Genomic DNA, 115343 nt, shown 5'->3' on the forward strand with positions numbered 1-115343 from the left:
CACGACCCTGCCGTCCAGGATGATCGTCTCGTTGACGTCCTCGGTGGAGATGCGGATCCGCGCGCCGAACCGCTCGCTGACCCGCGCCAGCTCCCGCGCGGACGCCGAGTCGAGCAGCAGACCGGCCCGGTAGATCTTGCGGATCCGCACCTCGCCGGACCGGCGCTCGGCGGCCGCGGTGAGCTCGTCCGACCGGCGATCGGCCACCCAGGTCGCGAGGTCGTTGGCGGCGCACGCCAGGTCGGTCACGGTCGAGAACAGGTGCCCGACCCGGCGGAACAGCTCTTCTTCGCCGCGCACGACCGTGACCGAATCGCCCGCCCTCGTGAGGCCGTCACCCGTCCGCATGCCATCGATACTGCCCCAACCGCGCGGCCCGCCGGCAGGTTGTTGCCATTTCCTGACTACCGGCGGGCCCCTCACGACGCTGATGGGTATGACGAACCTTCACGAAAACGCGGGCACCTGGCGGCTCGGCGACCTCACCGTGCACCGCGTCGGCCTCGGCGCGATGCGGTTGACCGGGATGCCGTGGGACGAGAAGCCCAAGAGCCGCGAGGACGCGATCACCGTCCTGCGCCGCGCGATCGAACTCGGTGTCGACCACATCGACACCGCTTCGTTCTACTTCACTGCCCAGCGGTCGGCGAACGAGTTGATCAGCACCGCGCTCCAGCCCTATCCAGGAGACCTCGTGATCACCACGAAGGTCGGCGCGGGCCGCTCGCGCGACGGCGAGTTCTCGTTCGCGCGGCCGGATCAGCTCCGCGGCCAGGTCGAGGAGAACATCCGGCAGCTCGGTCTCGACCACCTCGACGTCGTCAACCTGCGCTGGGGCTCCGGGATGGGCAAGGAGCCCGGATCGGTGGCCGAACACTTCGGCGCGCTGGCCGACCTGCGCGAGGCGGGGCTGATCCGCCACCTCGGCATGTCCAACATCGTGGCGGACCAGCTGACCGAAGCGAGGACGATCGCACCGGTGGTCTGCGTGCAGAACCGCTACAGCCTGGCCGACCGCGAGGACGACGCCCTGGTCGGCCTCTGCGCGGAGCACGGCATCGCGTTCGTGCCGTTCTTCGCCGTCACGACGTCGGTTCCCGGCGCTCCCACGCCCGGCGCCGTTCCGGGCGAGGCCGAGGTCGCGAAGGTCGCGGCGGCACACGACGCGACGCCGGCGCAGATCCGGCTCGCCTGGACCCTGCACCGCGGCGAGCACGTCCTCGCCATCCCGGGCACCGGCGATCCCCGGCATCTGGAGGAGAACGTCGCGGCGGGCGGCATCCGGTTGAGCGACGACGAACTGGCGCTGCTCGACACGGCCGGCCGCGGCGGGCGAGAGTGAGCGGCCGGTCCAGGTGGTCTCGCCTGGCTTGCTGACCTGCGAAAAGAGAGCGGGGGACCTTTGCTATCGCGTTCCCGGCGGGCGGGGTGTGTGAGTGGCGATTCGGGTTAGGGCCAAGGGTGTCTTAGGTACCTACGTGGATTCCGGCTGCGGTTGTTCTCAGGCTCGAGTCCGTGAACGACTGCCGGTCAGACGCTTGCGTGAGTGGTCACGGTCCGTGGGGCTGTCGTGAAGGGCCCCTTTGAGACGTTGAAGGTCTCAAAGGGGCCCTTCACGACATAAGAGCTCGATGCCGTACCGCCGGAAGCACTGAAGCAGCCGCGCGCTCAGCCTCGCCACTCACGACCCGCTGTACCGAGGCATCACCGGCGGACGCGGTGGTCCACGGCGACCCAGTTCGTTTCCCAGGTCGTCCCGCCGTCGGCCGAGAACGCCTGCTCGAATCTCGCCACGTCCGGACCTTGCCGGACGATGAGGAAGCGCACCTTGATCGGCCGGTCGCCGAGCCGGTCGTCGCCGTGGAACTCGCCGACACCGTCGCGGAAGCCGCCGAAGACCGCCGGGGTGAGCAGGCCGTCGCGCATGTTGACGAAGGTCAGGCTCCACCGCTGCGCCTGGGGTTCGTACAGCCGCAGGTTGAGCGCGTCGATGCGGCCGTTCGGCCCCGAGACCGCGAATTCGAGGACGTTCGCCCGCCGGTCCATGAGCGGGCGCACGGTGCTGGTGCCGTCGAACTGGAGCCACTGGTCCGCGGAGCCGGAAAGCGGTTCGGCGAGCACCCGCACCGAGGACCGCCAGGTCCCGATTTCCCAGTCGAACGCTCGCTGCGCATCGGGAACCGAGGCGACCGAAGCGACCGAGGCCGCGGGAGAGACCGCTGTCGCGATCAGGAGGAGAGCCGAAAGGCCCACTGTCAGGATTCGTTTGTATGGCACCGTCATGGTCCGACTATCCGAGCGGAGGACGGCCATGAACAAGAAGGCACCTGCGGGTAACCTTTCGCGTCCCAACCCGCTGCCCGGCTGTCCGATGGCCGCGGCGTTCGCCGCGATCGGCGGGAAATGGAAGCTGACCCTGCTGTACTGGCTCGCCCACGGCGAGTCCCATTTCGCCGGTCTTCGCCGCCGGGGCGCACCGATCACGCCCAAGGTGCTGGCCGAGCAGTTGCGCGAACTCGAGGCCGACGGACTCGTCGAACGCGTGGTCACCGGGCCCGTCCCGGCGCGTGTCATCTACCGGCTCACGCCCTACGGGGCCACGGTCCTGCCCGTGGTCGAGGAGGTCCGGGTCTGGGGCGAGGCGCATCTCCGGCGCACCCGTGGCGACGCCGCGCCGAACACGGCGATGGGGTGCGCCGAGGCGATCAGGTAGTCACTTCGCACCGGCCCGGCGGGCGGCGGTCGCGGTGGCGAGGGTCTGGAAGACCTCCTGGGTGGCGGCGAGGTCGATGCAGGCGTCCGTGATGGACTGGCCGTAGGTGAGCGGCCGGTCGGGGTGCAGGTCCTGGCGGCCCGCCTGGAGATTCGATTCGAGCATGACCCCGACGATGCCGCGCTGGCCGTTCTTGATCTGTTCGGCGATCTGGCCGGCGACGACGGCCTGGCGGAGATGGTCCTTGCGGCTGTTGTCGTGGCTGGCGTCGATCACCACACGGCGCGGCAGGCCCGCGTTCTGCAGGGCGGTGAGCGTCGCGCGGACGGACGCGGGATTGTGGTTCGGCTCGCTGTTGCCGCCGCGCAGGACGACGTGGCAGTCCGGGTTGCCGGCGGTGTGCAGGATGGCGGGCAGCCCGCTGGGGTCGACACCGGGGACGACGTGGCGCGCCTCGGCGGCACGGATCGCGTCGACCGCGACGGTGACATCGCCGTCGCGGCGGTTCTTGAAGCCGACCGGCATGGACAGGCCGCTGGCCAGCATGCGGTGGTTCTGGCTTTCCACCGTGCGGGCGCCGATCGCGCCCCACGAAACGGTGTCGGCGAGATAGGCCGGGATGGTGGTGTCCAGCCATTCGCACGCGGCGGGCAGGCCGCCCTCGGCGAGTTCGAGGAGCAGATCCCTCGCGATGCGCAGGCCGCGGTTGACGTCGCCGGTGCCGTCGAGGTGCGGGTCGTTGATGAGCCCTTTCCAGCCGCCGATCGTGCGGGGTTTTTCGAAGTACACGCGCATGACGATGAGGAGGTCGTTGACGAAGCGGCCGGCGAGGGCGGCGAGGCGGTCGGCGTATTCGAGGGCGGCGGCGGGATCGTGGATGGAACAGGGCCCGGCGATCACGAGCAGCCGGTCGTCCGTGCCGTCGAGGACACGGAGGACGTTTTCCCTGCCTTGCCGCACCGTGTCGGCCGCGGTGGGGCTGAGCGGCAGTTCGTGGTGCAGCAAGGCGGGGGTGACCAGTGGGACCATGCGGTCGATGCGCTGGTTGTCGAGTTCGACCGCGGCGATGGTTGTCATCACAGATATCCAGGATTTCTGCCGTCACCGGGCGGGCGGGAAAGCCGGGATTTCCCGGCCCGGTCGGCGGTCTCGGGTGATTGAAAAGGCAAGCCCGGCATTATTCGAGCGAGAATTCTCTTACCCGGAATCTTCCACCATCCGCCACTCGAAACAATGGTCCAACCCGATTCAGCGACCGGTCCAGATCGGCTCCCGTTTTTCGGCGAAGGCACGGGCTCCTTCGCTCGCGTCGGCGCTGCGCCGTCGGCGTTCTTCCCACTGATAAGAGGTTCTGAACGCCTCTTCGAGCGGGAGGTCGAGCGAGCGCAGCGCGGCCTCCTTGATCGCGCGGACCGAAAGCGGAGCGGCGCGCACGAGGCTGTCCGTCCATTCCGCGACGCACCGATCCAGGTCGGCGAACGGTACGACTTCGTTCACCAGCCCGTGGCGAAGCGCCGTCGCCGCGTCCATTCTGCGCCCGGTCAGCAGATAGCCCATCGCCACCTTCTGCGGAAGCTGGCGCGGCAACCGGAACACGCCGCCCGCACCGGCGATCAGGCCGAGACGGACCTCCGGCAACGCGAAGACCGCGTCCTCGGAGGCGACGACGATGTCGCAGGCGAGCACCAGTTCGAAACCGCCGCCCAGCGCGTAGCCGTGCACCCTGGCGACCACCGGTTTGGACAGCGTGAACCGGTCGGTCAGCCGGGGATGCCCCGGCTGACCACCGCTGCCGAACGTCGAGGCCTCGACGCCTTCCTCGGTCAGCCGCGCACGTTCCTTGAGGTCCTGGCCGACGGAGAAGGCGCGCTCTCCCGCGCCGGTCAGGACCACCGCCCTGATGTCGTCGTCGGCTTCGACGTCGTCCCAGATCCCGGCGAGTTCCGTGTGCATCCGCCGGTCCATCGCGTTCAGCACTTCGGGCCGGTCCATCGTCACGTAGGCGACGTGGTCCTTTTTCTCGTACCGCACCCCGGTTTCACTCATCGCGAGCCCACCGCGAAACCGTCCACCTTGCCGATCACGTCCGCGCCGTAGATGCGCAAAGCCTGCTGCAGCGCGAATTCGGCCAGGTACCGGCGGAATTCCTCCGGCGGTTCCTCGGCGAGGTTCAGCATGCGCCGGTTGGCCACCACGGCTTCCCCGTCGAGCCGCGCCAGCGCGTGGTCGATCGCCTCGTCCATCTCCGCCGGCGGGACGACCTCGTCCACAATGGACTTGGCGTCGGGTTCGCCTGCCTGGAGCCGCCGTCCGCCGAGGATCACCTGCCGGGCCACCCGCGGCCCGGCGATGCGGGAAAGCCGGAAGTTCGACGCGCCGGGGATGATCCCTTCCTTCGCCGCGGGCAGGCTGAGGTACGCGTCGGACGCCGCCAGCACGTGGTCGAAGACCAGGAGGAGCTGCGTCCCGCCGCCGATGGCGAACGAATCGACGGCCGCCATCCACGGCTTGTCGGTCAACCGCGACTGCCACGAGCCGTCCGTGAGCAACCCGCGGAAGATCTTCTGGAGGTAGCCCATTTCCCGCCGCAGAAGGAAATCGACGAGCGGGATGTCGCCGGAGCTGAGCTTCTTGAGGTTGATCCCCGCGCAGAACACCCGGCGCCCCACGTACCGCGGATGACTCATCACCCCGCCCCGCAACAGTCCCACCCGGACGGACGGATCGAGCAGCACCAGGTCGACCGCGGTCTCCATGTCGTCGACCTGCTGGGCGTCCTCGGCGTTCAGGCAGTCGTCACGGCACAGGGTCAGATACGCGACGCCGTCACGGCGTTCCAGCCGGACGGCCTCCAGCTGAAGGACACCGGTCTCGGCGAACTCGGGCAGCAGCCGCAGCGCCCTGGCGGTGGGCCTCAGCATGGCGTCGAGCAGATGCGGACCGGCCTTCGGCGCGCGCAGGATCCCGCGCAGGAAGATGCCCTGGTCGATCTCGCGTCCTTCCTTCTCCGCCTGCGGACGCGATCGCTCGGCCGCCATCTGCTCTTCCGACGGCACCAGACCGGGAAAGGCGAGGGCCGCGGCCCGGACGAGTTCGTCGATGCGCAGGTACCGCGTCCGGCCGGCGGTGAGTTCGTCGTAGATCTCTTCGGCGTGCGCCTCGACGAAGGCCGTGCGCCGGGCACGGACGTCGTCGTCCACCCGGTGGGCCTCCCCCGCCAGGGCCCGGAGATCGAGCCCTGGCGAATCCGTTGTCACGACTTGGCTTCCCGCCGCAAGGCCCGGTCGGCCGCCGCCAGGTGGGAACCGAGCGCCTCCTCGAAGGTGGTCGAGCCCGCTTCGAAGATCAGCTGACGGCGGATCGCCGTTTCGGGTCCGTCCGTGACGCGGGCCAGCTCGGCCAGCGTCTTCGCGGGGTCGTCGGACACCTCGTCGATCAGGTCGAGGGCGAGCGCGCGATCCGCCTCGATCGGAGTGCCGACCAGCACGGCCCGCCGGATGGCGTCCGCGCCGGCCTGCTGGGTGAGCCGGTAGACGCTCATCCCCGGCCAGGCGCCGCCACCCGCCCAGGCGAGCCGCAACCGGGTCCCCGGCTCGGCGATCCGGATGTCGGCGGCGAGCAGCAGATCCAGTGCCATTCCGGCACATTCGCCCGACGCCACCGCGACCGTGAGCCTGCCGAGCCGCTCGAACCGGCGCACGGCCCGCTCCCATTTGGAGACAAGGCCGACCGCCAGCCCTTTCGCCCAGTCGGCGGGCGGGGCGCCCGTGACGTGGATGGCGACCGGTCCCGGTTCACGCTGGTCCTCGGCACGGTCGCAGAGGCCGTCGATCTCCTCGACCGCCGCGGCGGACAGCGGCCGGGAACCGTCGAAGCGCAGCACCGGTTCGCCCTTGATTTCGTTACGCGTCACCATTGAATAAGCGCCATTTCGATTGTGGAGCCAGGCCCCATGGTCATGAGCACGCCGTAGTCCCCCGGGCGGGCGACGTCTTCGTCGGCGAGCCGCTCGAAGGAGAAGAGGAAGGAGCCGCTGGAAAGGTTCCCGTAGTCACGGAGCACACCGGTGGTGTGGCGGACGTCGTGCCGGCTCAGGCCGAGGTTGACGACGACGGCGTCGATCACCTTCTTCCCGCCCGAGTGCACCAGCCAGTGGCCGATGTCGCTGCGGCGCAGGCCCGTCCCGGACAGCAGCCGGTCGATGACGATTTCGGCGTGCGCGCCGACCACGTAAGGAATCTGCGGGTCGAGGAAGAAACTGAACCGGTCCTGGTCACGGTCCCAGTCGTAGCGCATCGCGTCGACGGCGTCGGTGATGATGTAGCTGGCGAACTTCAGGACGCGCGGACCCGGCACGCTTCCGTCGCCGGAAATGAGCGCGAGGGCCGCGGATCCGTCACCGAAAAGGCTGTTGACCACGGCGGTCCGCATGGTGCCGTCGAGGGCGTAGGCGGCGGAACACGCCTCACTGCACAGGACGACGCCGAGTTCGCCCGGATGGGCCGCGGACCAGCCCGAAACCACGTTGAGCGCGTTCAGTCCGGCGTTGCAGCCCATGCCCACGATGTCCGAACGGCTGCAATGCGGGTCGATGCCCAGCTCTCGGATGATCAGCGCGCTCAGCCCGGGGGTCAGGAAACCGGTCGAGGTGACACAGCACAGGTGACGCAGGTCCGAAAGCGTCGCTCCGGCCGACTTCAGGCAGGCTTCCAGCGCCCGGCAGCCCATGTCGACGGCGATCTTCTTGTGCTTGTCGAGAAGGTCACCCTGCGGTTCCGCCGCGCGGGCGCCACCGGGACCCTGCGGCGGCAAGGTGAGGAAACGCCGGTCTATGGCGCTGTTGAGGAAGATCGAGCGGATCTTCGGATCCTCGATGTCGAGGATTTCCAGAAGTTCGGATTGCGAGTAGGACGACGCGGAAACCGCCGTCCCCACACCGGCGAACCGGGTGATCTCGGTGAGTCCGGTGAGGACGGAGAGATCCTCGGCCGGTTCGGTGATGGCAGTCATCGGTACATCCACCCCCATGTTCTGAGCTTGCTACGAAGCAGCTGCTTGAACCGTGCAGCGGGCATTGGTCTCACCTTTCGCGAATCCCAGTGGACATTTCCGAAATTAGGCTTCCGTGATCTCGGCGGTCAACGCGTCCAAGGCCGAAGGGATGAACGGGGATCGGCGTCATCAAAGGATCTGCTCCTGCGGGCTTCTCGCCGGTTGCGTACTCCAGGCCCGTTGTTCGGTCTCACGGACTTGCTCCTCGGCGGTCTGCTCCAGCCTTTTCATGGCGAACCGCAGGATCGGCGGTGCCATCAGCGGTGTGACGATGGCGATGAGGATGACGATCGTGTAGATCTCCACGCCGAGAATGCCCAGCCGCAGGCCGACCGTGGCCACCATGATCCCGATGACTCCGCGCGCGTTCAATCCGGCGCCGAGCGCCAGCCCTTCCCATTTGTTCAGACGGCTGAGCCGCGCACCGGCGTACACGCCGGCGAACTTGCCGATGATGGCCAATGCGAGCACCGCGAGCCCGGTGAGCAGGACGTCCGGGCGGATCAGCGCGGTGAGGTCCATCCGCAATCCGGCCGTGGCGAAGAAGAGCGGCGCGAACACCGACAGGACGACGGTACGCAGGGGAGCGAGCCTGGCCGGGTCCACCTTGCCCGCCGTACCGATCAGGATCCCGCAGATGAAAGCCCCGAAAAGGGCCTCCAGGCCGAGGGCGTGCGTTCCGGCCGAGGCGAGGAGAAGCAGTGCGACGACGGCGCCGACCGTGGTCCAGTCACCGTCGGACTTGCCGGCGAGGTGCAGTACACCCCGCACCAACGGCCTGCCGAGGGTGAGTGCGAACACGACGATGGCGACCAGGTAGGCGAGGGAGAGCAGCACGGTGCCCGCGGTCACGGCCTGGATCGCCATCGCGCTGACGACGGACAGCATCAGCCAGCCGAACACGTCGTCGATCATTCCCGCCGCGAGCGTGAGCTGTCCGACGTTGCGGTGCAACAGGTTCATGTCAATGAGGGTTTTGGCGATGACGGGGATGGCGCTGACGCACAGCGCCACGCCGAGGAACAGCGCGAAGACGGTGAGGTCGGTCCCCTCGGGGATCAGTGCCTTCGGCAGGACGAATCCCGCGCCGATGCCCAGGCCGAGAGGAATGATCAAACCGCCGAAGCCGACTCCGGCGGCGGCACCGAAGCGCCGCCGGACCATGCCCATGTCCATCTGCATGCCGGTGAGACCGACCAGCAGCAGGACACCGATCTGGCCGACGGCGTCGAGAAGGTGGTACTGCTCGGCGACGGCCGGGAACAGCCGTCCGTGCAGTCCCGGTGCGGCCCACGCCAGCAGCGAAGGCCCGAGGATCACCCCGACGAACAGTTCGCCGACGACAGCCGGCATTCCGAACCTTGTGGCCAGCCGCCCGAAAACGAGGGCCAGCAGGAGCAGGAGGCCGGCCTGGAGCAAGAAGATCAGGAGACTGTGGGCGGCGATCGGCGCGATCGGCGCGGGAAGCGAGAGAAGCACCTTACTCCTTCAGGAAAGATTCACCGCGGAGACGCACTGCGGAGGGTCGACATGAGCACCGGCGACGTGGCCTTCGCCGACGGGAAAGCCGGCCGGATCTTCAGCGGCTTCCAGCGACCTTCGTGCGCAACCGCCGGGCCGCGCTCACCGAGTCGCAGCCCGCCAGGCCCAACGCGTTCCGGAGTTCGACGGCGAGCAGGTCGAGCACCTGCCGCGCGCCGTCCTGGCCGTCCGCGGCCAGCCCCCACATGAAGGGCCGTCCGACCAGTATGCCCGAGGCGCCCAGCGCCGCCGCCTTGAGAATGTCGCCGCCGGTCCGGATTCCGCCGTCCAGCAACACTTCGCACCCGCCGGCGACCGCTTCCGCGATCTCCTGCAGCATCTCGATTCCCGGTACGGCACCGTCCAACTGACGGCCTCCGTGGTTGGACACCACGATCCCGGCGGCGCCCGCGTCGACGGCGCGTGTGGCGTCCTCGACCGCGAGGATTCCCTTGAGCACCAACGGAAGGTCCGTATGCCTGCGCACCGCCTCGACGGATTCCCAAGTGGCCGGGGCGAATTCGCGTGCGGTGTGGTCGGCGACGGCCGAAAGTCCTTCGGTACGCCGGTGCGCGGCAGCCCCCGCGTCGAAGTTGGCCGCCGTCACCGTTTCCGGCAGTGCGAAGCCGTTCCGCATGTCCCGCAGCCGCCGCCCCATCCACGGCACGTCCACGGTGAACACGATCGCCTCGCAGCCGGCGTCCTCCGCACGGCGTACGAGCTCCAGTGATCGTTTCTCGTCACGCAGCCAGTACAGCTGGAACCACGGCCGTCCGCCGACGGCCGCGATCTCCTCCAGCGGGACACTGCTCAACGTGCAGATGGTGTACGGCACACCGGCGTCCCGCGCCGCACGTGCCGCCGCGAGCTCACCTTCGGGATGGAACAACCGCTGGTACGCGACCGGCGCGACCGCCACGGGAAGCGCGGCGCGCCTGCCGAGTACCTCGGCCTCGGTGGTACTGCCGGTCAGCTCACGCAACATCCGGGGGATCACGAAGATCCGCTCGAACGCGGTGCGATTGGCCGCCAGCGATACCTCGGCGCCGCTGCCCCCGGCGAGAAAATCCCAGATCTCGCCGGGGAGAACCGCCTTCGCGGCACGTTCGAGGTCGGCCAGGCAGAGGTGGGTCATCGCCGGGCGGGGCCGAGCTTGCTCTGCCCGGTGCGCTCCAGCTCGACGGCTTCGTACAGGGCCTTGATGTTGGAGCTGCCGAAGGTGCCGGCACCCTGGCGCTCGATGATCTCGAAGAAGATCGTCTTACGCGGATGCGTGGAAGCGGTGAAGATCTGGAACAGCTGGCCGCCGTGGTCCTCGTCGGCGAGCAGCTTCGTCTCGCGCAGGTCGTCCAGCGAGTGCGTCTCCAGTTCGATCCGCCCGCCGAGCATGTCGTAGTAGGCGTCCGGCGTCTTCAGGAACTCGACGCCGCGCGAGGAAAGCTCCTTGACCGCGGTGACCGCGTCCGGGCTGGTGAAGGCGATGTGCTGGACGCCCGAACCGTGGTGCTCCTTGATGAAGTCGTCGATCTGGCCGGGGTCGGCGGTCTTGTCGGGCTCGATCAGCGTGAGGGTGACCGCCCCCGACAGGCTCTGCACGACGGTGGAGTTCATCGCCTGGGCACCGACCACGATGTGCTCTTCGAAGATCTGCTTGAACCCGAGGGCACGCTCGTAGAACGCCACCGTGGGGCCGAGATCGCCCGCGTTCAGGCAGACCGCGAAGTGGTCGATCTCCCCCAGCTCCACGCCACCCTTGCCGCGGACGGCTTCCTCGGTGCCGTCGCTCTCGATCAGGGTGTGCACGACGTCGCCGAAACCGCTGACGGTGGCGGTGACGACCGAGTCCCCGCGCTTCTCCGGCTCGCGGACGGGTTCCGCGCCGCCCTTCACCGCGGCCGCGAAGGCGGCGGCCACGTCGGGAGTGCGCAGCGCGATGTCGGCCACCCCTTCGCCGTGGGTCTGCAAGTACGTGGCCCCCGGGTGCCGGTCCGACAGCGGCTCGGTGAGGACGAGCGTGATCGCGGCGTGCCGCAACGTCACGCTACGGTGGTCCTCCGACCGGTCGGTGGTGACGACGGAGAAGTCGTACCGGTCCTTCCAGCCGGTCGCGGCCGCCTCGAGGTCGGCCACGTACATTTCCACATGGTCGATCTCGAAATTCTGCGTGCTTTCCTGAGCAGACAAGACAATCCTCCGTGGAATAGATGTGATCCTCAAGCACAGGATGACGTGAAGCCATTTCCGCATCAACGTTGTCCGCTTGACACTTCCGTCCACATCGGACGGACGGGTCAGCGGCCGGTGAACCGCACCGGGAGTTCCCGGTACCCCTGCACGACGACCGCACGCAGCCAGGCCGGCTCCTTCACCAGCTCCACCCGCGAAACCCGCTCGGCCACCTCCCGCAGCACGACCGCCAGCTCGATCCGCGCGAGCGCGGAGCCGAGACAGTGGTGCATGCCGTGCCCGAAGGCGATGTGCCGGTTGGGTTTCCGCCCCGGCCTGAACGTGTCGGGATCGTCGAAGACGGCGGGATCCCGGTTCGCGGCCGGCAACCACGCGACCACCGGCGTACCCGCCTCCAAGTCGTGGCCGTTGATCGTGACCTCACCGGTGGTCACCCGCAGCACGTGCATCGCGGGCGAGGTCCAGCGCAGCACTTCGTCCACGACGGTGTCGACGTCCGCGCTCCCGTCACGCACCTGGTCCAGCAGCCCTGGCACCGTGGCGAAAGCGTGCACCGCGCCGGTGATCGCATGGCGCGTGGTCTCGTTTCCGCCGATCAACACGTTGTCGCAGTTGAGCAACACGTCGTCGATCGAAAGTTCGCCGTCGGAAAGGAGGGTGCTGACGAGGTCTTCGCCGGGGCTCGCGCGGCGCGCGGTGATCAGCTCGTCGAAATAGACGAGGATCTCGGTATGCGCCTGGCGCGGCGTCATCCCGTCGAACAGCTCGTCCTCGCCGCCGAACGCGTGATTGGTCAGGTCGATGAGCATGCCCTGGTCCTCGACGGGCACACCGAGGATTTCGCAGACGACGGCGGCGGGGATCCGCGGGCCGATCGCGGCGGCGACGTCGCACACCTCACCCTCGAGCACTTGGTCGAGTACTCCGCGCACTTCGGCGCGCACCCGCTCCGAGAGCTTCCGCGCGGACGCCCTCGAAAGCAGTGGCCCGACCAGTTTGCGCAGTTTCCGGTGCTGATCCTGTTCGGACACCACCATCATCTGGCCACCCGAGTTGTCGGGATGGTCGCGGTCGAAGCCGATCATCATCCCGTATTCGGAGGTGAACGGGGCGGACGGGCCGAGCACCGCGGCGCACGCCTGATGCGAGAACACCGACCAGAAGCCGCCGGGGGAGCTACCCGGCTCGCTCCACACCATCGCGTCTTCCGCCGCGTACGCCCGCCACCGGTCGTGCCGGTCCAAAGTCGTGTACAGGTCGGGATTGCCGAGGTCGACGGCTGCCGTCGTCTGCATGAGTGGTCTCCAGGTCAGGTGTGGGCGCCGTCGAGCACCTTGGCGAGCCGTGCCACTGTCGGCGCGTCGAAGAACGCCTGCACCCTCAGCCGGATCTTCAACCGTTCCCGGATCCGGCTCACGAGCCGGGTCGCGAGCAGCGAGTGACCGCCGATTTCGAAGAAGCTGTCTTCCACGCCGACACTGCTGACGCCGAGCACTTCGGCGAACAGTTCGGCAAGGATGATTTCCGTCGGCGTGAGCGGTTCCCGGCCCGCCGCGCGTCCGGCGTGCTCCTCTTCGGGAGTGGGCAGGGCGACCCTGTCGATCTTGCCGTTCGGCGAGACCGGCAGGCTGGGCAGACCGACGACCACGTCGGGCACCAGATATCCGGGCAGTTGCTCGCGAAGCGGCGGCAAGAGCCGATCGGCGGGCACGCGCGTTCCGCCGGTGCCGACGACATAGGCGACGAGCCTGTTCTCGTGTTCGGTCACCACCGCCTGGGCCACGCCGTCCACCGCCAGCAGGGCGGCTTCGACCTCGCCCGGCTCGATCCGGTGACCACGCACCTTCAGCTGGTCGTCGACCCGGCCGACGAAGACGTACTGGCCGTCCGAACGCACCCGCACCCGGTCTCCGGTGCGGTACATGCGCGCACCCGGGCCGCCGAAAGGATCCGGCAGGAAGCGCTCCGCCGTCGCGGCCGCTCTTCGGAGGTAACCGCGGGCGAGGCCGGGGCCCACCGTGTACAGCTCGCCGACGTCCCCGTCCTCGACGGGCTTCAGCCTGTCGTCCAGGACGTAGGTACGGACACCGGTGATCGGCCTGCCGATCGGCGGCGTCTCCTCACCGGTCAGGGGTTCGCTCGCGGTCACCGCGACGGTGGCCTCCGTCGGTCCGTACGCGTTGATCATCACGCGGTCCACGGCCCAGCGTTTCGCGACCGGAGCCGGGCAGGCCTCGCCGGCGACCAGGAGGGTCAGCCCGGCGGGCAGACCACCCGCCTCCTCCAGCGGCGCCAGCGCGGACGGCGGCAGCGTGACATGGGTGATGCGCTGATCCCGCACCAGCCTGCCGAGCGGCTCGCCGGGCACCAGATCCGGCGCGGAAGCCAGCACGAGACAGCCACCGGCCTGCCAGATCGGCCAGAACTCGGCGACCGCGGCGTCGAAGCTGGGGGACGCGAAGGCCAGCAACCTGCTCTCCGGCCCCAGTTTCTGACGGCGCACGTAGTCGTCGGCGAGGTTCGGGATGCCGCGATGCGTGACCAGCACGCCCTTCGGCCGTCCCGTCGAGCCCGAGGTGTAGATGACGTACGCGGGGTGATCCGGGCGCAACGGGCCGTTCCGGTCCTCGTCGGCCAGATTCGGCTCGGCGCGGCCCGGCTCCCGTTCCACGCTCAGCACGACAGGGGCGCCGGTCACGTCCTGACCCGGCAGGGACAACAGGCAGTGCGCCGACGTGTCGTCCAGCATCTGCCGCTTGCGCTCTTCCGGATAGTCCGGGTCGACCGGCACGTACGCGGCGCCCGCCTTGTGCACGGCCAAAACCGCGATGACGAACTCGATCGACCTCGGCATCGCCAGCGCGACGAGCCGCTCCGGGCCGATGCCGTGCGCCACGAGCCGCCGGGCGAGCCGGTTGGCCTCACCGTTCAACTCCGCGTAGGTGAGCGTGGTGGTGTCCATGGCCACCGCCGGACGATCCGGCAGCACGGCTGCGGTCGCCTCGAACAGGGCCGGTGTCGTGGCCGCCGAAAGGACGGTCATGCGGTCTCTCCCAGTGTCTCGCACGATTCGGTGCGGAGGAACCGGATCAGCTCGCGGTTCACCGCTTCCGGGTTCTCGAGGTAGCCGAAATGCCCGCACTCGGGAATCGTGCGGTAAGTCGCGCCGGGGATCGCCGAGGCCAGTTCGAGCCCGGCGGCCGGTGGCGCCACGAGGTCGTGCTCGAACGAGACGACGTGGCAGGGCACCTTGATGGCGCGATAGGCGTCGAGGCGATCCGGCAACGCGCTCAGCAACAACTGCGCCCGGATACCCGGACCACCCCACGACCCCGACGCCGCGAACAGGTCGAGCCAGTCTCCGGCGAGATCGTCGTCGGCGAGCGTCGCGGGCCCCAGGTTGTGCATGGCGCGGACGGCGGCGAGGAATCCCGCCGGCAACTCGATGCCCTGTTCGATCAGCTTCGCCTCACCCTCGGCGAGCTCCCGCTGGACGAGGCTGCTCTTGCCACAGGCCGCCATCAGCACGACCGAATGCAGCAGTTCCGGATGGGCGAGCGCGACCTCTTGCGCGATGTACGAACCCATCGACGTCCCGATCACGCGGCATGGCACCGCGTCGAGAAAGTCGATGAGGGCGGCCACATCCGAGACGAGATCTTCGATGGTGAAGCCGTCCGTGCCGTCGTCGCTCGGCGGAATCCCGCGATTGTCCATGGTGATCACACGAAAACCGGCGGCACGTAACGCGGGTACCTGATGCAGGTCCCACACCGAACTCGGCGCCCCGGTGCCGGTCAGCAGAAGAACGGGCGGGCCGTCACCACAGTCGTTGTAGGACAACCGGATCCCGTTCTCGGTTGTCAGCAGCATGATGCTCCTCCGGAAAAAAGGCTTTGGCGCGGATTCGACCGTACCTGCACAGATCGAGTGTCTGGAGGATTCGGTGCTGGACAGCCCGAACATTCCCGGCGTCCACGGACTTTTCTTGACACCTCAACGGCGTATGGAAATCCTAGTATTCATGGATTCAAACGGTCTGTCCACTCACTTGAACGTGGAAACGCTGCACGGATCGCTCACCGATCCGGCCATCTCGTCGATGAATCTGCTCAACGAGCTGATCGACGAATACCCTGTGGCCATTTCCATGGCGGCAGGCAGGCCGTACGAAGAGTTCTTCGACATCCGGCTCATTCACGAGTACATCGACGCCTATTGTGATCATCTCCGGCGTGACCGGAAAATGGCGGAGTCCGTGGTCACCCGCACGCTCTTCCAATACGGCACCACCAAGGGCGTCATCGCCGATCTCATCGCGCGCAATCTCGCCGAGGACGAGAACATCGACGCCGCCCCCGAATCCGTCGTCGTCACGGTGGGCGCGCAGGAGGCCATGTTCCTCGTCCTCCGCACCCTGCGGGCGGGCGACCGGGACGTCCTGCTCGCCCCCGCCCCCACCTACGTCGGCCTGACCGGGGCGGCGCTGCTCACCGACACCCCGGTGTGGCCGGTCCGCTCCACCGAAAACGGCATCGACCCGGAAGACCTCGTCCTCCAGCTGAAGCACGCCGACGAGCAGGGCAAGCGGGTGCGGGCCTGTTACGTGACCCCGAACTTCGCCAATCCCACCGGCACCAGCATGGATCTGCCGTCGCGCCGCCGTCTCCTCGATGTCGCCGAAACGCACGGGATCCTGCTCCTCGAAGACAACGCGTACGGCCTGTTCGGCTCCGAGCAGCTCCCCTCACTGAAGTCGCTCGACCGGTCGGGATCCGTGGTCTACCTCGGCTCCTTCGCCAAGACCGGCATGCCCGGCGCCCGCGTCGGCTTCGCGGTGGCGGACCAGCGGATGGCCGACGGCGGCCTGTTCGCCGACCAGCTCTCGAAGCTCAAGGGCATGCTCACGGTGAACACCTCCCCCATCGCGCAGGCCGTGATCGCCGGCAAACTCCTGCTCAACGATTTCAGCCTCACCAAGGCGAACGCGCGGGAAATCGCCATCTACCAACGCAATCTCCAGCTCACCCTGAGCGCGCTCGACCGCGAACTCGGCTCGTACGCCGACGTCAGCTGGAACACCCCGACGGGCGGGTTCTTCGTCACCGTCACGGTGCCGTTCGTCGTCGACGACGAATTGCTGGAAATCGCCGCCCGCGACCACGGCGTGCTGTTCACCCCGATGCATCATTTCTACGGCGGAAAGGGCGGCTTCCATCAGCTCCGGCTGTCGATCAGCCTGCTCACACCCGAATTGATCGAACAGGGCGTCGCGCGGCTCGCGGCGCTCATCACGCCGCGGCTCCCCTGAGTGGAATCGTGAGGGGTAAGGCAAACGTGGCGTGTCTCGGGCGAGACGGCGGGCTGGGTGACGCGACACCCGCCCTCGCGTGTTACCGAAGGACATGAAGGCCCCCTTCCTTGCGTCTAACGCAAGGAAGGGGGCCTTCCTGTACTTCACGACCAGCCGCCGAAGTCACAACCGCCCCACCGTCACCAGGGACCACATCCGACGGTAGCGAAAGCCTCCTTCCCTACTGTCAGAGTAGGAAAGGAGGCCCTCACTACCAGGAGAACGCCTACGCAGCAGCGGGCACCGGCCCCACGCCACGCCACCTTTGCCTTTTCCCCTCAATAACCCGAATCGCCACACACGACCCCCTCGGACCTTCTGACGGCTTCCTCAGTGCAGGTAGCGCTCGAGGAAAGCCCGCTCGGAAACGGTGAAGCGCCGCGGCTTGGCGGTGTCCTGGTCGACTGCCGCGATCGTCGAACGGGCCTCGATGTGCACCCCTTCGTCCGAGCGGATCTCCGCGGCCAGTTCGCAACTGGCCCAGCTGACCTTGGTCACCCACGACTCGATCCGCACCGAACGCCGCCCGAACCCGAGCGGCCTGCGGTAGTCGACCTCGTGCCGGACGATCACCATCCCCACCGACGGCAGCCCGCCGCGGTCCTCCCGCAGGGCGCCGGCGTAATCGAGGTAGAGGGCGATCCTCGCGTCTTCCAGGTACTCGACGAAACGGGCGTTGTTGACGTGGCCGTGGGCGTCGATGTCCGCGAAGCGGATCTGGCGGTCATAAGTGTGCCGCCTGGAAGTCTCCCGCACCTCGATCGGACGGCCTTCGGCCGCGAGCTGGGTGACGGCCTCGGTCATCAGGTACCCCCGGATGGTCGTGACGGTCCGGCGACTTGGTTCACCGGATCCGCTCTGTGGTGAGAAGGTGTCGCCGCACGCACCGAGAAGGGAGGATCCGGCACCTGCGCACCCGGATCCTCCCTCTCGGATCGCTCACCTCACGCGGAACCTGACGCCGGTCCGGCGTTGGCGTCGAAGGAGCTGCCGGCGTAGTTCGGATGGATGACGGAGGCGGCATACGTGACGGGTGCGGCCAGCATGGCCGTGACGCCGACGACGAGCCCGGCCTTGACCAGGGCCGCGGGGGCGTTTTCGCGCACCCGCGCCAGGATCAGCAGGGCGAGAGCGACCGTGCCGAGCACGAGCGTGCCCCATTTCGCCCACGGCAGGAAGTTCGGATAGTGGGACCACAGCCAGGCACCCCAGGCCAGTTCGGCCGCGATCGCGATCGGCAGTAGCCAGGCCTGCTTGCCGCCACGCTGGTAGGCCCGCCAGAACATCACGATGCCAAGGGCGGAAAGGGCGGCGATCGCCGGCGCGAGTGAGGCAACGTACGCGGTGTGCGCGACGGCGCTCGCACTGAAGACGAAACCGAAAGTCGCCAGCCACACGCCCCACATCACCAGCCCGCCGCGCACCGGGTCGGTGCGTTCGGCCCGGCGCCACCACCGGAGCCCGCAGATCAGTGACAGCACGGTGAGCGGGAACAGCCAGGCGATCGCGACGCCGAGGTGACCGTCGAACAGTTTGGTCCAGCCCATCGGATCCGGCCTGCTCTCCACCTTGGACACGTCCCCTCCCGGGGGCCCGCCCAGTTGCCCCGCACCGATCGGCGGCAGGCCGTGCGCCTTCGGGCCGACCTTCGGGCGACCGTTCGACCCGGGGCCCTCCTTGGCCTTCGGCCCGACCTTCGGCCCGTTCCTGCCGTTGGCGTCCGCGGCGCCCGGCAGGTCGATGCCCACGCGCCCGAGGCCGTTGTATCCGAACACCATGGCGACGGCGCTGTTGTTCGTGCTCCCACTGACGTACGGCCGGGAACTGGCCGGGGTGAAGGTGTAAAGCGCGACCCACGAGAGCGACACCGCCAGCATCACCACGCCGGCGATCCCCAGATGCCGCAGCCGCAGGCGCCGTCCGATCGGCGCGGTCAGCAGGTAGCCGATCGCCAGCGCGGGCAGGATCATCCACGCCTGCATCATCTTCGCCTGAAAGCCCAGCCCGATCCAGACTCCCGCCCAGACGAGGGACCGAAGCCGCGCCTCGAGGACGGCCCGCTGATACGCGTCGACCGCGAGGACCAGGCACATGGTCAGCAGGCCGTCCTGCATGCTGTGCCCGAACATGGACGCGACGACCGGGGTGAACGCGAAGATACCCGCCGCGAGCAGGCCGGGGACCACGCCTGCCCACCGCCGCACGACCCGGTACATCACCAGCACCGAGATCACGCCCTCGATCACCTGCGGCAGCGCCAGCGACCAGGCGTGGTAGCCGAAGATCTTGGCCGAGATGGCCTGCGGTACGAAAGAACCCGCCAGCTTGTCGAGGGTGTACGTGGCCTCCGCGTCGACGGCGCCGAAGAAGAACGCCTTCCAGCTCCCCGACATGCTCTTGACGGCGTCCGCGTACAGCGGCGCGTAGTCGACGAACGGCAGGCTCGCGGCATAGAGCACCATCGCCGCGAAAGCTATGCCCAGCAACACCGGCCGGGCCCAACGCGGCTGATCGGACGGCGACCGCCAGACCGCCCAACGGTTCGCTCCGCCACCGGGCCCTGGGTCCGGGGACCGCGACGGCAGATAGGTCAGTGTTGCGGACATTCCGATACCTCCGGCGTGATACGGCATCGCGGGTGGCGAATCAGGGACTTCGGTCTCAGCCGAGGGCGGGAGAGGCGGTGGACTTGCCGACGGTCACGACCGGCCAGGTCGTTTCGCCGTATCCGCCATGGGGTGAAGCCTTCCGAGCATGCGTTTCGAGTCGCTCCAGCAGATTCTTGTCCCGCCCGTTCAGCATCGACAGCTGGGACGGGTAGTACTCCACGGACTCGAACTTCCGTACCCGTGCCTCCGGTTCGACGGAGGTGAAATCGGGCGAACCGAGCTGGAATCCCTGCGGCAATTCGACCGCGCCAGGCCGGAATACCGCGTAGGGGAGGTCTTCCCAAAGCCGGACGGGAACGTTCATCTCGGCCGCGGCGAGCAGTGCGGCGTCTCGCGCGGTCTCGTGATCGGGATGGCCACCGATGGCCGCGCACGTGACGAGCAGCGTGGGATCGCCTTCCTCGATGAGCGACTTGATGTCGTCCTTGATCTCGGCGACGAGATCGTGATCCCGCTCCGGCGCCTTCTCGTTGATCGCCAGCTTTTGCCCGCCTTCCACGTGATCCGCCAGCCAGCCGCCATCGGGCAGCTTGCGGTAGATCGTGTCGAGGAACCGGCCGTGCCGGTAGCCCACCTTCAGATGGCCGAGCGCGGCGACGTCCTCCTCCCGGCGATAAAGCGGCGCGTCGTCATCCGGTGAAAGACCCCAGATCGCGTGCATCCGCTCCGCCGCGGGAGAATAGGGAGGAGGCGCGGTACCGGCGAACACCGTGTAGACGGTCACCTTCGCGCCGTCTTGCGCCGCTTGGGTGAGGCAGGCCCCGAAAGACAGGACCGCGTCGTCCAAATGAGGGGAAATCGCCAGTAACCGGGTCGCGCCGGCGTCGGGGAACATGGGGTTCAGTTTGGTGACGGACTCGCCACCCGACAACGGGGAACCCTGGACGGAAGACACCACGTCTTCACCTCTCTCGACCGTGAAACGGCCGTATAGGACGCTTTTACGGAAGCGGAAGATGACCGGCGTACTCGTACCAGTGCCGCCCGGCCTTCAAATGGGCGACCACCGCCCTTTCCAGGGAGGTGCGCTGGGGAAGTTCGTCCAGCGGCTCGCCGTTGTAATGGAACACGAACTCCAGGATCGCGTCGTCCCCAGGCTCGGGATCGCCCTCGATACGCGTCCACGCCCGCCTGAACCGGATGATGTGGGACTCCTCGGAGAGGTATTCCTCCAGCTGCGGATCGAGCAACCACGATGTGCCGGTCAGCACGTCGGCGCCGTGCTCGGGGAAATGCCGGTCGAAGAACGGGCGGGCAAGGCACAGCGAGTCGTAGAAGATGGTGCCTTTCAGCGGTCCGCCCGCTTCGGGGATGTGCAGACCGAGCTCGGGAGTGCCGTCACGGCCGACGGCGAGGCTGAATTGGAGACGGCCGAGCTGGTAGACGATGCCGCTCAGGAAGTAGGCGGTCCACCATTGCGTGTTCATGCCGCCCTCGCCATGCTTGCGGCGATACGTGGCGACCGAATCCCCCAGTTGCGCCAAGGTCTCCCAGGTGACCTTCTCGGGGATTCCCCGGCTCTCGTGGAAGCCGCGCACCGCCGGAACGGTCGCGAGGAAGACGTACACATGGAAGTAACGCCCGGCGGCACCTGTCCCGGACGGCAGGTTCGGCGCACCCCGCCGCTTCACCCGGCAGTCGCCCATGTTCCGGATGATCGCGTGGTGGGTGCGTTCGAGCAGCCACCACAGGGCCGGGTCACGATCCGGCCCTGGAGTGGCCGCCACGATCTCCTCGACGTCGAGCTCCGGCACCCCCAACCGCCGCAAGAGCTCTCGTGCCTCGTCGCCCTGCGGCAGTCGTACCGGCTCGGGAGGCGAGCCGAGCTTCTCGAGGTCCGAGAGCCAGGCCAAACTCCTCTCGTCCTCCATCTTCAGCGCACTGCGTACGGTTTCGGCATCCATCGGCGACCGCCCTCGGTTTTGACGACTCGGTGTGGTTAGGCCGTAACAGCCGGCTTGTTCCGGCTGACCGCCTCGAACAACAGGTTCGCGGCCACGCTCGCCCCGTCGGTACGGACGGTGCCTGCCACCGCCGAAGCCCGCGCCCGGGTCTCCGGGCTCAAGGCCGTCGCGAGCGCGGCCGACAAGGAATCGAAGGTCGGGGCCGGACCGTCGTGTGCCACCCCGACGCCCAGCTCGGCCACCCGGCCCGCGTAATACGGCTGATCGGTCATCTGGGGCACCACGACCTGCGGGACACCGGCCCGGGTGGCCGCGGTCGTCGTGCCCGCGCTGCCCGCGTGGACGACGGCGGCCACCCGGCCGAACAGCACCTGATGGTTCACCTCGCCCACCGCCAGGCAATCCTCCTGGTCGTCGGGAAGAGCCAGGTCCGCCCACCCTCGGGACAAGACCACCCGATGCCCCTGCGCACGAACCACCTCGACCGCCAGCCTGGCGGCGTCGGCGGGTGCCGGCCCACTGCCGAAACCCACGTAGACAGGCGGCGGCCCGGCGCGCAGAAACGCCTCCAGCTCCGACGGCAACGGCCTCGTATCGGGCAAGATCCACGCACCGGTCTGGACAGCCGCGAGATCCGTCGGCTGCAACGGGGCCAGCACCGCGTCCGCGGCGAGCCACGGGTGATCGGTGAACCCGTAATCGAAGATCTTCTCCACCGGCGCCAGCCCGATCGAAGCCCGGCGGCTGTTGAGCGCGTCGCCGAACCGCCGGTAGGCGCTCTGGTTGTTCCTCTCCCAGAGCGCGCGGTTGTCGGTCACGTCCGGTGCGGGCGGTTCACCGAGCGGTGGCGGCGGCGGGTAATACGGCGACGGCAGGTAGATCGGGCAGTAAAACGCGTAGAAATAAGGGATCCCCAGTTTCTCGGCCACCGACCGCACCCCGACCGCGGCGGCCAGCACGCCGGACGCGACCACCGCGTCGCACCCCTCGGCGGCCGCCGGAATCTTGTCGAACTGCAGGGCGATCGCCTCGGCCGAGAGCCGGGGCCCGTCCGCGGGTGTCGGCCGCTTCTTCCCGTGCAGCATCGCTCGCGCCGACTGGCCGACCGGTACCAGCGGCACGCCGACCTCGGCCAGCCGCTCCGCGGAGTCCGGCGGCGCGCACATCCGCACCTCGGCGCCGAGTGCGCGCAACCGCACCGCCAGCGCCACCAGCGGTTCGACATCTCCGCGGCTTCCGGACGTCGACAACAACACGCGCATGAGGTATTCCCCGATTCGTGGGTTCTGGTTCGCGGACCTGCTCGGTGCGGGTTACGCGGAAACGGCGGGCTTGTTCCGGCTGACCGCCTCGAACAACAGGTCCGCGGCCACCGACGTCCCGTCGACGCGGATCGTGCCTGCCACCGCCGAAGCCCGCGCCCGCGTCTCCGGGCTCAAGGCCGTCGCGAGCGCGGCCGACAAGGAATCGAAGGTCGGGGCCGGACCGTCGTGTGCCACCCCGACGCCCAGCTCGGCCACCCGGCCCGCGAAGTACGGCTGGTCGGCCTTCTGGGGCACCACGACCTGCGGGACACCGGCCCGGGTCGCCACGGTCGTCGTGCCCGCGCCGCCATGGTGCACGACGGCGGCCACCCGGCCGAACAGCGCCTGATGGTTCACCTCGCCCACCGCCAGGCAATCCCCCCGATCGTCGGGAAGCGCCAGTCCGGCCCAGCCCCTGGCGAGCACCACCCGGTACCCCTGCGCCCGGACCGCCTCGATGGCCACCGTGGCCACATCGGTGGGCGCGGGCCCGCTACCGAAGCTCACGTAAACCGGGGGCGGGCCGGCGTTCAGGAACGCTTCCAGCTCCTCCGACAACGGCCGCTCGTCGGGCGAGATCCACGCGCCGGTCTGCACGGTGGCGACATCGGGCGGCGCCGGAGCCAGCACCGCGTCCGCGGCGAGCAGGGGTTCCTCGGTGAACCCGTAATCGAAGATCTTCTCCACCGGCGCCAATCCGACCGACGCCCGACGGCTGTTGAGCGGACCGCCGAACAGGTTGTAGGCGCCCTGATTACGCAGGTCCCGGTCCGTCGTCGGCAGATAGTTGGGGCAGTAGAAGGTGTAGAAGTAGGGAATACCCAGCTTTTCGGCCACCGACCGCACACCGACCGCGGCGGACACCAAACCGGTGGCGACCACCGCGTCACATCCCTCGGCGACCGCCGGGATCCGGTCGAACTGCTCGGCGATCGTCGCGTCCGCGAGCTCGGGCGCACCGGGCGCCGGCCCTCCCCCGCGGGCTCCTGCCCGCACCGGCGGGCCGATCCGGGTCAACGGTATGCCGACCTCGGCCATCCGCTCCACGTAGTCCGGCGGCGCGCACATGCGCACGTCGGCACCGCGCTCCCGCAACCGCAACGCCAGTGCCACCAACGGTTCGACATCTCCGCGTGTTCCATTACCGGAAAACAACACACGCATTTCGTATCCTCTGTTCCGTGGGTCCTTTGTCACGCCGGGTGATAGGGCAGCCATTTCATTCCGTCGGGCGAGGTCACCAGGCCGCCGGGGAACAGCGGCAGCTCGGGTTCGGCGTCTTCACCGAGCACCGCCCTCATCTGTTCCTGGCCCGCCTCCTGCATCACCTGCTTGACCACCTGCGACTTGTACAGCGGCACCATGCTGTCCTCGTCGCCACCGGCCATCTGGTCCACGGCCGCGGAGAACTCGGCGCTGCGCTCGACGATCCTGTCCGCCGGCGTCAACGCCGCCTCACCGGACGACACCCCACCGACCAGGTCCACGAACGACTCGATCTCGGTGTGCTGGTTGTTCGTGACCTTCTTCGCCTGCCAGAAGTACGAATCCTCGTTCACGTTCATCTGGTAGAACGAGGTGAGGAACTCGTAGAACACCCCGTACTCGCGCCGATAGCGTGCTTCGAACTCGGTCAAGGCGGTCTTCTCGTCGATGTCGCCGCCGAGAACACTGTTGATCGAGCGGGCCGCGAGCAGCCCGCTGTAAGTCGCCAGATGCACTCCGGAGGAGAACACGGGATCCACAAAGCACGCGGCATCACCGACGAGTATCATTCCAGGCCGCCAGAAAGACGTCTGATGGTACGAGTAATCCTTGCGAACCCGCAGCTCGCCATATTTACCGGACGTCACCCTGCGTGCGTCCGAAAGGTACTCCGAAATCAGCGGGCATTCGGCGATCAAGGCCTTGAGCGCCTTCTCCTGGTCGCCCTGGATCTTCTCCGCGTCCTCCCGGCGCACCACCGCGCCGACACTGGTCAGCGTGTCGCTCAGCGGAATGTACCAGAACCAGCCGCTGTCGAACGCGACACTCAGGATGTTCCCCGAATACGGGGCGGGCAGTCGTTTACCGCCCTCGAAATAGCCGAACAGCGCCAGGCTGCGGAAGAACTCCGAATAATTACGCGTGCCGCCGACTTGGGAGTACAGGCGACTCTTGTTGCCGGAAGCGTCGATCACGAAAGTCGCCGACACTTCACGCTGGTCACCGTCGGGATCGGTATAGCGCAGACCGGTGACCCGCTCACCCTCTTCCAGCACACCGGTGACCGTGCACTCCTCCCGTACCACCACGCCCTTGCGCCGCGCGTTGTTCAGCAGGATCTCGTCGAATCGCGCCCGCTCGACCTGATAGGCGAACGACGTCGGCCCGGTGATCCGCGGGGAAACGGAGAAGTGGAAAGTCCACGGCTCCGGACGAGCGCCCCAACGGAAAGTCCCGCCCCGCTTCACCGGAAAGCCCGCGGCCGCCAGTTCGTCCGTCACGCCGAGCATCCGGCAGATCCCGTGCACGGTGGACGGCAGCAACGATTCACCGATCTGGTACCGCGGAAAGGCCTCCTTCTCCAGCAGCAACACCCGATGCCCCTGCATGGCCACCAGCGAAGCCACCGTCGAACCACCCGGCCCGCCTCCGGCCACCACCACATCGAACTCTTCGACCGACATCTCCCACCATTCCTCTGTCAAATAGCACTTCGCCGGGTGACTACCAGGTGACCGGCAACCGGTCCGGGCAATCGATGAACGCGTTTCGCAGCTTCACTTCCTCGACCGGTACCGCCAGCGCGAGCCCGGGAAAACGCCGCCACAGCGTCCGATAGGCCATGCGCAGCACCGTTCTCGCCACCGCGGCGCCCACGCAGTAATGGATGCCGTGCCCGAACGCGACATCCGAGACAGAAGCACGCTTCGCGTCGAGAACGTTGGGATTCGGCGTCAGCGCTTCATCCCGGTTGGCCATCAAGATCGAGCACAGAACATAATCCCCGGCCTTGATCAGCTTGCCGTCGACGACGACGTCACGGATGGCCATCCGTGGATTCGGCTGCTGCACGGGCGAGAGGTAACGCAGGAGTTCCGCGACCACGCGATCCACATTCTCGGGACCTTCGAAGATCAGGTCTTTCTGTCCGGGGTCGTCCAGCAGTGCGAGCACCCCGAAGCCGATCATCCCCGCGACGGTCTCGACACCACCGAGGAGCAGCGCCGTGCACAGGCCTTTCAGTTCCTCATCCGTGACGTTCTCGCCGTGCTCTCGGACGAGCATGCCGACGAACCCCTCGTCAGGGTCCTTCCGCTGCCGGGTGATGAGGCTGTCCAGATACCGGTTGAACGCCGCGCTGTCGGCCGCCCGCGCCTTGAATCCGCGGCTGATATCGACATTCCGCCTGATCCGCCGGATGAATTCGGCCCGGTCATCACGCGGAATGCCGAGCAGTTCGCACAGCACGCCGCCGCCGACCGGGTCGGCGAACAATCCCTGGAGGTCCGCGTGCGGTCCCTCGGCCTCCATCTCGTCGAGACGATCGTCGATGAGTTCCTGGATCGCGGGTTCCAGCCGCCGGATCCGCCGGACGGTGAACTCGGGTGTCAGCATCCGCCGCAGCCGCGTGTGTTCCGGCGGATCGTAGGTCGAGATCTGCCCGACGAATTGCGGCGCCATGGGGACTTCTTCGCCGTTGGTCGTCCGTTGTGCTTCCGCCTCGGTCAGCCGGGGCCGCGTGGTGAAGTTCTCGTGATCGCCGAGGATCTTCCGGACGACGTCGTAGCCGAGGGCCTGCCAAACGTAGCCCTTGCCGAGCTGGGTGGAGGCGTCCCCGAGTATCCGGACCAGCGATCCCTTCTCCCGCAACGCGAACATGTCCTCGTGCGGATCGCAGTGCGTCCTCATCATGTAGTTCGCGGTCGGCTCCACGGCCGGCGCGACCTCGTCGATTGCGTGCTCCATACCGAGTGGAAGCTCCTTCATTGACCAGGAATTGCGGTCCGTGCCGTTGCCGCGCCGCAATCTTCATCCGTGATCGGGCGGGACGTCCAGCGCCGCCATGGACGCCTCAGGTGGGCGGTGGGTCAAGGGGGTCGTGAGTGGTAAGTGACGTTCTAACGTCACTTACCACTCACGACCACCCTGACCCACGCCTCACCCGCCCTTCCCTCACCACTCGACCATCAGGCTCGTAAGTCCGTAAGCCGGGGTGGTCAGGCGGAACATGGTCTCCTTGGCGGGATCCGCGAGCCTGAGCCCGGGAAAACGCCGCCACAGCAAGGAGAAGACCGTACGCAGTTCGAGGCGGGCCAGCGAAGCGCCGATACAGTGGTGGATCCCGTGCCCGAAGGCCACATGCGGCGCGGGCTGCCGCGTGAGATCGAGCCGGTCCGGATCCGGCACCAGCGCCGGGTCGCGGTTCGCCATGGGGAGCGAGCAGAGAACGGTCTCGCCCTGCTTGATCACCTCGTCCCCGATGACGACGTCCTCCATGGCCGTCCGGGGTGTCGGGGCGTACGGCACCGTCAGGTAGCGGATCAATTCGTCGACCGCCCGTTCCGCCGACTGGTCGTCACCCCGCACCGCGGCGATCTGCTCAGGATGCCGTAGCAGCGCCAGGACCCCCAGTCCGATCATGCCGGAGATGTTGTCGTCGCCGGCGAGCATCACCTGCACGCAGAAGCCTCTCAGCTCCTCGTCGGTGGCATCGTCACCATGTTCGGCGACGACCGCTCCGATCAGCCCTTCGCCGGGTTCTTTCCGGTTCCTGGCGATCATCGCCAGCAGGTAGCGGGAGAACGCCTCGCCGGCGGCCGCCCGCTTCCGTTGACTGCGCGTGGCGTCGAGATGCCCGTGGCACAGGCTCGTGAACATGGCGCGGTCATCCCGGGGAACGCCGATGAGCTCGCACAACACGGCTCCCGGCACCTCGTCGGCGACGAGTTCGATCACGTCGGCCGGCGATCCCGCGTCCTCCATGGCATCGAGCCGTTCCGACACGATCTGTTCGATGTACGGCTCCATGCGCCGCATCTTGCGCAGGGTGAACCCCGGGGTCAGCTTCTGCCGCAACCGGGTGTGTTCGGGAGGGTCGTAGTCCATCAGGTTGCCGACCAGTTCCTTCGGCCGGAAGATGCCCTCCCCGCCGGCCTCGTCCCGCTGATGCCAGCGGCGCCGCGTGCTGAACCGCTTGTGGTCACCCAAAACCTGGCGCACGACCGCGTGGCCCGCAGCCATCCAGGTGGTCTCGGCGTCCGCCCCGGTTCCCACGGTGACCCTCGACAGCGGACCGGCGGCGCGCAGTTCTCCCGCCGGATCGAGATCCTGCCTGCGAATGTGGATCGGGCGCGTGTCGTCACCACTCAAGGGGGAGCTCCTCGAGGTTGAACGGCGCGGGCTTGCCGGGGACGAACCGCAGTTCCTCCTCCGGGACCGCGAGCCGCAGCGCCGGGAACCGGCGCGCCAGTAGCGGCAGCGCGACCCGCAGCTCGAGCCTGGCCAGCGGAGCGCCGACACAGTGGTGGATGCCGTGACCGAAGGCGAGATGCCCCGGGCTGTTGTCCCGGGTGATGTCGAACTTGTCCCCGAGCGCGCGGTTGACCGCCAGCATCGAGCAGGTCAGCACGTCACCGGCGTGGATCTCGTACCCGGCGATGTTCAAGTCGACGAGCGCCGTCCGAGGAGACGGGGCCTCGACGATCGTCGGGTACCGTAGGACTTCTTCGGTCGCGCTGTCCACCAGCTCCGGACGTTCGCGCAGCAGCGACAGCTGGGCGGGGTTCGTCGCGAACAGCAGCACCGCGACCGCCAGCTGGGCGGCCATCTGCTCGACGGCCACGATCAGGATCGCCTCGGCGAGCCCGGACAGTTCCTCGTCGCTGACCTTGTCCCCGTGCTCACGTGCGATGAATCCGATCAGCTCGTCGCCGGGATCGCGGCGTTCGCGGGCCGCGAGCTTTTCGCAGTAGTTGACGACACCGAGGCTCGACTGGACCCGCTGCTTGGGGATCCGGCTCTCCCGGCTGTCCCGGATCATCCGCGACAGATCGGCCTGATCGTCGCGCGGGACACCGAGGAACTCGCAAGCGATGAGCGCCGGGATGGGCCAGCCCGCGTAGCGGACGAAGTCGATCGGCGAGCCCATGCTCTCCAGATCGTCAAGGCCCTCTTCGATGATCTCTTCGACCCGCGGCCGCAACCGCTCGATCCGCCGGACGCTGAACGCCGGGGCCACCGTCCCGCGCAGGCGGGTGTGGTCGGGCGGATCGTAGGCCTGCAGGATCCCCGGCAGATGGGCCCGCTCCGCCTCGTCGTCGACCGGTCGCATCGAACTGAACCGGGTGGCGTCGGCGAGGATCTCGCGCACTTCGTCGTATCCGGTGACCAGCCATTGCCGTCGGCCGTCCAGCCCCGTCTCGGTGTCGTACTCGTGCAGCGGGCCCTTCTGTCGCAACGCGCAGAGCTCCGGCGCCGGATCGAGCCGGATCCGCTGATGCGGTAAGGGAACTACCATGATTCTCCTCGGGCTTTCTGGCGCTACCAGTCGAGCAGCAGGGCTTCCACGTCGAACGGTGGTGGACCGAACTTGAGCTTGCGGTCGGGCTCGGCGAGTCTCAGCTTGGGAAGCCGCCGTGCCAGCGCGGGAATCGCCACCCGGAACACCATCTCCGCCAGCGGCCTGCCGAGGCAGTGGTGGATACCGTGCCCGAACGAGACATGCGGCGACTTTTCCCGGGTGATGTCGAATTCGTCCTCTCGCGCGGGGAAGTTCGCGCGGTTCGCCCCCAGCAGGGAACACGTGACGGTGTCGCCCGCCTTGACGAGGCGGCCACCGATCTCGATGTCCTCCTTCGCGATGCGCGGGTGGAGTTTCTCGTCGGTGGTGAGATACCGGTTCAACTCCTCCAGCCAGTCCGGGATCGTGTCCGGCTTTTCCCGGAGAAGGTCGAACTGCTCCGGGAAATCGACCATCAGCAACGCGCCGGCCGCGAGGAATCGGGCCACCTGATCGCCGCCGGCGCCCATGATGAACGCGGCCACCCCGGCCAGTTCCGCGTCGGTGATCTCGTCACCGTGTTCGCGCACGACGACACCGAACAGGTCGTCGCCGGGATCGCGGCGTACCCGGGCGACCGCCTTGTTCATGTACTGCATGAACTTGTTGCCCGCCGCGTTGCGCCGCTTGTCCGTCCGTTCGGTGCGGCTGGCGTGCAGGGTGCGCGACAGGTCGGCCTGGTCGTCGCGCGGGATGCCCAGGAAGTCGCAGGTCGCCGTGGTGGCGACGGCCCAGCCGAACTGCGGGACGAAATCCACCGGACCGCCCATGTCCTCGATGGTGTCCAAGGCGTCTTCGACGATCCGCTCGACGTGGGGCTCGAACCCCCGCATCCGCCGGATGGCGAACGGCGGCGTCACCAGCCGGCGCAGCCGCGTGTGGTCCGGCGGGTCGTAGTGGGTGAGGAAACCGGGCCAGGCGATACCCGCCGCCGTCCCGCCGTAGATCAGCCGGGCGCTGAACTTGTCCGAGCTGAGGACCTGGCGGACCTCGTCGTATCCGGTGGCGAGCCACGCTGTCCGTCGTTCGCCGTCTTCCTCGGTACCCAGTGCGGAAAGGGGCCCGTCGGCCATCAGCGAGAGGAGCTCCGCCCCCGGATCGAACCGGTCCCTCCGGTGGATTTCCAAGCCCCGGACGACGTTGAGCTCTTCGAACACGGCAGATCCTTTCGTCTCAACGGGTCGTCACGCGCGGCAAGGATGTTTCCGACCGGCCGGACGGGCGTCGAGTTCGTCCAACACTCCGGAGCGAGGTGGGTGGGACGCGCCCGGCTACTCGCACCGGCGCAAGGGTGGGAGGTTGCGAAAGCGGGGCGGGATGCGGCGGGTCGTGAGGGGCCCCTTGCCTACTCTGAGGGTAGGGAAGGGGCCCCTCACGGCATCCCAGGCTGAGCTCGGCCCGGCGTGAGGCAGACTCGCTGCTGCGGGCGGGCAGGAACGCCATGTTGAGCCTCTGCACTACAGCGACAGCGCGCCCAAGTACATGAAGGACCCCATCCTTGCGCCTAGGTACAGCAAGGCCCCCTTCATGTACTTCACGCAAGAAGCACCGCAGGTGCCTAAGAGAAGCCTCGCCGGAACCCGAAACGCCACTCACGACCGCAAGCGGGCGCCGAGCACGTCCAACCGCCCGGATTGAGCGGCTGGACACCTCAGGTTCAGCCGTTGACCTCGGCGATCAGGCTCTTCGGCCGCAGGTCCGTCCAGTTCTCCTCGACGTAGGCGAGGCATTCCTGGCGCGAGGCCTCACCGTGGACGCGGGTCCAGCCGGCGGGCACCTCCGCGAAGGTCGGCCAGAGGGAGTGCTGCCCCTCGTCGTTGACCAGCACGAAAAAGGAACCGTCTTCGTTGTCGAACGGATTGGTCATGATCTTTCCTTTCAGGCGCCCGGCCGCGGCCGGAGCTTCTCGGCGACGATGGATCCAATCTGGACCAACGCCGCGGGTTGCACCATGTCGTAATGGTTGGTCGGGATCTCGTGGTGTTCGATGGCGCCGCTGGTGAAGTCCTTCCAGCCGGCGACGGCTTCCGAAACCGGCAGATGGGCAGGCCTGTCCTCGGAAGCGACGAAAAGCAGGATGTCGCCGTTGAACGGTGAGGCGGTGTGCTGGGGCCCGACCTTCCAAAGGTTTCGCATCACGGCTTCCAGCCGCTCGCGCGCGCCGGGCCCCTGGACCATGCCTCCGGCGAGTTCCAAATCCTGTTCTTTTCGTTTCTGGAGGCCGTCTTCGTCACGCGCGGCCTCTTCGGTCACCGTGCCGGTCGCGTTCCGTCCCATGTAGACGGGATAAGCGTCGAGCAGGGCCAGCAGGCCGAGTTCTTCCCCTTCGGCTTCGAGCATCGCGGCCATCGCCTGTGCGATCCGGCCGCCGAGTGACCAGCCGAGCAGGTGATACGGCCCGGTCGGCTGCACGGCACGGATGTGCGCGAGGTAGTCCGCCGCCATCTCTTCGACACTCTCGGGCAAGCGTTCGGTACGCGCGAGGCCGCGCGCCTGGACGCCGTACACCGGCTGGTTCGCGGGAAGATGCCGCAGCAGCGGCCCGTAGTTCCAGCTCAGTCCGCCACTCGCGTGCACGCAGAACAGCGGCGGGCGGTCGCCGCCTGCCTGCAGCGGCAACAGGATCTCGTAATCGCCGGTCTTCACCGCGGTGCTCGACCGCCGCCGCTCCCCCACCACGATCAGGGTTTTGGCCGCGGTCTTGCGGGCGAGCAGGCCGGTGTTCAGCATCCGGTGTCCCGGCTCGCCGAACGGGCACGGCTCGCCCGACTTGCCCTCGTCGACCGCCGGACCGGTGACGTACAGATCGCCGACGGCGCCCGGGGCGACGGGGCGACGCCGGTCGTCGAGCAGAAGCGCGCCGAGCGGACCCAGTTCCGCGACCACCGAGGGCACCTTCCCGGCCCACCGCGCCGGCGCGATCGCCGGACGGCCGCGTTCGGTGTCGTCGAGGAAGATGTCGAGGTCGCCGATCCGCCGCTGGGGATCCTCCGCGACCTGTTCCAGCACTCGCACCAGCCGCCGGGCGACCGATTCCGCCGTGGCTTCGTCGAACAAGTCGGCGGCGTAGCGAAGGGTGCCTTCGAGACCGTCCTCGTTGTCGTCCTCGTCGAGCCGCTCGGTGAGCTTGAACGCGAGATCCAGCTCCGTGGCCTCCGTCCCGCCGGGTACGACACTGGTGCGCAGCGCGGGCAGTTCCGCCGCGTCCCACGCGCCGATGTCCTCCTCGTCCACCTCCAGGCCCACCTGGAACACGGGGTGGCGGGAGAGCGAGGCGGGCAGGTCCAGCAGTTCGACGATCCGCTCGAAGGGAACGTCCAGATGCTGACGCGCGGCCCGGACCGCCTCCTGCACCCGGGTGACGACCTCGAGGAACGTCGGGTCGCCGGAGAGATCCGTGCGCAGGGCGAAGGGCCGGGCGAACGGCCCGATCATCGGTTCGAGGTCGATGAGGTCCTCGTCCCGTGCCAGCGTCGTGCCGATCACGAGGTCGTGCCCGGCGCCGTATTTGGTCAGCAGCACGGCGAGCGCGGCGTGCACGACGTGGATCGTGTCCGCGCCGAGTCGTTGCACCGCTTCGGTCAGCCGGTTGTACGGCTCGGCGTCCAGCCGCAGCGCGACCGTGCCCGCCTCGCGCGACGGGACCGCGGGCCGCGGCCGGTCGAACGGAAGCACCGTCTCCCCGTCGATCCCGGTGAGGGTGTCCCGCCAGAAGACGACCTGCTCGTTGATCAGGCTGCCCTGGTCGTCCTCGTCCGCGAGGAGCCGCTGTTCCCAGATCGCGTAGTCGGCGAACTGCAGTGCCAGCGGCGCACGTTCCGGGACCCGGCCCGAACGCCGTGCGCCGTACGCGGCAGCCAAGTCGCGGAAGAACACGTCCATCGAGTCGTCGTCGGCCAGGATGCGGTGCACTCGCAGATGCAGCACGTGTTCCTTTTCCGACAGGGCGAAAAGGTCGCAACGCCACGGCACTTCACGGGTGAGGTCGAAGACCGACGCGCGCAGTCCGGCGAGCAGGCCGGGCAGTTCCTCCTCGGTGGCCGGGACCGGGGACAGTTCGATGGCAGCGGGTTCGTGGACGTCCTGCCGGACGCTCTGCGCGTCGCCCGGGAACGTCGTGCGGAGCACCTCGTGCCGGGTCGCGACGTCGCCGAGCGCCGCCGCCAGCGCGGGCACGTCGAGCCTGCCGCGCAACCGCAGCGCGACCGAGATGTGCAGGCCCGCGGTCTCCTCGCCGGGGCTGGCCAGCAGCCACGCGCGGAGCTGCCGTGCGGTGAGCGGGAGCCGCTCCGGCCGCTCGACGGGCTCCAGCGCGGGACGGGACTTCGCGGCGAGCGCCCTGGCGACCCCGGCGGGCGTCGGCGAGGAGAACAGCTGCCGGATGGGCAGATCCACGCCGATCACCTCGCGGATCCGCGCGATGAGCCGCATGGCCAGCGCCGAACTGCCACCGAGGTCGTGGAAGGCGTCGTCGACACCCACGTTGTCGACGCCGAGGATCTCCGAGAACAGTTCGCAGAGGACCTTTTCGGATTCGCTCTCCGGCGCCTTTTCCGACGCGCGGCCCGCGAGATCCGGGGCGGGCAGGGCACGGCGGTCCACCTTGCCGTTGGGCGTGACGGGCAGACCGGGCAACGCGACGACCGCCATGGGAACCATGTACGCGGGCAGCACCAAGCCCATCTGGCGCCGGATCTCCTCCGGCCCCGCGTCCCCGCCGTCGGAGACGAAGTAACCCACCAGCCGCTTTTCCCCCGGCTGGTCCTCGCGCGCCATGACGACGGCCTCGACCACGCCCGGCTGGGCGGCCAGCACGGACTCGACCTCGCCCAGTTCGACGCGGTAGCCGCGGATCTTCACCTGGTCGTCGGCGCGTTCGAGGAACACGACCTCGCCGTCGCGGGTCCAGCGCGCCAGGTCACCGGTGCGGTACATGCGCTCGCCCGGGACGAACGGGCACGCCACGAACCGCTCGGACGTGAGGCCAGGGCTGTCGAGGTATCCGCGTGCCAGCCCCGTGCCCGCGATGTACAGCTCGCCCGCGACCCCGGGTGCGACCGGCCGCAGGAAGGCGTCGAGGAGGTGGATCCGGCGGTTCGTCATGGGGTGACCGATCGGCAGTTCCCGGTCGACCACGTCACCGGGTTCGATCGGGAGCCACGTCGCGCACAGGGTGGTCTCGGTCGGGCCGTAGGTGTTGCGCACCCGCAGGCCGGGCTGGACCCGCCGCAGGTTCTCCACGGACTGCGCGGGAACGATGTCCCCGCCGGTGCCGATTTCGACCAGACCCTCGAAGCACTCCGGCGAGGTTTCCGCCAGGGCGCGGAAAGTACCGGCGGTGAGGTGGACGTAGTTCGCGCCGCGTGCGACGGCCTGCCGCACTCCGGCCGCGTCGAGTACGCCCGGCTCGGTGAGCAGGACGCGAGCGCCCGTCGAGAGCGGCACCCACATCGCGTAGAGCGAAGGGTCGAAGACGTGCGTCGCGTGCATCAGCACGCCGTCGCCGGGGCCGATCTGCCAGCCCTGGTCGCCCGCCAAGCCCGCCACAGCGCCGTGCGGGATCCCCACGCCCTTGGGCAGACCGGTGGAGCCCGACGTGTACATGACGTACGCCAAGTCGTCCGCGCTCGGTCGGAATTCCGTTGCTGTGGCGGCGAAAGCGTCGATGGTGGCCCGCGTCTCCGGGGCGTCGAGGACGATCGCGTCCGCCGGGGCGACGCCGCTGGTGGCCTGGGTGCACAGAACGACCGAGACCTTGGAATCGCCGAGGATGAACGAGATCCGCTCGGCCGGGTACTCGACGTCCACCGGAACGTATGCGGCGCCTGCCTTCCAGATCGCCAGGAACGCGATCAGCAGCTCCGGCGACCGCTCCATCGCCACCCCGACGCGGTCACCGCGGCCGACACCACGGGCGGCGAGGTGCGCCGCCAGCCGATTCGACGCCTGGTCCACCTCGGCATAGGTCAGATCCGCGCCCGCGGCGTCGGTGATCGCCACCGCGTCGGGCGCTTCGACGACCCGCCGCGCGAACAGCTCGACGACGGAGTCTCCCGGCACCGGGCCCGCGGTCGCGTTGAATTCGTCCACCACCAGCGCGCGTTCGGTCTCGCTCAGCAGCGTCAGACGGCCGACGAGGACGTCGGGTTCGGCGACAAGGCGCTCCAGCACGCGGGCCAGCGCGCCGACGACCGAGCCGGCGACCGTCTCGTCGAACAGACCGCGGTCGTAGTCGAGGATCAGCGGCATCTGCTCACCGGGACCGGTGATCAGGGTGAACGGGTAGTGCGACGAGTTGCGCCCGCGCTTGACCGGACGCAGGGTCAGGCCGTCGTGCGCCTGCCCGAGTCCCTTGCGGGGGAAGTTCTCGTAGATGACGAGCGTGTCGAAGACCGCGCCGGGTCCGACGACGGCCTGTACGTCCTGGAGGCCGAGGTGCTGATGGGCCATGAGGGCGGACTGGTCGCGCTGCAGTTCGGCGAACAGGTCGACGGCCCGCCGCGCGCCGTCGAGCCGGACCCGCACCGGCAGGGTGTTGAGCAGCTGGCCGACCATCGACTCCACGCCCGCCAGTTCGGCGGGACGCCCCGAAGCGGTCGCGCCGAACACCACGTCGGTCCGGCCGGCGAGCTGCGAGAGCACGACGGCCCACGCGCCCTGCACGACGGTGTTCAGCGTGAGGTCGTGGCCGCGCGCGAACTTGGCCAACCCGTCCGTCAGTTCCGTGGAGAGCTCGACGATCGTCGTGTCGATTTCCGGCACGCGGCCAGGATCGGCCGGGGCGACCGCGGTGGGCGTGTCCAGCCCGGCGAACTCCTCCCGCCAGGCAGCGCGCGCGATTTCCTTGTCCTGCTTGCCGAGCCAGGCGAGATAGTCCCGATAGGACACTGTGGGCGGCAGCCCGGACGCGTCCCCGCCCGCCGCGTAGATCGCGGTCAGCTCGCGGTGGATGATCGGCATCGACCAGCCGTCGGTCAGCACGTGGTGGAGCGTGTGCACGAGCCGGTGGCGGTCCGGGCCGAGCCGGATCAGGTGCAGCTTCATCAGCGGCGCCACCTCGATCCGGAGCCGCTCGGCCAGCTCGTCCGCGGCCAGCCGGTCGACCTCGCTGTCGAGGATGTCCTCCGGCAGTCCGGTGAGATCCGTTTCGCGCCAAGGAATCCGCGCGTCCCGCGTGATGACCTGCACCATCTGCGCGCCGCTGACGTAACGGAAACAGGCCCGCAGCGCGGCATGCCGGTCGATCAGCGCCTGCCACGTCGCCCTCAGCAACGCGGCGTCCAGCGGGCCGTCGATGCCGTAGACGGTCTGCACGGTGTAGGTGTCGGGCCCCTCGCCGTCGAGGACGGTGTGGTAGAGCATTCCCTCCTGCAGCGGGGAAAGAGGCCAGACGTCCTCCACGCTGGAACGTGGCTTCGCGCGAGTGTCGTCAACGGTCACGATCTGCTCCTTGCTGGGTGGGTGAGTGAACTCGCGTTCGCGTTGGGCGGGTGGGGCGATCTCGCGTGCTTGAGGGCGTAACTCGCGTGATCAGAGACGTAACTCGCGTGATCACGAGAATCCGGCCTCGAGCTGGTCCAGCTGGTCGGCGGAAAGCGCGACGAGCGCGCCCCCGGCGGGCTCCGGTTCCGGGGTGGTCTCGCCTTCGGCCGGGATCTCCTTGACGAGCGTCGCCAGCCGTTCCGGTGTCTTCTCTTCGAACACCTGCCACGGGCTCAGTTCCAGTCCGTTCCGGCGGGCTCGGGCCGACAGCTGCATCGAGGTGATCGAGTCGCCGCCGAGTTCGAAGAAGCTGTCGTCGGCACCCACCCGCTCCAGCCCGAGTACCTCCGCGAACAGTCCGCACAGCTTCGCCTCCAAGGCCGTGCGCGGGTTCCGCCCGGAGGTCATCCCGGCGAAGTCCGGAGCCTGGAGCGCCCGGTGGTCGAGCTTGCCGTTCGGGGTGAGCGGCATCTTCTCCAGCGCCACGAACGCCGCGGGCATCATGTACTCCGGCAGGCGTTCTGCCGCCAGTTCGCGCAACGCGGAAGCCGGCGCGCCACCCCCGGCGGGGGCATCGGCCGAGGGCACGAAGTACGCCACCAGCTGCTTGTCGCCCGGGCCGTCCCGGTGGACGGCGACCGCCACCTGGGCGGCCAGCGGATGTTCCGCCAGCACGGCCTCGATCTCGGCGGGTTCGACCCGGTAGCCGCGCACCTTGACCTGCGCGTCGGCGCGGCCGACGAAGTACAGCCTGCCGTCGGAACCCCAGCGGAACCGGTCGCCGGAGCGGTACATGCGGCCGCCGGGTGAGAACGGGTCGGCGACGAACCGTTCCGAGGTCAGCCCCGGACGTCCGTGGTAACCGCGGGCGAGCCCGACTCCCGCGATGTAGAGCTCGCCCGCCACCCCGGGCGGCACCGGCTGCAGGAAGGCGTCGAGCACGTAGTGCCGCACGTTCCGGATCGGCCCGCCGAGCGGGACGACGTCGTGCCCCGGAGCCAACGGGGCACTCATCGTCGAGCAGATGGTCGTCTCCGTCGGCCCGTAGGCCTGGATCATCCGGCGGCCGGGAGACCAGCGGTCCACGAGCGCGGCGGAGAGGGCCTCGCCGCCGGTCAGCACGGTCCGCAGCGTGCCGGGCAGATCGTCCTCGCTTGCCAGCACACTCGGCGAAACGGTCAGGTGGGTGATACGCGCCCGGCGGATCGCGTCGCCCAACGTCACCCTTGGCGGCATGTTCGCCGAATCGGGCAGCACCAAGGTCGCGCCGGCGAGCAGGGACATGTAGAGCTCGGAGACGATGGCGTCGAATCCGATCGCGGACAACTGCAAGATCCGCGAGGACGAAGTCACGGCCATCCGCTCGATATGCGCGTGGCCAAGGTTGACGAGGCCGGAATGGGGGACCACAACGCCCTTGGGCACTCCGGTCGACCCGGACGTGTAGATGACGTAGGCCGCGTCTTCGGAGGCCACCTGCGGCAGGGCCACGTCCGGCTCGGCGGCGGGCGGTTCGTCCAGCACCAGCACCTTGCCCGCGAACCCGGCAGGCACGACCGCCCGGGTCGCCTCGGTGCACACCAGCACTTCGGGTGCCGAGTTCGCCAGCATGAATTCGACGCGCTCACGGGGATAGTCCGGATCGACCGGTACGAAAGCCCCGCCCGCGAACGTGACGCCCATGAGGGCGACCACCAGTTCGACCGAACGCTCGACCAGTACGCCGACCCGGGTTTCGCGCCGCACGCCCAGCCCCACGAGCACGCGCGCCAGTGTTTCCACCTCGGCGAGCAGCCCGCCGAACGACAGGCTCCGCGCCCCGTCCTCCACGGCCGTCGCGTCCGGTGTCCGCCCGGCCTTGGCACGGAACAGGGCGGGCAGTGTCTCGGCGGCGAGCGCCTCGTCCGTCCGGTTCCATTCCCTCACCACCAGGTGACGCTGCTCCGGACCGATCAGCTCGACGCGCCCCACCGCGATCCGAGGGTCGGCCACGACCTGTTCGAAAGCCCGGACGATCGACGCGAGGATCTCCTCGACCCGCGTCCGGTCGAACACGTCGGGCCGGAAGATGATCTCGCCGTGGACGCCGCCTCCTTCGGACGCGCGGATGGACAGCGGGTAGTGCCCGGTGTCGTCCGGGATTCCGGCGGGTCGCAACGCGAGGACGTCCGGGTCGTCGGACGGCGGCGGCGGGGGCGGGTAGTTCTCGAACACCACGATCGTGTCGAACGCCGCACCCGGACCGACGAGCTGGTTGATCTCGGCCAGCCCGATGTGCTGATGCGACATCGACGCGACCTGACGGTCCTGCAGGTCCGACAGCATGTCGAGGAACGGCTCCGCGCCGATGAGGCGGGCCCGGACCGGCAGCATGTTCATGAACAGGCCGACCGCGGATTCGACGCCGGGGATCTCGGGCGGGCGTCCGGCCACCGTGGTCCCGAAGACCACGTCGTCGCGTCCCGTCAACCGGGCCAGCAGCAGCGCCCAGACCCCTTGGAAGAGGGTGTTCATCGTCACGCCGTGCCCACGGGTGAACTCCACCAGGCGCCGGCTCAGCTCGTCGTCGAGATCGAAACGCACGCGGTCGGGTTCGATGGGCGTGGTGATCGTGTCCGGTGGCACGACGTGGGTCGCTTCGTCGAGCCCGGCGAGCGCGGTCTGCCACGCCTCTCTGGCGGCCGCCTTGTCCTGGCGGGCGAGCCAGGACAGGTACTCCCGGTACGAAGTCGGGGCGGGCAGCGTCCGGCCGTCGCCGCCGGCTTCGTACGCCGCCATCACGTCGCCGAGGAAGACCGGAAGCGACCAGCCGTCGGCCGAGATGTGGTGCGACCTGAGCACGAGCCGGTGCCTTCGTTCGGTGAACCGCACGAGGTGCAGGTGGACCAGCGGTGCTTGGGACAGCTCGAATCGCGCGGAATAGGACTCCGCCTCGATCCGCTCGAACTCCGCCGGCGCCTCGTCTTCCGGCAGGTGGGACAGGTCGGTCTCCTGCCAGGGCAACGCCACCTCGCGGGCGACCGCCTGGACGGCCGTTCCCGACCCGAGCTGGTGGAAGCTCGCCCGCAGGGCGGGATGCCGGTCGAGCAGGGTCTGCCATGACGCCCGGAACCGGGCGACGTCCAACGGGCCGTCGAGAGCGAGCGTCCGCATGCCCGCGTAGACGTCCGGGCCGCGCTCGTCGACCGCGTGGAACAGCAACCCTTCCTGGAGGGGGGAAAGCGGCCAGATGTCGTGCACGTTCGGGACGAGAGCCTCGACCTCCGCCACTTCCTGCCACGTCAGCGTGATGAGCGGGAAGTCCGACGGCGTATGTCCCCCGGCGCTCTCGTCGGTGCCCACGTAGGCGGCGAGGCCGGTCAGCATGTCCAGCCATGCCTGGGCGAGCGACTCCGCGTCGGCCTCCCCGAGCAGCCGCTCCGCCCAGGTCACGGTCAGCGTGAACTCCGGTCCGGCCGCACCGTCGAGGACGACCGCGTCGATCTCGACGGCGTGCCGCAGCGGCAGGTCGTCCTCCGCCGTGCCGCCGATGGTCCCGGCCAGCTGCCAGGGTTCCGCGTCGCCGTCGGGCCGGGGCGAGAACCGGCCGAGGTAGTTGAACCCGATCTCCGGCGACGGCAGCGCCGCCAGTGCCTTCCCGGTCTCGTCGTCGAGATACCGCAGGATCCCGTAGCCGAGCCCGCCGTCGGGTACCGCTCGCACGTTCTCCTTGACCTGCTTCAGCAAACGACCGGCCGCGTCCACTTCGGCGGGGTCGATCCCGGCGGTGTCCAACCTCAGCGGATGGACATCGGTGAACCAGCCGAGCGTCCGCGAAAGGTCCATGTCTTCGAGCGGCTGACGGCCGTGGCCCTCGACGTCCACCACGACAGCGGTGCCACCGCGCCACCGGGTCACTGCCCCTGCCAGCGTCGCCAGCAGGACCTCGTGGACACCGCAGTGGAAGGCCGTGGTGGCCTTCTCGACGAGCACACTCGCGCGGTCCCGAGGCAAGGTCCACGACCGGCGTCCCGAGGTCGCGATGGTGTCGCGCCGGGGGTCGAGCTCGCCGATCCGCGCCTGCGCGCCGTCGAGGATTTCCGTCCACAGCTCGAGTTCCCCGGTCCGCGACGCCGCCTGGCCTGCCAGCGTCCGCGCCCAGCGCCGGAACGAAACCGGCGGCGGATCGAGCACCGGGTTCTCGCAGGCCGCTTGCAGATCCGCCAGCAGGACACGCCACGACACGACGTCGACCGCGAGGTGGTGGGCGGCCAGCACGAGCCGCCCCTCGGATCCTGCAACCACCCAAACGGCCTGGAACATCACGCCCGCGACGGGGTCGAGCCGTCCGGCGGCCTCGTGCGCGTGGCGTTCCGCGATCTCGTCGAGGTCACCGTCTCCGGCCTCGACCCGCTGAAGCAGCGCCGCCGCGTCCACGGTCCCGCGTTCGGCCACGACCAAGCGAGAATCGATCACCCGGCTCCGCAGCAGGTCATGGGTGTCGATCAGCGCGTCCAGACCGGCCGTCAGCGCCTCGATCGACAGATCGCCGGGCACACCCGCGGTCACCCACTGCGCCAGCGCGCCCCGCGCCATCGCACCGGGATCGCGCTCCAGCAACGCCCGCACGACCGGCGTCCACGGCACCTCACCGACGCCGTCGGAGACCTCGGCCTGGCGCACGCCGCGTTCGGCGACCGCCGCGATCCCCGCGGGGGTCTTCTGCTCGAAGACCTGCTTCGCGCCGAAGACGAAGTCCTCGCGCCGGGCGCGGGCGGCCAGCCGCATCGAAAGGATCGAGTCGCCGCCCAGTTCGAAGAAGCTGTCGTCCGCGCCGACCCGGTCCAGGCCGAGGATCTCGGCGAACAGGCCGGTCAGCACCCGCTCGGCCTCGGTCCGCGGCTCGCGACCGGCGGGTTTCCCGGCGAATTCGGGAGCGGGCAGGGCCGCGCGGTCGATCTTTCCGTTGAGCGTCAACGGGAAGGTGTCCAGCACCAGCACCACGGCGGGCACCATGAACTCCGGCAGCCGCTCCGCGAGCCGCGCTCGGACGTCGTCGGATTCCAGTGCCTGTCCCGATTCCGCGGTGACGTACGCGATCAGCCGCTTCTCGCCGGGACGTTCTTCCCGCGCCACCACGACCGCCTGCGCGACGTCGGGCACGTCGGTCAGCGCCGCTTCGATCTCCCCCGGTTCGACGCGGTAGCCGCGGATCTTCACCTGGGAGTCGGCCCGTCCGCCGAACAGCAGCTCGCCGTCGTCCGTCCAGCGCGCGAGGTCTCCGGTGCGATACAGGCGCTCACCGGCCGCGAACGGGCTCGCGACGAACCGCTGCGCAGTCGCACTCGGGGCGCCCAGATAGCCGTGCGCCAGACCGGCACCGGCGAGGTACAGCTCGCCGGTCACGCCCGGTGCCACCGGCTGGAGGAACGCGTCGAGCACGTACGCCTTCCTGCCGGCCAGCGGTCCGCCGATCGGCAGGACACTGCCCGTTTCGGCGCCGGGTTCGAGGACGAGCCAGGTGGCGCACAGGGTGATCTCGGTGGGGCCGTACAGCTGGCGGAAGCGGACGTCCGGGCAGGCGCGGCGCATCCGCTCGACGGAGGCGAGCGGCACCGCGTCCCCGCCGGTCAGGATTTCCCGCAGGCCGGTGAAGGATTCCGGCGCTTCCTCGGCCACCACACGGAAAGTCCCGGCGGTCAGGTGAATGGTGGTGACGCCGCGTTCGACCGCCTCCCGCACCCGCTGCGCGTCGACCGCACCCGGTTCCGCGACCACCACGGTGGCCCCGCTCACCAGCGGCACCCAGATCTCGGCCAGTGACGCGTCGAAAGCGTGGGAAGCGTGCAGCAGCATGCGATCTCCGGGGCCCTGCGACCAACCCGGGTCACCCGCCAGCGCCGCGACACTGCCGTGCGGCACCGCGACCCCCTTGGGCACGCCGGTCGATCCCGACGTGTACATCACGTAGGCCACGTCGTGCACGCCGACAGAGACCAACGGCACCTCGTGCGAAGGCACCGAGTCCATGACCACCGGCTCGACGCGCTCCGGCACCTTGTCACGGCTCGACGCCACGCAGATCGCCAGCGCCGCACCGGAATCGGCCAGCATCCGCTCGATCCGTTCCGCGGGGTAGTCCACGTTCACCGGAACCTGTGCCGCACCGGCCTTCCAGACCGCGAGCAGCGCGACGAGCAGCTCCGCGCCGCGTTCCAGCACGACGCCGACGCGATCACCGCGCCGCACACCCCGCGCGGCCAAGTACCCGGCCAGCCGGTCCGATTCGCGGTCCAGTTCGGCATAGGACAGCGTGCGTTCCCCGTCGACGACGGCCACCGCGTCCGGGGCTTTCCCGGCCTGCCGCCGGAACAGCTCCGGCACCGTGGTCCCGGACGTCGCCTCGCCCGTCGAATTCCAGCGCTCCACCACGGAAGCACGCGCCGATTCGCTCGTCACGCCGAGGCGGCCCACGGGAAGCGACGCCTCCGTCGACACCCGCTCCAGGACCCGCACGATCTGCCTGGCGACCTCGGCCGCCGTTCCCTCGCCGATCCGGTCGGGCCGGTAGGCCACGCGGATCTGCAGGCGCTTCCCGGGGGAAACGCTCATGGTCAGCGGATAACCGGTGCCGGTCCTGGTGACGACCGAGCTGATCGAAACACCGCCGTCGTCGCCGAGACCGGCGGCGTCGTGCGGGTAGTTCTCGACCATCACGATGGTGTCGAAGACCGCGCCCGCCCCTGCCGCCCGCTGCACCCGCGACAGCCCCAGATACTGGTGCTCGGTCAACGCGGACTGCCGGGCTTGCAGATCCTGGAGCATCGTCAGCACCGGCAGATCGCCGTCGAGGCGTACGCGGACCGGGACGGTGTTGATGAACATCCCCACCATCCGTTCCACGTCCGGCACCTCCGCCGGACGACCGGACACGACCGTCCCGAAGACGACGTCCGTCCGGCCCGCCAGCCGCGACAACACCAGCGCCCACGCGCCCTGCACGATCGTGCTCACCGTCAGGCCGTGACCGCGGGCGAAGCCGATGAGGTTCCGTGTCGCCGCCTCGGGCAGCCATTCGGCGTGCTCACCCGGCACGACCATCGTCTTGTCCGCGTCGGCGTCCACCACGGTCGGCTCGTCAGAACCGGCGAGTTCGGCCTGCCACGCCGCCTGGGTCGCCTGCTCGTCCTGGCGGCTCAGCCACGTCAGATAGTCCCGATAGGACGGTGGCCTCGACGGGCCCTGCCCGCCCGCGTACGCGGTCGAGACCTCGCCAAGGACGAGCGGCGTGGACCAGCCGTCGAGGAGAACGTGATGCGACGTCAGCACGAACCGGTGCCGCACCGGGCCGAGCTTGATCAGCATCAGCCGGAGCAGCGGCGCCTTGGTCACGTCGAACCGCTCCGCCTGGTCCTCGGCGAGCAGGCGTTCGATCTCCGCGGCCGCGGCCGGCTCACCGGCTTCCGACAGATCGACCGTGCGCCAAGGGATTTCCGCCTCGGCGGTGACGACCTGCACCGGCTCGCCGGAAGCAGGCTGGTGGAAACTCGTCCGCAGCGAATCGTGCCGGGCGACCACCTGGTTCCACGCTGCCCGCAGCCGTCCCGCGTCAAGCGGCCCGTCGAGGTCGAAGATCCGCTGGCTCTGGTAGACGTCGACGCCGCCATCGGCGACGGCTCGTTCGAACAGCATGCCTTCCTGGAGCGGCGAAAGCGGCCAAATCTCGGTCAGCCCCGGCGTCGCGGCCTCCAGCTCGGTCACGTCCTGCTGTGCCAGCTCGACGAGAGCGAAGTCCGACGGCGTGTGCCCGCCGGCGGCCGGATCGGCGGCGAGGCCGGCCAGCGCCTCCAGCCAGGCTTCGCCGAGACGCTCCACCGTGGCCGGGTCGAGATCCCGGCCGTCGATGGCGAGCCCCAGCCGGGGCCCGTCCGGCGTGTCCTGTACCTCCGCGCCGACCTCGACGGGGTGGGCCAGGATCAGGTCCGGGCCACCGCCGAGCGGCCCTTCGCCCGACGGCTGCCACGCCCGGTCCTTGGCGGAAAGGCTTGTCCTGCCGAGATAGTTGAAGCCGATCTGCGCGGACGGCAACGCGGCCAGCCTGGCGCCGGTGTCGGGGTTGAGGTACCGCAGCAGCCCGTAGCCGAGTCCGTCGCCGGGGACGGCGCGGATCTGTTCCTTGGCGGTCTTCAACAGCTGTCCCGACCCGACCTCGAAGCGGACCGGGTGCACACTCGTGAACCAGCCCACGGTGCGCAGCAGGTCCTCGCCGTCGGCGGCCTCACGGCCGTGGCCTTCGACGTCCACCAGCAGCGCGCCACCGGTCCCGCGCAGCCGCGTCACCGCTCCGGCGAGACCTGCCAGCAGGACGTCTTGGATCCCGCAATGGAAGGCTCCGGGCAGCCGGGTCAGCAGGTCGTTCGCCACGTCGCCGGACAGCGTCGAAGACCACGAATGCTTCTTCCCCGGGCTGAGTTCCACGGCCGGTTCCGCGCCGTCGAGAAGAGCGATCCACTGTTCGGTCTCGGCCACGGTGCGCTCGTCTCGGGCCTGCTCGGCCAGCCTCCGCGCCCACTGCCGGTACGACGTCGTCACGGGTTCGAGAGCGGCGGTGGCGTCTTCGTAGGCCGAGCGCAGATCCGGCAGGATGATTCCCCACGAAACCGCGTCGACGGCCAGGTGATGCGCCACCAGCGCCAACCGGCCCTGCCCGGTTTCCGGGGAGTCGATCCACACCGCGCGCAGCATGGTCCCGGTCGCCGGGTCCAACGTGCCCGTCGCCGTCCGGACCGCACGTTCGGCGGCCTCGTCCAGGTCCCCGGCGACGACCCGCGTCACCAGAGCGGCCGCGTCCACCGCACCCGGCTCGGGCACGATCAGCTGTCCCGATTCCACTCGCGCCCGCAGCAGATCGTGGGTGTCCAGCACGACTTGCAGGGCTTTCACCAGCACGTCCTGGTCGAACTCCGGCGGGGTCACGAGGACCCTGGCCTGCGCGAAGCCGGGTCGCACGGCGTTCTCGCCGAGGGCGAGCATCACCGGCGTCAACGGGATCTCGCCGACCCCGCCGACACTACTGTCCACTGTGGAGGGTGTCGGCCGGTCCTCGTTGGCCAGCGCCGCCAGCCGCTCGGGGGTGCGGTGCTCGAACACCAGCCGCGGCGTCAGGGAAATCCCTTCACGCCGGGCACGGGCGGCCACCTGCATCGACGAGATCGAGTCGCCGCCCAGCTCGAAGAAGCTGTCCTCGACGCCGACCCGTTCCAGCCCGAGCACCTCGGCGAACACTCCGCAAAGGACTCGTTCGTCATCGGTCGACGGCTCGCGGCCGGCCGCCTTCGAGGAGAAGTCCGGTTCGGGCAGCGCCTGGCGGTCCACCTTGCCGTTGACGGTCAGCGGCAACTCGTCCAGCACCAGCATCGCGGCCGGGATCATGAACTCGGGCAGCGTGTCCGCGAGCTGTCCGCGCAGCTGCTCCGCATCGACCTCTTGTCCCGCTTCGGCGACCACGTAACCGATCAGGTGCTCATCACGGGCGAGCACCACGGCCTGCGCGACACCGGGAAGCGCGGCGAGCGCCACCTCGATCTCCCCAGGCTCCACGCGGTAGCCGCGGATCTTCACCTGGTCGTCGGCGCGACCGGCGAACGCCAGCACACCTTCGTCCGTCCAGTACGCCAGGTCCCCGGTCCGGTACATGCGCTCGCCGGGAGCGAAGGGATCGGCCACGAACCGCTCGGCCGTCAGCACCGAACGGCCCAGATAGCCTTGCGCCACACCGGCTCCGGCGACGTACAGCTCGCCGGGCAGCCCCGCGGGCACCGGCCGCAGGAACGCGTCGAGGACGTAGACCCGCCGTCCCGCGAGCGGACGGCCGATCGGCAGCACCGGCCCCATGTCGTCACCGGGTTCGAGCAGCCACCACGTCGCGCACAGCGTGGCCTCGGTGGGCCCGTAGAGATGCCGCACCCGCACGTCCGGGCATGTCCGCCGCACCCGCTCGACCGCGGCGGGCGGCACCGCGTCGCCGCCGGGCAGCACCTCGCGCAGGCCGGAGACCGACTCCGGTGCTTCCTCGGCCAGCACCCGGAAACTCCCGGCCGTCAGGTGAGCGGCCGTGACCCCGGCCGCGACGTGACCGGCCAGCGCCTCGCCGTCCACGACACCCGAGCCGGCGAGCACCAGCCGCGCGCCCGACAGCAGCGGCACCCACATCTCGAACAGGGAGATGTCGAAAGCGTGCGAGGCGTGCATCAGCACTGCGTCGTCCGGACCGACATCCCAGCCCGGTTCGCCGACCAGCGCCGCGACGTTGCCGTGCGACACCGCGACACCCTTCGGCGTGCCGGTCGAGCCCGACGTGTACATCACGTACGCGACATCCTGTGCCGTCGCACCGATCGACAGCCGGGCCGACTCCGCGACCGCCCGCCGGGTCTCCGGATCGTCGAGGACGATCGGTGCGAGACCGCCGTCCAGCACGGCGTCCCGGTGCGCTTCCGTGCACACCACCGCCGCAGGCTCCGCGTCCGCCAGCATGAACTTCACGCGTTCCGCCGGATACGCGGGGTCCAGCGGGATGTACGCCGCGCCCGCCTTCCACACCGCGAGCAGCGTCGCGATCAGATCGGGCGACCGGTCCATCACCACGGCGACCCGGTCGCCGCGCCGGACTCCCTTGCCGTTCAAGTAACCCGCGAGCCGCTCGGCGCGCTCGGCCAGCTCGCCGTACGACAGCGTCTCGTCACCGGCGACGACCGCGACCGCGCTTTCGCTCTGGCGCGAGAACAGATCCGGCGCCAGGACCTCCGGTGCCGGCTCGGCCGAGACACCCCACTGCCCGACCCTTTCGCGCTCGGCCACGCTCGTCACGTCGATGTCGGCGACGGTGAGGTCGTCCGACAGCCGGCGCAGCACACCCGTGAACCGCTCGACGATGGCGAGCGCGGCGGCCTGGTCGTAAAGGTCGGTCAGGTAATCGAGTTTGACGAGCATCGACTCGCCGGGGACGGCGACCAGCGTCAGCGGATAGTGGGCGGCTTCCTGGCCCTGGTTGACGCGAATGCCGAAGGGAGCGGCGGAATCCGGTCCGCCGAGCTCACGGGGGAAGTTCTCGAAGACGATCAAGGTGTCGAAGCCCGCGCCGGGTCCGGCCGCCTGCTGGATGTCCGCCAGCCCGACGAACTGCTCGGGAATCAGCGCCGACTGCCGTTTCTGCAACTCCGCCAGCATCTCGACGACCGGCGCCGCCCCACGCAGCCGCGCGCGCACCGGGACGGTGTTGAGGAACAGCCCCACCATCCCCTCCACGCCGGGGAGATCCGGCGGACGCGCCGAGACGACCGCGCCGAACACGACGTCCGTCCGGCCGGTCAGCTGCGCCAGCACCAGCGCCCACGCACCCTGCACCACCGTGTTCAGCGTCAGGCCGTTACCGCGGGCCAGCTCCTCCAGCGATCGCGTGAGATCCGCGGGAAGTTCGACCGTGACACTCTCGGGGATGCCGGGCGCGCGTCCCGGATCGGCGGGCGCCACCAAGGTCTGCGCCTCTAGGTCCCCCAGTTCCTTTGTCCAGGCCGAAAGCGCCTTGGTCTTGTCCTGGCGGCTCAGCCACGCGAGATATTCGCGGTACGGCGTCACTTCCGGCAGCTCCGCCGCCTCGTACAGCGCCGACAACTCGTCGAACACGATGGGCAGCGACCAGGCGTCCATGATCGCGTGATGGCAGGTGACCACCAGCCGGTGACTGTCGTCCCCGAGCCGGATCAACGTCAGCCGCAGCAACGGCGCCGTCGCGAGGTCGAACCGCTTCGTCCGGTCCTCCTCGGCCAGCTCCCGCACGGCCGCTTCGGTGTCGTCGAGATGGGACAGATCGATCTCGCGCCACGGCAGTTCCACCTGCCGCGCGATGATCTGCACGGTCTCACCCGATTTACGCTGCCGGAAACAAGCCCGCAGCGAAGCGTGGCGCGCCAGCAAGGCCTCCCACGCCGCGCGGAGCCTCGCCGCGTCCACCGGGCCGTCGAGCTCCAGGACCCAGTGTCCAATGTAGACGTCGAGCCCGTCACCGTCGTAGACCGCGTGGAAGACCAGCCCTGCCTGCAACGGCGACAGCGGCCAGATGTCCTCGATCCGCGACTGAGCCATCAATATCTCCCTCGATCAACGAAGTTCTTCGGCGAAACCAAGCTCGGGTTCCCCTGCGCGAAGCCGAGGCGCCGACGTCGAATACGGCATGTCCCCCCGCAGAATCGTCACCCGAAGGGTCTGCACGGACAACATGTCCAACGGGCGGGTTTTTCTGCGGTGAAAGGGACTGCGGCGAGAGGCGTGTGGAAATAGGGACGTTGAGTGTCCCTATTCCCACACACCTCTTACCCAACGTCACCACATCACGGCTCTTTCCTGGTGCGCCTGGCCGAAGACGTCCATCACCGCATCAGACGCAGCGAAGGGAGCCTTCGCCCCACCACTGGGCCCGGACCAAAGGAGCCGCCCCTGCCTAAAGCGTCCACTGTGGACACGTTCGGGGATCGAATGTCCGATTCATGGCGAAATAAGCAATTCTGTCAAGGGGTCGTGAGTGGCAATGGTCGTTCTAACCCTCTTTGCCACTCACGACCACCCGCACCTACACCGAGTCGAACTCGGACTCGAATTCCTCGATCTCGTCCCGTCCCATGTCGACCAGTTCGAAGTCGGCGGCGGGACGGCGGGCCGCGGGGACCTCGTCCGGTTCCTCCCCCAGTTCGACGAACGACGCGAGTCCCGCCGGTGTCCGGTACTCGAACACCTCCCGCGCGCCGAAGGCCATTCCTTCGCGACGGGCCCGCGCCGCCAGCTGCATCGAAGTGATCGAATCGCCGCCCAGCTCGAAGAATCCGTCGTCCGCGCCGACCCGTTCCAGCCCGAGCACGCCGGCGAAGAGCCCGCACAACACCCGCTCGATTTCCGTGACCGGCTCCCGGCCGGAAACGCGTTCACCGAAGTCGGGCGCGGGCAGCGCCTCTCGATCGATCTTCCCGTTCGCCGTCACCGGCCACGCGTCCAGCACGATCACCGCCGCCGGCACCAGGTGATCCGGCAACACCCGGGCGACCTGCTCGCGCAGCCGTCCCGGACGCACCTCCTGATCGGACACGACGTACCCGATCAACCGTCCGTCGCGGGCCACCACCACGGCCTGATCGACGCCCGGCTGATCCGCCAGTACCCCTTCGATCTCCCCCGGTTCCACTCGATAGCCGCGGATCTTGACCTGGTCGTCGGCCCGCCCGGCGAAGACCAGCTCGCCTTCGCCGGTCCGGTACGCCACGTCCCCGGTGCGATACATCCGTTCACCCGGCGCGAACGGATCGGCGACGAACCGCTCCGCCGTCAGCGCCGTACGCCCCAGATAACCCTGCGCCACCCCGGCGCCCGCGATGTACAGGTCGCCCGCGACTCCCGGCGCCGCCGGGCGCAGGAAGACATCGAGTACGTACAGCCGCCGTCCGGGCAGTGGCCGTCCGATGGGCAGCAACGGCCCTGTCCGTTCACCGGGCTCGATCGGTTTCCAGGTCGCGCACAGCGTGGTTTCCGTCGGGCCGTATGTATGCAGGACACGCAGCCGTGGGCAGGATCGCCGGACCCGCTCCACCACGTCGAGCGGCACCACGTCGCCACCGACCGCCACGTCGCGCAGGCCCAGGAAGGATTCCGGCGCCTCCTGCACCAGCGCGCGGAACTGCCCCGCGGTGAAGTTCACCGCGGTGAGACCGTCCGCCACATGGGCGGCCAGCCGCTCCGCGTCGACCACGCCCGGCTCGGTGACGATCACCCGCGCACCCGATACGAGCGGCACCCACACGTCGTACAACGACGCGTCGAAGGTGTGCGGAGCGTGCATCAGCACCGCGCCACCGGCATGGACGCCCCACCCGGGATCCCCGGCCAGCGCCGCCACGCCTCCGTGTGAGATCACCGCGCCCTTCGGGGCGCCGGTCGATCCGGACGTGTACATCACATACGCCGGATCGTCCGCCCCGATCGGGACAACGGAGGTCTCGTGGCCGAGGGCGTCGTCGACGATGATCCGCCGATACCCGGCGGGCACCGCACCCGAGGTCTCCGCTCGGCACATCACCACCGCGACGGCGGAGTCGGCCAGCATGTAGGCCACCCGGTCAGCGGGGTAGCCGGGATCGACGGGGATGAAGGCCGCTCCCGCCTTCCAGACCGCGAGCCAGGCCGCCGGCACCTGCGCCGACCGCTCCAACATCACCCCGACGCGGTCGCCGCGCCGCACGCCCCGCGCCCTCAGCGCCGTCGCCAGCCGGCCGGACCACTCGTCGAGCTCACCGAACGACCAGCTCCGGCCCCCGTCCGTCAACGCCGTCGCGTGCGGCGTCCGTTCCACCTGACGGCGGAACAGGTCCACGGCCGACGGCGCGTCCACCGGGTCGTCCGTTTCGTTCCAGCGCTCGACCACCAGCGCGCGGCCGGCGTCGTCCAGCACGTCCAGCCTGCCGACGGCCGTCCCCGGCTCCGCGATCATCCGCTCCAGCACCAGGGTGAGCCCGTCCAGCGCCGACTTGGCGACGGAATCGGCGACGACGTCCGCGTGATATTGCAGTTCGATTTCGAGGCTCTCGCCCGGCATGACGCCCAGCGTGATCGCGTACGGCGTCGCCTGGTTGAAGTCCCGCAAAGTCAGGCTGAGCTCGGACGACGAGTCAGTCGCCTGGTCGGCGTAGTTCTCGAACACGACGATCGTGTCGAAACCCGCCTCGCCCAGCTTCTGGATCTCCGGCAGGCCGAGATGGTGGTGCGCCATCATCTCGGACTGCCTGCCCTGCAAATCCGTCAGCATCCCGAGAACGGACTGTCCACCGTCCAACCGCACCCGCACGGGCACGGTGTTGATGAACAGCCCCACGGTCTGTTCCGCGCCCGGCAACTCGGCGGGCCGCCCGGAGACGACCGCACCGAACACCACGTCACGGCGGCGTGCCAGCCTCGCCAGCACCAGCGACCACGCCCCTTGGATGAGCGTGTTGAACGTCAGCCCGTGGCCGCGCGCGAAATCGGCCAGCGCGGAGGTGAACTCCGGCGAGTGGCGGACCACTTCGCTCGCGGGCAGGCCCGGGGTCCTGCCGGGGGTTTCGGGCAGTCCGAGCGCCGATCCGTCGGCGCCGTCCAGCTCTACTCGCCACGCAGCCTTGGCGGCCTCCTTGTCCTGCTTCCCCAGCCAGGCCAGGTAGTTCCCGTACGAACCCGGGGGCCGCAGCCGCGTCCCGACGCCGCCCGCCGCGTAGATCTCGAGGAGATCCGCCTCGATGATCGCCCGCGACCATCCGTCGATGAGCAGGTGATGGCTCGTGGTCACCAGGCAGTGTTCGTCCGGGCCGAGCCGGATCAGCACCAGCCGCAGCAGCGGCGGCCGCGTGAGGTCGAACCGCGTGGCGCGTTCCTTCTCCGCGATCACGCTCGCCTCGGCCAGCGCGTCTTCCTCGGAGAGGCCGGACAGATCGCGTTCGGCCCAGGGAAGCTTGACGTCCCGGGGAATGAGCTGGATCGTCTCGCCGTTCTTCCGCCGCTGGAAGCTCGCCCGCAGCGCCGCGTGCCTGCTGACGACGATCTCCCAGGATCTCCGGAAGCGTTCCGTGTCCAGGGGTCCGTCGATGATCTGCGTCTGCTGGATGAGGTGGATGTCCGGCGCCTCGTCGTCCAAGGAGGCGTGATAGAGCATTCCCGCCTGCATGGGTGAGAGCGGCCAGACTTCCGCCAGTGCCGATCCAGAAGAAGTGGTCGAAGTGTTCACGATGCCCGGCCTTCGCTGAGTTCCGCTGCTAGTGCTTCGAAGCTCTCGATCTCGTCCTGGTCCAATTCGAGGAGACCGAAATCGGATGCGGTGTGCCCGCCCGCCGCGGGGTCTTCCGCCTGGGAAGCCAGTCCGGACAACACATCCAGCACTTCGCGGACGAGTCGTTCGATCGCGGCTTCGTCGAACGACTCGTCCGGCCATTCGAGCATGAGGATCAGTTCCGGCCCGTCCGGCAGATCCTGGACGATCGCGTTGACGTCCAGGCCGTGCGGCACCGGCGTGTTCGCGTCCATCGAGCCGCCGATTTCCCCCGCCTGCTGCCAAGCCCGCACGTCGCTCTCGTCACCGGCGACGAACCGGCCGAGGTAGTTGAACCCGATCCGCGCCGACGGCAGCGCCGCCAGGACCGGCTCGGTCTCGCCGTTGAGATAACGCAGCAACCCGTAGCCGAGCCCGTCGCCGGGCACCGCGCGCGACTGTTCCTTGACCACCTTCAGCAACGTCCCGGCCGGCGAAGCACCGGCCACCACACCGGCGAGGTCGATCCCGGAGACGTCGAGGCGCACGGGATGCGTGCTGGTGAACCAGCCGACCGTCCTGGACAGATCCATTCCCTCGACTGGATGACGACCATGGCCTTCCACGTCCACCAATACCGTGTCCCGCTCACCCCATCGGGCCACCGCTCCCGCGAGCCCGGCGAGCAGGACCTCGTGCACCCCGCAGTGGAACACCACCGGGGCCCGCCCGACCAGCACCGACGTCTCGGCCGAAGGCACCACCCACGACCGCGACCGCACCTTCCCCGCCGGTGCCCGCTCAGGCGGTTCCCCTTGGCCGAGGATCGCTTGCCACGCAGGCAGTTCCGCGACTCGTTCGGCGGAGACCGCCCACTCCTCCAGCAGGCCCGCCCACCGGCGGAACGACACGCCCACCGGCTCCAGTTCCGGTTCCCGCCCCGCCGCCACCGCTTCGCACGCCGCTCGCAGGTCGGATGCCAGGACTCGCCACGAAACCCCGTCGACGACGAGGTGGTGCGCCACCACGACCAAGCGGCTCACCCGGTCCGGTCCGGCGTCCAACCACACAATTTGGACGACCACGCCCGCGGCCGGATCCAGCCGTCCGACGGCTTCCCGCGCAGCTTCGCCGGCGGCATCGTCCAGCGAGCCGCCTTCGACCTTCATGCGGGTGAAGGTCCCGGCCGAGCCGCGCTCGCCGACCACCAGCCGTCCGTCGACGACCCGTGCCCGCAGCATGTCGTGCGTGTCCAGCACCGCCGCCAAGCCTGCGCTCAACGTCTCTTCCGTCAGGTCCGCGGGCGCGCCCAGCACCATCCACTGCGCGAAGCGCGGAGCCGCGACACCGTCGCCGAACAGCCGCATCACCGGCGTCAACGCCACTTCGCCGATGCCATCGGTGGCCCTGCCCGGATCCTGCTGGGGAACCAGCGCCACCAGCTGCGCGAGCCGTTCGGGGGTCCGGTGCTCGAACACCTGCCGCGGGCTCAGCGAGAGACCGTCGCGGCGCGCGCGGGAAGCGACCTGCATCGACGAGATCGAATCCCCGCCCAGTTCGAAGAAACTGTCCTCGACGCCGACCCGCGCCAGCCCGAGGACCTCGGCGAACACCTCGCACAGGATCCGCTCGGCGTCGGTGGCGGGCGCCCTTCCGACCGTCTTCGACGAGAAGTCCGGCTCGGGCAACGCCTTCCGGTCGATCTTGCCGTGCGGTGTCAGCGGCAGGACGTCCAGCGCCATCACGGCCGCGGGCACCATGTACGCGGGCATCCGCTCCGCGAGCCCCTTCCGCAGCTCCTCCGGGTCGACGTCACCCGGCGACACGTAGGCCACCAACCGCCCCTCGCGAACGGTCACCGTGGCCTGGGTGACCTGAGGATGGTTGGACAGCGCGAACTCGATCTCACGCGGCTCGACGCGGAACCCGCGGATCTTGACCTGGTCGTCGGCCCGGCCGGCGGACACCAGCTCACCCTGATCCGTCCAGTACGCCAGATCACCCGTCCGGTACATGCGCTCACCGGCGACGAACGGATCGGCGACGAAGCGCTCGGACGTCAGCGCGGCGCGCCCCAAATAGCCCCGCGCCACCCCGATCCCGGCCAGGTACAGCTCACCGACGACCCCGCGCGGCAGCGGGCGCAGGAACGCGTCCAGTAGATAGCCGCGGACACCGGCGATCGGCCCGCCGAACGGGATCACGTCTCCGTGCGGTGCCAGCGGCATGCTCACGGTCGCGCAGATCGTGGTCTCGGTGGGCCCGTAGGCGTTGAGCATCCGGCGGTCGGCCGACAACCGGTCCACCAGGCCCGGCGGGCACAGTTCACCCGCCGCGGTCACCGTTTCGACCCCGTCCGGGAACACATCGACAGTGGCCAGCACGGACGGCGGGGCCTTCACATGCGTGACGTCCCACCGTTCCAGCGTGTCGCTCAGCGAAGCCTGCGGCGGCAGATCCTCGTCCGGCGGCATCACCAGGGTCGCTCCCGAAAGCAACGCCATCATCACCTCGGAGACGATGGTGTCGAAGCCGAGCGCCGCGAACTGCAGGACGCGGGACGACGGTGTCACGGCGAGGCGTTCGATATGCGCCATCGCCAGGTTGCCCAGGCCCGAGTAGGTGACGATGACGCCCTTCGGCGTTCCCGTCGATCCCGACGTGTAGATCACGTACGCCGCGTCACGCATGCCGACACGCGGCAGGACCGCGCTCGGAGCGTCCGCCAGGTCCAGTTCGTCGAGCACGACGACCCGGTCCGCGAACTCCTCCGGCACCGCTCCGCGGGTCTTTCCCTGACACACCACCAGCATCGGATCCGCGCTGCCGAAGATCAGCTTCACGCGCTCGGCCGGATACGCGGGGTCCACCGGGACGAAGACGCCGCCCGCCAGCGACACGCCCAGCATCCCGATCAGCCACCACGCGGACCGCCCGGCCACCAGCCCGACCCGGCGCTCCCGCTCGACCCCGGCCGCCCGCAGGACGGCGCCGAACTTCGTCGCCCGCTCCCACAGTTCCGCGTAGGTCAGGTCGCCCTCGCCGTCGGAGACCGCCACGGCGTCCGGCCGTTCGGCCGCCATCCGCCCGATCAGCGACGGCAGCGGCTCGCCGTCGAGCAACGCGGGTTCCCAGCGCGGCAACGGGATCTCGCCCAGATCGGTCCGCCCGACGAGAGCGGACGGATTCTCGACGACCCCGCCGAGGGCGCCGACGAACCAGTCCAGCATCCCGTCGGCGACGGCTTCGTCGATCTGCCCGCGCCAATAAGCCAGCTGGATCCGGAACCGCTCCCCCGGGATGACACCGACGGTCACCGGGTAGTGGGTTCCTTCGACCGTGCCCAGATACGTGAACCGGTCGGCGAAGTCCCGCGGATAGTTCTCGAACACCAGCAGCGTGTCGAACATCGCGCCGGGTCCGGCCGTCTTCTGGATCTCCGTCAGCCCCAGATGCTGATGCGGCATCAAGGCCACCTGGCGACGCTGGAGCGCGGCGAGCATGTCCACGACCGGTTCCCCGCCGTCCAGCGAGACCCGCACCGGGATCGTGTTCATCATGAGCCCCGGCATCGACTCGACGCCGGGGAGTTCGGCGGGACGGCAGGCGACCGTGGTGCCGAACACCACGTCGGTCCGCCGCGCGAGCCGCGCCAGCACGAGCGCCCACGCGCCCTGCACCACCGTGTTCAGCGTCAGCCCGTGGTCACGGGCGAAATCGGTCAGCCGGGTGTAGAGCTCCGGCGAAAGATGGGTGACGCGGTAGTCGTAGTCCGTCGCGGTGTCCGACTTGGCGACCAGCGCGGGCACGTCGATGTCGGACAGTTCCGCCTGCCAGGCCTCGCGAGCCGAGTCCTTGTCCTGCCTGTCCAACCAAGCCAGATAGTCGCGATACGAGGCGGCCGTCCGGTCCGGGAATCCACCGGCGGTGTACGCCTCCGACACCTCGTTGAGGATCACCGCCACCGACCAGCCGTCGGTGAGGATGTGGTGGTTGACGACCAGCAGCCGGTGCCGGTCTTCGCCGACCCGGATCAGCACGAGCCGGAACAACGGCGCCTTGGCGAGATCGAACCGGTCCCGCTGTTCCTCGGCGGACAGCGCCTTGATGGCCTCTTCGACATCGCTCGCGCCGGTCAGATCGACCTCGCGCCACGGCAGCTCGACGTGTCCGGCGACGGCCTGCACCGCCTTGCCCGACGCGAGCCGGTGGAAGGTGAGCCGAAGCTCGGCGTGCCGGGCGAAGACCGCCTCCCACACCGATCGCAACCTGGCCACGTCCAGCGGACCGGTCAGCTCCACGATCCACTGGGTTTGATAGATGTCGGGACCCTGGTCGTCGAGGGTCGTCTGGAAGAGCAGTCCCGCCTGGAGCGGCGCCAGCGGCCAGACCTCCACGGCGTCCGGGACCGCGGCCGCCAGTTCCGCCTCGTCTTCCGGGGTCAGCTCGATCAGGGGGCCGTCCGCGGGCTCTTCGGCTTGGACGGCGCTCGCCACAGCGGCCAGCCGCGCGGGGGTCTGCTCCCCGAAGATCTGGGCAGGCGTCACCAGCAGGCCGGCTTTGGCCGCACGAGCCGCCACGCGCACCGCGAGGATCGAGTCCCCGCCCAGTTCGAAGAAGCCGTCGTCGACCCCGGCCCGCTCGGTGCCGAGCACCTCGGCGAACAGTCCACAGAGGACACGCTCCGCCTCGGTGGCGGGCTCACGGCCGTCGGCCTTCGCGGTGAAGCCGGGTGCGGGCAACGCCGCCCGGTCCACCTTGCCGTTGCCGGTCAGCGGCAACGCGTCCACCGTCATCACGACGGCCGGGACCAGGTATTCGGGCAGCACCGCCGCGAGCCGCTCGCGAACGAGAGCCGGGTCCACGTCCGCCACCACGTAACCGATCAGGCGGCCGTCGATCGGCACCACGACGGCCTCGTGGACGTCCGGCTGCGCGGTCATCGCGGCTTCGACCTCGCCGGGTTCGATGCGGAACCCGCGGATCTTCACCTGGTCGTCGACGCGGCCCGCGAAGAGCAATTCGCCGTCCGGTGTCCACTTCGCCAGATCGCCGGTCCGGTACATCCGCTTGCCCGGCGCGAACGGATCCGCCACGAATCGCTCCGCCGTCAGCCCCGGGCGGTCGAGATAACCGTCGGCCAGACCGGCACCGGAGAGGTAGAGGTCGCCGACCACATCCGGCGCCACCGGCCGCAGCGTTTCGTCGAGCACCCAGGCCTCGCGGCCGGGAAGCGGACGGCCGATCGGCAGCACCGAAACCGGCTCGTCGTGCGGTTCGAGCACGTGCCACGTGGCGCACAGCGTCGTTTCCGTCGGCCCGTACAGATGCCGGATCCGCGCGCCGGGTGCGGCCTTCCGGACGCGCTCCACCGCGTGCGCGGGCACGAGGTCCCCGCCGGTCAGGATCTCGCGCAGCCCCGCGAACGATTCCGGTGCTTCCTCCGCGACCGCACGGAAACTGCCCGCGGTCAGATGCGCCCGCGTCACCCCGCCCGCGACCGCCTCCCGCAGCCGCCGCGCGTCCACGGGCCCCGGCTCGGCGATCACCACCCGGGCACCGGACACCAGCGGCACCCAGATCTCGCACAGGGACGCGTCGAAGGAATGCGGCGCGTGCATGAGCACCGCGTCGTGGGGTTCCATTCCCCAGCCGGGGTTCCCCACCAGTTCCGCGACGCTCGAATGCGGGACCGCGACACCCTTCGGAGTGCCCGTCGAACCGGACGTATACATCACGTACGCCAGGTCTTCCGGGCTCGCCGGGATGACCGGGGCGCCGACTGTGCTGTCCGCTTCGTCCGTGACGACAAGCGATTCAGTCCCTTCCGGGGCGCGATCGCGCGTCGCGGCCGAGCACACCATCAGCGACGCGCCCGAATCCGCCACCATGAACGCCACGCGCGGCGCGGGATACGAAGCGTCCACCGGTACGTACGCCGCGCCCGCCTTCCAGACGGCGAGCAGCGCCACCAGCAGATCCGCCGAGCGGTCCAGCATGACCGCGACCCGTCCGCCGAGGCCGGCGCCCCGGCCGATCAACCGCGCGGCCAGCCTGCCCGCGAGGTCGTCGAGTTCCCGGTAGGTGAGGATCCGCTCCCCGTCGACCACGGCCACCGCGCCGGGTTCCCGGCCCACCTGCCTGGCGAAGAGAGCCGGCACCGTCGATGCGGCCTGCGCTGCGGAACTCATCGTCATCCCCCACGAACCGCGTGATGCACCGGCTCGGGCTCGTCGTCGAGCCCGGCTCCGTCACTTTCCGGCCGGGCTCCGTTCCGGTCCGGCCTGGCGAACTGCGTGTGGTACAGCTCCGCGTAAAGACCGCCCTCGGCCAGCAATTCCTCGTGTGTACCGCGCTCCCGGACCAGCCCGCCGTCGATCACGAGGATCTGATCGGCCTCACGGATCGTGGAGAGCCGGTGGGCGATCACCAGCGAGGTACGGTCGCGCAGAGCGGTCTTCAGTGCCCGTTGGACAGCGGCCTCCGACTCGGAGTCCAGATGAGCGGTCGCTTCGTCGAGCACGACGATCGCGGGCGCCTTCAGCAGCAAGCGGGCGATGGCCAGTCGTTGCTTTTCCCCACCCGACAAGCGGTAGCCGTGATCGCCGGTGATGGTGTCCAGCCCGCTGGGGAGGGATTTGATCAAGTCCCAGATCTGGGCACCTTCACACGCCGCGATCAACTCGTCCTCGGTCGCGGTGGGGCGAGCGTAGAGCAGGTTCTCCCGGATGGAGTCGTGGAAGAGATAAGTGTCCTGGCTGACCACCCCCACGGTTTCACGGAGCGAATCGAAGGTGAGATCCCGCAGGTCGTGGTCACCGACGCGGACGACACCGGAAGTCGGGTCGTACAGCCGGGACACCAAGTGGGTGAGGGTGCTCTTCCCCGCCCCGGAAGGGCCGACGAGCGCGGTGAGGGTCCCGGCAGGCACGTGGAAGCTGACGCCGCGCAGGACCTCCGCCGTCCTTTGCCCGCCTTCCCGTTCGGCCCGCACGTGCTCCAGCGACGACAGGGAAACCTCGTCCGCGGTGGGATAGCGGAACGACACGTCGTCGAATCGGACGTCCGGTGCCCTGTTCCCGGCGAGCGCGACCGCGTCGGGGCTTTCCTTGATCAGCGGCTTCAGGTCGAGCAGCTCGAAGACCCGGGAAAAGGCCACCACCACGGTCAGCGCGGACTCCTGCATCCCGGACAGCTGGGTGATCGGCCCGAACAGCCGTCCCAGCAGGGTGGCGATGGCGACCAGCGTGCCGAGCTGGAATACCCCGGCGATCACGAGCCCACCGCCGACCCCGTAGACGAGCGCCGTGGCGAGCGAGGCCATCAGCGCCATGATGACGAAAGCCATCCGGCCGTACACCGACAGGCGGACACCGATCCCGCGGATCCGCTCGGCACGGGCTTCGTAATCGGCCTTCTCCTCCGCCGGACGGCCGAAGAGCTTGGAGAGCATCGCCCCCTGAACGTTGAACCGCTCCTGAAGAAGCCCGCCCAGAGAGGAGTTCGCCTCCATCAGCCGCCGGGTGTGCCGCTGGATCAGCCTGCCCCCGTAGACCCAGGGCACGAGGAAGACCGGGATCAGCACCAGTGAGACGAGGGCGACGAGCCACGAAAGGTAGAACATCGAGGCCAGCACCAGCACGATCGTGACCGCGCTGGTCGCCGCCATCAGCACGGAACTGAACGCCTGCTGCGCCATGACCAGTTCCGTGTGCAGCCTGCCGACCAGCACGCCGGTCTGGGTACGGGTGAAGAACGCGATCGGCAGACGCCGGACATGGTCGATCGCCTGAACCCGGAGGTCGTAGGTGACCCCCTGCCCGATCCGCCCGGAAATGTAGCCAGACACCAGTGCCAGCAGCGCGCCTGCCACGGCGAGTCCGGCGGCCAGTGCGGCCATCGAGACCACGGTCCCGAGGTCGTTCTCGAGAATGCCGCCGTCGACCAGTTCCTTCAGCAGCAAGGGGGTCGCGACGATGATCAACGACTCCAGTGCGGCGACGAGGAAGAAGAGCGCCACCTTGCCGATATGCGGCCGGAAGTACGAGAGCACCCTGCGCAGGGTCCCCGGCCGGATCCTGGTCTGCCAAGGGTCGGGGTCGTCATCGCTCTTCTTCACCCCCCCGAAGCGCATCACTACGTCCATCCAGGCACCCCTCTCACACGCGAAGTCGGCGATCTCAATCGTGCTGAATCGTGTCGTTGTCCACGAGTGGGCGCAGGCGAACATCCGCGGCACCGGTTCCCGCACCGTCCACAAGGGACTACCCCGGCGAAACCGGTGTTCCGGGAATCCTGGCGTGGCCGGACACCCCGCGCCGCAGCAGCTCCGTCAGCTCGTCGAGATCACCGGACCGCAGCGCCGTAGCCGCCGTGACGAGTTCCGCCGCGATCCGTTCGAGCACGTCTGCCACCGGCACCGCGTTCCCGGCGAGGATCATCCGCCACAGCAGGGGATTCCCGGCGGCGATGCGGGTCACGTCGCGCAGCCCCTGCCCCGCGAGGCCCAGCGTGACGTCGTCACCGGCGGACAGGCTCGCCGCCACCGCCGAGGCCACCACGTGCGGCGCGTGCGACACCAGCGCCACCGCCGTGTCGTGTTCGCCCGCGCTCACGGTCACCGCCTTCGCCCCGCACATCGACACCAGGTCACGGACGAGCCGCACAGCGTCCGCTTCTGTCTCGCTGCCGGGGCAAAGCGCCCAGGGACGGCCCGAGAAAAGGCAGGCACGGGCCGCGGCCGGGCCGGATCGCTCCCGGCCGGCAAGCGGATGTCCCGGCACATAGGAAGTCTGGTCGCAGCCGAGCCGCACCGCGTCGGCGATCGGGCCCGCCTTGACACTGGCCACGTCGGTGTACGCCCGCGCGACCTCCTGCTTCTGGAGGTCCGCCAGCCGCTCCCCCACGAACTGCGGCGGCACGGCGATCACCGCGAGGTCCACTTTCTCGCCGGTCCACACCGCACCGGCTCCGAGCTCCACAGCCAGCCGGAGGGCGAGCACGTCGACGTCGGTGAGGCGGACCGCCACGCCCTTGTCACGCAGGGCCAGCGCGACCGAGGTGCCGATCAACCCGGTACCGACTACGAGCGCCTTCTCGATGGTCACCACTACTTCTTAAGCCGCGCGACGAGCGCTGTCGAGCGACCGGCCTTGGCACCGCCGAAGCGGACGAAGACTGTCCACTATGGATCACCGGCCCGCCCCGCCTCACCGAAGATCGCGAAAGGGGACTTTCTCCGCCTGACGCACGGAGAAAGTCCCCAACCGCAAGCCGCTCACCGTCGGACGATCACCTGGCGGCCAGATCGGTCGCCCGGCTCTCCAGGTGATCCGCGAAACCCGCCCAGACCCGAGCGTGGTCCCTGGCGAACCCGGCGACCACCCCATACAGATGCGGCGGGACACCGCGCAGGATTCTTTCCCATTCCTGCCCGTCGATGGAATGCATGGCGAGCATGCGCAGCAGGATCCGGCCGACTTCGCTCAGCCGCAGGGCGGGATCGGCCTTGAGCCGCTCCAGCACGGCGATTCGCTCTCGATCAAGGGACTGCCCCAGATCGGATTCGGTCAGGCTCAGTGAATGCGGTTTGGTCCGCAATTTCCTGCTCCCGTCCGGGGTCGGGCTCTCACCGCGCTCCAACCGGCCCCGCACATCGCGAACCGTCTCCGGGGAGATGCCGACCTGTTTGGCGACCTGCCTGAGCGAAAGGCCAGGGTCATTGCGAATGAGGTCGGCCGCGAGTCTTCGCCTCTCCGAACTGTCGACGGGGCGGATACGTCCGTCCCGCCCGATCCTGGCGTCGTTTCCCCCCTCGCCGCCACGCTTGCGCAGGTCCGCCACCGTGCCGGCGGAGATGCCGGTCACCGAGGCCACCCGCCGGTCGGACCATTGCGGATGAGTCCCGATGATCCGGACGGCCGCCCGTTTGCGGTCCGCGAGCGAAAGCGGCAGGCCATGCCGGATATTCGCTTCCACGGCCAAGACGAAGGCGTCGGATTCCGTCCCTTCGATGAACTTTGCCAGAATTTTCGTATCACCGCGAACTCGTGCCGCCGTCAATCGATGCAGGCCATCGACCACCTGCATCGTTGATCGGTGAACAAGAATAGGCGGAAGCTCCCACTCTGCCGACAAGAGCATTTCGACATGCTCCGGATCCTCGCCCGAAGTTCTCGGCGAGTACACGGAAGACAGTCTCGACAGCTCGATTTCGACGACCGGGAGAGCAGATAGGTCAACTCTCGTCGGATCCACCTAGCCCCCATTGAATCTCTTATTCGTCAACTTTCAGACATGACACGGAGCCTCACCGTCCAACCGCTCAACATCGATGGTTGGACATCGCGATCCCGTCCAGCGTCGACTTCGGCGACACGGCGGGCCTCCTCGACGGTGAGGATCCCTCGAACACCACCGGCGGACCCGGATACACGGGCCGCCACGGCCTCCCAGACGACCGGTGGCAGTGTGTCCACAAGACATCCACTCGACGACGTCGATCGGCAAGGCCGCACCCGGGCAGCCCGACAAAGCCGATACCTGCCGCAACGCGAGGTCTCGGGACGTATTTCCGATCTAGCGTTCCCGGCTCCAGCTTAGAACAGCGGTCACCGACCGGAACCCATGACAGCCTCGTGCTCGCGAGACAACGTCGCCCCCCCTCGATCCCCCTCGATCCCCAGTAGTGCGAACCATGTCAGCCCCAGTGAGTCCGCACGAGATCAGCATGGCACGGTCAATCCTTGGCGTGCAATTGACGAATAGTGTGATTTCCGCAGTGCGAGCACCATGCAAGATCAATATTCGAAGTCCGCACTCGGTATTGACTCGGTCGCCCGCCACGGCTACGGCACTCCGGCCCATACCGGCCAAGGGGCCGATAGCTGGGCTGTTCGCGGAAATTGCTACGCCATTCGCGGGACCGCCGCTATTCGTAGGATGATCACAGCACGCGTCGGCCGCGTCCCGTTCTTTGTCACTTGTTCACACGAATGGCGGAGCCTGGCTTCCCGCATGATCGCTGCCGCACTCGCAAGGAAGATACGCTACGTGAGCGAGAATGTGCCGGGCGCACACGCCGATACGGGCTGGAATGAAGCCGATCCCGAGTCACCAGGGAACTCCGGAAAGAAGAATGCCGCGGGCGCCATAGGGCACCCGCGGCATCGTGATCGTCCGGCTCGCGCCGACGGAGGGCGGCGCGAGTCCGGCTACTCGATCGGGAAATCGAAATACGTGTCCGGGTAAGGCTCGTCCTTCAGGCTGTAGTGCCACCACTCGTACTCGTACGCGTTGAAGCCCGAACCCTCCATGACAGCGCGGAGGTGTCCACGGTTCTTCGTCGCTTCTTCCGTGACTCCCGCTGCCCCGTGATGCGAGACGACGTCCATCAGGTCGTGGTCGCCACCCATCTCGGCGAGCTCACCGGTGTCCAGGTGGTACAGCGTCAGATCCACCGTGCTGCCCCGGCTGTGGCCGGACTTGGTGGCCACGTAACCCTGTTCGAACATCTGGGGCCGCTCGATGTTCGGGTAGTGCCTGGACTTCTTCCGGCCGTCTTCGGGCTCTTCCGCCCAGCGCATGAAGCGGTCCACGGCGCGCTGCGGCCGGTAGCCGTCCCAAAGGAGCAGGCCGAAGCCGAGCTCCTCGGCCCGGTCCCGCGCCTTCTCCAGCGCCGCGCAGAACGCACGCGTGCCGGCGATGCGGTTCACCAGGTACCCGTCCACCGGTTTGCCGGTGAAGTTGTCCCACGTGGCGTACTTGGCGTCCCAGCGGATTCCGGAGACGACCTCGTCCACGAAGACGAAATCATCCCTCATCCGGCACGGCCCGCGAGGGTCAGCTTCACCAGCCGGTCGATCACGTCACCGAGCGAGAGGCCGGCGGCGTTCATCATGCGCGGGTAACGGCTGTACGAGGTCAGACCGGGCAGGGTGTTGACCTCGTTGAGCACCACGCTCCCGTCCTCCTTGAGGAACAGGTCCACCCGCGCGAGGCCGCTGCAGCCCAGCGCGCGGTAGATGACCTTCGCGGTCTCCTGGACAAGATCACGCGACTCGTCCGGGATGTCCGCGGGAACGATGAAGCTGGAGTTCTCGGAGCCGGTCTCGGGGCTCTCCTCCTGGTGGATCTTGAAGAAGCCGTGGGTCAGCGCGACCCGGTCGACCTCGCCCGCGAACAGGTCCTCGCCGTCGCCGAGGATCGAGCAGCCGATCTCGCTGCCGACGACGGCCTCTTCGATCAGGACCTTCGCGTCGTACTGGCGCGCCTCCGCCAGCGCGGCGGGCAGCTCTTCCTTCGCGGAGACCTTGCTGACGCCGAACGACGAGCCGGAGCGGGCGGGCTTCACGAAGACCGGGTAGTTCAGCTGGTCCGGGTCGACGTCGTTGTCCGGGGTGACGATGTAGAAGGTCGGCGTCGCGATCCCCGCGCCGCGGACGACGGAATAGGTGAGGGACTTGTCGATGCACATGACCGAGCTCGGGACGTCGCAGCCGACGTAGGGGATGCCGGAGTACTCCAGCAGGCCCTGCACCGCACCGTCTTCGCCGAACTTGCCGTGCAGTACCGGCAGCACCACGTCGAGGGCGATCGTCTCGTACTTGCCCTCGTCCAGGACGAGCAGCCCGTGCGTACCGCGGTCCGGCGACAGCACGGCGGGACGGACGTTCCCGCTCTCCCAATCCTCGGCGGGGCCGTCGCACAGCATCCAGGCACCGCTCTGGGTGATCCCGATGTAGAACGGCTCGTACTTCTCGAGGTCGATGTGCTTCTGGACCTCGCGCGCAGATTTGATGGAGATAGGATGTTCTTCGGAAAGACCGCCGAACAGAATTCCGATTTTCAACCTATCCATGCTACTTCCCGCTTTCGAATTGGAGACAATTGATGATGGAGTTTTCGACGGTGTCGCTCAGTGCGTGGTCCGTGTAATAGGCGGTATGCGGGCTGATGAGCACGTTCGACAGTTTTTCCAACCGCAGCAACGTCTTGCTCTCTATCGCCTTGTTCCGGCAGTCGGCGTAGAAGATGCCTTCCTCTCCTTCAAGGACGTCCAGCGCCGCTCCGCCCAGTTTTCCGCTTTCCAGTGCCGAAATGAGGGCTTCGGTTTCGATCAGCGGGCCACGTCCGGTGTTGATGACGTACGCGCCGTCCTTCATCCGCTCGATGTTCTTCTCGTCGAGGAGATGATAGGTATCCGTGGTGAGCGGCACGTGCAGTGTCACGATGTCGCTCTGCTGCAGCAATTCGTCGAGAGGGACGTACTCGGCCGACGCGGTCAGCACCGTGTCGTAAGCGAGCACCTTGCAGCCGAAACCGCGCAGCCGCTCCAGGACGGCGACCCCGATACGCCCTGTTCCGACCACTCCGACGGTCAGGTCGCGCAGTTCTTTCCCGCGCACCTCGTTCAGCCGGTAGTCGTGGACCTCGGTGCGGCGGATGATGGACTTGGCGTCGCGCACCGCCATCAGCATGAGCATCAGCGTGAAGTCGGCGACACTGTCCGGCGAGTAGGCGACGTTGCCGACGGTGATCCCGACGCTCGCCGCGTACTCCACATCGATGTGGTTGAAGCCGATGCTTCGCGTGGAGATGTATTTCACGCCCGCTTCGCCGAGCGCGAGAAGAATGGAATTCGTGACCTTGGTCTTGTGACCGATGCTGATGCACCTGTTTCCGGAGACCAGCCCGATATTGGCCTCGGATACCGGTTCCTCGACAATGGTCGGCGTTATGCCGAAACGAGGAGCCATCTCCCGGAACAAGGCGGCCTCGTCCTGTCCGCATCCATAAATGGTGATTCCCCTCGCCAACACGGCCGAGGAGGAGGCGGACGCCAGCGATCCGGTGCGGGGGGCAGCTGATCGCGCTGGTTCGCTGTAGGTCATGCCCGACATTGTAGGCAGCGCGATGAGGCGGTCTCTTATGGGGTTTTCGATGGCCCGACAATAAGTTACCAACTGGTAGCGCCGAGTGCACGACTTGTCGTTCACCTGCGCCGCGACCGCTCTATCGCAGATCTTGCCCGCCCGGCACAGGTGCCGAAACCGTCCCGTGACGGATGCCACAGAGCCACTCCGAGACGAGGTCCGCGAGCTCCTCCGGAGCGTCCCTGGCGACGAGGTGACCCGCCGCCGGAACGCGGACGACGGTGACCCGCCGGTTGGCCGCGCGAAGACGGCGCACATCGGCTTCGTCAAGGGGCGATCCCTGCCCGGCGCGCACCACCAGGATAGGCATGTCCAGGGCCCCGGCCGTGGCGAGCAGGGCGGCCCCCGATCCGAGGACGTCCTCCACGAGCCGGGTGTAGCGGCCGGTGAGCCCGTGGAAATCGAGCCACGAGCGCGCCCTGGCCGGTTCGATGTCGGGCACGACATCCACGAGCACGAGCCCGCCCGCCCGCTTCGCGACGGCCGGGTCCGCGAGGGCGGCGATGGCGGCCAGCCCACCGACCGAGGCACCCACGAGGACGATCGGCGCGGGCTGGCTCCGGACCATCTCGGCCACGTCGTCGGCCAGGGCCCGGAGCGTGGTCGCCTGGCCGGAACTGTCCCCGTGACCGCGCAGGTCGAAGGCCACCGACCGGAAGCCCCGCCGGGCCAGCACCGCGGCGACCGGCACCCAGACCTCGCGCCGTTCGCCGCCCGCGTGGAGCAGCAGGACCGTCGGACCGGCGCCGGTCACCGTGCCCCGCAGGGTCACTTCACCCAGGTCAAGATGGATTTCGGTGGTCACGAACCGAGTCATGGCAGCCTCCCCAGTTACCTTGGCCTCTCAAGGTAACGCAGCTACCTTGGCGAATCAAGGTACGATGCCGATCGTGACGACACCCCGAGCACGACGGTCACCCGAGGAGGCCCGGCGACTGATCCTCGACGCCGCGGCTTCGCTGCTCAGCGAGTCCGGCGTCGCCGCCGTCCAGATGCGCGCCGTGGCCGCACGGGTCGGCATGACCGACGCCGGCGTCGCCCACCACTTCGGCAACCGCGAAAAACTGCTCGCCGAACTCCTCCGCCACGGCGGCCGCGGCCTTCGCGACGCACTTCGCGACCTCCTCGCGAGCTGGCTGGACCACGACGCCGACCTGCTCGAGTTCGTCGAGGCCCTCCACGCTCTGTACCGGCACGGCTACGGCGAGCTCGCGGTGGCGCTGCATTCGGCGGGCTGGCGCGACCCAGGCAGCGGAATGCTCGACCCGGTCGTCGACGCCCTCCACCGGCTCCGGCCGCCCGGCAGCCCGCTCGACGACACCCGCCTCGCCGTCGCCGCCCTGCATCAGGCGATGGCCACGGAGACCCTGTACGGAAGCGATTTCCGGCGCAGCGCCGGAATCGCCGGCGCCGCGGCGGACGATTCGGCCGCCCAGGTGCGCTGGTGGGCACGCCAGCTCCACCTCGCGCTCGGCCTCAAGCCCGACGACCAGGCGGACGTGCCCCCCGTTCCCTGAAGGCCCCCTTCACGGAACTATCGGCAGCCCGCCTGACCCGTAACTCGCGTGATCAGAGGCGCGACACGCGTGTCCAGACGGACATCACACGGCGGTCGCTCGCAGGCGAGTTACGCCTCCAAGCACGCGAGTTACGCCTCTAATCACGTATGTGACGTGCGGGATCACGCGAGGCCCAAGTACATGAAGGACCCCTTCACGGCGCTAAGCGCAATGAAGGAGTCCTTCATGTACTTCACAATCCGTTAGCTAGGTCAGCGGAGTCCCTGCGAAATCAGCTCACCAAGACCTTCGACGTCGCCGAGCGCTGCTCGCAGCTCGGCGGCGTACTCTTCGGCCCCGGCGCGCAGACCCCGTTCGAGGACGCCCACGGTGTCGAACGCCTCGAAGTCCCCACCGCTCAACGCGGCGACGGACTCCTTGACGACGGCCCCCAGCAGCAGCTCCGGCGGCACCACCGGCGTTCCCTCCAGCGGCCAGACGAGGTCGTCGAGCACAGCCTGCCCGCCGACCTCGCGGACCAGGCCCGCCGCGGTGATCCCCGGTACCCGGAAGCCCTCCGGCAACACCGCGCGGACGCTCATGTTGCGGGAAAGCCAATGCAGCAGCTGCGCGTTCACCTCCACCTTGACCGGTTTCGGCGTCAACCACAGCGTGAGGTTCACGTAGAACTCGGTGAGGCGGTCGAGCACCTCACCGCCTTTCTCGAAACCCCACAGGTTGAGGTCGAAATAGTGGTGCCAAGTGGCGTCGGCGACGATTCGCCCGACCCCGGCGGCCGCACCGTCGTACACACTGGACACGCCGTAGACCTGCCCGTTGCGTTTGTCGGTGCCGTGCGCGACGATCTCGGGCTTCGGCTGGCCGACGGGCCCCGACGGCCACACGTCCGACGGGAATTGCCCGGGAATGAGCAGCTGCCCCTCGTGCATGTGGTCGGGGAAGACGGTGATCGGTCCCCGTCTGCCCTGGAACAACGGATGCGGTCTGCCGAACCGCTTCCGCAGGATCAGTTCCTGCGGATACGGGTCGAGATCGTTCGGGATCGGGTTGTCGATGTCGCTGCCCCACGGATCCGGCTGGTGGGTGTTGTGGCTGAACTCGATACTCGCGTCCGGCCGGTCGTTCCACACCCGCAGCTCACCCGCGCGCGGGACCCGGTGCCCCAGCGCCCGCCCCAGGTTCAGGTATTCGGGCAGTGACGGATCCGCTCCCGGCGGGCGCGGATTCGAGTGGTCACCGGAGATGAGCACGCCACCACCGGCGTCCATCCAGGCCCGCAGCGCCGCGACCTCCGCGTCCACGAGTTCGTTTTCCGGTTCCCCTGGCATATTGGACTGCAGGAGGCCGAAGAACCACACTTGCTCGTATCCGCCGAGAACCTCGGGAGTGAGTTTCTTGGCGGCGTGCCCGCCTTCGTGCCGATTGATCAAATCGATCTCGAACTCGGCGAAGAAAGGCTGATTCGCCAAGAGCAGATCGCGGACGATCCCCAATGAGAAGCCGCCGTTACCGGTGAATCCGACCAGATCCGTGTAGAACAGGATTCTGATCTTCGGTTTGGCGACCGGACTGACTTGATCGGCGACAATACGTTCGTCGAACATTTTATTTCCCCCTTGCGTGACGCACCATGCCGTCTCCCCGACGGTGCTGTCCCTTCCACGTATACCGGAACTTCCGCCCACGGCGGGGGCACCGGCACGGTGGCTGAGGAATCAGGGGGAATGGCGTTCGAGGGTTACGAATTCGGAGGGCGCCTTGCTGCAAGGATGCGGGGATGGGTTACCGGACCTGGATGCGGTACTTCACACCGTCCGCCGTGCACCGACGGCTGGGCTTGGTGTGCCTCGGCGTCGGGCTTCAGCACGGCGCGCTGCCCGTCGTGGGGCCACGCGTGCTCGACCATTACGTGGCCGTCGTGGTGTCCAAGGGACGCGGGTGGTTCGCCGTCGCGGGCGGGGAACGACAGGAGATCGTCGCGCCCGCGCTGCTGTGGCTCGTTCCCGGGGTCGGGCACCATTACGCGCCCGATCCCGCGCACGGCTGGGAAGAGTGTTTCGTCGATTTCGACGGCAGTGCCGTGGACGCCTACGTGGAACTCGGTTACGTCACGCCGGAGGCTCCGGTGGTGCCGCTGGGCGACGTCGAGGCCGTCCGCGACATCGTGAGCCGGATCGTGCGCTGCGCGCGAGGCGGCAACCCGCTGGCCCAGGTCGACGCGTCCGCGGCCGTGCACCATCTGCTGGTCGCGCTGCGCCGGGCCGCCGCCGGCAGCACACCCAGCGGCGGTTCCCTGCTGGAGGCGCTGGCGCACGACGCGCTGCTGCCGATCAGCGTCGCGGAGATCGCGGCCCGCCGCGGCATGACGCTGCCCGAACTGCGCACGGCCGTGCGCCGCAGCACCGAGACCGGGCTGAAGGACCACCTGCTGACCCTTCGCCTCAATCGCGCGAAGGAACTCTTGGCCACCACGCGGATGCCGGTGCAGGAGGTGGCCCAAGCGATCGGCTACGAGGACGCCGCCTACTTCAGCAGGGTTTTCACCCGCCGGGTCGGGATCTCCCCCGGCCGCTTCCGCGAGTCACGCGTCCAGGCCGTCCCCGGCGGTTGGAGTTCACGCGTTCCCCCTCCCGACGACCCGCCGCTGGTGCCGACGGATTGAGCTTGGACTTCCGCGCGGCCCCGCTTGGACTTTCCGCGCAATAAGTGCATGACCGACGCGTGAAGTTGAGCGAACTCGTTGACTTACGTGCAAGAACGTTCATAACATCGGCGACCGCCCCGCCAACTGTGGTGCGGGTCACCCTTGGGAGAGAGTCATGCGGACCCTGCCTCTTCTCGGCGCCGCGGCCTTGGCCGTGGCGGCGACCACGGTGGTACCGGTGTCGTCCGACGCCGCACCGCCGGACGCGACGTACACCATCACGGTCGACGCCAAGAAGTCGTTCAGCCCGACCACCGACACCCCGGCGAGTACCTATGTCGACAAGGACGGCACGTTCTACTTCCAGCAGGCGGCCGCGCTCTACGGCGCGGACCAGCCGCGCGAATGGGACTTCTACAGCGGACGCGATTTCGACAGCTTCACCAAGAATCCCATCAGCAGCGCGGTGAACCCGGCCAATCCCGCCGACCGCAACGACGACACGACCTGGCGCTGCAACAACAGCCCCACCGGCAAGGAATCCACGGATCCGCCGGCCGGATCGGGTTACTCGCAGCGCAACTTCTGCGATCTCGTCGGCACCTGGGTCGACCCGGACACCGGCGACTGGTACGGCCTGATCCACAACGAGTTCACGCCAGAGCCGTTCGGCGCGTATTCGTTCTCCCATTACGACGCGATCGACATGGCCGTGTCGAAGGACCAGGGGAAGACCTGGGCCATCAAGGACCACGCGATCACCTCGCCCTACAGCACGAAGCGCGGGGACACGGCGGCCTTCCCGCATCAGACGTTCGACTACGGCGACGGCGATCCGCGCCTGTTCGTCGATACCGCTTCCGGCTACTTCTACGTCTACTACGGCTCGCGCATCGTGCCGAAGGCGGGCGCCGGCGGCCCGATGGCCGGGCTGGCGCACGTCGCCCGCGCGCCGATCTCGGGCAAGATGGCGTCCGGCACGTGGCAGAAGTGGTTCAACGGCGGCTGGACCCAGCCCGGCGTCGGCGGCCGCGAGAGCAACATGGTTCCCGTCTCCGCCTCCGGCGACACCGGCTACACACCCGTCGCGGACGACTACGACCCGGCCAACACCGGCAACGTCAGCCAGCAGATCGCCGCGGGACAGCTGCCGCGCAAATCGGATCTGTTCATCATGAACATCGCCTACAACGCGCATCTCGGTCTCTACATCGGCGCGCCGGAGGCCGTGGACAGCGTCGTCCCCCAGCGTTATTACGTGACCGACGATCTGACGACGCAGAAATGGCGGCTGATCGGCGACACCGGGAGCTACACCAACCAATCCTGGTACCGCTGGTTCGTCGACGCCGCGAACAAGACGAATTCGACCATCATCGGCAAGCAGTTCCGGTCGTACTGCGCGGTGGCGTGTTCGAACAACGCGGGTGGCGAGTACACCACCCAGACCATCACGTCGTCCGCACCGGCACCGTCCCCTGTGGACACTTCGCGAAAGTACCGTATCGGCCTCGGCGACGGCCGGGTTCTCGCGCAGGGCACCGGAACCGCGACGACGTCGGTCGCGAGCACGACCGGATCCGACCGTGAAGCCTGGCAATTCTCGTCCGACGGCGACGGCTCGTACCGCGTCACCAACGCCGCCACCGGACAGCTCCTCGGCGTCGACGCCGTGCAGGCGGGCCGGGCGTGGGGCGCGAAACCCACGGTGACCTCGTCCTCGGCGGTCGGGCAGCGGTGGTTCATCATCCCGTCCATTGTGGACAAGGGAACGTTCCGGCTGGTGAACCGCTACAGCGGGCTCGTGCTCGGCCTGTCCGCCAAGACGTCGCGTCTGGCCGAGACCACACCACTGCGCTCGTGGACCGACACCACCGGGAACGCCGTCGGCGGCGGCCGGACCGCGGCCGAGCAGACGCTGAAGTTCACCGACGCGGGCGCCGGCACTCTCGGCGGGATCCACACGGTGGCCGCGGCCGGCAAGAACCTCGACGACCCGGACTCTTCGACGACCGCGGGCACCCCTCTCGTCACGTGGACACCGAACCAGGGCGCCAACCAGAAATGGCTTTTCACCAAGCAGTCCGACGGTTCCTACACGCTGACGAACACGCATTCGAACCTGTGCGCCGACGTCGAAGGCGGCGCCACCACCGCGGGCGCGCGCGTCATCCAGTGGACGTGCACCGGTGGGGCCAATCAGCGCTGGACAGCGGCGAAACAGCCCGACGGAAGTTACAAGATCGCTAGCGTCCGCTCCGGCCTGTTGTTGACGACAGCGTCCACTTCGGACGGTGCCGCCGTCACGCAACGGGCCGACACGGGCTCCGCGCTCCAGTTGTGGAAGATCGGCTGACTCGAGCGGCCCGCTCCGCCGGGGGCGGGCCGCCGGGTTGCGTTTGTGTGGCCCATCACACTCTCACTGCACGTCCTTGATCCGCGACCGTCTCCCTTGATGAGAGCACTTTCGGTGAAGAGTTCACCGGAAGCGTCGGAGGGAGAGCACCATGAACCACAACGGCATCATCCGCACCGCCACCATCACCGGCGTCGCCGCGGCGCTGAGCCTGGCCGCCGTCGTCCCTGCGCTGGCCGGCCCGCAGAGCAGTCCGCTGGCCGCGCGGTCCACCGACCCGGTCAGCACGGTCGCCGATCTCGACGGCGACGGCGAGATCGAGACCGTCACCGCCCAGCTCACCGGCGAGAACGACCAGGTCATCTCCGCCACCGTGCACGGCACCTTCACCTCGATCCACCTCGGCGCCGACAGCTCCGTCCCGCTCGACGCCCCGCGCGTCACCGACCTCAACGGCGACGGCCGCGCCGAACTGATCGTCACCCAGTCCGTCGGCGCCAACACCACCTTCTTCACCGCCCTGCACTACGACGGCCGCAACCTCCGCCAGGTCGTCGGCAACGACAGCAAGCCGCTGTCGGTCGCCGAAGGCGGCGGCGTCGCCGCCCACCTGGGTTACCAGTGCACCCCGCTCGACGGCGGTGGCCGCACCTTCGAGACCGTCGCCGCCGAAGCCGACGACGTCGGCGCCGACCCGCTCACCTACTCGGGCACGCGCACCGTTTACACCCTTCGCGACGGCGCGCTGACCACCCAGAAGACCATTCCGATCACCGCCCGCCCGGTGACCGACCCGGTACTCGGCACCGACGCCGCGAGCTGCGCCCAGACCGGAAGCTGATCACGCGTGAAGGCGCCGACGGGGCAGGCCTGATTCTGGGCGCCAGCGCGGGGGTCGTGAGTGGTAAGTGTCGTTAGAACGTCACTTACCACTCACGACCACCCAGCGGCCGTCAAGAGCCGGGTGAGGCTCCTTGCGGGAGCCCGCTCCTGTCGGCCCCCTTCCCTGCTGAGCCGAGAGAAGGGGGCCTTCACGCGTAAGTACGGCTACGGGGCGTAGGTCAGGCAGTTGGCGGCGTGGTCACCCTCGCCAGGTCCCACCCGGACACTCGATGCGGTGCATTCCAGCGCGGAATTGTGACGACAGTCGGTCCGGGAACAGGCGCCCACCTGAGCGGTCACTCGATCGAGTCCGCCTTTGGTGTTGAGCGGGACGAACGTTCCGCAATCGGCCGATCCGTTGCCGCCGCCGACCGTGATGGCGAAAGCGTGACAGCCGTCGTGGTTGTACGAGCAGCCGCTGACCGTGCATTCGTGGACAGCGGGCATTTCGGTGGTGGTCATAACGACTCCTGTATTTCGTGGTGGTGGTGTCGTTCGGTATGACCAGGGTTACACCGCCCCGTTCCCCCGGCAATTCGGGGAAATTCCTTCACGTCCGATCAGAGGTCGACCTCAAGCCGCGAAGACGCTCGGGAAACACAGCAGTACATGCGTCCCGGTGGCGCGCCGATGTCGTCGCGGTGCTCCGGCCGGCCGCCGACGACGGTGATCTCGCAACTGCCGCAAACCCCTTCGCGGCAGCCGGACTGGATCGGGTACCCCGCGTGGCGCAAAGCGTCCAACATGGACTCTTCGGCCGCGACCGGCACCGTCCGTCCTGATCGGACACAGTGCACCTCGAACGGTTCGTCGGGCGCGAAGTCCTTGGCCGCCGGCCGGAAACGCTCGAGGTGCAGCCGCTGCGCGGGGAACGCCGCTTCGGCCGCGTCGAGCATCGAGGCGGGGCCGCAGCAGTAGACCAGTGCTCGCGGACCGAGCCCGGCCGCCAGTGCGGCGAAATCGGGCCTGCCGTGCTCGGCGGTGAAGCAGAGACTCACCCGATCGCCGTACGTTGCCTTGAGTTCGGCGGCGAACGGCATGGTGGCCGCAGACCTGCCCACGTACACCAGCCTGGCCGAAGGACCCGCCGCCGCCAGCATCGGCAGCATCGGCGTGATACCGATGCCGCCGGCGATGAACAGGTATTCCGGCGCGGGCAGCAACGGGAAGTTGTTGCGCGGCAACGAAACATCGAGTGTGCGGCCCTCGCGCAGGAACAGATGGATGTACTCCGAGCCGCCCCGGCTCAGCCGGTCGTACCGGACGGCGACCCGGTAGCCGCCGAGATCGGCCGGGTCGCCGCACAGCGAATACTGCCGGGTCAGCCAGTTCGGCAGCGCCAGATCGACGTGCGCGCCCGGCTCCCAGGGCGCCAGCGGTCCCTCGGCGCCGCGCAGGACAAGCGAGACGGTGCCCTCGGCGACCGGTTCCACGCGGTCGAGAACGGTCCGTTGCATCAACGAAATCACCTCAGTACAACTGCCGATAGGCGGTTTCGAGCATGGTCTCCAGTACCACCGGATCGACCTCGAGCCCCATCTGTTCGGCGGCCATCTCGCCGGCGGACGGCAACTCGTCCGCCAGTGCCTGGCTCGCGGGATCCCAGAGCCGGGACCGGACCAGCGCGCGGCCGCAGTGGAAGAAGGTCTCCACGACCTCGACGATGATCGCCAGTTCCGCCGGTTTGCCTTCGGTGCGCATCCTGGCGAGGACGTCCGGTTCGTCGGTGGGATAGGCGCGACCGTTGACCCGGAACACTTCCCGCACGCCGGGGACGACGAACATCAACCCGATCCCGTCGTTCTCGGCGAGATTGCGGAACGAGTCGGCGAGCTTGTTGCCCGGCCGGTCGGGGATCGCCAGGGTGCGCTCGTCGAGCACCTTCACGAAACCCGGGTAGTCGCCGCGCGGTGAGCAGTCGGGCAGGCCTGTCGCGTCGGACGTCGCCATCGCCGCGAACGGGGAATGGGCGATGAACCGACGGCCGTGCCGGTCGACGCGGTCGTGGACCTTGGCCTTGATCATGGCCTCGGGTTCGCCGAGCCGGGCGCGCACCTCCTCGGGCGAAAGCCGGCGCGGACGCGTCTCGCTGGCGAGATCACTGACGAGATCACTGCTGGTCATGGCACAATTATGAGCAATTACTCAGCCTGCTCGCTACTCGCTTTCACGCCGCTTCACCGGGAGTGCCATGACGTCGGAGGAACGACGGATCCAGCCACGTAAACGGCCGCGCCAGGTGCGGGCGGAGCTGACCAGGCAGCGCATCCTCACCGCCGCTGCTCACATTTTCGCCGAGTACGGGTACGCCGCGGGGACCACGAACCGGATCGCCGAGCGGGCCCGGATCTCGATCGGCTCGCTGTACCAGTACTACCCGAACAAGGACGCGATCCTGGCCGAGTTGCTGACCCGCCACCTCGACGGCGACCGGGCCACCGAGACGCTCCGCCGGTACAAGCAGTCGCCGGAACCGCTCGAGACCATCGTCCGGGAGTTCGTGCGCACGGTGATCGACAACCATCTCGACGATCCGCGGCTGCTGCAGATCATGCTGGAGCAGGCACCCCGCTCCGGCGAACTGCTGGAACGGGTCACCCGGCTCGAATGGGAGATGATCGGTGACCTGCGGGAACTCCTCGACGGCCATCCCGAAGTCCGCGTACAGGACAAGGACACGGCGGCCAGGCTCGTGGCGTCCACCGTGGAACTGACCGTGCACCAGCTCATCGCCGCGCCCGGTTCCATCGACGTCACCCGGCTCGAGAACGAGCTCGTCGCGATGATCACCGGCTATCTCCGCGCGTGATTTTCCTGGGTTGACCAGGCGAAGAGCGGGTATTCACCCGGTGTGAGCCGAGTAAGGGACAGGATGCGTGGCATCGCCGCCCGGTGGAGGCGGAAAGGGGGGAGTCTCGCCCTGATCTGGACGTTGATCACCCTTGGCCTGGTCACGATGCTGTGGGTGTCGGGTTTCCGCACCTGGCCGGTGTACCTGATGGCGGCGCCGGGCGCCGTCGTTTCGGTGCTGCTGTGGATCGGCGTCGCCCGCACCCGCCGCCGCAAGGTCGTCCAGAAGCAGCCGAGCGGTTGAGCTATTTCGTCGCGCGCATGGCCAGCTGGTCGAACTCGCGATCCGGCAGAGTCCTGTTGAGCTCGAGGAGTTTCTCGGCGAGGTGGCCGACCGCGTAGCGCGTTTCCGGCTTCTCGGCCTCGATCGCGCAACGGATGGCATCGACGACGACGGAGGGGTCTGAGCCGTCACTGAGCCCGGTTTCGCCGTGGCGCGCCATGGCTTCCGTCATCTCCCGGTACGCCCCGCCGCCCGAGTTCTCGCGGAGCTGCGCGGCCGTCTGGTCTTCGAACTCGGTTTTGATGATGCCCGGCTGGATGATCACGACGTCGATGCCGAAGGGCTCGACTTCCATGCGGAGCGTGTCGGAGAAGGCTTCCAGCGCGTGCTTCGACGCGTAGTACCAGGCACCGAACGGCAAAGCGATCTCGCCGCCGATCGACGAGACGTTGACGATCGTGCCGGACCGCTGGGCCCGCATGGCCGGCAGAACGAGCTGGACCAACCTCGCGGGTGCGAGGAGGTTGACTTCGAGCTGATCGCGCGCGCTGTCGAGCGGCACGTCCTCGACGGCACCGTGCAGAACAGTGCCCGCGTTGTTGACCAGGACGTCGATCCGTTGCCGCGCATCGAGAACGGTGTCGACCGCGCGGCGGAGATCGTCCTCGTTCCTGGCGTCCATCTTCAGCGGATGGCCGCCCGCCGCGCGGAGGTCGTCCATCTTCTCTACGCGCCTCGCGGCGCCGTAAACGCTGTGCCCGGCGCGCAGGAGCGCCAGCGCGGTGGCGTGGCCGATCCCTGACGAAGCGCCGGTGACCAGGCATACCTTGGCCGTCATCCCGCGTCCCCCTTTCTTCACTCTCGACGAAACATTAGGACCGCTTTTCGGGCTCCTGCAACACGAGTTCACCGTTTATCGAGGTGGAAGGCATACAATCGATGCAATGACCATGGAGCTGAATGCACCAGGACCGGAGGACGGGTGCCGGGAAACCGCCTGACCCACGACGAGCGCGGGCAGATCGCCTCGGGACTGGCCGCGGGCCTCAGCTACGCCGAAATCGCCCGGCGGCTGGAACGCCCCAAATCGACGGTGATCCGCGAGGTGGCGCGCAACGGCGGCGCCCACGGTTATCGGGCGAGCCAAGCGCAACAGGCGACGCGATGGCGGGCGCGCCGCCGCAAACCCGGCCCGCCGCCCGTCGCCACGCGGACCCCGGAAACGGTGGGAGACTTCGAAACCGAGTTCGCCGAGACGATGGCCGCGACCGGCGTCCCGGCGATGATGGCCAGAGTCCTGGCCTGCCTGTTCACCGCGGACACCGGCGGCAGTACCGCCGCCGAACTGGTCGCCCGGCTGGAGGTCAGCCCCGCGTCGGTGTCCAAGGCCGTCGGCTGGCTCGAACAACGCGGCCTGATCGGCCGCGAACGCGAAGGCAGACGGCAGCGGTACGTCATCGAAGACGACTTCGGCTATCGCGCCTGGCAGGCCAGCCTCGAAGCGATGACCCAATGGGCGGAGGTCACCCGGCGGGGCGCCGGGCTGATCGACGGTCCGGCGGGTGCGCGGCTGGACGCCACCAGCCGGTTCTTCCGGCATCTGCACAAGGACATGAGCGAGGCCGCCGAACACTGGCGGCGGACGAGCCCGCGGTGACGTACCGGACACGGCAGGGCGAGCGGCCGAAGCCGCCCGCCCTGTCCGGAACGCGGTGGGTCACCCGCGCTTGAATTCCTCCCAGGTCACCTTCTTCACCTTGGGACCGTCGTCCTTGGCGTGGCTCGCCAGGCCGTTGAGCCCCTTGAAGTAGTCACCGGCCTGTGCCTGCGCCTGCGGCGACATGTCGGTGTCGCTGATCACGATCCCGTGGATGTGCTCGGCCCAGTTGCCCTGGCTGGGGGTGCGGTGCCACGCGGCGAAGCCGACCTCGCGCAGTGCCTTCACCGCGGCGGTCTTGTTCGAGATGTTGTTCACCGAGATGTCGACGGCGCCCCCGCCGTCGTGCGTGCCACCCGAGGCACCGACGCCGCCGGCGTTGTACGAGCCCTGGGTGACGGTGAACTTGACCCCTGCCTTCTTCTCCGCGGCCGCGATCATGTCGGCGGTGCGCTTGTTCACCGTCTTGCCGTCGAGGCTGGTCTTCGATCCGACGCTGATCGGCGCGGTCACGGTGTAGCGGCCCTTGCCCAGTTCGGTCAGCGAGCCCTTGCCCGGCAGCCCGCTGGCGGCGAGGCCGCTGTGCCCCAGCGACTTCTGGTACTTCTGGTACGCGGTCACCGTCGACGTGCCGAAGTGACCGTCGACCTGCTTCTTGTCGAGAAGGTTCTTCGCGGAGAGCGCCTGCTCGACCGCCTTGACGCTCTCACCGGAACCCGGCGTGATCGACTGGTCGGCCTTGTACGGATCCCACATGGCCGCCTTGACCACGGCCTCCATGTTGACCGACGGCGCGGCCACCGCGGGCTGTGCCACCGTCATCCCCAGCGCGGCTCCGGACAGAGCGGCGAACATCGCGGCGGTTGCCACCTTGCGCATGACTGCTCCTTCACTCGTCGTGCTGCTCCCTGTGAGCGGCTTGTGATCGACACTGGCCCGAGAGCGGTGTCAGCCGGAACCGCCTGTACGGAACGTCTGACGTCAAAAAGCGCAGGTTGACAGCGTTTGACAGGGCCTCGACCAGGCCGATACCGCTGGTCAGCGCGGCGATCCGGATACTCTTCGCGATATAGTCACCTGGCCGCGCAGAGTGACGAAAATCGTTGTCACATCAGACACGATCGCGAGGGGGAGCGTGCCGGAACCGCGAACAGGCGAACGGGCACCGGAGCTGGAAGCGTTCATGGCCGAGCTGCGGAAGCTGCGCACGCGGGCCGGGGAGCCGTCGTTCCGGAAGATGGCCGCGAAGTCCGGCGCGGTGTCCCACGCGACCCTGCACCTCACCGTCACCGGCAAACGGCTCCAGCCGTGGGAGACGGTCCGGGAATTCGTCCGCGCCTGCGACGGTGACGAGGAGGAATGGCACGCCAGATGGAAGGGCGTCCAGCTCGTGCTCGCCGCCGACCGTGAACCGGAGCCCGCTCCGCGATGGCGGTCCAAGCGTGTCCTGATACCGCTCGCCCTCGTCCTCGTCGCCGCGATCGCCGCCGTCGTCGTCATCCTGCTGCCCGGCGGGCAGGACGCGGCCGGACCGCCGCATCCCGGCGACTCGAGCAAGTTCATCGCCGACGTGACCATCCCCGACGACACCGTCGTCAAACCGGGCACCCAGTTCGTGAAGGTGTGGGAGCTCCAGAACACCGGGACGGTGGAGTGGCGGAAGCGATACCTGCGCCGCACCGACCTCCCGGTCGCGCCCGGCACCTGCCGCACCCCGGACCGGATCCCGGTCAACGACACCGCCCCGCAGGGGCACGTGCAGGTGACCGTCACCGTGAGCACCCCGCCGACCGCCCCCGCCGACTGCAAGATCTTCTGGAAGATGGTCGACGAACAGGACCGGGAACTCTTCCCCGCCAACAAACCGATCTACTTCTCCGTACTCGTCCGCTCCTGACCCGGAACTCACGTGATCGCCGCCCAAGCACGCGAGTTACGCCTTCAATCACGCGAGTTACGCCTCCAATCACGTGTGTGACGTGCGGGATCCCGCGTCGCCCAAGTACGTGAAGGGGTCCTTCATGTACCGGCGGCCCGCCTGACTCCGGAACTCGCGTGATCAGAGGCGCGACTCACGTGTTCAGACGGACATCACACGGCGAAAACACCTCGATCGGCCGGGAAAGTGCGCTAGCCGCGGGTTTCCCGGCTGCCTACGCTGAATCGGGCGCACGGGAACCACCAACGCCTCGGGAGTCTCCGATGAGAGCAACGAGAATCGTGTTCTGCGCCTTGTTCGCCGTCGGCGCCACCGTCCTTTCGCCGTCGGCATCGACGGCACGGACCGCGTTCACCCTGTCCAGTACCGCGTTCGCCGACGGCGGCCTCATGCCCAAAGTCCACGAGTGCACCAGCGGCGGCGGGCAGGATCCGGCCAAGAAGAACGAGTCGCCGCCGTTGGCCTGGTCGGGTGCTCCCGCCGCGGCCAAGAGCTACGCGATCGTCATGCGCGACCTCGACAACGCCAACCTCATCCACTGGGTCATCTACGACATCCCGGCGAGCACGGTTTCGCTCCCCCAGAACGTCCAGCACGTCTACCGCCCGCCGGTTCCGGCAGGCTCCAGGCAGGTCTACTACCGCGGGAGCGCGAGCCTCTACGGCTACCAGGGACCGTGTTCACCCTCCACCGTGAACACCTACGAGTTCGTCGTGCACGCCCTCGACCGGGCTTCGCTCACCGGCCTGAACTCCGGTTCGTCGACGCAGACCGCCGCCAGGGTGATCACCGCGGCATCGATCGGTTCGGCGAGGATCACCGGCGAGTCGTAAGTCCCCTGGTCACCCGTGGCAAAATCGGCGCAATGCGGATCGGGATGCTGGGCCCCTTCGAGGTACGCACGGACGACGGCGGCCTCGCCGACGTGCCGGGCGCCCGGCTGCGCGGGTTGCTGATCGCCCTCGCGCTCGAACCGGGGCGGGTGGTTTCGAAAGCGACGCTCGTCGACTGGATCTGGGGTGAACAGCCGCCCGCCGACGCGACGAACGCCTTGCAGCGCTTGGTTTCCCGGCTGCGGAAGGTACTGCCGGAAGGGGCCGTCGACGGCCAGACGGACGGCTACCGGCTGAAGGTGACGCCCGACGACGTCGACGCCGTGCGGTTCGAGCGTCTCGTCGAGAGCGCCCGCGGCGACGAGGAGCCGAAGCGGCTGCGCGAGGCGCTCGACCTGTGGCGCGGCGCGGCCATGCAGGACGTCGGCCTGCAGGAAAGCGGCGCTTTCGACGCCGCGGTCACCCGGCTCGAAGGGCTTCGCCTGACGGCGCTGGAGGACCGGTTCGACGCGGAGCTCGACCTCGGCCACGGCGCGAAACTGGTCACCGAGCTGACGGATCTGGTGGCCGCGCATCCGTTGCGTGAGCGGCTCGTCGCCGCGCTCATGCGGGCTCTCGCGGTGACGGGCCGCGACACCGAGGCTTTGCTCGTTTACCAGCGCACCCGGGAAGCCTTGGCCGACGCGCTGGGCGTCGATCCCTCGCCCGAGCTGTCCGCGGTGCACGTCGCACTCCTGCGGGGTGAGCTGGGACGCCGGGAGGAGAACCGCAAGACCAACGTGCGCGCCGAGCTGACCAGTTTCGTCGGCAAGGACACCGATGTCGCCAAGGTCCGCGAACTCGTCGCCGAGCACCGGCTCACCACGCTGATCGGGCCCGGCGGTTCGGGAAAGACCAGGCTGGCCACGGAAACCGCGCGTACCCTGCTCGGCGACCTGCCGGACGGGGCATGGCTGGTGGAACTCGCGGCCATCGACCCGGGCGGAGATGTCGCTCAAGCGACGCTCGCCGCGCTCGGTCTCCGCGACGCGCTGCTCGGCGACTCGTCGAGCGCCGAACCCGTCGAACGGATCATCGCCGCGATCCGGGAACGCGAAGTCCTGCTGATCCTCGACAACTGCGAGCACGTGATCGAGGCGGCCGCGGCCTTCGCCCATCGAGTGCTCGGGGAATGCCGCCGTCTGCGGATACTGGCGACGAGCCGGGAGCCGCTCGGCATCACCGGTGAGACGTTGTGGCATGTCGTGCCGCTGGCCGTACCGGACCGGCACGCCGGCCCCGGCGAGATCGAGTCCTCCCCCGCCGTCCGGTTGCTGCGGGACAGGGCGAGCGCCGTGCGCAAGGATTTCGTGGCCGACAAAGCCACTTTGGCCACGATGGCGCGGGTTTGCCGGGTGCTGGACGGGATGCCGCTGGCGATCGAACTGGCCGCCGCCAGGCTGCGCACCATGTCCGTCGACCAGCTCGCGAACCGGCTCGACGACCGGTTCCGCCTGCTGACCGGCGGCAGCCGGACCGCGCTGCCCCGGCACCGGACGTTGCGTGCCATGGTCGACTGGAGCTGGGAGCTGCTGAGCGACGCCGAACGGACCGTCCTGTGCCGGCTTTCGGTGTTCTCGGGCGGGGCGAGCCTGGAGGCGGCCGAACAGGTCTGCGTCAGCGAGGCCGTCGAGCAGTACGAAGTCCTGGAGTTGCTCACCGCGCTGACCGAAAAGTCGCTGCTGGTCGCGGCGGGCGACGAAGCGCCGCGCTACCGGATGCTCGGCACGATCAAGGAGTACGCCGCGCAACGGCTCGCCGAGGCCGGCGAAACGATGCTGGCACGCCACGCGCATCTGGCCTGTTTCACCGAGCTCGCCGAGGCCGCGGAGCCGATGCTCCGCCGCGCCGAACAGCTGGAATGGCTCGCCAAACTCAATGCCGAGCACGACAACATCATTTCCGCGATGCGCGGCGCGCTCGCCGCGGGCGAGGCACCGGAGGCGATGCGGCTCGCGGCGGCCTGCGGCTGGTACTGGTGGCTCAGCGGGCACCGCACGGAAGGCATGGAACTGGTCAGTGCGGCCGTCAGGACGCCCGGCGAGGTGTCCGACGACGTCGCGGCCGTGGTCTACGGGCTCGTTTCGCTGTTCGTGAGTTCCGGTTTCGCCGACGAGAACACCGCGGCGAAGTGGATCCACGAGTCGTACCGGCTGGGCATTGGCAGTGAGAACAAGCATCCGCTGCTCGGGCTCGTCGTCCCGCTGGAACGCATGCTGGCCGGGGACGAAGCGCTGTCCGCGTGGGAACCGGTGCTGGAGGACGAAAACGCGTGGGTCCGCGCGCTGGGCAGACTGCACCTCGGCAAGATGCGGATCACGCTCGGCCATCCCGGCCGGGAGGCGGACGAGTATCTCGAGCGGGCGCTCGACGAGTTCCGCGCGCTCGGCGAACGGTTCGGAATCTCGTTCGCCCTGACCGAATTGGCGGATCGCATCGCCACTCGCGGCGAGTTCGCCACCGCTTGCGAGTACTACGAAGAGGCGGTCAAGGTCGTGACCGAGGTCGGTTCGGTCGAGGACCTCATCCGGCTGCGGTCGCGGCAGGCGCAGCTGTACTGGCTGATGGACGACGAGAAGGCCTGCGCGTCCGCCATGGCCGAAGCGCGGCGGTACGCCGAGCAGGTCACGTGGCCGGGGGCGTTGGGCATGATGGCCCTTTCAGAGGCGGAACTCGCCCACTGGCGCGGCGAATCCGAGGAAGCGGCGAAGCAACTCACCTTCGCGATGACCGTGATGGGTGACGAAGCTGGCCTGGGACACGTGCGTGCCATCAGCCACGACCTTCGGGGCTACTTCGCGGACGATCTCGAGAAATCCCGTGCCCACCGGGAAGCGGCTTGGCAGGCGGCGGCCGAGGTGCGGCACGTGCCCCTGATCGCCCACATGATGGTCGGTGTCGCGGATCTGGCCCTGCGCCAGGACGATCCCGAACGGGCAGCGCGGCTGCTCGGGGCGGCCGACGAACTACGCGGACTGCCGGATCGGTCACGTCCGGACGTGGCCCGCATCGAGGAAACGGTGCTGCGCCGCCTCGGCGAAGCGAAATTCGCGGAGACGGCGCAGGAGGGCACCAAGGCGGACTGGAAGCGACTGGTCGAGGTCACGCTCGCTTCTTGAACGTCGAGGACGCCCACAGGTATCCGGCGAGCGCGATCCCGGCGCACCAGCCGAGAGCGAGATACACGTCGCCCGCGGCCGGTGCCCCGTTGAGAAGGCCGCGCAGGGTCTCGATGATCGGCGTGAACGGCTGGTACTCCGCGAACTCCCGGAGCCCGGGGCCCATCTTCTCCGCGGGAACGATGGCGCTGCTGAAGAACGGCAGCATGACCAGCGGCACCGAGGCCATCCCCGCGGTCTCCGGGGATTTCGCCGACAGGCCCAGCGCGTCGGTGAGCCAGGCCGCCGCGAAGCCGAGCAGCACGACGATCCCGACCACGCCCAGCCAGTCGAGGAATCCCGCCGCCGGGGAGAAACCGAGCAGGAAGGCCACGCCGGTGAGCGCCGCGATGGCGATCAGGTTGGTCAGCACGCTGGCGACGACATGCCCGTTCAGCACCGCGCCGCGGGAGACGTCCATGACCTTGAACCGGTTGATGATGCCCTTGGTCATGTCGGAGTTCACCGCCGTCGCGGTCGCGCCGAGCCCGTAGCAGACGGCCAGCAGCATCAATCCCGGTGTCGCGTAGTCGATGTAGTCGACGCCGACGCTGAACGCGTCACCGAACACGTACACGAACATCAGCATCATCACGACCGGCATCAGGATCGCGTTGAACACCGAGGTCGGGTTCCGGACGAGGTGCTTGAAGTTACGGCGCAACATCACCGTCGAGGGGGATTTCACTGCACTGCCTCCGTGTTGTGGCCCGTCAGGGCGAGAAAAACGTCATCGAGATCAGGGGTGTGGACGGAGAACTCTTCGGCGCTGACCGCGTACTCGTCGAGCCGGTCCAGCAGCGAGCGCAGGGATTTCGTCCCGCCGTCGCTGGGGACCCGCAGCGCGAGCGCCTCGTCGTCCCGGGTGGCCCCGGGGAAGATCCGCGCCGCCGCGTCGAGTTCGGCGACGGTGGTGAACCGGAGCCGGACATGCGTGCCGGGCATCTGCCGCTTGAGTTCGCCGGGAGTGCCGTCGGCGACCAGGCGGCCCTGGTCGAGGACCGCGATCCGGTCGGCGAGCTGATCGGCTTCCTCGAGGTACTGGGTGGTGAGGAAGACGGTCACGCCGCCCGCCACCAGCTCGCGGATGATCGACCACATCGTGCGACGGCTGCGCGGGTCCAGCCCCGTGGTGGGCTCGTCGAGGAAGATGATCCGCGGATCGCCGACGAGCGTCATCGCCAGATCCAGTTTCCGGCGCATGCCGCCGGAGTAGGTCGACGCCGGTTTCCGTGCCGATTCCACCAGGTCGAAGCGTTCCAGCAGGTCGCCGACGACCCGCTTGCCGGCGGTGCCCCTGCTCAGGTCCACCATCAGCTGGAGGTTCTCCTGGCCCGTCAGCAGTTCGTCCACCGCGGCGAACTGGCCGGTGACCCCGATCGCCGCGCGCACCGCCTTGGCTTCGGTGACGATGTCGTGGCCGGCGACCTTCGCCGTCCCGCCGTCGGCCTTCATCAAGGTGGTCAGCAGGTTCACCGTCGTCGTCTTCCCCGCCCCATTCGGTCCGAGCAGGGAGAAAATGGTGCCGGCGGGGACCTCAAGGTCTATACCTTCGAGTACGACCTTGTCGCCGAAGGTCTTCCGCAGTCCGGAGACCGCGATCGCTGTGTCGTTCATGGTCACCACTTTGGGCGGCCGCGCTGACACGCCCCCGCCACGCCGCTGACACGGGTGGTGTCAGTGCCGTGTCAGCCCGATGTCAGGCCGCGCGGTGAGAGTGGTCGTCACAACCACCACGAAAGGCGAAGCGATGACTCAGACGGTTCCCATCCCGCAGGGCCTCCCGATGGACCGCGACGCGGGCCCCTTCGACCCACCCAGCGAGATCACCCGGCTGCGCGAGGCCCGCCCGGTGAGTCCCATGGTCTTCCCCGACGGCCACGAGGGCTGGCTCGTCACCGGCTACGACGAGGCCCGGCAGCTGATGGCCGACACCCGGTTCAGCTCGCGCCAGGACATCGGCATCCTCCACGCGCCGTACGAGACCCCGGGGATGCCCACCCCGACCGAGCCCTCCCCGCCGATGCCGGGCATGTTCGTCGCCATGGACCCGCCGGACCACGGCCGGTTGCGCAAGCGGCTCACCGGCGCTTTCACCGTCAAACGGATGAAGCAGCTCGAAGACCACATCGTCGAGATCACCGAACGGCACCTGGACGCGATGGCCGCGCTGGTCCCGCCGGTCGACCTGGTCAAGGAGTTCGCGCTGCCGGTGCCGTCGCTGGTGATCTGCGAACTGCTCGGCGTCCCTTATGAGGACCGGGAGAAGTTCCAGGCCAGCTCGGCCCAGCTCATGGTCAGGGACCAGACGCTGGAAGAGAAGATGGCCGCGTTCATCGGGATGAACACCTTCCTCACCGAACTCGTCACGCGCAAACGCGAGACGCCCGGCGACGACATCCTCTCTGATCTGGGCCGCCACGAAGACCTCACCATCGAGGAGCTCGCGGGAGCCGCTTTCCTACTGCTGCTCGCGGGCCACGAGACCACCGCGAACATGCTGTCGCTGGGTACTTTCGCGCTGCTGGAGCACCCCGAACAGCTGGCCGAACTTCGCGCCGACGCGGAGCTGCTGCCCAGCGCGGTCGAGGAGCTGCTTCGCTATCTGTCCGTCGCCGACATCTTCTTCCGCTACGCCACCGAAGACCTGGAACTCGGCGGCGAAACGATCCGCGCGGGATCGACCGTCATCATCTCGCTGCTGGCCGCCAACCGTGATCCGCGGCGGTTCGAAAACCCCGACGCCTTGGACCTGCACCGCAACGCCCGCGGCCTGTTGTCCTTCGGGCACGGCATCCACCAGTGCCTCGGCCAGCAGCTGGCGCGGATCGAGATGCGCGCGGGCTTCGAGGGATTGCTGCGCCGCTTCCCGACTCTCGCGCTCGCCGTCCCCGCCGGCGAGGTCAAGCTCAAGACCGACATGAACATCTACGGTGTCCACGAGCTGCCGGTCACCTGGGAGTCTTGAGGGTTTGGCTGAGCGTCAAAGCGGTGAGGGCGACGGCGAATCCGGTGAGCTGCCAGCCGGTCAGGGTCTGGCCGAGCACCAGGAAACCGGCGGCCGTGGCGACGAGGGGGTTGGTCAGCGTCAGCAGGGAGACCGACGTCGGGGCGAGGCGGTCGATGCCGCGGAACCACAGCGGATAGGCCACCGCGGTGGTGACGATGCCGATGTAGCCGTAGCCGAGCAGGTTCGCGGTCGTCAGCGAATCCGGGAGACCTTCGAACAGGAGCGTCGCCGGGGCGAGGACGACGCCGCCCAAGGTGAGCTGCCAGCCCGTCATCGCCAGCGGATGCCCGGGCCGGCCCCATTTCTTGGTCAGGAGCAAGGAAACGGCCATGAGCGCGACGGCAGCGAGCATCGCGGCCAGGCCGAGCGGGTCGAGGCGGGCTTCCGCCGAAAGGGTCAGCAGGGCGACACCACCGGCGCCGACGATCGCGGCGAGCACGATCGGCGCCGGTGTCCGGACCCGGAGGATCGGCAGCGCGAGCAACGCCACCAGCAGTGGTTGCAGGGCGCCGAGGGTCGCGGCGACGCCGCCGGGAAGGCGGTACGCGGCAAGGAAGATCAACGGCAGGAAGGCGCCGAAGTTGAGCATCCCGAGCACCGCCGTCTTCCACCACCACGACCCGTGCGGGAGCCGCCGGGTCAGTGCCAGGAGGAGCAGCCCGGCCGGGAGCGCCCGCAGCGCGGCGGCCAGCAGTGGCCGGTCCGGTGGCAGCAGGGTCGCGGTGACGACGTAGACGGTGCCCCAGCTGGCCGGTGCCAGCGCGGCCAGTCCGACGTCCGTGAGCCTCGGTTTCGCGGTTGCCGTCACGGGCCGCTCGACGGTGATCGCCATGATGTCTCCTCACTGATAATCTCAACGTTGAGATAACAACAGCGACTTCTGTCAATGTCAAGTCTCTTAATGTTGAGATGATTGGAGGCGCATCGTGGCCGACGCGGTGGACGCGGTGATCGGGCTTTGGCGACACGAGCGGCCGGACCTCGAAGACAAGCTCTGGCCCGCCGAGGTGATCGGGCGCGTCCAGCGGCTTTCGCGGATCCTCGACCGGAAGCTCAAGGAGTTCAACGCCGCGCACGACCTGGAATCGTGGGAGTTCGACGTGCTCACCACGCTCCGCCGCTCCGGGGACGCCGACGGCCTGACGCCGGGCGCGCTGCTCAAAGCCGCGATGGTCACGTCGGGGGCGATCACGAACCGCATCGACCGCATGGAGACCAAGGGCCTGGTCGAGCGGGTACGCGACAGCGAAGACCGCCGTTCGGTCAAGATCCGGCTGACCGGCAAGGGACGTCAGGTCGTGGACGAGGTTTTCGAGCTCCACCTGGAGAACGAGGCCCGCCTTCTCCCCGAACTGAAACCGGCGCAATGGGCCGAACTGATCGGCGGCCTACGGCTGCTGCTCGAACACTTCGGCGACACGTCACTCGAGTGATTCGAGCGCGGCGGCAACGGCGTCCAGCGCGTCGCCGGGCTCGACGCCGAGTTCCCTTGCGGCGCGGGCGTATTCGTCCGCCGCCGCCTTGAGGAGCGCTGCTTTTTCCGGGCGGTCGGCGCTTTCGGCGACGACCGTCCCCTTGGCACGCGCGGTGTACACCCAGCCGTTCTCTTCCAGCTCCCGGTAGGCCCGCGCCACCGTGCCCGAGGCCAGTGCCAGATCCCTGGCGAGTTGCCGGATGGGCGGCAATCGGGTGCCCGGGGCCAGCGCGCCGGTGGTGATCAAATGGACGAGCTGATCCCGGACCTGCCGCCACGGCGCGATGCCGAGGTCCGTGTCGACGACGACCTTCAACGACACCGGACGACTTCCGCGCGTGAGCGGTGGGCGAGGTGGTACCAGCCGGCGAGCCCGGCGACGACCAAGATCCACGAAACCAGATTCGTCACCTCCGGGATCGCGAGCGTCACCGTGGCGGCGAGCCCGAGCCCCGCGGCCACCCGCGCACTACGGACGCGCAGCGCGCCGTCCGCCGCACTGTCCCCTGTGGACGGTCGGCGCACGGCGAGCAGGATGATCAGCCACGTCACCGCGGAAACGGCCGCGGCCACCCCGAGCAACGTCCACCAGCGATGGACCACGAGCCAGACCACCGCGGCCACGACGATCACCGTGTAAAGGGCCAGCCCCCAGTCGGGAACGAGCCCGCGCACGGCACGCCGTTCCAACCCGGCCTCGCGGCGCGCCCGCTTTTGCGGTCGTTGCGCCAGAACCTCCGCGATCAACGCGCCGATGAGCAGCGTGGCCAGGAAGACAGACGTGCTGTCGCCCCGGATCCCGGCGAGATCGGCCAGCACCGGCAACCCGAGGAACAGCCACGGATACCAGAACCGGCGCCGGCGCAGGTAGCGCACGGCTTCGGCGACTTCGGACGGCGAAGGATCGTCGACACCCCACCGTCGCAGCACCTTCGTTCCCTGCTTTTCGCCCGGCCACAGCAAAACCAGGATCACCAGCCCGAACAGGCCCATGATCAGGGCCACGGCCGGCACGTTGTCGAACGGCACGATCGACCTCCTCGGTCTTGTATCAAGCACACGATACAAGACCGCGCGACCTCCCACCGGATCGGCGTACCAGGCGGGCAGCGAAGGGCTCCCTTCATGCACTCGGGCGACGCGTGATCCCGCACGTCACACACGTGACCGGAAGGCGAACTCGCGTGATTGGGCGGCGAACTCGCCCGCGAGCGGGTGCCGCCGCGTGATGTCCGTCTGGACACGCGAGCCCCGGCCCTGACCACGCGAGTGGGCGAGCCAAGGCGGGACAGGCCTGATTCTGGGCGCAGACGGGGCTTCAGTGTCCACAAGGGACACCGCCGGGCGATTGGGTGTCCGATTGATGCCGCTATGTGCATTTCTGCGGGGGGTCGTGAGTGGCAATGAGGGCTAGAACAACAAAAATCACTCACGACCCCCTCGTGAAACCGTGCAAGTCACCCAAATCGGGCACATCCGTCTCGTAAAGTGTCCCTTGTGGACAGTCAAGAGCCGGGTGAGGCTCCTTGCGTGAGCCCGCTCCTGTCGGGTCCACCACAACACGTCCGCCTTGCCCCGCTATTGCGGCGGAGCCGGACCCTCAGAGTAGGCAAGGAGGCCTTCACGTCCAGCCGAGTGGGGTGACTTCCGCCGCCGACGTCCACGGGCCGCGGCCGCCGGCTTCGGTCAGGGCGCGGAATCGCACATAGCGGGCCCGGGCCGGCCAGAACCGAAGGGTCTTCCGGACCGCGTCGTCGGCGAAAGTGCCGGTGGCGACAGGACTTCCCCACCCAGAACCGTCCGTGCTCAAGTAAATCTCGTAGCCGCCGACACGGCCATGGTCCGAACCGTCCTGGCGCGGCAAGTACGCCAGGCCTGTGACGGTGCGGGTGGCGCCCAGATCGAGGTGCAGTTCGTGCGGCAGCGGGTCTTCCCCGCCGGACCATTTGGTGTGCCAATGGGTGGCGGGATCACCGTCGACGGCGTTCGTGGCGGCACCGGACTCGCCCACGGTCTCCTGGCTGTCGGCCGAGCGAACAGTGGCGGCGAGCGGCCCGGAGCCCATGACCGGGTCGCTGATGGCTTCGGCGCCGGTCTCGGCATGGCCCGCGAAGCGGCGAAGGAAGCCATCCGGCCCCTGAACGGTCAGGTCGTACCAGCCACTCATGCCGCCTTCGGTGCTGAACCAATCCTCGACCGTCGCGCCGGACGCGACCGAGTACGTCCACGGTCCGCCGCCTCGGTTGCCGGTGCGCACAGTGAGCTCGCACGCGGCACCCGCGTTCGTCATCTTCAGGTACACGACGCCGGAACCCTGTCGCAGCACGACTTCCGGATTCGGTTTCCCGCCGGTGGTCGCGGTGACCCGGTTGCCCGCGAACCGCCGCACGAAACCGTTGGGGCCGTGCGCAGTGAGGTCGTACGCGCCGTCCGGGGAACCTACCTGCCAATAGTCCGAGAGCGTCGCGTTCGCGCCGACGGTGTAGCGCCACGGCCCGTCGGTCCGGTGCGCGTTGGCGTACACGTAGAAATGCGCGCCCGCCGCTCCGGTGTTGGCGAAGTCGATCCAGAACCGTTCGGCTGTCACTCGCCCCGAAGCCGCGAGCTGATAAGGCAACGGCCTCGCCGGGCGAACCCCCGTCTCCGACACGGGGAGTTTCTGCACGGAAGGCGGTTGCGGCTGGGTGTTCCACGGCCCGCTCGTCGGCACCGGTTTGGCCAGCGCCGGATAGGTCGCGCTCGGCGCCGTGGTGTCCAGCGCCGACGTCAGATCGCCGCAGACGGCGCGCCGCCACGGCGAGATGTTCGGTTCGGCGACGCCACACCACTGTTCCAGGAACCGCAGCACCGAGGTGTGGTCGAAGACCTCCGAGCACACCTTCCCACCGCGGCTCCACGGCGAGATGACGAACATCGGCACCCGCACGCCCAGCCCGATCGGCTCACCGGAAACGAATTCGTCGGTCGTGGCCACGGAACTCTTGCCCTCCGCGTCGGAGGCGGGCGGCGCGGGCGGCGGCATGTGATCGAAGAAGCCGCCGTCTTCGTCGTAGGTCAGCAGGAACAGCGTCTTGTTCCACACCTCGGGTTTGGAGGCGATCGTGTCGAGGATCGACTTGACCAGATCGGCCCCGGTATTGGGCCCCCACGCGGGATGTTCGGTCTGCGATTCCGGCGCGACGATCCACGACACCGACGGCAGCCTGCCCGCGTCGACATCGGCCTTGAAGGCACTCGGCAACTGCTCAGGCGCGACCCTGGCCAGCCCGCGGTCGTACAGGGTCCGCTCGGCCGCGGTCAGGGTCGCCACGCCGGCGGCCAGCCCGTCGAGCAGCCGGGTCCGTTCGGCGGCCGAAGCCGAATCCAGTGCGTAGTAGAAGTACTCCAGCTTCGGGAAGGCTTTTCCGGCGGAGTCCTTCACCTTCGACAGCGCCTTGCTACCGACGGCCAGGAAGCTGCTGAAATAGTCGAGCGAATTGTCGCCGTAATTGTCCCATTCCTGATACACGCGCCAGCTGCGGCCCGCGGTCTGGAGACGCTCGGCGTAGGTCTTCCAGATGTAGCCGGTGTGCCCGGGGTTCTGCCAGGCGTTGTTGCCGATGGCGCGCGTGGTCCCGTCCGGTTCGAAACCGAGTTTGCCGGTGAACAGGTACATCCGGTTCGGGTTGGTGGGCCCCATTTCCGAGCAGTGGTAGGCATCGCAGACGGTGAAGGCGTCGGCCAGCTCGTGATAGAACCGCAGCGCCGAACGCGTGTGATAGGTCAACGAACGGACACCCTTGGCCGCGCGCCACGCGTCGTGCCGGCCTTTGTTCCACGCCCGATGCCCGCCGGACCAGCTGTGGTCGACGTCGGCCATGAACTGGTCGTCGATCGCATACGGCAGCAAGGTGCCCGCGCCGTCGGGCTGCTGGAACACCGAAGCACCCGAAGGCAGCTTGATCGCGGCCGGATCATTGAAGCCCCGCACGCCGCGCAGCGTCCCCAGATAGTGGTCGAACGACCGGTTCTCCTGCATGAACACCACGACGTGCTCGATGACGTCGAGTCCACCCGTCGGCGCTTCGGCGGCGAGCGCCTCCCGGACGCTCGCCGGGAGCAACGTGAAGGCGGATGCCGCACCAGCGGCCTTCAGCAGGGTACGACGGCGCACGGAGCCCTCCAGGAATTGCGTTGAACCCGTTCGAAGGTGCTCGAAACTGCACCTTTGCTGCGACTATCGAGCAGATAGAAGCATAGGTGCCGGATGGGTTCAAGGGTTCCGCCCCGGGGCTGCATGATCGGAGCAACAGGACGCGACTTTCGGATGGTGCTTCAATCCGTGAAGGCCCCCTTCCCTACCTTCAAGGTAGGCAAGGAGGCCCTCACGGACCCACCACCCGGCTCGGCACCTTTGCCCTATCCCTCAATAGAGCGACCGCCGGCTGACCAAACCTGGCGCGTCGCCTCGCAAGGCGCCCGCATCGGGCAGGATCGGAAACCTCCCCTTCGCGAATGACCCGTGGTGGGGGCCGCCCCCCTTGAGCGGCCCCCACCCGGTTCACCCGGCCGTAACCGGCCGGACGTCATCTCGTGTCGTCACCTGACCGCCGGGACAAGGTCACCAGCGAAAGCACCATGACGACCGGCCAGATCACGGCCACCAACGGGGCGCCCCCGAAAGTGATCGCCGTGACCGAAACCGCCGTCGCGATGAGCCCGCCGACGGGCGACACATAACAAAATCCCAACGGTCCCAGGAAGAGAGCCCACAACAACGCCGCCTTCACCGATTTGGCAGGCGGACGAGGAACCGGGTATCTCCCCGGCCCGAGAACCTCGTGATCGGCGCCCTGATACCACCCGCCGGACATCAGCGGCGGATGCGGCGCGAAGAAGGCCGGTCTTCGGCCGAACGCCTTGGGCGTCCGCGGATTCTCCTCGGCAGGCAGGTGGCGGTGATCCTTCGGCCGCCCCATGACACTTTCGGCACTGCGCATGATGCCCCTCCCCCGTCGCCGGCCCGAGGCCTGGTGAAGTCACCTCTTGCCTGGCACAATTACCGGTTGCGGTTCGAAACTTCCGGGTCTTTCTGCCCACTGACCATGCTGGCGAGTCGGGGGAGCGGCTGATGCGTCAAATGGAACACAGCGCGAAAGAAAACGGCGCGAGTCCGACTTCCGGGGAACCGGTGGGCCAGGATGACCGGTTCCGCCGCGGATGAGCACGGGGGGCTCGGAACCTGGCGACGGCTGACCCCGGCGGAGCAGTCCGCCCTCCGGCGCGCGGGCCACCTGAAAGTGTGGCGGCCGGGCCAGATCCTCGCCCTCCAGGGCAGTCCACCCACGAGTATGTTCGTCGTCCTGCACGGCTGGGTGAAGATCAGCGCCACCAACTACCGCGGCGAGGACGCCCCGCTCGCCGCCCGCGGACCCGCGGAAATCGTGGGCGAGCTGGCCCCGATCAGCGGACTCCCCCGGTCCGCCACGATGTCGGCGATAGACGAGGTGCACACACTCGTCGTGCCGAGGGAGAAGTTCCTCGGCGTGCTGCGCGCACAGCCGCGGATCGCGGAGGAAATGTTCCGTAACGCGGCGATCAGGCTGCAGCAGTCCGACAGGCTCCGTCTCGAGTCCGGCGGACCGGACTTCCCGCAACGCCTCGCCGCGGTCCTCCTGGAACTGGCGCTGCAGCACTCAGTCGACTGGACGGACGGGAAGCAGGTCGATCTTCGCTTCAATCAAGGGGAATTGGCGGGTTTCGCGCGGGTCTCGCGCAGCACCCTGATCCGGGGTCTCGAAGAACTCCGGCGGCTGGGGGTGGTGCGCACCGCGCGCCAGCGCGTCACCATCACCCGCCCTCGCGCACTACGGGAATTGGCCGCCGGACGGCCACCACCTGCGGATGAGGCCTGAGCGAACCCGAAATCTCGGCTATCCTTGTCGAGGTTCAACTCTCGCAACCGTTTCACGGGGTGGAGGGAATCGGCACGATGAGTTCTTTCTCGGCAAGCACCGAACCGGACATCGAATCGGCGTTGATCGATCTCGACGCGGTCTCGTTCTCCGCGTTACGAGACCTGGACGGTGAAGCCTTCCGGCGATCAGCGCGCCATGTCGTCGAACGCACCACCCATGTCCGCGCACGCTACAGAAGCGATAACGGCGGCGCCGGGGGCGGCGAGCGGATCGACTGATGCCGCCATCAGCCGGCTCTCGTCCCGCGTTCCACCGGTTGTCATGGCGAGACTTCGACGCGCTCGCACGTCTCGACGGTGACGAGGACATGGCTCGCCGTCTGCGCCGAGCCGAGCGGAGCCGGCGCAAACTGTTGATCCACTCGTTGCTGACCGAAGCCACGAAGATACCGGATCATTCGGGACCGTTGCCACCGCTGGATTCCGCCTGGGAGCTCCTCGCACGTGCCGAAGCACGAGCACCCCGCTCCGTGAACAGGATGCTCACCAATCCGTACACCGGCAGCTGGGCAGGCTATACGACCCGGCTTCTGCGCAACGGAATCGACGGCGTCGGTCCTTTGTGGATGCACCTGGGGCACGCACACGCGATCGCCGCGGCCGCGGCGATCCGGGCGGAACTCGACTTCGAAACCGTCGTTCCCGCCTGGCACGGGGATGTCATGCTCCCTTCACTCGGCATGGCCAGGTTTCCCGGCGAAGGGACGTTCACTTCGGCTGTCGTGCGCGGCGTGAACGGCCGGTACTCCGTGTCGAGCGCCGACGCGACGGTGCACTTGCCGGACATGCCCGAGGCCGATGCGGACGGCTGGTGGGGAATCCGGCGGGTACGGAGTCAGGTCGGCGCGCACCGGTTCTCGTTACGGCTGGACGACCTCGATCCCTATCGCGGGCTCTACGAACCGATCCCGCCGGAACGGCTGCCAGGCAAGGACTTGGCCGATTGGCAACGGCTCATCGACGAAGCCTGCCGTCTGGTCGCCACCCATCTGCCCGGTTTAGCCCGCGTCATGCCGGTGGGATTGGCGTCACTGGTTCCGAAACCCCAGGTGCTCTTCCGGAATCCGAGCGCGTCGACCGGGGAAGCTTTCGGCAGCGCGGTCCTCGGACTGCCGACCGACGGCGCGTCCCTGGCCGAAACGCTGATCCACGAATTCCAGCACATCGTGCTCGGCGGCCTGTTGCACCTCGTCGAACTGTACGAGCCCGACCCACGGGAGCGGATCTACGTGGCCTGGCGGGATGATCCGCGCCCCTTGAGCGGCGCACTGCAAGGGGTCTACGCCTTTTTCGGGGTCGCGGCCTTCTGGCGCGCACTGGCTGGTGCCGGGCAGAACCCGCGGCGCTCCGAGTTCGAATTCGCGTACTGGCGTGCGCAGACCTGGCGCACCCTGCAGGTGCTGCGCGCGGACGCGACCCTGACCGACGCCGGGCGCCGCTTCCTCGACAACATTGCCGATTGCCTCGGGCCCTGGCAGGACGAGCCCGTATCGGCGGAAGCGAGCGAGCTCGCCACGGCCGTCCGCGGCGATCACCTCGCGGGATGGCGCGCCCGTCACCTACGTCCGGCCCCCGCCGTGGTCGCCGAAGTGGCGGCCGCGTGGCTCAGCGGGAGACCCAGGCCGCCCGCCACCTTCGACGCGACCGACCTTCCCCCGACGCCGGTGCCGGACGGAGGCTGGTCCAACGCCAGAACGGACCTGATCCGGCTCACCGTCGGCGGCGCGGCGCTGCCGACGGACGGACGAGTACCGACGGTGCCCGGCGCCACCGCCGCGGACTACGCATACACCGCAGGTGATCTCCTGCCAGCCGTCCAGGGCTATCGGCGGGAGCTCGCCGCGGATCCGGACCGGCCCACCTCGTTGGTCGGGCTAGGCCTCGCACTGTCCGCACGAGGCCCGCATCCCGCCGCCCGCGCCTTGCTGCACTGTCCCGAACTCGTCCGCGCGGTCCATCGAAGCCTGCGATCCGGTCCCCGGCCGCCGACCGTGGAACAGCTCGCCGCCTGGATCGGGCAACTCGTACCGGGCTGAGTCACATCAGGATCGGGTCGATGTCACAGTTGGCACGGGCACCGCGACCGGCCGCCTGCGTTCCCGGGTGGGCCTCACCCAAGATCCGGCGATACTGCGCCAGGATCGGGTCACGCAACGGTGCGGCTTCTTCCGTCCGGCCGAGCGCGGCGAGATCCAATCCGAGGTTGAAGGACGCCGCCAGGACGGTTGGGTGCTCCTCGCCGAGCACCTGTGTGCCGCGCTCGACCGCGTCTCGTCCCAGCTCGACCACCCTGTCGAGTTCGCCCAGCGCCGACAGATCACTCGCCAGGTTGATCGTGGCGATGATGGCATAGGGATGGTCCGGGCCGATGGTGGCACGGAACTGCTCGAGGGCGCGCTCGTTAAGGACGCGGGCGGCGACGGGGTCGCCCTGCAGCCGCAGGGTCACCGCGAGGTCGGCGTTGGCCGCGAGGGTATGCGGGTGATGCTCGCCAAGACCGCGCCGGTAGCGCTCGAAGGTCTCCTCACCGAGTTTCCTCGCCGCGGCCAGATCACCCGAGTGACGAAGATCGATCGAATGGGCCAGCGCGGAGGCCATCGTCGTTCCGTGGTCGTTGCCATAAGCGAGCCGGAACCTCTTGAGAACTTCTGTGGACAGGCTGAGCGCCCCTGGGTGGTCGCCGTCCTTCCTCCGAGCCACCGCAAGCAGGAGCGAGTTGCCGGCCGAGTCCAGCTGGTCCGCACCGAAGCGGGCGATGAAGTTCTCCGTGAGCCTCTCCTGCTGAATCCGAGCCTGGCCGTATTCGCCCGCCTCGCGCAGGTCCACGTTCCTCGCGCTGTTGGCGCTGAAGGTGCGGACGTGATCGCGGCCGAGGACCTCGATCCGCCGCCGGAGGGTGTCCTGATCCAGTTCCAAGGCCTCACGGTAGGCGCCGCCCAGCCGGAGGCTGATCGCATGCTGATATGCGGCGTAAAGCGTCTCCGGGTCGTCTTCACCGAACATCCGCTTGGCCTTCTGATAGACCTCCTCGCTCAGTTTCGTCGCCGCCGCGAAGTCGCCCTGTGCCCGGAGGTCGATCGTGATGTTGCGCTGGAGAGCGAAGGTCTCCTCGTTCTCTTCACCGGATATCTGAAGGCGTAGCGCGAGAGTGCGCTGGTTGAGTTCCGCGGCATCGGAGTACCGGCCGATCGCCCACAGATAGAGCCCCAGCCTCGACGAGACCTCGAGTGTCTGCGGGTGGGTGGGGCCGAGGACCTTGGTGAACCGCTCCCGCGCTTCGATGCCGAGCCGGGCCGCTTCTTCGTGGTCGCCGTACTCGAACAGGTAGCGCATCAGGTTGATGTGGAGCTGACGCGGCCAGTCGTCGTCGCAGCCCAGGACGTTCGCCGCATAGGCGTGCGGAAGCAATTCCCGGTAGCGCGACCAGTGCCTGCTCGACTCGGGGTCGTTCGGGTCCAGCGCGGCGAGCAACTGATGAGCACCGTGCTGCATTCGCGCGTGGACCTGCCGGGCCATCACGCGATTGCGCAGGACCAGCTGGACAAGGCGGTGCAGCTGCAGGGTGTTGTTGCCGTGGTCGATCTTCGCGAGGCCGTACCGGTTGATGTCGCGGATCGCGCGGGCCAGCTTGATCGGGTCGCGCAACGCGGCATCGAGTTCCGGGGAGATCGACACCCGGTTGACGCCGGTGAGCAGGTCACGCGAAATGGGCTCCGGCGAGAAGAAAGCACAGATGTGGAGGATCTGGTGAGCCGCCGGGTTGCGAGTCTTCAACTCCTCGAACGAAACGTTCCACGCCGCTGCGACGGAAACCTCGTTGTCGGGCGCCGAGGCGGTGTCGAGGATTTCCTCGACCGACTCGTCGAACAGGCGCAAATACTCCTGCACCGGCATACCGGTCACCGCGCGCCAGGCCGCCGCCTGCTCGACGGCCAAGGGCAGGTCGGCGAGCTTCTCGGCGAGTTCCTCGGCGTCGGCCGGGTCGATCTCCGGGCCGCGGCGTCCGAGCAGTTCGACGCTTTCCTCGCGTTTGAACACCGCCAGCTCCAGCGGGCGCGCGATACCCGCCCAATCGGAGTTCCGCGAGGTGATCAGGATTTCGCCGGGCCCGTTGCGCGGAAAGAACGGCAGCACGGTATCCGGGCTTTCCGCGGCGTCGAAGACCAGGAGCCAGCGGCGGAACGGCCGTCCGGTCCGGAGCGCCTCGATGACCGCCGGGACCGCGACACTGGCCTCGGACGCGCCTTGGAGACCGAGGATCCCCGCGAGTTCGGTGAGACCGGCGCGGATCTGAGTGGTGTGTGCGGCGTCGATCCACCAGACGAGGTCGTAATCCTGCAGATGCCGATAGATGTACTCGGCGGCCATCTGGGTCTTCCCGATACCACCGAGACCGTGCAACGCAGACGGGAGCACGGCGGTGGTACCACTGCTCAACCGCTTGGTGAGCTGGTCCAGCAATTCGTCGCGACCGGTGAAGTTCGGGTTGCGCGGGGGGACGTTCCCGAAGACCAGCGGCGGATCATCGGCCTGACGGTCGGGAAACTGCCGGGAGGTTTCCGACGCCGAAGGATGCACCATCCGGGTCGTCGGCTCGTTCGCTTCGGTCTCACTGAGATAAGGCGAGCGTCCCTGTGACACTGACGTTGAGGCAGGTGGACGTTCGACCGTCTCAGGCATTATTGGGCTCACAGTCTTTTTCATTGGTCCAGGTAGGGGTGCGACGACGACTTGGTGTCGTACCGCGTTCTGCAGCCGGTCGGCCCGGGACAGATAGGGTCCGGAAAGGGCGCGCATGAGCGCGCTTTCGAGCTCCACATCGGCCGGGGACTCGCGGGTGAGGTCTGGGTCCGGTGTGCTGTTCGGGTCGGCGATGGCGTCCCGGAGGTGACCGAGCAACCTGATCCGGTCACCGAAATGAGTGGCGGCCACTCGGACGACCTTGGCCGTTTCCGACCGCCGCGCGCCGCTGAGCAGCAATTCCCGGACTGCCTCGGGAAAAGCGAAGACCCCGTCTGTGTCCCAAGTGGACTTGCCCTCCCTGAGTGCGGGAGCGTACATCATCCCCGAAAGTAAAAGTTCGAGGAGGTGCTCCACTCCCGCTTCCGGCACGAACCGCTGTCCCACCAGCTTCGCCACGTCGAGACGGACCGGTACCGCCGCGAGTAACTGTGCCAAGCGTAGCGCCGGCGGCGACGCAACACTGCGGAATCTGTGCACTCTTTCGGCGGGTGACAAAGTTACCGGCCGGTCGGGGGAATCGGACTGGGAGATCCGTTCCGAGGCGAACAGGACCGTTCCTTCGACGACGTCGGCGTTTTCGCCGGTCATCAGTCCGGCCCACCAGCCCAGCGACCGTGGACGCAGTTCGAGCACCGGTACCGGGACGAGGTGATCGGGCACCTCGGAGCCGGGTTCGAGCCAGGCGTCCGCGAGATCGCACACCCAACGACCGTTGGGCGCCAACGCGTTCGGGACTCTCAGCCGGGCCTTGTGGGGGTTCATCCCGCATCGGCCCCACAGCCACTGCGGGAGCAGATGCACGATGCTCACCGGCATCGTCCGTCCCCATCGCGCCAAGATGGGGTACAGCGCGTCCTTCTTCTGCCAGGCGTCCCCGACACCGTCGGTCAGCAGCAATACCGCGCGCCGTCCCGACGAATCGAGGATCTCGTTCGGGTCGCGGGCGGATGCGCCCGGCGTGCCACCGCGAAGAACGAAATCCTCCTCGTTGTCCTTCGCGGTTTCCAACAGCCGGACCTGAATGGTTCGGAAAGCACCCACTTGCCGGAGTACTTCGACAAAGGCGGACACCCGCGGCCGCCACAAGGCCATCGACGGACCGTTGTCGAGGACGAGGGTCAGATCCAGCCAGCGCTCTTTCCGCGACCGGGTGACCGGCCACCACCGTCCGGTCTCCGCGGCCCGGACGGCGGTCGCCACTTCGTCCAGGACCACATTGTTGTGTCGCCGCGAGACCGTCTCCCGTTTCAAGGTTCTCAGCGCGCGGAAGTACGCGAGTGATTCGAGGACCACGACTCCCCCGGGCCCCGTGCCGTCCACCGCGGGTTCGGGCAGCTCACCGGCTACTGCCTCGATCTCGACCAAAGGGGCGGCTTCCTCGTCCGGCACCGGGACGTCGGTGATCCGCGACAACCCGTGCTCGGGAAGTTCCGGGATCTCCCCGCGTTCGGAGAGCGCGTTGCGGATCCGCGTGCGCTCGGGCTCCGGCTCCGGTTCCTCGGGCGGAGCGGATCCGTCGTCGGCTCGCCGAGGTGTGATGGCCGCGGCCAGCCACACGATGTCCGCGACATCGGTCCAGTTCAGGTCCTCGAATTCGACCCGCCTGACCCCCTGGGGCAGACCGGCCTTCCGCTGCTCCGCCACCGAGGCGGAACGCGAGTCGGACACACCGCCCGGCCCGTCCATGTCACCGCACCGTCAGTCGTTGCCAAAGGGCGTCCACCAGCCGCGGCCAAGCCTCCTGATCCGGCTGGTACGCGCCAGACGTCGCCAGATAAACGGCGTCGAGCAGTCTGTCGGTCGGGAGACCACCTTCCGCCTTGCTCCGTTCGGCGAACTCGCGGATGAGCCTGTCCCGGTGTTCTCCGTTCTCACCGACCAGATGACTCGCCACGATCGCCGCGAGCTGGTCGTGATCCGGGTTCTCGATCCGCAACTGCAGACAGCGACGCAGGAACGCCGGCGGGAACTCCCGCTCCCCGTTGCTGGTCATGATGACGACCGGGAAAGCATGGCAAGCGATCCGGCCGTCACGGACCACGGCGGTGCGCTGCGGATCCGCGGTGTGCACGGTGACCTCGGGATGCCGGTTGCGCACGCGGGCCAATTCCTCGATGGAGAATTCGCCGTCCTCGAAGATCGACAGGAGATCGTTGGGCAGGTCCGCTTCGGATTTGTCCAGCTCGTCGATCAGCAGCACCCGCGGCAGTTTGCCGGGAAGGAAGGCGGTGCCCAGCGCACCGAGCCGCACGAAATCACCGATCGGTGGTTCCTCGGCCTCACCACCGCGCTGTGCCTGGCTGGTCGCCGCGGCCTGGACCCGGCCGATCGCGTCATAGCCGTACAGCCCGGAACTCAGCGCGGTATGGCTGGTGATCGCCCAGCGCAGCACCCTGCCGAGCCCCAATTCCCTGGCGATCCGATAGGCGAGGCTCGACTTCCCCGTTCCCGGATTCCCCGTGACCAGCAAGGGACGCCGCAGATAGAGGGCGGCGTTCACCATGTTCAGTTCGCTCGCGTCGACATCTTGCTCCGAAAGCGTGAACGCGGTGCCGAGCCGGCGTTCCGCCTCACCGTCGTCCGGTGGTGGCACGTCGTGCTCCGGTGGCGGATCCCCGCGATACGACCGCCACGGCGGCGGCGCGGGTAGCAATTGCGCGAGATCGATGTCGTGAATGGGCCTTCCGGTGCCCCGATAAATCCACCAATCGGGTGCATCGAGCTGCGACGTCCGGCCGTCCGCTGCCACGTCCTGATCGTTCCCGCTCATCCGCGGCATCCCCTTACAGTCGAGTCGGGGTCAACGGCTGGTCCAGAACGATCACACGTTTCGGGTCGTCCCACATTACCACCAGATCGTGAGCCAGAGAATTCTTGAACGGTACGGCCGCCCCGGAATTCGCCAGTTTGCGGCGATCCGGAAGCTCGTTGAAACCGCTCTCCGCGGCCAATACCCAGTCGAGCAACTCGCGCAGGTTCTCCGGTTCCGCGTCCGGATGCCAGAGCACCACCGGCAGGCCACTGCGGAGGGCGGTCGTCAGTTCGTCCGGCAGCGCACCCCGCTCCGCTTGGGGCGACGGAGGTTTCGCCAATACCAGGCCGACCCAGTGGTCGTCGCTCAGGATCGCGTCGATCGGGTGATCCTCCGCGACTCCGGAATAGTGCAACCGGTCGGCGGCGGGATGCTCCACCATCGAATCCCAGCGATAGTTCCATGCGCGATGCCAATGCTTCGCCCGCATCCTCTCCAACGACCGTATTCCGAGTCGGTACCCGTAGCGCAACGGCTGCGGATGGCCGGTGCCATGTTCCTTCGCCCACCGCTGCACCGGCAAATTGATCAACGTCCTCGGCAGGAGGAATTCCACCGACGCCGACATGCTCTGGCCCGACCAGACACTCTCAGTCTCCAGGATGACGTCATCGACCCTGAACTCGACCTCGTCTATTCCGATTTCCCGCACTCCACCGAGCGACGGCGGCCAGATCTCCGGATCGTCCTGTCTCCAGAACGCGAGAGTGCACCGCGACGGATCGGCGGTGACCGGATCGAGCATGATCATCAAATGCAAAGGGGGGCGTTCCGGAATGGGCTTGCTTGCCCGCTGATGTGCGAGTGCGGGAACGAGTCGCAACGATCGTGCCAGGTCGGCGACCCGGCCCGCGATCTCGGCACCCGGCTCGCCCACCACGTTTTCCGCGAGCAGGCGCAGGAACGCGAGCGCGGGCGGGACGCCGTCCGGGCCGGCGTTGTAGTCGGTCAGCAGGTGAAAGGCGGCCCAGGCGTCGGTGATGCCCTCCAGCCGGGGCAACGCGGCCGCGGGGCCGAGTGCCCTGCTCATCATGACCGGCAGATGCGGTACCTCCATCCGGGTCAAATGCCGGCGCAGGTCCGCCAAATCCTTGCGAGGGATCAATTCCAGAACCGCGTTGTCCAGATCGGCCTTGTCTTCGGCGGCAGCCGTCGCGACGTCACCGTGCAACCGTAAATAAGCCATTCCGGTGAAAGTCTTCACCGAGACGGGTATCGATCGGTACAACTCGGGCAACAGGCCCGGGTCCTTTTCGATGACGTCGGTGAAAAACCGCTCCGACGAGATGAACGCGATCATCCGATCGGATTTCGCGAACGCTTCCTTCGCCAGTGGCGCGTCCAGAATGCGGAACGCGGTGTCGACCGCGTCGCCGACCCACCCTTTCCCGTCGTACAGCACCTCACCGGCGTTGAGGCTCACCCGCAGCCGCATCTGCGCCTGCGGTGTCCGCGTGTGGTTGTACCGGCGGAGGGCGACCGCGAGGCGATCCGGCAGCAGGTCGGGGATCAGGCCTTTGGTCGTTCCTGTCGGAAGCAGGACCAGCACGCCGTCGCCGCGATCTTCATGCGCGCAGGAATCGAAATCGACATTGCTTTCGGCGAAGGCGGTCTTCAGCACTTCGTACATGCCTTGGTGCACGGCGAGTTTGTCGAGGCGGTTCCGGTCCGGGGCGGTGAATCCCACGACGTCCACCACGACGATCGTGCGGTCGAGAGCCTGCGTCGGTCGCGCCATCGGCCCCCTCCCAAGGTCCGCGGCGCCTGCCCACCGGCGCCGACTGCCACATTATCGCGTCGAGCGGCTCCGAGTTGAGTGTCAATTGACAAATTGCAGGTAGCGGGAGTGTGAGTGGCGGGGACGGCCGGCTTCGACCGCCCCCGCCACTCACGAGAAACGATCAGACGCCGGCGATCTGCTGGATCCAGCTGCGGTACCGGGTGATGTTGGTGTACGCGGTGTTGTTCGACCGGTCGCTGGTCGAGGCGACGCCGACCTGGCGGCCGCCGGAGAACATCGGGCCACCGGAGTCCCCGCCGGCGGTGATGCCGTCGACGCGGTTCGCGCAGACCGCGACCCCGCCGTTGTAGTCACTGCAGTTGACCGAGTTCACCCGGACGGTGGCGACCTTCAGGTAACGGGACTGGCAGTTGATCTCCGAACCGCACTGGCTGGTCGCGCCCCAGCCGTAGACCTGGACGTTCTGGCCGACCGCGACGTTGCTCGTGGTGCCGAGCGGCGCGTAGGTGGCGTTGACCGAACTGGTCAGCCGGACGATGGCGAGGTCCGCGCCGGAGTGGCGGGTGATGCTCGCCGCGGTGGCCATGGTGCCGCCGCTCTGCTGGTCGAGGCTGCCGATCCGGAAGGTGTAGCTGCCGCTGCTCGCGACACAGTGCTTGGCGGTGAGGATGTACTGCGGCGCGATGATCGTCGCGCTGCAGTTCTGCTGGCCGTTCACGAACAGCCGGGCCGCCCAGGGGCCGCTCTGCGCGTACTGGCCGCCGATGATCATCGGCTGCACGCCGGAGGGCTCGGCGGCGGTCGCGGCGGGGGTGGTCGAGCCGAGCAGCGCCATGAAGGCGGTGCCTGCCAGCAGGACGAGGGAGCGCAGTCGCATGTTCCGACTCATTTCTGCGGCCGATCCCGGCCACGTCAGTGGGGACGAACGCGCTGATTCTGTGTCGTGCCAAGGGAAGCCAGGAACCGACGAAAGTTCGCGCGGGCTACCTATTTATTTCCATGACGGCTGGAGACGATCTTTGAGTACGCGCCGAAGATCATTAGGTAGTCCGCGCGGCATCACAAATCGCTTGACGCCGCCAGGGAACGCCCATGCACTGTGCTCATGAAGATCCGCTCCACGACCGGCGAGGACCGCGCCGTCTTCGTCGACACCATGTTCACCGCGTTCGCCCGGTTCCCGGAGACCTCCGCCGAGACCTGGTCCGCTCTCGAAATGGACCGCGGCCTGCTCGCCGAGACGGCGGACGGGCGGCCCGTCGGCACGGCCGCCGCGTATTCCTTCGAGCTCACCCTTCCCGGTGAGGTCGTCGTCCCGGTCGCCGGAGTGACCGCCGTCGGCGTCCTGCCCTCGCACCGGCGGCGGGGCGTGCTCAGCGCGATGATGCGGCATCAGCTCGCCGAGTTCCGGGAGCGGGGCGAGTTCCTCTCCGTACTATTGGCGTCGGAGGCGCTGATCTACCGCCGGTTCGGCTACGGACCGGCGACCTACACCCGGCGCATGACGGTGCGACGCCATCAGGCCGCCTTCACCGTCCCCGACGCGGACGGCGGCTCGATCGAGGTGCTGCGCCGCACCGAATGCGGCGAGATGCTGGAAGAGATCTACGACCGGTACCGCCGGGCCCGGCCCGGCGCGCTGTCCCGTCCACCCCACTGGTGGTCCGCGGGGGCCGGACAGCCGCCGATCTCCCGGGCATCGCGGTACATCGCCGTGCACCGCGACGCCGACGGCGTCCCGGACGGCTACGCCTCCTATTTCCTCACCGAGCCCAGCACCTTGACCGTCGACGAGACCATCACCGTCGACGACGACGTGTCCACGGCTTTGGCGCGGTTCGTGCTCGGGCACGACCTGATCACCGAGGTCGTCTTCAAGCACTGCCCTCCCGACCATCCGCTGCGGTGGCAGCTCGAGGACTTCCGCGCCGGTGAAGTCGGCAGCGACATGGACTGGCTCTGGGTACGGCTGCTGGACATCCCTCGCGCCCTCACCGCCCGCGGCTGGTCCACCGACGGTGAACTCGTCCTCGACGTCGACGACCCCGCGCTCGGCGAGCACAGCCGCTACCTGCTCGCCATCCGGGGCGGCGAGGCGGACTGCGTCCCGACGGACGCCGAACCCGACCTGTCCCTGGACGTGAGCGATCTGGGCTCGATCTACCTCGGCGGCACGGTCCCGAGCACGCTCGTGCGGGCCGGGCGCATCAAGGCCCATCGCGCGGACGCGGCGGCGCTCGCCGACGCCCTCTTCCGCACCGAACGATCGCCGCACTGCCTGCACTGGTTCTGATCGCGAGGGGCCCGGTCTCAGAGCGCGGACGTTCGTTGACACCCCGTAGCACCACTGCTCTACTCGGACGCATGGACGACATCCGCTGTACGGCCTGAATCAGTTTCCGCGCTCTCTTTCCGAGAAACACCCGGGAATTCCGGGCGCTCCGCCCTGCCCGGAATTCCCGTTCGCCCTCGCACAGAACGGAATCCAGCATGACCACGACCGAGAACCGGATCCGATCGGCCAGTGAATGGCTGACGGCCGCGAAAGACGTCGCCGACGAACTCGCGGTGAACGCGGCCGAGCGCGACCGGAAGAACGAGACACCGTACGCGGAAGTCCAGCTGCTGAAGGATTCCGGCCTGGTGACGCTGCTCGGTCCTGTCGAGCACGGCGGTGGCGGCCAGAGCTGGGAGACCGCTTATCGCGTGACCCGCGAGGTCGCGCGCGGCGACGGCTCCATCGGCCAATTGCTCGGCTATCACTACCTTTGGGCGTGGGCCGCCCGGCTGGTGGCGACCGACGACCAGATCGCCGCGGTGGAAGAGCTGTACACACGGAACAACTTCTTCTTCGGCGGCGCTGTCAATCCTCGCGATTCCGATCTGAAGATCAGCGAGGAGGGCGACGAGATCGTCTACAACGGACACAAGTCGTTCTCCACCGGCAGCAAGGTTTCCGATTTGACCGTGCTCGAAGGCGTTCTCGAGGGCACCGAGGACCACGTCTTCGCCATCGTTCCGTCCGCACAGGACGGTATCGTCTTCCATGACGACTGGGACAACATCGGCCAGCGGCTCACCGAATCGGGCAGCATCACCATCACCGGCGTGCGTGTCCCGTGGGCAAGCGCGGCGGGTTACGTCGACAAGAAGTTCCGGCCCCTGACCTACAACACGCTCAACGTCCCGGCGATCCAGCTGGTGTTCGCGAACTTCTATCTCGGTATCGCGCAGGGAGCACTGGAAACCGCGCTGGCGTACACACGCGAGCACACCCGCGCATGGCCGTACGGCGGCGACAACAAGGCTTCCGCCAGTGAAGAGTGGTACATCCTCGAAGGCTACGGCGATCTCCAGTCGAAGCTGTGGGCGGCCGAAGCGTTGGTGGACAAGGCCGGAGCGGCGATTTCGGCCGTCCTGCACGCGCCGCGCGAGGAGCTGACGCCCGAGGCACGCGGCGAGGTCGCGGTCCTCATCGCCGCCGCCAAGCAGCGGGTGATCGACACCGGACTGGAGATCGGTACGAAGGTCTTCGAGCTGACCGGCGCCCGCGCGAGCGCCACGAAATTCGGCCTGGACCGGTTCTGGCGGAATCTGCGTACGCATTCTCTCCACGACCCGGTGGCCTACAAACGCCGCGAAGTCGGTGCTTACGCGCTGCTGAACGAACTTCCGGAACCCACCTGGTACACCTGAACCCGGCCGACGCTAGCGCGCGACGGAATAGGTGAGCAACAGCGCACCCGAAGCGAACCGGCGCTCATCGACGAGCGTGAGCGCCGTCTTCGCGTACTCACCGTCGAACAGCCGTGTCCCGCCGCCGAGGAGGACCGGGTTCACGACGAGCCGCACTTCGTCGAGCAGCCCGAGCCGGGCGGCGGACGTCGCGGCCCCTCCCCCGGCGAAGAGCGCGATGTCACCTTCGAGACCGGCGAGCGCCGAAGCGTCTTCGATCAGGTGGGAGTTATGCCAGGTCGTGCTCTGGAGCGTGCGCGACAGGACGTACTTCGGCAGTTCGTGCATCCGGCGCCGCTGCGTGGCCGAGACCTCGTCCCCGGCGGTCGGCCAATAGCCGGCGAGTTCCTCGTAGGCCTTGCGGCCGAAGGCCATGCCGTCGAGCGACTCCAGCAGCTCGTCGATGTGTGCCTGGAACTCGTCGTCGGCGAACCGCCAGTCGATGTCGCCCGCGGCGTCGGCGATGTAGCCGTCGAGCGAAACGTTGACGTGCAGGAAGAGGCGACCCATGTGAACTCCTCGTACGACTTTTTGAACACCTGAACAAGAAGTCAAGGTACACTTCTTGAACGCACTGTCAAGAAGTCGTAGGATGCTGCCATGCCACGCACGGGACGGCCGCGATCCTTCGACGAAGACCAGGTGATCGGCGGAGCGCTCGACGTCTTCTGGCGGCAGGGTTACTCGGCCACGTCGATGCGGGATCTGAAGGAGGAGCTCGGCATCCTGCCAGGAAGCCTGTACGCCGCGTATGGCGACAAGCACGCGCTTTTCCTGCGAGCGCTGGAACGCTACGCGGCCGGCACCGCGAACCAGGCGGACGCTCTCGCCGAAGGCCCGGTTCTCGCACTTCTGCGCGAGCTGCTGCTCAGTGTCCTGGAAGCGGCGCGGGAAACCCCGGGACGCGGGTGCCTGCTGGGCAACACCGCCGCCGAACTGCTACCCGCCGACGAAGCCGCCGGAAAGATCGTCCACAGTGGATTCGAAGCACTGGAAACCGGTATCACGCAAGGACTCGAAGCCGCACAGCGCGCCGGCGAGATCCGCGCGGACGTCGACTGCGGGACGCAGGCACGGCTCCTGCTCGTCGTCATGCAGGGCCTGCACGTGGTGGCCAGGGCGGAGGCGGATCCGCGCCGCCTCACCGACGCGGTCAACGCCGCTCTGGCGCCCTTGACAACGAAGTGACCCCTGGGCAACACCGCTGCCGGTGTTGCCCAGCCGGCCGGATCACTCCTCGAAGCCGTCGCCGCCGTCGAAGGCGTCCTCCATGACTTCGCCGAGGATCATGCCGCCGACCACTCCGGCCGCGGCACCGGCGACCATGCCGCCCATCCCGGGACCACGCCTGCCGTGGTGACCGTGATGTCCGTGGTGGTCGTGATCGTGGCCGTAGTGCTCCTGGTGCCCGCCGAACATGGCGTGCCCGCCGCCGGACTCGGCGACCTTGGCCAGCCAGCCGTCGATGGCCGCGGCCCAGTCGGTGCGCAGAGCCTCCTCGTGCGAGACGTGGAAGCGGCCGAAGGAGTCACCGCCGGAGCGGAACATGCCACCACGCCGGTCGGCTTCCAGCACCACGACGAGGTCGTCGGGGCCGGCGACGAAGGTCAGCTCCACCTGGCTGACGCGGCCGGCGTAGCGCGACGGCGGGAAGAACTCGATCTCCTGGAAGAACCCGAGCTCCTGCCGGACGCCGTGCAGCTGCCCGGCTTCGACGTCGGCGCTGCGGAAGGAGAAGCCCAGCTCGCCGAACGCCTCCAGCACCCGATCCTGCGATTCCAGCGGGCCGACCAGCACCGGGTCGAGGTCGCCCTTGTCCGGCGCGCCGGCGATGACGAGCTCGGTCCGCACTCCGACGACCATGCCCGGCAACTCCCGTCCGCCGACGGCGCTGATCGGCGTCTCCCACGGCAAGGCGAGCTGGAACGGGATGGTGGTCAGCTGCCCCGCCGTCACCTTCACCTTGCGGCCCGCGCTGACCCGCAGGAACTCCGCGGTCCCGGCACGCTCGTGGTCGCCGCGCTCCACCTCGACCCTGGTGACCAGCGAAAGCAGGATCTCCTCGATCTGGGCGTCGCTCGAACCGCCCTGGATGCGGACCTGGCCGGTGATCACCTCGCCGGGAACGGCGTGCGGTGAGTCGAGCACGGTGTCGACGGACGGGCCGCCGACCCCGAAGGCGCTGAGCATCCGTTTGAACATCAGGGATTTCCTCCGCTGGGTACTGGAAAAGGAGTGCCGGAACACTCGACTACTACCGAGATCCGCCGTCGCCCGCCAGGCAAACCGGGTTAAAAAACCCTAAACGGGCGCGACGTCACTACCTTCGCCGGATCGACTGAAGGCTCCCTTCGCCGCGTCTGATGCGACGAAAGGAGCCTTCAGTCCTGGTCAGGCGCGAGGGGGTCGTGAGTGGCGGCGTTCTCCTGGTGGTGAGGGCCTCCTTTCACGCAGGGCGTGACTCGCGTGCTTGGTGACGTAACTCGCGTATCTGGATGCCGCACTCGGTGGTACGGAGTCTGAACACGCGAGATCCGGGTCTGAGCACGCGAGGGCGATGTCGCGTCACCCAGCCCCCCGCCTCACCCGAGACACGACACGTTTGCCTTACCTCTCAATAGAACCCGAATCGCCACTCACGACCCCCGGCACCGACCACGCCACGTTTGCTCCTGTTCGGGGTGAGCCCCCCACCCCCGCGAAAAAGCGGGTGGACCCCGCCGCCGGGGTGTGGGTCCCGGCGGCGGGAGTCCACCCGCGTTTATCTCCCTCCGCAGCGGCTGTCCGTCACTCCGCGCGCCACAACGCGGGTGTGGACGGCGGCTCCCAGCCGGGCTGGGCCGTGTGCGCCTGCAAGCACACATAACCGCGACCGCTGTAGGTGACCCGGGTACCCGCGGAATAGCCGGTTCCTGCGGCCCAGGTCGTCCCGCCGGGCGGGTTGGAGGTCGAAGTCGACGTCGTCGGCGTCGTCTGCGTCGTACTGGTCGGCCGGGTGGTCGACGTCTGCGGCACGTTCAGCACGAAGTCGAACGCGGCCTGCCTGCCGGGAGGCGCGTCCCGCACGGTCATCAGCAGCCGCGGGTCGAAGATCGAGTCGGTGTTGTTGCGCGGCTCGTTGGGGAAGTAGAGCTGCGTGGTCAGCACCGGCCTGCCGGGGGCCTGGACCTTGACGTGGATGTGCCGCGTACGACCGGGGTACAGGCCGGGCACGATCGTGCTCAGCGAGAACGCGCCCTGGTCGTTGGTGAACTGGTGACCGCGGAAGGTGTACCCCACGTTGTCGTAGGCGCCGTTGACGTCGGCCTGCCAGAAGTCCAGCAGCACCCGCGAGATCGGCAGGCACCCGAGACCGAAGACGTAGCCGGAGACGGTGAGCCTCGTCCCTTGTGTGTTCGGCGTGACGAGCGACGTCCGCTGCGGGGAATTCGGCTTGAAGTAAGGACCTTCGGTCTGCGGCGGGGTCGGGTCGTCTCCGTCGTCACAGGCCGGGGTCAGCTCGGGTGCCTGGCCGCTCGCGACGGTGGTGCGCGCGAGCGCGGGGCCGCCGATCAACGCGACCGGGGCGGCGACTCCGGCGGCCAGTGCCGCCTTCAGCACAGTCTTTCGGCTGAGCTTGTTCTCTTCGTCCATACCTGCTCCTCGTGGGGGCTTCGGGAATCACCCTCGACGGTATGGAGAAGATCAGCTGCGGACGATGGACTGACTTGGTCAGTCGTGGTGAATCTCCGGGGCCGCGTCACCGGTCCGGCGATAATCGCCGGGGCTCAGTCCCGTTTCACGCCGGAAGAACCGGCAGAAATACGCGGGATCCGCGAATCCGACCCGGCTCGCGACCTGCCGGACGGTGAGATCCGTGCCGAGCAGGAACCGTTTCGCCTCCCGTGTCCTCGCCTCTCGCATCAGTTGTGCCGCCGTCCGGCCGGTCGCTGTTTTCACCGCGTCGGTCAGATATCCCGGCGTGACGCCGATGCGTTCCGCGAGCGCGCCGACCGACCAGAGCCCGAGGTCGGGCCGCCCGAGCAACCGGGCGAATTCCGTGCCCACCGCCTGAGCCCTGGCCGGCGGACGTGGATCCGCCAGCCCCGGGAGCCGTCCCGCCCGCACGATCAGCACGTGCATCAGGGCTCGCAGCACCGAATCGGTCCCCTGCCCGCCACAACGGAATTCCTCGTCCAATTCCGCGACCAGCCGGGCCGTCTCCTCGGCCGCGCGTTCGTCGAGCCGCCACGGCTGCTGGCTCAGCCGACGCAGGGTTTCGCGATCCGCCGGATGTTCGAGCAGGAAATCGTCGGTGAACAACACGACGAATCCGCTGAGATCGCGGGCATCCCAATGATGTACCTGCCCCGGTGTTATGACCGCCAGTTGTGGTGGCCCCAATTCCCAGCGCGTGAAATCGATGACGTGGTCGCCGGTGCCGCCGGTGACGTGGACTATTTCGTAGAACGTGTGCCGATGCGGGAACGCCGCCCGCGACATCGGCCCGATCGTGTCGAAGGTGCCGACCGTGAACGGCAGGGCGTCCGGCGCGCGGACCTCCAGCCGATGCAGCGGCAATTCCCCCGCCTTCGGTTTCAGGCAGGGCGTCCTGGGCAACACCGTCGTTCCGCGCATGGTCCGGTCCCTTTCACCACACTGGGAATGAAAAGTCTAGACCAATGCGTGGTGCGCTGACTGCCGACGGAAGTCGCTTCTCGCCCGACCGGTACAGTCGAGATCATCGACGCACGTCCGAAGGGTCACCACGCGATGTCTCCCACCAAGTCGCGCGGTCGGGCCCGGTGGTCACTCGGCGCGTTCGCCGCACTGGCACTGGCCTGTGCCGTGGCCTTGGCGACGGCGGGCGATTCCCACAGCGACCTCGAGATCTACCGATTCGGCGTCGACACCCTGTGGAACGGCGGCGACCTCTACGGCGCCTTGCCGCTTTCCGAGGCCGGTATCCCGCTGCTGTTCATCTATCCGCCATTCGCCGCGCTGGTGCTCACGCCGCTGGCGCTGATGCCGTGGACCGGCGCGGTGCTCCTGCTGTTCGCGCTCAGCCTGGGCGCGCTGGGGATCACCTTCTACGCGATCACCCGCACACTGTGGCCGTCCGGGGACCGGCGGAGGGCGATGCTCGTCGCGTCGCTGGCGATCACTCCGGCGCTCTTTCTCGAACCGGTCCGCCAGACGCTCGGCTTCGGCCAGATCAACCTGCTGCTGATGGGCCTCGTCGCGGCCGACTGCCTGCTGGCGCGGGGCCGCTACCGCGGCATCGGCGTCGGTCTCGCCGCCGCCATCAAGCTGACGCCGATGGCGTTCCTGTTGTTCTTCTTGATACGCAAGGACTTCCGCGGCGCGCTGACCGCGATGGGCACCTTCGTGGCCGCCTCGGCCGTCGCGTTCGCGGTTGCTCCGGAGGCCTCCGCGGGCTACTGGTTCGGCGGGCTCGCCGGGGCGTCCGGGATCAGCGGCACCTCGTTCCACACCAACCAGACCCTGCAGGCCGTGCTGGCGCGGTTCGGCGCCGACTCGGCGAAGCCGCTGTGGATCGTGCTCACCTGTGTGCTGCTGGTGCTGGTGACGCTGACCATGTACCGCTCGGCGATCGTGCCGGCGCTGCTGCTGAACGCGACGTTCGCCCTCCTGATCTCGCCGACGTCGTGGTCGCATCACTGGGTGTGGATCGCTCCGGCACTGTTCACCACCGCCGCTTATGTGGTGCTTAAACGCCGTCCGGTGGTCTGGCTCGCCGTCACCGGGGTCGTCGCCGCGATCTTCGTCGCGGCGCCGTTCCGGTACTTCCCCGCGTTCGACCGGCCGGGCCAGACGTGGACGACCGCCCAGCAATGGCTGGGAAACTGCTACGTCCTCGCGGGCCTGGTGTTCGTCGTCGTCTCGGCCGTGCTCGCGCTGCGGAAAGGACCTCGATGCTCGACCTGACCGGCACCACCACCCTCGTCACCGGCGCCAGCGGCGGTATCGGCCGCGGCATCGCCCTGCGTTTCGCGGAAGCCGGCAGCACCGTCGCCGTGCACTACCACCGTGACGAGGCATCCGCGCTCGCCGTCGTCGAGCGCATCCGAAAGGCGGGCGGCATCGCCGAGACCTTCGCCGCCGACCTCACCGACGACGGCGAATGCCACCGTCTCGTGGCCGCCGCCGCGGCCTGGACCGGCCAACTGGACACCCTGGTCAACAACGCCGGCGTGCAGCCTGTCGAACCCCTGCCCGGGATGTCGGCGGAAAGCTGGCGCGCGGTCCTCGACGCGAACCTCACCAGCGCGTTCTCCTGCACGCAAGCCGCGGCCGAAGTGATGAACGGCGGCAGTATCGTCCACATCGCCTCGATCGAAGCGGCCCAGCCCGCGCCGGGACACGCGCACTACAGCAGCGCGAAGGCCGCTTTGGTCATGCACGCCCGCGCCGCCGCACTCGAATACGGCCCGCGCGGCATCCGCGTCAACGCCGTCTCCCCCGGCCTGATCGACCGCCCCGGACTCGGCGACGCCTGGCCGGACGGCGTCCGACGCTGGCACCAGGCCGCGCCGCTGGGCAGACTCGGCACGCCCGACGACGTCGCGAACGCCTGCCTGTTCCTCGCCTCGCCGCTCGCGGCGTGGATCACGGGGCACAACCTGACTGTGGACGGGGGCGTGTCGGCTCGTCCGACATGGTGATCGGGTACGCCCCTATTCCCGCTTTCTCCGAAGCGCCTTCGCGCTCTTAAGCCGCTTCGCTGCTTTCTCCGCACGTGCATTTCGGATTCTTTTCACGCTAGGCCGTTCGTGCTCGCACGCCTGTTCGATTCGGTGTATCGTTGAGGTCGTGGCCAGCAACGACGCAACCCCGACGACGCCCACCGAGTGGTGGCGCGTCGACACCGCGACGCTGCACGCCCGCAAACAAGAACTCGAAATCATCAAACGACAAGCGGATGCGGAACAGAACGCGATCCTCGCGGAAATCAATTCCCGCGGCGTGCGCGGATGCAGCGGCCATTCGACACTGGCGGCGCTGATCTTCGAGGACTTCCACGTGACGGACAAGGAAGCCAGCGCCCGCGCCGACCGCGTCCTCGCCCTCCACTCCCGCCCGGGTATCGGCGGAGACCCCGAACCGCCCCTAGCACCCCTGACGGCCGAAGCCGCCGCGGAGGGCGCGATCGGCGGCTCCCAGATCGACGCCATCATCCGCACCCTCGCCCGCATCCCCTCGACTGTGCCCGAAGAGGACGTGCGAGCCGGGGAGAAGATCCTGGTCGACCTGGCTCGTCACGCGGGGCCGCGGCAGATCGTCCGCGCCGGACGCCGCCTGCTGGACG

At 68.4% G+C, this 115343-nt stretch carries 81 protein-coding genes (2 of these 81 only partly in view); 24 read left to right on the forward strand and 57 right to left on the reverse strand.

Annotated features, from left to right (window positions below; genetic code table 11):
• Nucleotides 1-348, reverse strand: the 5' portion of a protein-coding gene (locus tag DMH03_RS34415; protein WP_125796182.1) for a response regulator transcription factor. The gene continues 330 nt to the left of window position 1, outside the view; 348 of the gene's 678 nt are visible here — the first part of the coding sequence; it begins with the start codon at nucleotides 346-348; the stop codon falls past the left edge of the window.
• An 88-nt stretch (nucleotides 349-436) separates the two neighbouring features.
• Between DMH03_RS34415 and DMH03_RS34420 the strand changes: the two genes are divergently transcribed.
• Nucleotides 437-1342, forward strand: coding sequence for an oxidoreductase (locus DMH03_RS34420; RefSeq protein WP_125796183.1), 906 nt, complete (start codon nucleotides 437-439; stop codon nucleotides 1340-1342).
• A gap of 362 nt (nucleotides 1343-1704) precedes the next feature.
• Here DMH03_RS34420 and DMH03_RS34425 read toward each other — a convergent pair whose 3' ends face one another.
• A complete protein-coding gene (locus DMH03_RS34425; RefSeq protein WP_233611791.1) occupies nucleotides 1705-2283 on the reverse strand; it encodes a hypothetical protein in 579 nt (192 codons plus the stop codon).
• A gap of 28 nt (nucleotides 2284-2311) precedes the next feature.
• On the opposite strand from DMH03_RS34425, the gene DMH03_RS34430 reads away from it, so the two are divergent.
• Nucleotides 2312-2713 carry a helix-turn-helix domain-containing protein gene (locus DMH03_RS34430; RefSeq protein ID WP_233611792.1) on the forward strand — a complete coding sequence of 134 codons (402 nt, stop codon included), beginning with the start codon at nucleotides 2312-2314 and terminating at the stop codon, nucleotides 2711-2713.
• Here DMH03_RS34430 and DMH03_RS34435 read toward each other — a convergent pair whose 3' ends face one another.
• The 11 genes from DMH03_RS34435 to DMH03_RS34485 all read right to left on the reverse strand — a co-directional run bounded on the left by DMH03_RS34435 (nucleotide 2714) and on the right by DMH03_RS34485 (nucleotide 15346).
• On the reverse strand, nucleotides 2714-3790 hold the full coding sequence (locus DMH03_RS34435; RefSeq protein WP_125796184.1) for a 3-deoxy-7-phosphoheptulonate synthase: 1077 nt from the start codon (nucleotides 3788-3790) through the stop codon (nucleotides 2714-2716).
• 171 nt (nucleotides 3791-3961) lie between these two features.
• The gene (gene dpgD, locus DMH03_RS34440; protein WP_125796185.1) at nucleotides 3962-4759 is read right to left on the reverse strand and encodes an enoyl-CoA-hydratase DpgD; all 798 of its coding nucleotides are present in this window, start codon (nucleotides 4757-4759) and stop codon (nucleotides 3962-3964) included.
• Nucleotides 4756-5970, reverse strand: a complete 1215-nt coding sequence (dpgC, locus tag DMH03_RS34445; protein ID WP_125796186.1) for a (3,5-dihydroxyphenyl)acetyl-CoA 1,2-dioxygenase DpgC — start codon at nucleotides 5968-5970, stop codon at nucleotides 4756-4758. The genes dpgD and dpgC overlap by 4 nt, the downstream gene beginning before the upstream one ends.
• Complete coding sequence (dpgB, locus tag DMH03_RS34450; RefSeq protein WP_125796187.1) at nucleotides 5967-6629, reverse strand: enoyl-CoA-hydratase DpgB; 663 nt, start codon at nucleotides 6627-6629, stop codon at nucleotides 5967-5969. The genes dpgC and dpgB overlap by 4 nt, the downstream gene beginning before the upstream one ends.
• Nucleotides 6623-7723, reverse strand: a complete 1101-nt coding sequence (dpgA, locus tag DMH03_RS34455; protein ID WP_125796188.1) for a 3,5-dihydroxyphenylacetyl-CoA synthase DpgA — start codon at nucleotides 7721-7723, stop codon at nucleotides 6623-6625. Before dpgA ends, dpgB begins: the two co-directional genes overlap by 7 nt.
• 171 nt (nucleotides 7724-7894) lie before the next feature.
• A complete protein-coding gene (locus DMH03_RS34460; RefSeq protein ID WP_125796189.1) occupies nucleotides 7895-9244 on the reverse strand; it encodes a cation:proton antiporter in 1350 nt (449 codons plus the stop codon).
• Between the two features lie 100 nt (nucleotides 9245-9344).
• Nucleotides 9345-10421, reverse strand: coding sequence for an alpha-hydroxy acid oxidase (locus tag DMH03_RS34465; RefSeq protein WP_125796190.1), 1077 nt, complete (start codon nucleotides 10419-10421; stop codon nucleotides 9345-9347).
• Complete coding sequence (gene hppD / locus DMH03_RS34470) at nucleotides 10418-11470, reverse strand: 4-hydroxyphenylpyruvate dioxygenase (protein ID WP_125796191.1); 1053 nt, start codon at nucleotides 11468-11470, stop codon at nucleotides 10418-10420. Before hppD ends, DMH03_RS34465 begins: the two co-directional genes overlap by 4 nt.
• A gap of 107 nt (nucleotides 11471-11577) precedes the next feature.
• Entirely contained in the window at nucleotides 11578-12768 is a 1191-nt protein-coding gene (locus DMH03_RS34475) for a cytochrome P450 (RefSeq protein WP_125796192.1), read from the reverse strand.
• 14 nt (nucleotides 12769-12782) lie between these two features.
• Entirely contained in the window at nucleotides 12783-14516 is a 1734-nt protein-coding gene (locus DMH03_RS34480) for an amino acid adenylation domain-containing protein (RefSeq protein ID WP_125796193.1), read from the reverse strand.
• Complete coding sequence (locus DMH03_RS34485) at nucleotides 14513-15346, reverse strand: alpha/beta fold hydrolase (RefSeq protein ID WP_125796194.1); 834 nt, start codon at nucleotides 15344-15346, stop codon at nucleotides 14513-14515. Before DMH03_RS34485 ends, DMH03_RS34480 begins: the two co-directional genes overlap by 4 nt.
• Before the next feature lie 151 nt (nucleotides 15347-15497).
• Here DMH03_RS34485 and DMH03_RS34490 point away from each other — a divergent pair, with 151 nt between their 5' ends.
• On the forward strand, nucleotides 15498-16784 hold the full coding sequence (locus tag DMH03_RS34490) for a PLP-dependent aminotransferase family protein (RefSeq protein ID WP_125796195.1): 1287 nt from the start codon (nucleotides 15498-15500) through the stop codon (nucleotides 16782-16784).
• Between the two features lie 372 nt (nucleotides 16785-17156).
• On the opposite strand, the gene DMH03_RS34495 is transcribed toward DMH03_RS34490, so the two are convergent.
• From DMH03_RS34495 to DMH03_RS34605, 23 genes are all read right to left on the reverse strand, one after another.
• Nucleotides 17157-17630, reverse strand: a complete 474-nt coding sequence (locus tag DMH03_RS34495; RefSeq protein WP_125796196.1) for a thioesterase family protein — start codon at nucleotides 17628-17630, stop codon at nucleotides 17157-17159.
• Between the two features lie 140 nt (nucleotides 17631-17770).
• Nucleotides 17771-19432, reverse strand: a complete 1662-nt coding sequence (locus tag DMH03_RS34500; RefSeq protein ID WP_125796197.1) for a glycosyltransferase family 39 protein — start codon at nucleotides 19430-19432, stop codon at nucleotides 17771-17773.
• A 55-nt stretch (nucleotides 19433-19487) separates the two neighbouring features.
• Nucleotides 19488-20393, reverse strand: a complete 906-nt coding sequence (locus DMH03_RS34505; RefSeq protein WP_233611793.1) for a PIG-L deacetylase family protein — start codon at nucleotides 20391-20393, stop codon at nucleotides 19488-19490.
• 43 nt (nucleotides 20394-20436) lie between these two features.
• Nucleotides 20437-21399, reverse strand: coding sequence for an acyltransferase domain-containing protein (locus tag DMH03_RS34510; RefSeq protein WP_125796198.1), 963 nt, complete (start codon nucleotides 21397-21399; stop codon nucleotides 20437-20439).
• A gap of 35 nt (nucleotides 21400-21434) precedes the next feature.
• On the reverse strand, nucleotides 21435-22661 hold the full coding sequence (locus tag DMH03_RS34515; RefSeq protein WP_125796199.1) for a glycosyltransferase: 1227 nt from the start codon (nucleotides 22659-22661) through the stop codon (nucleotides 21435-21437).
• Nucleotides 22662-22712: 51 nt separating this feature from the next.
• Nucleotides 22713-23867 (reverse strand): glycosyltransferase, encoded by a 1155-nt coding sequence (locus tag DMH03_RS34520; protein WP_125796200.1) that lies wholly within the window; start codon nucleotides 23865-23867, stop codon nucleotides 22713-22715.
• Between the two features lie 29 nt (nucleotides 23868-23896).
• Nucleotides 23897-25372 carry a tryptophan halogenase family protein gene (locus tag DMH03_RS34525; RefSeq protein ID WP_125796201.1) on the reverse strand — a complete coding sequence of 492 codons (1476 nt, stop codon included), beginning with the start codon at nucleotides 25370-25372 and terminating at the stop codon, nucleotides 23897-23899.
• Nucleotides 25373-25412: 40 nt separating this feature from the next.
• A complete protein-coding gene (locus DMH03_RS34530) occupies nucleotides 25413-26654 on the reverse strand; it encodes a cytochrome P450 (RefSeq protein ID WP_125796202.1) in 1242 nt (413 codons plus the stop codon).
• Between the two features lie 207 nt (nucleotides 26655-26861).
• On the reverse strand, nucleotides 26862-28058 hold the full coding sequence (locus tag DMH03_RS34535; protein WP_125796203.1) for a cytochrome P450: 1197 nt from the start codon (nucleotides 28056-28058) through the stop codon (nucleotides 26862-26864).
• The gene (locus DMH03_RS34540) at nucleotides 28048-29205 is read right to left on the reverse strand and encodes a cytochrome P450 (RefSeq protein ID WP_125796204.1); all 1158 of its coding nucleotides are present in this window, start codon (nucleotides 29203-29205) and stop codon (nucleotides 28048-28050) included. Before DMH03_RS34540 ends, DMH03_RS34535 begins: the two co-directional genes overlap by 11 nt.
• A gap of 23 nt (nucleotides 29206-29228) precedes the next feature.
• Nucleotides 29229-30404, reverse strand: coding sequence for a cytochrome P450 (locus DMH03_RS34545; RefSeq protein ID WP_125796205.1), 1176 nt, complete (start codon nucleotides 30402-30404; stop codon nucleotides 29229-29231).
• A gap of 500 nt (nucleotides 30405-30904) precedes the next feature.
• A complete protein-coding gene (locus DMH03_RS34550; protein ID WP_125789836.1) occupies nucleotides 30905-31114 on the reverse strand; it encodes an MbtH family protein in 210 nt (69 codons plus the stop codon).
• Nucleotides 31115-31125: 11 nt separating this feature from the next.
• The gene (locus tag DMH03_RS34555; RefSeq protein WP_125796206.1) at nucleotides 31126-36687 is read right to left on the reverse strand and encodes a non-ribosomal peptide synthetase; all 5562 of its coding nucleotides are present in this window, start codon (nucleotides 36685-36687) and stop codon (nucleotides 31126-31128) included.
• 111 nt (nucleotides 36688-36798) lie between these two features.
• A complete protein-coding gene (locus DMH03_RS34560; protein ID WP_125796207.1) occupies nucleotides 36799-48852 on the reverse strand; it encodes a non-ribosomal peptide synthetase in 12054 nt (4017 codons plus the stop codon).
• A 484-nt stretch (nucleotides 48853-49336) separates the two neighbouring features.
• Entirely contained in the window at nucleotides 49337-52507 is a 3171-nt protein-coding gene (locus DMH03_RS42715) for a non-ribosomal peptide synthetase (RefSeq protein ID WP_125796208.1), read from the reverse strand.
• Nucleotides 52504-58719: a non-ribosomal peptide synthetase gene (locus DMH03_RS34570; RefSeq protein ID WP_158633149.1), complete on the reverse strand. Its 6216-nt coding sequence runs from the start codon at nucleotides 58717-58719 to the stop codon at nucleotides 52504-52506. Before DMH03_RS34570 ends, DMH03_RS42715 begins: the two co-directional genes overlap by 4 nt.
• A 2-nt stretch (nucleotides 58720-58721) precedes the next feature.
• Nucleotides 58722-60674 carry an ABC transporter ATP-binding protein gene (locus DMH03_RS34575; protein WP_125796209.1) on the reverse strand — a complete coding sequence of 651 codons (1953 nt, stop codon included), beginning with the start codon at nucleotides 60672-60674 and terminating at the stop codon, nucleotides 58722-58724.
• A gap of 118 nt (nucleotides 60675-60792) precedes the next feature.
• Nucleotides 60793-61635, reverse strand: coding sequence for a prephenate dehydrogenase (locus DMH03_RS34580; protein ID WP_125796210.1), 843 nt, complete (start codon nucleotides 61633-61635; stop codon nucleotides 60793-60795).
• Nucleotides 61636-61819: 184 nt separating this feature from the next.
• Entirely contained in the window at nucleotides 61820-62785 is a 966-nt protein-coding gene (locus tag DMH03_RS34585) for a ParB/RepB/Spo0J family partition protein (protein WP_125796211.1), read from the reverse strand.
• Between the two features lie 956 nt (nucleotides 62786-63741).
• Nucleotides 63742-64350: a D-Ala-D-Ala dipeptidase VanX gene (vanX, locus tag DMH03_RS34590; RefSeq protein ID WP_125796212.1), complete on the reverse strand. Its 609-nt coding sequence runs from the start codon at nucleotides 64348-64350 to the stop codon at nucleotides 63742-63744.
• Nucleotides 64347-65387, reverse strand: coding sequence for a D-alanine--(R)-lactate ligase VanA-Ao2 (gene vanA-Ao2 / locus DMH03_RS34595; protein ID WP_125796213.1), 1041 nt, complete (start codon nucleotides 65385-65387; stop codon nucleotides 64347-64349). Before vanA-Ao2 ends, vanX begins: the two co-directional genes overlap by 4 nt.
• A gap of 1 nt (nucleotide 65388) precedes the next feature.
• Entirely contained in the window at nucleotides 65389-66420 is a 1032-nt protein-coding gene (gene vanH / locus DMH03_RS34600; protein WP_125796214.1) for a VanH-AOV family D-lactate dehydrogenase, read from the reverse strand.
• A 121-nt stretch (nucleotides 66421-66541) separates the two neighbouring features.
• Entirely contained in the window at nucleotides 66542-67279 is a 738-nt protein-coding gene (locus DMH03_RS34605; protein ID WP_233611794.1) for an alpha/beta fold hydrolase, read from the reverse strand.
• A 73-nt stretch (nucleotides 67280-67352) separates the two neighbouring features.
• On the opposite strand from DMH03_RS34605, the gene DMH03_RS34610 reads away from it, so the two are divergent.
• The gene (locus tag DMH03_RS34610; RefSeq protein WP_233611795.1) at nucleotides 67353-67979 is read left to right on the forward strand and encodes a TetR/AcrR family transcriptional regulator; all 627 of its coding nucleotides are present in this window, start codon (nucleotides 67353-67355) and stop codon (nucleotides 67977-67979) included.
• Between the two features lie 254 nt (nucleotides 67980-68233).
• Here the strand turns inward: DMH03_RS34610 and DMH03_RS34615 are convergent, their stop codons facing one another.
• Complete coding sequence (locus tag DMH03_RS34615; protein WP_125796216.1) at nucleotides 68234-69586, reverse strand: hypothetical protein; 1353 nt, start codon at nucleotides 69584-69586, stop codon at nucleotides 68234-68236.
• A 173-nt stretch (nucleotides 69587-69759) separates the two neighbouring features.
• Between DMH03_RS34615 and DMH03_RS34620 the strand changes: the two genes are divergently transcribed.
• From DMH03_RS34620 to DMH03_RS34630, 3 genes are all read left to right on the forward strand, one after another.
• The gene (locus DMH03_RS34620) at nucleotides 69760-70644 is read left to right on the forward strand and encodes an AraC family transcriptional regulator (protein WP_125796217.1); all 885 of its coding nucleotides are present in this window, start codon (nucleotides 69760-69762) and stop codon (nucleotides 70642-70644) included.
• 157 nt (nucleotides 70645-70801) lie between these two features.
• Complete coding sequence (locus DMH03_RS34625) at nucleotides 70802-72982, forward strand: RICIN domain-containing protein (RefSeq protein WP_125796218.1); 2181 nt, start codon at nucleotides 70802-70804, stop codon at nucleotides 72980-72982.
• Between the two features lie 151 nt (nucleotides 72983-73133).
• The gene (locus tag DMH03_RS34630; RefSeq protein ID WP_125796219.1) at nucleotides 73134-73823 is read left to right on the forward strand and encodes a VCBS repeat-containing protein; all 690 of its coding nucleotides are present in this window, start codon (nucleotides 73134-73136) and stop codon (nucleotides 73821-73823) included.
• Nucleotides 73824-74029: 206 nt separating this feature from the next.
• On the opposite strand, the gene DMH03_RS34635 is transcribed toward DMH03_RS34630, so the two are convergent.
• The 3 genes from DMH03_RS34635 to DMH03_RS34645 all read right to left on the reverse strand — a co-directional run bounded on the left by DMH03_RS34635 (nucleotide 74030) and on the right by DMH03_RS34645 (nucleotide 75988).
• Nucleotides 74030-74326: a DUF1540 domain-containing protein gene (locus DMH03_RS34635; protein WP_037310991.1), complete on the reverse strand. Its 297-nt coding sequence runs from the start codon at nucleotides 74324-74326 to the stop codon at nucleotides 74030-74032.
• 98 nt (nucleotides 74327-74424) lie between these two features.
• Nucleotides 74425-75321 (reverse strand): PDR/VanB family oxidoreductase, encoded by an 897-nt coding sequence (locus DMH03_RS34640; RefSeq protein ID WP_125796220.1) that lies wholly within the window; start codon nucleotides 75319-75321, stop codon nucleotides 74425-74427.
• Between the two features lie 13 nt (nucleotides 75322-75334).
• Nucleotides 75335-75988 (reverse strand): MSMEG_1061 family FMN-dependent PPOX-type flavoprotein, encoded by a 654-nt coding sequence (locus tag DMH03_RS34645; RefSeq protein WP_125796221.1) that lies wholly within the window; start codon nucleotides 75986-75988, stop codon nucleotides 75335-75337.
• Between the two features lie 67 nt (nucleotides 75989-76055).
• Here DMH03_RS34645 and DMH03_RS34650 point away from each other — a divergent pair, with 67 nt between their 5' ends.
• Nucleotides 76056-76673, forward strand: a complete 618-nt coding sequence (locus DMH03_RS34650; RefSeq protein WP_125796222.1) for a TetR/AcrR family transcriptional regulator — start codon at nucleotides 76056-76058, stop codon at nucleotides 76671-76673.
• Nucleotides 76674-76736: 63 nt separating this feature from the next.
• A complete protein-coding gene (locus tag DMH03_RS34655; RefSeq protein WP_125796223.1) occupies nucleotides 76737-76958 on the forward strand; it encodes a hypothetical protein in 222 nt (73 codons plus the stop codon).
• Between the two features lies 1 nt (nucleotide 76959).
• On the opposite strand, the gene DMH03_RS34660 is transcribed toward DMH03_RS34655, so the two are convergent.
• Nucleotides 76960-77775, reverse strand: coding sequence for an oxidoreductase (locus tag DMH03_RS34660; protein WP_125796224.1), 816 nt, complete (start codon nucleotides 77773-77775; stop codon nucleotides 76960-76962).
• A 144-nt stretch (nucleotides 77776-77919) separates the two neighbouring features.
• On the opposite strand from DMH03_RS34660, the gene DMH03_RS34665 reads away from it, so the two are divergent.
• Nucleotides 77920-78594, forward strand: a complete 675-nt coding sequence (locus DMH03_RS34665) for a helix-turn-helix domain-containing protein (RefSeq protein ID WP_125796225.1) — start codon at nucleotides 77920-77922, stop codon at nucleotides 78592-78594.
• A gap of 60 nt (nucleotides 78595-78654) precedes the next feature.
• Here DMH03_RS34665 and DMH03_RS34670 read toward each other — a convergent pair whose 3' ends face one another.
• Entirely contained in the window at nucleotides 78655-79473 is an 819-nt protein-coding gene (locus DMH03_RS34670) for a peptidoglycan-binding protein (RefSeq protein WP_125796226.1), read from the reverse strand.
• Between the two features lie 256 nt (nucleotides 79474-79729).
• Here DMH03_RS34670 and DMH03_RS34675 point away from each other — a divergent pair, with 256 nt between their 5' ends.
• The 3 genes from DMH03_RS34675 to DMH03_RS34685 all read left to right on the forward strand — a co-directional run bounded on the left by DMH03_RS34675 (nucleotide 79730) and on the right by DMH03_RS34685 (nucleotide 84524).
• Nucleotides 79730-80491: an NBR1-Ig-like domain-containing protein gene (locus DMH03_RS34675; RefSeq protein WP_125796227.1), complete on the forward strand. Its 762-nt coding sequence runs from the start codon at nucleotides 79730-79732 to the stop codon at nucleotides 80489-80491.
• 305 nt (nucleotides 80492-80796) lie between these two features.
• Complete coding sequence (locus tag DMH03_RS34680) at nucleotides 80797-81366, forward strand: YbhB/YbcL family Raf kinase inhibitor-like protein (protein WP_233611796.1); 570 nt, start codon at nucleotides 80797-80799, stop codon at nucleotides 81364-81366.
• A gap of 32 nt (nucleotides 81367-81398) precedes the next feature.
• A complete protein-coding gene (locus DMH03_RS34685; RefSeq protein ID WP_125796228.1) occupies nucleotides 81399-84524 on the forward strand; it encodes a BTAD domain-containing putative transcriptional regulator in 3126 nt (1041 codons plus the stop codon).
• On the opposite strand, the gene DMH03_RS34690 is transcribed toward DMH03_RS34685, so the two are convergent.
• The gene (locus DMH03_RS34690) at nucleotides 84508-85230 is read right to left on the reverse strand and encodes an ABC transporter permease (protein WP_370311017.1); all 723 of its coding nucleotides are present in this window, start codon (nucleotides 85228-85230) and stop codon (nucleotides 84508-84510) included. The two genes, DMH03_RS34685 and DMH03_RS34690, sit on opposite strands and share 17 nt — an antisense overlap.
• Before the next feature lie 17 nt (nucleotides 85231-85247).
• Nucleotides 85248-86180 (reverse strand): ATP-binding cassette domain-containing protein, encoded by a 933-nt coding sequence (locus DMH03_RS34695; protein ID WP_125796230.1) that lies wholly within the window; start codon nucleotides 86178-86180, stop codon nucleotides 85248-85250.
• A gap of 133 nt (nucleotides 86181-86313) precedes the next feature.
• Between DMH03_RS34695 and DMH03_RS34700 the strand changes: the two genes are divergently transcribed.
• Entirely contained in the window at nucleotides 86314-87531 is a 1218-nt protein-coding gene (locus DMH03_RS34700) for a cytochrome P450 (RefSeq protein ID WP_125796231.1), read from the forward strand.
• On the opposite strand, the gene DMH03_RS34705 is transcribed toward DMH03_RS34700, so the two are convergent.
• Complete coding sequence (locus DMH03_RS34705) at nucleotides 87515-88405, reverse strand: EamA family transporter (RefSeq protein WP_125796232.1); 891 nt, start codon at nucleotides 88403-88405, stop codon at nucleotides 87515-87517. The two genes, DMH03_RS34700 and DMH03_RS34705, sit on opposite strands and share 17 nt — an antisense overlap.
• 94 nt (nucleotides 88406-88499) lie before the next feature.
• Between DMH03_RS34705 and DMH03_RS34710 the strand changes: the two genes are divergently transcribed.
• A complete protein-coding gene (locus tag DMH03_RS34710) occupies nucleotides 88500-89006 on the forward strand; it encodes a MarR family winged helix-turn-helix transcriptional regulator (protein ID WP_125796233.1) in 507 nt (168 codons plus the stop codon).
• Here the strand turns inward: DMH03_RS34710 and DMH03_RS34715 are convergent.
• From DMH03_RS34715 to DMH03_RS34730, 4 genes are all read right to left on the reverse strand, one after another.
• Nucleotides 88995-89369 carry a GntR family transcriptional regulator gene (locus tag DMH03_RS34715; RefSeq protein ID WP_125796234.1) on the reverse strand — a complete coding sequence of 125 codons (375 nt, stop codon included), beginning with the start codon at nucleotides 89367-89369 and terminating at the stop codon, nucleotides 88995-88997. The two genes, DMH03_RS34710 and DMH03_RS34715, sit on opposite strands and share 12 nt — an antisense overlap.
• Entirely contained in the window at nucleotides 89360-90076 is a 717-nt protein-coding gene (locus DMH03_RS34720) for a hypothetical protein (protein WP_125796235.1), read from the reverse strand. Before DMH03_RS34720 ends, DMH03_RS34715 begins: the two co-directional genes overlap by 10 nt.
• 592 nt (nucleotides 90077-90668) lie before the next feature.
• Complete coding sequence (locus DMH03_RS34725) at nucleotides 90669-93200, reverse strand: phosphocholine-specific phospholipase C (RefSeq protein ID WP_125796236.1); 2532 nt, start codon at nucleotides 93198-93200, stop codon at nucleotides 90669-90671.
• 412 nt (nucleotides 93201-93612) lie between these two features.
• On the reverse strand, nucleotides 93613-94026 hold the full coding sequence (locus DMH03_RS34730) for a hypothetical protein (protein WP_125796237.1): 414 nt from the start codon (nucleotides 94024-94026) through the stop codon (nucleotides 93613-93615).
• Nucleotides 94027-94227: 201 nt separating this feature from the next.
• On the opposite strand from DMH03_RS34730, the gene DMH03_RS34735 reads away from it, so the two are divergent.
• Genes DMH03_RS34735 through DMH03_RS34745 form a run of 3 tightly spaced genes read left to right on the forward strand, consistent with a single transcriptional unit; the run spans nucleotide 94228 to nucleotide 97039 of the window.
• Nucleotides 94228-94941, forward strand: a complete 714-nt coding sequence (locus DMH03_RS34735; protein ID WP_125796238.1) for a Crp/Fnr family transcriptional regulator — start codon at nucleotides 94228-94230, stop codon at nucleotides 94939-94941.
• Nucleotides 94942-95000: 59 nt separating this feature from the next.
• Nucleotides 95001-95222 carry a hypothetical protein gene (locus tag DMH03_RS34740; RefSeq protein ID WP_125796239.1) on the forward strand — a complete coding sequence of 74 codons (222 nt, stop codon included), beginning with the start codon at nucleotides 95001-95003 and terminating at the stop codon, nucleotides 95220-95222.
• The gene (locus DMH03_RS34745) at nucleotides 95222-97039 is read left to right on the forward strand and encodes an HEXXH motif domain-containing protein (protein ID WP_125796240.1); all 1818 of its coding nucleotides are present in this window, start codon (nucleotides 95222-95224) and stop codon (nucleotides 97037-97039) included. Before DMH03_RS34740 ends, DMH03_RS34745 begins: the two co-directional genes overlap by 1 nt.
• Nucleotide 97040: 1 nt before the next feature.
• On the opposite strand, the gene fxsT is transcribed toward DMH03_RS34745, so the two are convergent.
• The 4 genes from fxsT to DMH03_RS34765 form a co-directional block, all read right to left on the reverse strand.
• Nucleotides 97041-101432, reverse strand: coding sequence for an FxSxx-COOH system tetratricopeptide repeat protein (gene fxsT / locus DMH03_RS34750; protein WP_125796241.1), 4392 nt, complete (start codon nucleotides 101430-101432; stop codon nucleotides 97041-97043).
• A 1-nt stretch (nucleotide 101433) separates the two neighbouring features.
• Nucleotides 101434-102516 carry a MoxR family ATPase gene (locus tag DMH03_RS34755; protein WP_125796242.1) on the reverse strand — a complete coding sequence of 361 codons (1083 nt, stop codon included), beginning with the start codon at nucleotides 102514-102516 and terminating at the stop codon, nucleotides 101434-101436.
• Between the two features lie 13 nt (nucleotides 102517-102529).
• Nucleotides 102530-104296 (reverse strand): hypothetical protein, encoded by a 1767-nt coding sequence (locus DMH03_RS34760; RefSeq protein ID WP_125796243.1) that lies wholly within the window; start codon nucleotides 104294-104296, stop codon nucleotides 102530-102532.
• A 163-nt stretch (nucleotides 104297-104459) separates the two neighbouring features.
• Nucleotides 104460-105176, reverse strand: a complete 717-nt coding sequence (locus DMH03_RS34765; protein WP_125796244.1) for a trypsin-like serine protease — start codon at nucleotides 105174-105176, stop codon at nucleotides 104460-104462.
• 228 nt (nucleotides 105177-105404) lie between these two features.
• Here DMH03_RS34765 and DMH03_RS34770 point away from each other — a divergent pair, with 228 nt between their 5' ends.
• Nucleotides 105405-106592 carry a GNAT family N-acetyltransferase gene (locus DMH03_RS34770; RefSeq protein WP_125796245.1) on the forward strand — a complete coding sequence of 396 codons (1188 nt, stop codon included), beginning with the start codon at nucleotides 105405-105407 and terminating at the stop codon, nucleotides 106590-106592.
• 197 nt (nucleotides 106593-106789) lie between these two features.
• On the forward strand, nucleotides 106790-107995 hold the full coding sequence (locus DMH03_RS34775; RefSeq protein ID WP_125796246.1) for an acyl-CoA dehydrogenase family protein: 1206 nt from the start codon (nucleotides 106790-106792) through the stop codon (nucleotides 107993-107995).
• 12 nt (nucleotides 107996-108007) lie between these two features.
• On the opposite strand, the gene DMH03_RS34780 is transcribed toward DMH03_RS34775, so the two are convergent.
• Nucleotides 108008-108544 carry a dihydrofolate reductase family protein gene (locus DMH03_RS34780; protein ID WP_125796247.1) on the reverse strand — a complete coding sequence of 179 codons (537 nt, stop codon included), beginning with the start codon at nucleotides 108542-108544 and terminating at the stop codon, nucleotides 108008-108010.
• A gap of 90 nt (nucleotides 108545-108634) precedes the next feature.
• Between DMH03_RS34780 and DMH03_RS34785 the strand changes: the two genes are divergently transcribed.
• Nucleotides 108635-109222 carry a TetR/AcrR family transcriptional regulator gene (locus DMH03_RS34785; protein ID WP_125796248.1) on the forward strand — a complete coding sequence of 196 codons (588 nt, stop codon included), beginning with the start codon at nucleotides 108635-108637 and terminating at the stop codon, nucleotides 109220-109222.
• A gap of 42 nt (nucleotides 109223-109264) precedes the next feature.
• Here DMH03_RS34785 and DMH03_RS34790 read toward each other — a convergent pair whose 3' ends face one another.
• The 3 genes from DMH03_RS34790 to DMH03_RS34800 form a co-directional block, all read right to left on the reverse strand.
• The gene (locus DMH03_RS34790) at nucleotides 109265-110236 is read right to left on the reverse strand and encodes a sporulation protein (RefSeq protein WP_125796249.1); all 972 of its coding nucleotides are present in this window, start codon (nucleotides 110234-110236) and stop codon (nucleotides 109265-109267) included.
• A gap of 585 nt (nucleotides 110237-110821) precedes the next feature.
• The gene (locus DMH03_RS34795; RefSeq protein WP_125796250.1) at nucleotides 110822-111667 is read right to left on the reverse strand and encodes a carbohydrate-binding protein; all 846 of its coding nucleotides are present in this window, start codon (nucleotides 111665-111667) and stop codon (nucleotides 110822-110824) included.
• A 78-nt stretch (nucleotides 111668-111745) separates the two neighbouring features.
• Nucleotides 111746-112651: an AraC family transcriptional regulator gene (locus DMH03_RS34800; RefSeq protein WP_125796251.1), complete on the reverse strand. Its 906-nt coding sequence runs from the start codon at nucleotides 112649-112651 to the stop codon at nucleotides 111746-111748.
• Nucleotides 112652-112786: 135 nt separating this feature from the next.
• Between DMH03_RS34800 and DMH03_RS34805 the strand changes: the two genes are divergently transcribed.
• The 3 genes from DMH03_RS34805 to DMH03_RS34815 all read left to right on the forward strand — a co-directional run.
• On the forward strand, nucleotides 112787-113962 hold the full coding sequence (locus DMH03_RS34805; RefSeq protein ID WP_125796252.1) for a glycosyltransferase 87 family protein: 1176 nt from the start codon (nucleotides 112787-112789) through the stop codon (nucleotides 113960-113962).
• Nucleotides 113950-114699, forward strand: a complete 750-nt coding sequence (locus tag DMH03_RS34810) for an SDR family NAD(P)-dependent oxidoreductase (RefSeq protein ID WP_125796253.1) — start codon at nucleotides 113950-113952, stop codon at nucleotides 114697-114699. Before DMH03_RS34805 ends, DMH03_RS34810 begins: the two co-directional genes overlap by 13 nt.
• Nucleotides 114700-114847: 148 nt before the next feature.
• A protein-coding gene (locus tag DMH03_RS34815) for an HNH endonuclease signature motif containing protein (protein ID WP_125796254.1) crosses the window boundary here: on the forward strand, nucleotides 114848-115343 show its 5' end (the start). The gene runs 761 nt beyond the window's last position; 496 of the gene's 1257 nt are visible here — the first part of the coding sequence; the start codon lies at nucleotides 114848-114850; the stop codon falls past the right edge of the window.

Source organism: Amycolatopsis sp. WAC 01376 (assembly GCF_003947415.1).
GTDB lineage: Bacteria > Actinomycetota > Actinomycetes > Mycobacteriales > Pseudonocardiaceae > Amycolatopsis.

What these genes read in the sequence shown, in the direction of transcription:
- DMH03_RS34685 (WP_125796228.1), top strand. Translation starts at nt 81,399, where the DNA reads ATGCGGATCGGGATGCTGGGCCCCTTCGAGGTACGCACGGACGACGGC.
- dpgB (WP_125796187.1), bottom strand. Translation starts at nt 6,629, where the DNA reads ATGGTGACGCGTAACGAAATCAAGGGCGAACCGGTGCTGCGCTTCGAC.
- DMH03_RS34490 (WP_125796195.1), top strand. Translation starts at nt 15,498, where the DNA reads ATGGATTCAAACGGTCTGTCCACTCACTTGAACGTGGAAACGCTGCAC.
- DMH03_RS34510 (WP_125796198.1), bottom strand. Translation starts at nt 21,399, where the DNA reads ATGGATGCCGAAACCGTACGCAGTGCGCTGAAGATGGAGGACGAGAGG.
- DMH03_RS34435 (WP_125796184.1), bottom strand. Translation starts at nt 3,790, where the DNA reads ATGACAACCATCGCCGCGGTCGAACTCGACAACCAGCGCATCGACCGC.
- DMH03_RS34795 (WP_125796250.1), bottom strand. Translation starts at nt 111,667, where the DNA reads ATGGACGAAGAGAACAAGCTCAGCCGAAAGACTGTGCTGAAGGCGGCA.
- dpgD (WP_125796185.1), bottom strand. Translation starts at nt 4,759, where the DNA reads ATGAGTGAAACCGGGGTGCGGTACGAGAAAAAGGACCACGTCGCCTAC.
- DMH03_RS34790 (WP_125796249.1), bottom strand. Translation starts at nt 110,236, where the DNA reads ATGTTCAAACGGATGCTCAGCGCCTTCGGGGTCGGCGGCCCGTCCGTC.
- DMH03_RS34805 (WP_125796252.1), top strand. Translation starts at nt 112,787, where the DNA reads ATGTCTCCCACCAAGTCGCGCGGTCGGGCCCGGTGGTCACTCGGCGCG.
- DMH03_RS34520 (WP_125796200.1), bottom strand. Translation starts at nt 23,867, where the DNA reads ATGCGTGTGTTGTTTTCCGGTAATGGAACACGCGGAGATGTCGAACCG.
- DMH03_RS34475 (WP_125796192.1), bottom strand. Translation starts at nt 12,768, where the DNA reads ATGCAGACGACGGCAGCCGTCGACCTCGGCAATCCCGACCTGTACACG.
- DMH03_RS34735 (WP_125796238.1), top strand. Translation starts at nt 94,228, where the DNA reads ATGACCGGTTCCGCCGCGGATGAGCACGGGGGGCTCGGAACCTGGCGA.
- DMH03_RS34525 (WP_125796201.1), bottom strand. Translation starts at nt 25,372, where the DNA reads ATGTCGGTCGAAGAGTTCGATGTGGTGGTGGCCGGAGGCGGGCCGGGT.
- DMH03_RS34420 (WP_125796183.1), top strand. Translation starts at nt 437, where the DNA reads ATGACGAACCTTCACGAAAACGCGGGCACCTGGCGGCTCGGCGACCTC.
- DMH03_RS34670 (WP_125796226.1), bottom strand. Translation starts at nt 79,473, where the DNA reads ATGCGCAAGGTGGCAACCGCCGCGATGTTCGCCGCTCTGTCCGGAGCC.
- DMH03_RS34550 (WP_125789836.1), bottom strand. Translation starts at nt 31,114, where the DNA reads ATGACCAATCCGTTCGACAACGAAGACGGTTCCTTTTTCGTGCTGGTC.
- DMH03_RS34775 (WP_125796246.1), top strand. Translation starts at nt 106,790, where the DNA reads ATGACCACGACCGAGAACCGGATCCGATCGGCCAGTGAATGGCTGACG.
- DMH03_RS34540 (WP_125796204.1), bottom strand. Translation starts at nt 29,205, where the DNA reads ATGGTAGTTCCCTTACCGCATCAGCGGATCCGGCTCGATCCGGCGCCG.
- DMH03_RS34630 (WP_125796219.1), top strand. Translation starts at nt 73,134, where the DNA reads ATGAACCACAACGGCATCATCCGCACCGCCACCATCACCGGCGTCGCC.
- DMH03_RS34635 (WP_037310991.1), bottom strand. Translation starts at nt 74,326, where the DNA reads ATGACCACCACCGAAATGCCCGCTGTCCACGAATGCACGGTCAGCGGC.
- DMH03_RS34690 (WP_370311017.1), bottom strand. Translation starts at nt 85,230, where the DNA reads ATGTTGCGCCGTAACTTCAAGCACCTCGTCCGGAACCCGACCTCGGTG.
- vanH (WP_125796214.1), bottom strand. Translation starts at nt 66,420, where the DNA reads ATGACCTACAGCGAACCAGCGCGATCAGCTGCCCCCCGCACCGGATCG.
- DMH03_RS34485 (WP_125796194.1), bottom strand. Translation starts at nt 15,346, where the DNA reads ATGCTGCTGACAACCGAGAACGGGATCCGGTTGTCCTACAACGACTGT.
- dpgA (WP_125796188.1), bottom strand. Translation starts at nt 7,723, where the DNA reads ATGACTGCCATCACCGAACCGGCCGAGGATCTCTCCGTCCTCACCGGA.
- DMH03_RS34800 (WP_125796251.1), bottom strand. Translation starts at nt 112,651, where the DNA reads ATGCGCGGAACGACGGTGTTGCCCAGGACGCCCTGCCTGAAACCGAAG.
- fxsT (WP_125796241.1), bottom strand. Translation starts at nt 101,432, where the DNA reads ATGGACGGGCCGGGCGGTGTGTCCGACTCGCGTTCCGCCTCGGTGGCG.
- DMH03_RS34780 (WP_125796247.1), bottom strand. Translation starts at nt 108,544, where the DNA reads ATGGGTCGCCTCTTCCTGCACGTCAACGTTTCGCTCGACGGCTACATC.
- DMH03_RS34480 (WP_125796193.1), bottom strand. Translation starts at nt 14,516, where the DNA reads ATGACCGTCCTTTCGGCGGCCACGACACCGGCCCTGTTCGAGGCGACC.
- DMH03_RS34705 (WP_125796232.1), bottom strand. Translation starts at nt 88,405, where the DNA reads ATGGCGATCACCGTCGAGCGGCCCGTGACGGCAACCGCGAAACCGAGG.
- DMH03_RS34570 (WP_158633149.1), bottom strand. Translation starts at nt 58,719, where the DNA reads ATGAGTTCCGCAGCGCAGGCCGCATCGACGGTGCCGGCTCTCTTCGCC.
- DMH03_RS34695 (WP_125796230.1), bottom strand. Translation starts at nt 86,180, where the DNA reads ATGAACGACACAGCGATCGCGGTCTCCGGACTGCGGAAGACCTTCGGC.
- DMH03_RS34655 (WP_125796223.1), top strand. Translation starts at nt 76,737, where the DNA reads ATGCGTGGCATCGCCGCCCGGTGGAGGCGGAAAGGGGGGAGTCTCGCC.
- DMH03_RS34785 (WP_125796248.1), top strand. Translation starts at nt 108,635, where the DNA reads ATGCCACGCACGGGACGGCCGCGATCCTTCGACGAAGACCAGGTGATC.
- DMH03_RS34500 (WP_125796197.1), bottom strand. Translation starts at nt 19,432, where the DNA reads ATGTCCGCAACACTGACCTATCTGCCGTCGCGGTCCCCGGACCCAGGG.
- vanA-Ao2 (WP_125796213.1), bottom strand. Translation starts at nt 65,387, where the DNA reads ATGGATAGGTTGAAAATCGGAATTCTGTTCGGCGGTCTTTCCGAAGAA.
- DMH03_RS34810 (WP_125796253.1), top strand. Translation starts at nt 113,950, where the DNA reads ATGCTCGACCTGACCGGCACCACCACCCTCGTCACCGGCGCCAGCGGC.
- DMH03_RS34430 (WP_233611792.1), top strand. Translation starts at nt 2,312, where the DNA reads ATGAACAAGAAGGCACCTGCGGGTAACCTTTCGCGTCCCAACCCGCTG.
- DMH03_RS34645 (WP_125796221.1), bottom strand. Translation starts at nt 75,988, where the DNA reads ATGACCAGCAGTGATCTCGTCAGTGATCTCGCCAGCGAGACGCGTCCG.
- DMH03_RS34730 (WP_125796237.1), bottom strand. Translation starts at nt 94,026, where the DNA reads ATGCGCAGTGCCGAAAGTGTCATGGGGCGGCCGAAGGATCACCGCCAC.
- DMH03_RS34515 (WP_125796199.1), bottom strand. Translation starts at nt 22,661, where the DNA reads ATGCGCGTGTTGTTGTCGACGTCCGGAAGCCGCGGAGATGTCGAACCG.
- DMH03_RS34530 (WP_125796202.1), bottom strand. Translation starts at nt 26,654, where the DNA reads ATGGAGCACGCAATCGACGAGGTCGCGCCGGCCGTGGAGCCGACCGCG.
- DMH03_RS34765 (WP_125796244.1), bottom strand. Translation starts at nt 105,176, where the DNA reads ATGCGACTGCGCTCCCTCGTCCTGCTGGCAGGCACCGCCTTCATGGCG.
- DMH03_RS34680 (WP_233611796.1), top strand. Translation starts at nt 80,797, where the DNA reads ATGAGAGCAACGAGAATCGTGTTCTGCGCCTTGTTCGCCGTCGGCGCC.
- DMH03_RS34605 (WP_233611794.1), bottom strand. Translation starts at nt 67,279, where the DNA reads ATGACTCGGTTCGTGACCACCGAAATCCATCTTGACCTGGGTGAAGTG.
- DMH03_RS34560 (WP_125796207.1), bottom strand. Translation starts at nt 48,852, where the DNA reads ATGGCTCAGTCGCGGATCGAGGACATCTGGCCGCTGTCGCCGTTGCAG.
- DMH03_RS34620 (WP_125796217.1), top strand. Translation starts at nt 69,760, where the DNA reads ATGGGTTACCGGACCTGGATGCGGTACTTCACACCGTCCGCCGTGCAC.
- DMH03_RS34770 (WP_125796245.1), top strand. Translation starts at nt 105,405, where the DNA reads ATGAAGATCCGCTCCACGACCGGCGAGGACCGCGCCGTCTTCGTCGAC.
- DMH03_RS34660 (WP_125796224.1), bottom strand. Translation starts at nt 77,775, where the DNA reads ATGACGGCCAAGGTATGCCTGGTCACCGGCGCTTCGTCAGGGATCGGC.
- DMH03_RS34495 (WP_125796196.1), bottom strand. Translation starts at nt 17,630, where the DNA reads ATGACCGAGGCCGTCACCCAGCTCGCGGCCGAAGGCCGTCCGATCGAG.
- DMH03_RS34425 (WP_233611791.1), bottom strand. Translation starts at nt 2,283, where the DNA reads ATGACGGTGCCATACAAACGAATCCTGACAGTGGGCCTTTCGGCTCTC.
- DMH03_RS34640 (WP_125796220.1), bottom strand. Translation starts at nt 75,321, where the DNA reads ATGCAACGGACCGTTCTCGACCGCGTGGAACCGGTCGCCGAGGGCACC.
- DMH03_RS34625 (WP_125796218.1), top strand. Translation starts at nt 70,802, where the DNA reads ATGCGGACCCTGCCTCTTCTCGGCGCCGCGGCCTTGGCCGTGGCGGCG.
- DMH03_RS34575 (WP_125796209.1), bottom strand. Translation starts at nt 60,674, where the DNA reads ATGGACGTAGTGATGCGCTTCGGGGGGGTGAAGAAGAGCGATGACGAC.
- DMH03_RS34755 (WP_125796242.1), bottom strand. Translation starts at nt 102,516, where the DNA reads ATGAGCGGGAACGATCAGGACGTGGCAGCGGACGGCCGGACGTCGCAG.
- DMH03_RS34465 (WP_125796190.1), bottom strand. Translation starts at nt 10,421, where the DNA reads ATGACCCACCTCTGCCTGGCCGACCTCGAACGTGCCGCGAAGGCGGTT.
- vanX (WP_125796212.1), bottom strand. Translation starts at nt 64,350, where the DNA reads ATGAGGGATGATTTCGTCTTCGTGGACGAGGTCGTCTCCGGAATCCGC.
- DMH03_RS34745 (WP_125796240.1), top strand. Translation starts at nt 95,222, where the DNA reads ATGCCGCCATCAGCCGGCTCTCGTCCCGCGTTCCACCGGTTGTCATGG.
- DMH03_RS34700 (WP_125796231.1), top strand. Translation starts at nt 86,314, where the DNA reads ATGACTCAGACGGTTCCCATCCCGCAGGGCCTCCCGATGGACCGCGAC.
- DMH03_RS34650 (WP_125796222.1), top strand. Translation starts at nt 76,056, where the DNA reads ATGACGTCGGAGGAACGACGGATCCAGCCACGTAAACGGCCGCGCCAG.
- DMH03_RS34760 (WP_125796243.1), bottom strand. Translation starts at nt 104,296, where the DNA reads ATGGCGCGACCGACGCAGGCTCTCGACCGCACGATCGTCGTGGTGGAC.
- DMH03_RS34615 (WP_125796216.1), bottom strand. Translation starts at nt 69,586, where the DNA reads ATGTTCGACGAACGTATTGTCGCCGATCAAGTCAGTCCGGTCGCCAAA.